The organism is Parapedobacter pyrenivorans (assembly GCF_014636865.1).
Taxonomy (GTDB): Bacteria; Bacteroidota; Bacteroidia; order Sphingobacteriales; family Sphingobacteriaceae; genus Parapedobacter; species Parapedobacter pyrenivorans.
Genome location: NZ_BMER01000001.1, coordinates 2,374,890 through 2,490,232, shown reverse-complemented (window position 1 = coordinate 2,490,232; position 115,343 = coordinate 2,374,890). Strand labels below are relative to the sequence as shown.

85 protein-coding genes (2 of these 85 cut by a window edge) are annotated in these 115,343 nt (G+C 49.1%); 18 read left to right on the top strand and 67 right to left on the bottom strand.

Features of this window, described 5'->3' with window-relative positions:
* Positions 1-222 carry the 5' end (the start) of a leucine--tRNA ligase gene (gene leuS / locus IEV98_RS09800; RefSeq protein ID WP_188505662.1) on the bottom strand. Its footprint begins 2,568 nt before the window's first position, so the window shows 222 of its 2,790 coding nt (coding positions 1-222); its start codon is at positions 220-222; its stop codon lies off the left edge, out of view.
* Between the two features lie 103 nt (positions 223-325).
* Between leuS and IEV98_RS09795 the strand changes: the two genes are divergently transcribed.
* Genes IEV98_RS09795 through IEV98_RS09775 form a run of 5 tightly spaced genes read left to right on the top strand, consistent with a single transcriptional unit; the run spans position 326 to position 3,936 of the window.
* Positions 326-1,204, top strand: coding sequence for a cell division protein FtsX (locus IEV98_RS09795; protein WP_188505661.1), 879 nt, complete (start codon positions 326-328; stop codon positions 1,202-1,204).
* A gap of 9 nt (positions 1,205-1,213) precedes the next feature.
* Positions 1,214-1,453 carry a DUF3098 domain-containing protein gene (locus tag IEV98_RS09790; RefSeq protein ID WP_188505660.1) on the top strand — a complete coding sequence of 80 codons (240 nt, stop codon included), beginning with the start codon at positions 1,214-1,216 and terminating at the stop codon, positions 1,451-1,453.
* Positions 1,453-2,247, top strand: coding sequence for an undecaprenyl-diphosphate phosphatase (locus IEV98_RS09785; RefSeq protein WP_188505659.1), 795 nt, complete (start codon positions 1,453-1,455; stop codon positions 2,245-2,247). Before IEV98_RS09790 ends, IEV98_RS09785 begins: the two co-directional genes overlap by 1 nt.
* Complete coding sequence (gene truB, locus IEV98_RS09780; RefSeq protein WP_188505658.1) at positions 2,247-2,978, top strand: tRNA pseudouridine(55) synthase TruB; 732 nt, start codon at positions 2,247-2,249, stop codon at positions 2,976-2,978. The genes IEV98_RS09785 and truB overlap by 1 nt, the downstream gene beginning before the upstream one ends.
* Positions 2,956-3,936, top strand: coding sequence for a bifunctional riboflavin kinase/FAD synthetase (locus tag IEV98_RS09775; RefSeq protein WP_188505657.1), 981 nt, complete (start codon positions 2,956-2,958; stop codon positions 3,934-3,936). The genes truB and IEV98_RS09775 overlap by 23 nt, the downstream gene beginning before the upstream one ends.
* Positions 3,937-3,962: 26 nt before the next feature.
* On the opposite strand, the gene IEV98_RS09770 is transcribed toward IEV98_RS09775, so the two are convergent.
* Positions 3,963-5,873: an amidophosphoribosyltransferase gene (locus IEV98_RS09770; RefSeq protein ID WP_188505656.1), complete on the bottom strand. Its 1,911-nt coding sequence runs from the start codon at positions 5,871-5,873 to the stop codon at positions 3,963-3,965.
* Positions 5,874-6,015: 142 nt separating this feature from the next.
* Between IEV98_RS09770 and IEV98_RS09765 the strand changes: the two genes are divergently transcribed.
* Both IEV98_RS09765 and IEV98_RS09760 read left to right on the top strand, forming a co-directional pair.
* A complete protein-coding gene (locus tag IEV98_RS09765) occupies positions 6,016-7,212 on the top strand; it encodes a proline dehydrogenase family protein (protein ID WP_188505655.1) in 1,197 nt (398 codons plus the stop codon).
* Positions 7,209-7,835: an HAD family hydrolase gene (locus IEV98_RS09760; protein ID WP_188505654.1), complete on the top strand. Its 627-nt coding sequence runs from the start codon at positions 7,209-7,211 to the stop codon at positions 7,833-7,835. The genes IEV98_RS09765 and IEV98_RS09760 overlap by 4 nt, the downstream gene beginning before the upstream one ends.
* Positions 7,836-7,841: 6 nt before the next feature.
* Here IEV98_RS09760 and IEV98_RS09755 read toward each other — a convergent pair whose 3' ends face one another.
* The 4 genes from IEV98_RS09755 to IEV98_RS09740 form a co-directional block, all read right to left on the bottom strand.
* On the bottom strand, positions 7,842-9,257 hold the full coding sequence (locus IEV98_RS09755) for an alkaline phosphatase (protein WP_188505653.1): 1,416 nt from the start codon (positions 9,255-9,257) through the stop codon (positions 7,842-7,844).
* A gap of 99 nt (positions 9,258-9,356) precedes the next feature.
* Positions 9,357-11,288, bottom strand: a complete 1,932-nt coding sequence (locus tag IEV98_RS09750) for a sensor histidine kinase (RefSeq protein ID WP_229738653.1) — start codon at positions 11,286-11,288, stop codon at positions 9,357-9,359.
* Positions 11,289-11,504: 216 nt separating this feature from the next.
* On the bottom strand, positions 11,505-12,815 hold the full coding sequence (locus IEV98_RS09745; RefSeq protein ID WP_188505651.1) for a hypothetical protein: 1,311 nt from the start codon (positions 12,813-12,815) through the stop codon (positions 11,505-11,507).
* An 11-nt stretch (positions 12,816-12,826) separates the two neighbouring features.
* Positions 12,827-13,432 (bottom strand): RNA polymerase sigma factor, encoded by a 606-nt coding sequence (locus tag IEV98_RS09740; protein WP_188505650.1) that lies wholly within the window; start codon positions 13,430-13,432, stop codon positions 12,827-12,829.
* A 230-nt stretch (positions 13,433-13,662) separates the two neighbouring features.
* Between IEV98_RS09740 and lysS the strand changes: the two genes are divergently transcribed.
* Positions 13,663-15,381 (top strand): lysine--tRNA ligase, encoded by a 1,719-nt coding sequence (lysS, locus tag IEV98_RS09735; protein WP_188505649.1) that lies wholly within the window; start codon positions 13,663-13,665, stop codon positions 15,379-15,381.
* On the opposite strand, the gene IEV98_RS09730 is transcribed toward lysS, so the two are convergent.
* The 4 genes from IEV98_RS09730 to IEV98_RS09715 all read right to left on the bottom strand — a co-directional run bounded on the left by IEV98_RS09730 (position 15,378) and on the right by IEV98_RS09715 (position 20,914).
* Positions 15,378-15,797 carry a SufE family protein gene (locus tag IEV98_RS09730; RefSeq protein WP_188505648.1) on the bottom strand — a complete coding sequence of 140 codons (420 nt, stop codon included), beginning with the start codon at positions 15,795-15,797 and terminating at the stop codon, positions 15,378-15,380. The genes lysS and IEV98_RS09730 overlap by 4 nt on opposite strands.
* A 44-nt stretch (positions 15,798-15,841) precedes the next feature.
* Complete coding sequence (locus tag IEV98_RS09725; RefSeq protein WP_188505647.1) at positions 15,842-17,083, bottom strand: cysteine desulfurase; 1,242 nt, start codon at positions 17,081-17,083, stop codon at positions 15,842-15,844.
* A 207-nt stretch (positions 17,084-17,290) separates the two neighbouring features.
* Complete coding sequence (locus IEV98_RS09720; RefSeq protein WP_188505646.1) at positions 17,291-18,466, bottom strand: PepSY-associated TM helix domain-containing protein; 1,176 nt, start codon at positions 18,464-18,466, stop codon at positions 17,291-17,293.
* 30 nt (positions 18,467-18,496) lie between these two features.
* Positions 18,497-20,914 (bottom strand): TonB-dependent receptor, encoded by a 2,418-nt coding sequence (locus IEV98_RS09715; RefSeq protein ID WP_188505645.1) that lies wholly within the window; start codon positions 20,912-20,914, stop codon positions 18,497-18,499.
* Between the two features lie 241 nt (positions 20,915-21,155).
* On the opposite strand from IEV98_RS09715, the gene IEV98_RS09710 reads away from it, so the two are divergent.
* Positions 21,156-23,885, top strand: a complete 2,730-nt coding sequence (locus tag IEV98_RS09710; RefSeq protein ID WP_188505644.1) for a TonB-dependent receptor — start codon at positions 21,156-21,158, stop codon at positions 23,883-23,885.
* 11 nt (positions 23,886-23,896) lie between these two features.
* On the opposite strand, the gene IEV98_RS09705 is transcribed toward IEV98_RS09710, so the two are convergent.
* Positions 23,897-25,288 carry a DUF3748 domain-containing protein gene (locus IEV98_RS09705; protein ID WP_229738652.1) on the bottom strand — a complete coding sequence of 464 codons (1,392 nt, stop codon included), beginning with the start codon at positions 25,286-25,288 and terminating at the stop codon, positions 23,897-23,899.
* Between the two features lie 155 nt (positions 25,289-25,443).
* Between IEV98_RS09705 and IEV98_RS09700 the strand changes: the two genes are divergently transcribed.
* Positions 25,444-27,051, top strand: coding sequence for a M20/M25/M40 family metallo-hydrolase (locus IEV98_RS09700; RefSeq protein ID WP_229738651.1), 1,608 nt, complete (start codon positions 25,444-25,446; stop codon positions 27,049-27,051).
* A gap of 30 nt (positions 27,052-27,081) precedes the next feature.
* Here IEV98_RS09700 and IEV98_RS09695 read toward each other — a convergent pair whose 3' ends face one another.
* The 44 genes from IEV98_RS09695 to IEV98_RS09480 form a co-directional block, all read right to left on the bottom strand.
* Entirely contained in the window at positions 27,082-28,725 is a 1,644-nt protein-coding gene (locus IEV98_RS09695; protein WP_188505643.1) for an FMN-binding glutamate synthase family protein, read from the bottom strand.
* 37 nt (positions 28,726-28,762) lie between these two features.
* A complete protein-coding gene (locus IEV98_RS09690) occupies positions 28,763-30,079 on the bottom strand; it encodes an acetylxylan esterase (protein ID WP_188505642.1) in 1,317 nt (438 codons plus the stop codon).
* Positions 30,080-30,171: 92 nt separating this feature from the next.
* Positions 30,172-30,885, bottom strand: coding sequence for an SGNH/GDSL hydrolase family protein (locus tag IEV98_RS09685; protein WP_188505641.1), 714 nt, complete (start codon positions 30,883-30,885; stop codon positions 30,172-30,174).
* 7 nt (positions 30,886-30,892) lie between these two features.
* Positions 30,893-31,276, bottom strand: coding sequence for a high-potential iron-sulfur protein (locus tag IEV98_RS09680; protein ID WP_188505640.1), 384 nt, complete (start codon positions 31,274-31,276; stop codon positions 30,893-30,895).
* On the bottom strand, positions 31,276-33,396 hold the full coding sequence (locus IEV98_RS09675) for a PVC-type heme-binding CxxCH protein (protein ID WP_188505639.1): 2,121 nt from the start codon (positions 33,394-33,396) through the stop codon (positions 31,276-31,278). The genes IEV98_RS09680 and IEV98_RS09675 overlap by 1 nt, the downstream gene beginning before the upstream one ends.
* A 36-nt stretch (positions 33,397-33,432) precedes the next feature.
* Positions 33,433-34,794: a neutral/alkaline non-lysosomal ceramidase N-terminal domain-containing protein gene (locus IEV98_RS09670; protein ID WP_188505638.1), complete on the bottom strand. Its 1,362-nt coding sequence runs from the start codon at positions 34,792-34,794 to the stop codon at positions 33,433-33,435.
* Positions 34,795-34,889: 95 nt separating this feature from the next.
* Positions 34,890-36,188 (bottom strand): enolase C-terminal domain-like protein, encoded by a 1,299-nt coding sequence (locus IEV98_RS09665; RefSeq protein ID WP_229738650.1) that lies wholly within the window; start codon positions 36,186-36,188, stop codon positions 34,890-34,892.
* Positions 36,189-36,297: 109 nt separating this feature from the next.
* The gene (locus IEV98_RS09660; RefSeq protein WP_188505636.1) at positions 36,298-37,704 is read right to left on the bottom strand and encodes a DUF4998 domain-containing protein; all 1,407 of its coding nucleotides are present in this window, start codon (positions 37,702-37,704) and stop codon (positions 36,298-36,300) included.
* Between the two features lie 23 nt (positions 37,705-37,727).
* Entirely contained in the window at positions 37,728-39,041 is a 1,314-nt protein-coding gene (locus IEV98_RS09655) for a DUF4959 domain-containing protein (RefSeq protein ID WP_188505635.1), read from the bottom strand.
* 44 nt (positions 39,042-39,085) lie between these two features.
* Positions 39,086-41,044: a RagB/SusD family nutrient uptake outer membrane protein gene (locus IEV98_RS09650; protein ID WP_188505634.1), complete on the bottom strand. Its 1,959-nt coding sequence runs from the start codon at positions 41,042-41,044 to the stop codon at positions 39,086-39,088.
* A 35-nt stretch (positions 41,045-41,079) separates the two neighbouring features.
* Positions 41,080-44,349 carry a SusC/RagA family TonB-linked outer membrane protein gene (locus tag IEV98_RS09645; RefSeq protein WP_188505633.1) on the bottom strand — a complete coding sequence of 1,090 codons (3,270 nt, stop codon included), beginning with the start codon at positions 44,347-44,349 and terminating at the stop codon, positions 41,080-41,082.
* A gap of 375 nt (positions 44,350-44,724) precedes the next feature.
* A complete protein-coding gene (locus IEV98_RS09640; RefSeq protein ID WP_188505632.1) occupies positions 44,725-46,650 on the bottom strand; it encodes a Vgb family protein in 1,926 nt (641 codons plus the stop codon).
* A gap of 16 nt (positions 46,651-46,666) precedes the next feature.
* Entirely contained in the window at positions 46,667-50,812 is a 4,146-nt protein-coding gene (locus IEV98_RS09635) for an alpha/beta fold hydrolase (protein WP_188505631.1), read from the bottom strand.
* A complete protein-coding gene (locus IEV98_RS09630) occupies positions 50,809-52,554 on the bottom strand; it encodes an amidohydrolase family protein (protein WP_188505630.1) in 1,746 nt (581 codons plus the stop codon). Before IEV98_RS09630 ends, IEV98_RS09635 begins: the two co-directional genes overlap by 4 nt.
* Before the next feature lie 32 nt (positions 52,555-52,586).
* Positions 52,587-53,960 carry a hypothetical protein gene (locus tag IEV98_RS09625; protein ID WP_188505629.1) on the bottom strand — a complete coding sequence of 458 codons (1,374 nt, stop codon included), beginning with the start codon at positions 53,958-53,960 and terminating at the stop codon, positions 52,587-52,589.
* On the bottom strand, positions 53,957-55,324 hold the full coding sequence (locus tag IEV98_RS09620) for a DegT/DnrJ/EryC1/StrS family aminotransferase (RefSeq protein WP_188505628.1): 1,368 nt from the start codon (positions 55,322-55,324) through the stop codon (positions 53,957-53,959). The genes IEV98_RS09625 and IEV98_RS09620 overlap by 4 nt, the downstream gene beginning before the upstream one ends.
* Positions 55,325-55,725: 401 nt before the next feature.
* Positions 55,726-57,093, bottom strand: coding sequence for a PhoPQ-activated pathogenicity-related family protein (locus IEV98_RS09615; protein WP_188505627.1), 1,368 nt, complete (start codon positions 57,091-57,093; stop codon positions 55,726-55,728).
* A 29-nt stretch (positions 57,094-57,122) separates the two neighbouring features.
* On the bottom strand, positions 57,123-58,490 hold the full coding sequence (locus tag IEV98_RS09610; RefSeq protein ID WP_229738649.1) for a hypothetical protein: 1,368 nt from the start codon (positions 58,488-58,490) through the stop codon (positions 57,123-57,125).
* Positions 58,457-60,127, bottom strand: coding sequence for a SusD/RagB family nutrient-binding outer membrane lipoprotein (locus IEV98_RS09605; protein ID WP_188505626.1), 1,671 nt, complete (start codon positions 60,125-60,127; stop codon positions 58,457-58,459). The genes IEV98_RS09610 and IEV98_RS09605 overlap by 34 nt, the downstream gene beginning before the upstream one ends.
* 12 nt (positions 60,128-60,139) lie before the next feature.
* The gene (locus tag IEV98_RS09600) at positions 60,140-63,532 is read right to left on the bottom strand and encodes a SusC/RagA family TonB-linked outer membrane protein (RefSeq protein WP_188505625.1); all 3,393 of its coding nucleotides are present in this window, start codon (positions 63,530-63,532) and stop codon (positions 60,140-60,142) included.
* An 87-nt stretch (positions 63,533-63,619) separates the two neighbouring features.
* On the bottom strand, positions 63,620-64,702 hold the full coding sequence (locus IEV98_RS09595; RefSeq protein WP_188505624.1) for an acyltransferase family protein: 1,083 nt from the start codon (positions 64,700-64,702) through the stop codon (positions 63,620-63,622).
* Between the two features lie 259 nt (positions 64,703-64,961).
* On the bottom strand, positions 64,962-67,211 hold the full coding sequence (locus IEV98_RS09590) for a hypothetical protein (RefSeq protein ID WP_188505623.1): 2,250 nt from the start codon (positions 67,209-67,211) through the stop codon (positions 64,962-64,964).
* Between the two features lie 43 nt (positions 67,212-67,254).
* Complete coding sequence (locus IEV98_RS09585) at positions 67,255-68,433, bottom strand: sialidase family protein (RefSeq protein WP_188505622.1); 1,179 nt, start codon at positions 68,431-68,433, stop codon at positions 67,255-67,257.
* Between the two features lie 27 nt (positions 68,434-68,460).
* On the bottom strand, positions 68,461-70,278 hold the full coding sequence (locus IEV98_RS09580) for a purple acid phosphatase family protein (RefSeq protein ID WP_188505621.1): 1,818 nt from the start codon (positions 70,276-70,278) through the stop codon (positions 68,461-68,463).
* 7 nt (positions 70,279-70,285) lie between these two features.
* Complete coding sequence (locus IEV98_RS09575; RefSeq protein WP_188505620.1) at positions 70,286-71,188, bottom strand: glycerophosphodiester phosphodiesterase family protein; 903 nt, start codon at positions 71,186-71,188, stop codon at positions 70,286-70,288.
* Positions 71,189-71,237: 49 nt separating this feature from the next.
* Complete coding sequence (locus tag IEV98_RS09570) at positions 71,238-72,575, bottom strand: PhoPQ-activated pathogenicity-related family protein (RefSeq protein ID WP_229738648.1); 1,338 nt, start codon at positions 72,573-72,575, stop codon at positions 71,238-71,240.
* Positions 72,576-72,661: 86 nt separating this feature from the next.
* On the bottom strand, positions 72,662-73,789 hold the full coding sequence (locus tag IEV98_RS09565) for a sialidase family protein (RefSeq protein ID WP_229738647.1): 1,128 nt from the start codon (positions 73,787-73,789) through the stop codon (positions 72,662-72,664).
* Between the two features lie 21 nt (positions 73,790-73,810).
* Complete coding sequence (locus IEV98_RS09560; protein ID WP_229738646.1) at positions 73,811-75,004, bottom strand: sialidase family protein; 1,194 nt, start codon at positions 75,002-75,004, stop codon at positions 73,811-73,813.
* 79 nt (positions 75,005-75,083) lie between these two features.
* Positions 75,084-76,031: a dihydrodipicolinate synthase family protein gene (locus IEV98_RS09555; RefSeq protein WP_188505618.1), complete on the bottom strand. Its 948-nt coding sequence runs from the start codon at positions 76,029-76,031 to the stop codon at positions 75,084-75,086.
* 119 nt (positions 76,032-76,150) lie between these two features.
* Positions 76,151-76,867, bottom strand: coding sequence for an MBL fold metallo-hydrolase (locus tag IEV98_RS09550; RefSeq protein WP_188505617.1), 717 nt, complete (start codon positions 76,865-76,867; stop codon positions 76,151-76,153).
* A 1-nt stretch (position 76,868) separates the two neighbouring features.
* Positions 76,869-77,777 carry a PfkB family carbohydrate kinase gene (locus tag IEV98_RS09545; RefSeq protein WP_188505616.1) on the bottom strand — a complete coding sequence of 303 codons (909 nt, stop codon included), beginning with the start codon at positions 77,775-77,777 and terminating at the stop codon, positions 76,869-76,871.
* A gap of 16 nt (positions 77,778-77,793) precedes the next feature.
* A complete protein-coding gene (locus IEV98_RS09540) occupies positions 77,794-78,675 on the bottom strand; it encodes a sugar phosphate isomerase/epimerase family protein (RefSeq protein WP_188505615.1) in 882 nt (293 codons plus the stop codon).
* A gap of 3 nt (positions 78,676-78,678) precedes the next feature.
* The gene (locus IEV98_RS09535) at positions 78,679-79,488 is read right to left on the bottom strand and encodes an SDR family oxidoreductase (protein WP_188505614.1); all 810 of its coding nucleotides are present in this window, start codon (positions 79,486-79,488) and stop codon (positions 78,679-78,681) included.
* Between the two features lie 21 nt (positions 79,489-79,509).
* On the bottom strand, positions 79,510-80,535 hold the full coding sequence (locus IEV98_RS09530; protein ID WP_188505613.1) for a zinc-binding dehydrogenase: 1,026 nt from the start codon (positions 80,533-80,535) through the stop codon (positions 79,510-79,512).
* Positions 80,514-81,245, bottom strand: a complete 732-nt coding sequence (locus tag IEV98_RS09525; protein ID WP_188505612.1) for an orotidine 5'-phosphate decarboxylase / HUMPS family protein — start codon at positions 81,243-81,245, stop codon at positions 80,514-80,516. The genes IEV98_RS09530 and IEV98_RS09525 overlap by 22 nt, the downstream gene beginning before the upstream one ends.
* A gap of 11 nt (positions 81,246-81,256) precedes the next feature.
* A complete protein-coding gene (locus tag IEV98_RS09520; protein WP_188505611.1) occupies positions 81,257-81,904 on the bottom strand; it encodes a 3-keto-disaccharide hydrolase in 648 nt (215 codons plus the stop codon).
* A gap of 9 nt (positions 81,905-81,913) precedes the next feature.
* Positions 81,914-83,362: a Gfo/Idh/MocA family protein gene (locus IEV98_RS09515; RefSeq protein ID WP_188505610.1), complete on the bottom strand. Its 1,449-nt coding sequence runs from the start codon at positions 83,360-83,362 to the stop codon at positions 81,914-81,916.
* 18 nt (positions 83,363-83,380) lie between these two features.
* A complete protein-coding gene (locus IEV98_RS09510; RefSeq protein ID WP_188505609.1) occupies positions 83,381-84,010 on the bottom strand; it encodes a gluconate 2-dehydrogenase subunit 3 family protein in 630 nt (209 codons plus the stop codon).
* 10 nt (positions 84,011-84,020) lie between these two features.
* Positions 84,021-85,760, bottom strand: a complete 1,740-nt coding sequence (locus tag IEV98_RS09505) for a GMC family oxidoreductase (protein ID WP_188505608.1) — start codon at positions 85,758-85,760, stop codon at positions 84,021-84,023.
* 109 nt (positions 85,761-85,869) lie between these two features.
* Entirely contained in the window at positions 85,870-87,003 is a 1,134-nt protein-coding gene (locus IEV98_RS09500; protein WP_229738645.1) for an acyltransferase family protein, read from the bottom strand.
* 9 nt (positions 87,004-87,012) lie between these two features.
* Positions 87,013-87,948, bottom strand: a complete 936-nt coding sequence (locus tag IEV98_RS09495; protein WP_188505607.1) for a glycosylase — start codon at positions 87,946-87,948, stop codon at positions 87,013-87,015.
* Positions 87,949-87,961: 13 nt separating this feature from the next.
* Entirely contained in the window at positions 87,962-89,011 is a 1,050-nt protein-coding gene (locus tag IEV98_RS09490) for a dihydrodipicolinate synthase family protein (protein ID WP_188505606.1), read from the bottom strand.
* Positions 89,011-90,582 (bottom strand): SusD/RagB family nutrient-binding outer membrane lipoprotein, encoded by a 1,572-nt coding sequence (locus IEV98_RS09485; RefSeq protein WP_188505605.1) that lies wholly within the window; start codon positions 90,580-90,582, stop codon positions 89,011-89,013. Before IEV98_RS09485 ends, IEV98_RS09490 begins: the two co-directional genes overlap by 1 nt.
* Positions 90,583-90,593: 11 nt before the next feature.
* Entirely contained in the window at positions 90,594-93,758 is a 3,165-nt protein-coding gene (locus tag IEV98_RS09480; RefSeq protein WP_188505604.1) for a SusC/RagA family TonB-linked outer membrane protein, read from the bottom strand.
* Positions 93,759-94,044: 286 nt separating this feature from the next.
* Here IEV98_RS09480 and IEV98_RS24585 point away from each other — a divergent pair, with 286 nt between their 5' ends.
* A complete protein-coding gene (locus IEV98_RS24585; protein WP_262892476.1) occupies positions 94,045-94,179 on the top strand; it encodes a hypothetical protein in 135 nt (44 codons plus the stop codon).
* A gap of 215 nt (positions 94,180-94,394) precedes the next feature.
* Here IEV98_RS24585 and pafA read toward each other — a convergent pair whose 3' ends face one another.
* A complete protein-coding gene (gene pafA / locus IEV98_RS09470) occupies positions 94,395-96,038 on the bottom strand; it encodes an alkaline phosphatase PafA (RefSeq protein ID WP_188505602.1) in 1,644 nt (547 codons plus the stop codon).
* Positions 96,039-96,053: 15 nt separating this feature from the next.
* Positions 96,054-97,352 carry a purple acid phosphatase family protein gene (locus IEV98_RS09465; RefSeq protein WP_188505601.1) on the bottom strand — a complete coding sequence of 433 codons (1,299 nt, stop codon included), beginning with the start codon at positions 97,350-97,352 and terminating at the stop codon, positions 96,054-96,056.
* Positions 97,353-97,874: 522 nt separating this feature from the next.
* On the opposite strand from IEV98_RS09465, the gene IEV98_RS09460 reads away from it, so the two are divergent.
* Positions 97,875-98,750: a hypothetical protein gene (locus IEV98_RS09460; RefSeq protein ID WP_188505600.1), complete on the top strand. Its 876-nt coding sequence runs from the start codon at positions 97,875-97,877 to the stop codon at positions 98,748-98,750.
* Positions 98,751-98,760: 10 nt separating this feature from the next.
* Here the strand turns inward: IEV98_RS09460 and IEV98_RS09455 are convergent, their stop codons facing one another.
* The 3 genes from IEV98_RS09455 to IEV98_RS09445 form a co-directional block, all read right to left on the bottom strand.
* Complete coding sequence (locus IEV98_RS09455) at positions 98,761-100,311, bottom strand: sodium:solute symporter family protein (protein WP_188505599.1); 1,551 nt, start codon at positions 100,309-100,311, stop codon at positions 98,761-98,763.
* 77 nt (positions 100,312-100,388) lie between these two features.
* Entirely contained in the window at positions 100,389-102,056 is a 1,668-nt protein-coding gene (locus IEV98_RS09450; protein WP_188505598.1) for a ribulokinase, read from the bottom strand.
* Positions 102,049-103,680 (bottom strand): fucose isomerase, encoded by a 1,632-nt coding sequence (locus IEV98_RS09445; protein ID WP_188505597.1) that lies wholly within the window; start codon positions 103,678-103,680, stop codon positions 102,049-102,051. The genes IEV98_RS09450 and IEV98_RS09445 overlap by 8 nt, the downstream gene beginning before the upstream one ends.
* A gap of 253 nt (positions 103,681-103,933) precedes the next feature.
* Here IEV98_RS09445 and IEV98_RS09440 point away from each other — a divergent pair, with 253 nt between their 5' ends.
* The gene (locus tag IEV98_RS09440) at positions 103,934-104,824 is read left to right on the top strand and encodes an AraC family transcriptional regulator (protein ID WP_188505596.1); all 891 of its coding nucleotides are present in this window, start codon (positions 103,934-103,936) and stop codon (positions 104,822-104,824) included.
* On the opposite strand, the gene gyrB is transcribed toward IEV98_RS09440, so the two are convergent.
* A complete protein-coding gene (gene gyrB, locus IEV98_RS09435; protein ID WP_188505595.1) occupies positions 104,821-106,779 on the bottom strand; it encodes a DNA topoisomerase (ATP-hydrolyzing) subunit B in 1,959 nt (652 codons plus the stop codon). The genes IEV98_RS09440 and gyrB overlap by 4 nt on opposite strands.
* A gap of 117 nt (positions 106,780-106,896) precedes the next feature.
* Here gyrB and IEV98_RS09430 point away from each other — a divergent pair, with 117 nt between their 5' ends.
* The 3 genes from IEV98_RS09430 to IEV98_RS09420 all read left to right on the top strand — a co-directional run bounded on the left by IEV98_RS09430 (position 106,897) and on the right by IEV98_RS09420 (position 109,773).
* On the top strand, positions 106,897-107,511 hold the full coding sequence (locus IEV98_RS09430) for an OmpH/Skp family outer membrane protein (protein ID WP_229738644.1): 615 nt from the start codon (positions 106,897-106,899) through the stop codon (positions 107,509-107,511).
* Between the two features lie 164 nt (positions 107,512-107,675).
* Positions 107,676-108,812 (top strand): hypothetical protein, encoded by a 1,137-nt coding sequence (locus IEV98_RS09425; protein WP_188505594.1) that lies wholly within the window; start codon positions 107,676-107,678, stop codon positions 108,810-108,812.
* Positions 108,763-109,773: a glycosyltransferase family 4 protein gene (locus IEV98_RS09420; protein ID WP_188505593.1), complete on the top strand. Its 1,011-nt coding sequence runs from the start codon at positions 108,763-108,765 to the stop codon at positions 109,771-109,773. The genes IEV98_RS09425 and IEV98_RS09420 overlap by 50 nt, the downstream gene beginning before the upstream one ends.
* Here IEV98_RS09420 and IEV98_RS09415 read toward each other — a convergent pair whose 3' ends face one another.
* The gene (locus tag IEV98_RS09415; protein ID WP_188505592.1) at positions 109,774-111,258 is read right to left on the bottom strand and encodes a glycoside hydrolase family 130 protein; all 1,485 of its coding nucleotides are present in this window, start codon (positions 111,256-111,258) and stop codon (positions 109,774-109,776) included.
* A 140-nt stretch (positions 111,259-111,398) separates the two neighbouring features.
* On the opposite strand from IEV98_RS09415, the gene IEV98_RS09410 reads away from it, so the two are divergent.
* On the top strand, positions 111,399-112,301 hold the full coding sequence (locus tag IEV98_RS09410; protein ID WP_188505591.1) for a magnesium transporter CorA family protein: 903 nt from the start codon (positions 111,399-111,401) through the stop codon (positions 112,299-112,301).
* 3 nt (positions 112,302-112,304) lie between these two features.
* On the opposite strand, the gene tsaB is transcribed toward IEV98_RS09410, so the two are convergent.
* From tsaB to rpmH, 4 genes are all read right to left on the bottom strand, one after another.
* Complete coding sequence (tsaB, locus tag IEV98_RS09405; protein WP_188505590.1) at positions 112,305-113,006, bottom strand: tRNA (adenosine(37)-N6)-threonylcarbamoyltransferase complex dimerization subunit type 1 TsaB; 702 nt, start codon at positions 113,004-113,006, stop codon at positions 112,305-112,307.
* A 54-nt stretch (positions 113,007-113,060) separates the two neighbouring features.
* Positions 113,061-113,315: a membrane protein insertion efficiency factor YidD gene (yidD, locus tag IEV98_RS09400; protein WP_188505589.1), complete on the bottom strand. Its 255-nt coding sequence runs from the start codon at positions 113,313-113,315 to the stop codon at positions 113,061-113,063.
* Entirely contained in the window at positions 113,312-113,695 is a 384-nt protein-coding gene (locus IEV98_RS09395) for a ribonuclease P protein component (RefSeq protein WP_188505588.1), read from the bottom strand. Before IEV98_RS09395 ends, yidD begins: the two co-directional genes overlap by 4 nt.
* A 66-nt stretch (positions 113,696-113,761) precedes the next feature.
* Entirely contained in the window at positions 113,762-113,920 is a 159-nt protein-coding gene (rpmH, locus tag IEV98_RS09390) for a 50S ribosomal protein L34 (RefSeq protein ID WP_188505587.1), read from the bottom strand.
* A gap of 134 nt (positions 113,921-114,054) precedes the next feature.
* Here rpmH and IEV98_RS09385 point away from each other — a divergent pair, with 134 nt between their 5' ends.
* Entirely contained in the window at positions 114,055-114,942 is an 888-nt protein-coding gene (locus tag IEV98_RS09385) for a ChaN family lipoprotein (protein ID WP_188505586.1), read from the top strand.
* A 48-nt stretch (positions 114,943-114,990) separates the two neighbouring features.
* Here the strand turns inward: IEV98_RS09385 and mscL are convergent, their stop codons facing one another.
* A protein-coding gene (gene mscL, locus IEV98_RS09380) for a large-conductance mechanosensitive channel protein MscL (protein WP_188505585.1) crosses the window boundary here: on the bottom strand, positions 114,991-115,343 show its 3' portion. It continues 58 nt past the right edge of the window; only the last 353 of its 411 coding nucleotides appear in the window; its start codon lies off the right edge, out of view; it ends in the stop codon at positions 114,991-114,993.

Genomic DNA, 115,343 nt, shown 5'->3' with positions numbered 1-115,343 from the left:
ATGGAGCACGTTGAATCCCTTCAGTCGCTTATAGCGCGCAAAGATATCAGAAGCAATATAACCCAATGGATGGCCCACATGCAATCCAGCACCCGATGGGTAGGGAAACATATCCAAAACATAATATTTTGGCTTTTCAGACGTATTATCTACACGGAATGTATGATGCTCCGCCCAATATTTTTGCCACTTTTTCTCAATCGCACGATGATGATAATCCATGTATCTCGGAAATTATATAAGAACGGCGAAAATACAAAAAATCTCAATCAATGGCCGATATCTCATATCTTATCAGTAATTTCGCCTCCAAATTGATGCGTTGATGGAAGCATTTGAAGTAAGTACATCCTCAAAAAAGACCAAATCCGTATATATCTCCACGGTTATCAGCATTGCCTTGGTATTACTGATGACAGGTCTTTTGGGTTTATTGCTCGTTCATGCAAAAAATCTGTCCAATTACGTGAAGGAAAACATTGTGCTCAACATCATCATGAATGATGGGGTGAGCGAAGGCAATGTGCTCGCATACCAGAAAAAGCTTGAATCGGACAACTACGTCCTGCGTTCACAGTACATCAGTAAGGAACTGGCTGCAAAGAACCTTTCTGAGGAATTGGGAGAGGATTTCGTCGAGTTTCTCGGCCATAACCCATTGCTTTCTTCCATCGACATTTACCTGAAAGCCGAATACGCAAATACCGATAGTATCCAGACGTTTATCAAAAAAGTATCCGCTAACGATATGGTCAAGGAAGTGGTGTACCAGGAGTCACTGATCGATATGGTCAATAAAAACATCCGTTCCATCGGTATTGTCATCCTGGCGTTCACCGCCCTCCTGTTGGTCATTGCCGTTGCGCTGATTAACAACACCATCCGCCTGGCCATTTATTCGCAGCGTTTTCTCATCAAAAGCATGCAGATGGTTGGCGCCACCAGGGGCTTTATCAGAAAGCCTTTTCTGGGCTATGGTATCCTACATGGTTTACTGGGCGCGCTCATTGCGATTCTGTTGCTCTTGCTTACGCTGCATCTAGGCCAACGGGAGATTCCCGAATTGGTGTTTTTGCGCAATTGGTATGAATTTGTCATTATATTTATCATTGTGGCTGGGCTCGGCATCCTGATTTCGGGATTGAGCACTTATTTCGCCGTAAGCAAGTACCTGCGGTTGAAATCCGCCGAACTTTACAGATAATCATAGCTTATGTCATCGCACAAAAAAACCCAACAGCCACAAAAGGCTTCGTTTGTATTCGGCAAACGGAATTATCAGCTCTTTTTGCTGAGTATAGCCGTAGTCATCCTTGGTTTTATACTGATGGCGGGAACAGAGGACATCTATAGTTTTACCAAAATCACGCTAGCCCCGCTGGTCGTTGTTATCGGCTTCGCGCTGGGCATTGTGTCGATTTTGATAAAACCTAAAAACCAGCGAGACAATTAATGACTTTATTTGAAGTGATTGTGCTGGCCATCATTGAGGGCCTCACAGAATTTTTACCGGTGTCGTCAACCGGTCACATGATTATTGCGACCGCCTTAATGGGAATTTCCCCTACCCCATTTGTTAAACTATTCACTATCGCCGTCCAATTGGGCACTATCCTGTCCGTATTGGCATTGTATTACCGCCGCTTTTTCCGCTCGCTTGCTTTTTATTACAAACTGGTTGTGGCTGCGATTCCCGCTTCCATATTCGGTTTTTTATTCAGTGATGAAATCGATGGGTTGCTTGAAAGCCCGTTGGTGGTGGGTATTACACTGGTCATCGGCGGCATTATTTTATTGTTTGTGGATAGGTGGTTCAACAAACCAACTATAGACAATTCAGACGAAATCAGTTATGGGCAGGCGTTGAAAATCGGATTTTTCCAGTGCTTGGCACTTATACCGGGTACTTCTCGGTCAGCCAGTACCATTGTAGGAGGCATGACGCAGAACCTGACCCGCAAAGCGGCGGCCGAATTTTCGTTCTTTCTAGCCATTCCCATGATGTTTGGTGCTACTGTACTCAAGTTGAAAGATCATTTTGATAACGGCAATGGACTTAGTGACCAGGAAATCAACCAGCTGATCATTGGCAATGTCATCGGATTCATTGTCGCTATTGTTGCCATCAAATCGTTTATCGGAATCGTTTCCAAATATGGCTTCAAGGCGTTCGGTTGGTACCGAATCGTGGTTGGTGGGATCATCATCGCCATGCTACTTAGTGGCCACAGCTTGCAGATTCTATAATGGCACAAAGCACTCATCATGCATTCCGTTTTGCCGAAGGCGAAGTATTGCTAGTGGATAAACCTTTGCGTTGGACCAGCTTCGACGTGGTGCATAAAATACGTAATGCCATCAAGCCACTAAAAGTGAAAGTAGGTCACGCCGGCACACTCGATCCCTTGGCGACCGGCCTTCTTGTTATTTGTACAGGAAAATTCACAAAAAGGATCGATGAATTGCAAGCACAGGAAAAAGAGTATATAGGTACCATTACATTGGGTGCCACGACACCTTCTTACGACCTCGAGCAGGAAATCGATCAGCGATTTGATCTCTCGGGTATCACGCGTGAACAGCTTTTGGAAACCGCTGCGTCTTTCATTGGCGAGATCGATCAGGTGCCTCCAGCTCATTCCGCAATAAAAATAGATGGGGAACGTGTGTACGAAAAAGCGCGACGCGGAGAAACGGTCGTCGTCAAATCCCGAAGGGTACATATCCGTGAATTCGAGGTGACAAACATCGCCATGCCCCATATCGATTTTAGAGTAGTGTGTAGCAAAGGTACCTATATCCGGTCATTGGCACATGATTTCGGAAAGGCGCTAAGCAACGGTGCGCACCTGAGCCGCTTACGACGAACAAAGAACGGTGATTATGGAGTGGATAAGGCTTGGCAACTACCCGATTTGGTGAAACGTATAAAGGACGTTACTTTTGTAGCATCAGATGAAAATATACAGAAACCTTGAGGATTTCATCCCGCTGGATAATGCCGTGGTAACCATCGGTACGTTTGATGGCGTACATGTGGGCCATCAAAAGATATTGAGTACCCTGAGGGAATCGGCTAGATCAACCAACGGCGAAACAGTGTTGCTTACGTTTTTTCCGCATCCACGCATGATCCTCCACCCCGAGGACGATAGCCTGCGAATTATCAGCGATATCGAGGAAAAGGTACAGCGCTTGGCCGAAGCGGGAATAGACCATTTGATTATCACTCCATTTACCCGCGATTTCTCTAATCTTTCGCCGGAAGCATACATCCGGGAGGTACTTGTTGGGAAAATCGGCACCAAAAAAATCGTCATCGGATACGACCATCGATTCGGTAAAGACCGCAAGGGGTCACTGAAAGACCTACTTGAACACGCCGAAATCTATGGTTATTCCGTCGAACAAATTCCCGAACAAGACATCAACGATGTGGCCGTATCATCGACCAAGATCCGCGAAGCCCTTATTAAAGGGGATATCGACACGGCAAATGCCTGTTTGGGATATCCGTTTCAATTGACTGGGAAGGTCATCAGAGGTAACCAGTTGGGCCGAAACATCGGCTATCCCACTGCCAACTTGCAGGTACAGGAAAGTCATAAACTTATTCCAGCATATGGCATCTATGCGGTTGAAGCGCTTATCGTCGAACCGGCCGACATCAAAACCGGCCCGTATGTACCCAATCCACCAGCATCCATTGTCAAAGGGATGGGATACATAGGTACAAGACCAACGGTCGATGGGATAAGTCGAAGCATTGAAGTGCATTTGTTCGATTTTAGCGGAGATATCTATGGGCAGACGCTTCGTGTCAAGTTCCTCCATTTTGTCCGGCACGACCAATGGTTCGATACCATGCAGGAAATGATTGACCAAATGGCAGTAGACGAACAGCAGATTAAGGAGTTATTTAATCGTAAGTCGTAACCCCTATCGGGGTACACCGGAGCAATTTATGCACTAAAATACGCGCGTACGTTTTTGCCTTCCACCCAATTCATATAAGCCCTATTGACCACACGATTGCCCCCAGGAGTCGGGTAATCGCCAGAAAAATACCAATCACCTTTGTGATCAGGACATGCGATGTGTAGATTTTCCAATCGTTGGTAAATCACTTCCACTTCAGCATTGATGCGCGTACCGCGGATGATCGCCGCAATTTCCGTGGAAATCTCCTCGTCTGTAAATGGCGCATAAATTGCCTTCACATAATTTTCCACCTGATCCTTGGGCAACTCCAGCGATTTCAGACACTGGCGGTACACTTCTTCCACGACATGCCCTAGTCCGCTCTTATACAGCAGCGAAACGGCGGCTTCGAATGCTATGAATTCACCCAAGCGCGACATGTCGATACCATAGCAGTCGGGATAACGGATCTGAGGCGCTGAGGAGACGATGATGATTTTCTTAGGATTGAGGCGATCGAGGATAGTCAAGATACTTTGTTTGAGGGTGGTCCCCCTCACAATCGAATCGTCTACCGCTACGACGGTATCCTCGTGGTCTTTCACAATACCATAGGTGGTGTCATACACGTGTTGTACCATATCCTGCCGGTCGGCATCTTGTGTAATGAATGTGCGGAGCTTGGCATCTTTGATATTGAGTTTTTCAAAACGCGGTGAAATACTTAGCATTTCATTTAGCTCCTCATCCGAAATTTTATCAACCCGATTGAGTAGTGTGTCTTTCTGTAGCTTACGCACGTACTCGTTGATTCCCTCTTCGATTCCATAAAATGCCACTTCAGCGGTATTCGGTATGTAGGAAAAAACCGTATTCTTGATATCCGAGTCGATGGCATTCAGAATTTGCGGGCACAGCAATCTACCCAAATGCTTGCGTTCCTGGTAAATGGCTGCGTCACTACCCCGCGAAAAATAAATCCGTTCAAACGAGCACGATTTCTTTTCCACCGGATCACGGAACATTTCCTCGGTGATGGAACCATCCTTTTTCACAATCAGTGCATACCCCGGCTTCACCTCACTGATTTCCCCGATCTTAACGTTGAAAGCCGTCTGGATGGCGGGGCGCTCCGAGGCAACTACCAATACCTCGTCGTTGACATAATAATAAGCTGGCCTGATGCCCGCGGGGTCACGCATCACGAAGGCATCCCCATGGCCAACGATACCGGCAATGGTGTATCCGCCATCCCAGGTCTTGGCTGATTTACGCAGAATCCGGGCAATGTCAAGGTGCTCCGCGATTAAACCGCTGATCTCGACATTGCTATGGCCTTGCTGTTTGAATTTATCGAATTGTTCTTGGTTTTCAGCGTCGAGAAAATGGCCAATTTTTTCCAATACGGTAACGGTGTCTGCCTTTTCCTTTGGATGTTGCCCCAACTCATATAACTGTTCGAGCAACTCGTCAACATTGGTCATATTGAAGTTACCTGCCAGCACCAGATTACGTGTCATCCAATTGTTCTGACGTAAAAAAGGGTGACAGCTCTCGATACTGTTTTTTCCATGCGTACCATATCGCAGATGTCCCATCAGCACTTCTCCCGTAAAACTGACATTATCCTTAAGCCATTGGCTATCGGCAAATCGGTCGGGGTAGGCACGCTGCACCGTGGCGAACTTTTTCTGTACGTACTCGAAAATATCAGCAACCGCATTAGGCGCCATAGATCGATAACGGCTGATGTAGCGGTTACCGGGCTTCACGTCGAACTTGATGGTGGCAATTCCGGCACCGTCCTGCCCGCGGTTGTGCTGCTTTTCCATCAATAGATACAGCTTATTGATGCCATATAAGGCCGTACCGTACTTTTCCTGATAATATGAAAGGGGTTTTAACAGGCGAACTAGTGCGATACCGCACTCATGTTTAATAGCGTCACTCATGTTATGCTTTGAGCATGCAAAGGTACGCAAATTATTTATTTGGTATGCAAATAAAAATGCAAGCAGATGTAACATCATAATCCAAAACAAAGTTGTAAAGCACAACAAGTATCCTTAATTTCGCGCCATAATTGCACACAGCATGTCCCAAAAAATACAGCGACAGCCTGAGCTTTCGTTTGAAAATACCGAAATCGCATTCCGAGGTAAAAGCGACGGTGACCTCAACAGGGCGTATTGGTTGTTCAAAATTATCGGCAGTAATTTTCTGACACGAATAGGGCCACCCCTTGCCAATTTTGCACTAAACGTCGGACTGCCCGTAAAAGGTTTCATCCGCACCACTATTTTCAACCATTTCTGTGGCGGGGAAACCATCGAGGGCTGCGTGCCGACCATTGAGCGCATAGCCAATCAACAGGTGGAAACTATCCTCGATTATTCTGTTGAGGGCGAAGATGCCGAAGCGGTTTTCGATGAGACATGCAGCGAGATTTTGCGCACGGTAACCTACGCAAAGACCAATCCGAATATATCCTTTTCAGTCTTCAAACCTACCGGGCTCGGCAGGTTTGAGCTATTCGAAAAAATCAACGATAAGCAACAACTCACCGCAGAGGAAGAGTCGGAATATGGTCGCATCCAGAAGCGTGTGGAACGCATCTGTCAAGCCTGCTATGATGGTGATGTAAAGGTGTTGATTGATGCGGAACATTCGTGGATACAGGATGTCATCGACGATCTTGCACGAGAAATGATGCGACGTTATAATCGCCGGGCGCCTATTGTGTACAACACGTATCAGCTTTATCGTCATGACAAGCTTGCTTCCCTTCAGGCCGACTATTATTTGGCAGAAGCGGATGGCTTTTTCCTGGGCGCTAAGCTGGTGCGGGGTGCTTATATGGAAATCGAACGGGAACGTGCTGCCGAATATGGATACAGCTCGCCTATCCAGCTCAACAAGGAAGAAACCGACCGTGATTTTAACTTGGCTATACAATTCTGCCTTGACCACGTTGACCGTATCGGATTCGTGGCAGGCACGCACAACGAAGCAAGTAGTAGGTTATTGGCTGAAGAGATGGATCGTCGGCAACTACCCCACAATCACCCCCACATTCATTTTGCCCAATTATTGGGTATGAGCGACAACCTGAGCTTTAACCTTGCAGCAGCGGGGTATCAGGTAGCCAAGTATATGCCTTACGGTCCGGTAAAAGCGGTAATGCCCTACCTGTTCAGGAGGGCTCAAGAAAACACTTCCGTGGCCGGGCAAACGGGCCGGGAGCTTTCGCTTATCGCGAAAGAGAAAAAGAGGAGGAAATCCAATAGATGACAACAGAGACAATCATAAACGAAAAACTCGAGAAGCTTACCAAAATAAGCAGTAAAAAGGATTACGGGGCCTTCCTATACGATTGCGATGGTACGCTTGCAGACAATATGCATGCGCATAGGGCAGCGTATGGTAAGGCAGCAGCGCAATATGGCATCGCATTAGATACCGCGATTATCGACGAGTTGGCCGGATGGCCAACGGTATTAATTGCACAGGAAATCAATAAGCGTTATCAAACCAACGTGCCCCCCAGTGATTTTGCCACGTTGAAATCAACCATTTTTTTCGAGGATTTCATTGCGCAGACGCCGCCTATTGACTTTGTAGTCCGGCATTTGAAAAGCCACATCGGCAAGGTCCGTATTGGTGTCGTCTCCGGTGGAAGCCGTAAAACGGTTACGAGAACACTCACGGTCATCGGATTGATTGACGACATCGAAACGCTGGTCTGTGCAGACGATACGGAACGGGGCAAGCCCTATCCCGACCCTTTTTTGCGGGCAGCCCAACAGCTCAGGGTTGCACCCCAGGATTGCTTGGTCTTTGAAGACGGCAATCCTGGCGTACAAGGGGCAATTTCCGCAGGCATGGATTGGGTACGGATTGACGAAATCGTATAACTGCTTCTACCGTTGCACACCGGCTACCTCAAGCATGAGGTAGTGCAGGTCGGTATTCCGTACAAACGGCTTAAGCAATTCTCGACATGCTCCATAGGCGGCAATTTCCACATGATCGCCCGAATGGCCCGTACTTGCCCAACCGACGGATGTGTACTTACGCTGGATATCGGCAAAATCAGCAAATGGCAGCTTATAGGGGTTGTACAAGCCATCTTCGTCCCGGTCGGTTACATAATGGGAAAGTAGCTGGATGGCTTCGTTCGCATTGATAGCATACCCTTGTGCATGCTCAATGCGCTCCCGTACCTGATTTGCCGTAAAATCTCGGTCTATCCCCTGCAATACCCAGTCATTGGTGTGTTTAAAACCGATGATCTTTTCAAAATCCTCGGTCGCACCAAAAAGGCCCGGATTGGCGTTGCCATGATCGGTCGTCACAATGACCAGCGTATTTCCATCGGCTTCGGCAAAAGCGACGGCTGTAGCCAACGCTTCGTCGAAGGCCAACTGGTCATATAATAACCCGCCAACATCATTCGCATGCGCCGCCCAATCCACCTTTCCTCCTTCCACCTGCAGCACGAATCCGTTACGGTTTTTCTGCAGGTGACGGATCGCTGTCCCTACCATCTCGGCCAGCGAAGGCGTAGTCGTTTTCAACGCGTCGTCATTTTCCCTGTCCAAGGCATATGGCAAACCATTTTGACTAAATACACCCAAGATAGGTGCGTCTTCCCCGGCTGCGTCAATGGCCTGCATTTCCGCCCTTGTTTTCGCCACCTGGAAACCGCTCCCCGCAAACTTACCAAACACGTCCTGCTTATCTTTCCGTTTATCTGTGCTGAAAAACTCGGCACCGCCCCCCATCATCACGTCAAAACGCAAATCGTGGTATTGCAGTGCGATTCCGGGCTGGTCAGAGCGGCTATCGCTATTCACACAAAATCCAGCTGGTGTGGCATGGGTAATCGGCACGGTCGTCACGCAGCCAACAGCTTTTCCGGCAGCCTTGAACTTCTGCAGAATCGGAACCGGCCGGCTTCCATCGGGAGCCACATTAAGCACCCCATTATTTACACGGACCCCACCACCCCATGAAGAGCTCGCCGCGGATGAATCGGTAACCAGGCTGTTTGCCGAAGCGGTATCCATCAATCCGCGGCTCACTACACCCCGATGATACAGCGACATCCATTCGCATAATGTACCGTCGCGACGCTCACTAAGCATGTTTGCCATGCTTAACGTCCCAACACTCATACCGTCACTAACCATGAAGATAATGTTTTTCGCTTTACTCCGTAGTGGAGATTCGAATGCTGCCGGACGGTCGCTCCCGGCCATCGAACTAAGGGGGGAGAGCACCGTTGCGCCCGCAGCAGCAATGGCTGTCTTTCTAAAAAAATCTCTGCGCTTCATCAAATAGAATTTTGAGTGGGTTGTTAAAATTTCCTAAAAATACGCAATTTATATAAACAACATGTGAAGCCACCATGATTTAATAGTACGTTCAGGCAATCAAGCCTGTCCCTTGAAACGGATATTATACATCGAAAATTCATCAAATGTATAGTGGACCATCCCGGCCAATTGTCGAGTTAAGGAGTGGATCAACCTGAACCCCAATGTTTCATTCGTCTGCTTACGTTTAGTTTCCGGTATGCCCACCCCATTATCCTTGAAAACCAATTCATAATCCCGATCCCCTTTATAGCTCACATCAACATGGATTTCGCCCGCTTCGCGACCTACAAAAGCATATTTCAACGAGTTGGTCGTCAATTCCGTCAGTATCAATCCAACGGATATCGCCGTATCGATATCCAATGAGACATCATTGGCCTCCACATGGAATTGCACACGCTTATTTCCGACATTGTAAATACTCAACAAATGCGCCCCCAACTGCTCAATATAGTCCTGGATATTTAACCGGTTGATGCTTTGTTGCTGATATAACTTATTATGGATAAGCGCAATGGAATTTATCCGGCTACTGCTTTCCTGCATCATGGTAATAACTTCCCGATTCGTGGTCTTCCTCGACTGTAGGCTAAGCAAACTGTTGATGATCTGGAGATTGTTTTTTACACGATGATGTATTTCCCGTAGCAATAGTTCATTCTGTTTGTTAGCTTGTTTCAAAATTTCGTTTTGGACCGATATCTCTGCGTTCTGCAACGCCACGCGGTGTGCCAGTTTATCCTTTTCCCGGAAATGGAAGTATAGGATGCCTAAAATCGTTAACAATACCACAATACCCGTAATCAGGCCGTAACGTTGATAACGGGTATTGGATAATAATAATTCCTGTTCTTTAATTTGTCGCTCAAACTTTTCCAGCTTGTAATTCTCACTCATTTCCATGCCCTGTCCAACGTATTGCGCGGCATAAAGGCTATCCTTAACATGTGCATAATCGCCAATCAAACTGTCCGCTCTACGAAGATCACCCGTAGCAAACAGGATTTTCGCATGCAGCAACCGAACCCGTAGCCGATCGGATTGCTGTGCCGCGCTTTTCAGTTGCGCATAAAGTGCTTCGCAGGTATCTAATGCCGTGTTGTAGTCGCCGAGAAAATACAACTCCGTGGCATATAACAGTTGAAAGCGGGATGTTAATCGATCATCGCCGATGGAATCGATTAAGTGTTCGGCCTCTTCAAGAATGTTAGCCAATCGACCTTCATCATGCATGCGGCCATACACGTCACCTTCGGTGAGCAACGTTTCCAGCAAATTCTTGTTGTCGGATGCTTCAACAAATGCCCGTCGTGCCAAATCCGTATAATGCAATGCACCGGTGTAGTCCTGTTGTTTCCCATAGCTGATGCTGTACTGCAAATAGATCGGGCCCAACGCATGGGTATAGCCGACAGCATTCGTCCACCGTTCGGCATCGCGAAGTATCGCGATTGCTTCTTTATAATCTCTCGAAATCGTGTTGTGATAATTGGCAAGTTGGATGCTCAATCTTACCTGATCAATACGATTCCCCTGCTCGTCAGCTACACGCAGGCCATTGAGGAAATTCTGCAATCCCGTATAATACCTTCCGTCATGGATGTAAATTTCTCCCAGTCGCCGGTAGCTATCGGGTAAGTTATCCATAAATTGCCCCTGCAGGTAAAGCGAGATCGCTTTTTCAAAATATCTTCCGGCAATATCCAGCGCTCCTTTTTGCTCATAAATACACCCCGTGTAATAATACCCGTCGGCTATCCCTTGGTCATAGCCGATGTCGATGGCCATTTTCCATGCCTTATTGACGAAATCATCCGATCGCTTCAAGTTGCCCTTCATCGAAAGAAAAGCTCCCCTATACCAGTCATTGATGATGGCAGTATCCGTATGTGATAACGGAGAAGGCCCTTGGAATGCTCGTGTAGAAGAACCAAGGATCACCAGTAAAATGAGCATTAAATAAAAATACAGGCAAATACGGTCCATCAGTTATACGTTTGCAAAACCACCGCCTCCGCCGTGACGTAGACGTAAAAATCTCACACCCAAATACGCTGCTCATCCCACATCGAGCATGTTTTAGCACTCAAAAAAACACAAAGGTAGACGATTAGGTATCCAATCAAGGACAATCCAAATATAACAGATTTCACGAACTAATCAAAACGATGGCCGCAAATAATTATTACCGGGCGAAGGCAGTTAAAACCCGGTTACAATACGGATTCCGCCATTGGTAAAGTCCATATCTGCCCGAGAAAGTCTTCCTATGGGGAGTTTGAAATAAGGTTCCACCGCGAGCGACAGCTTACTCGAAAGCGGAATCTTACGGCCTATGGAAAAATTCACGAAGCCAGTATATCCTTTTCCTTTCATTGGTTGATCAGCAATTTTTTCTTCCGAAAAAACAGCCGCTACAGCTGCTGCCAAATTCTTATCTGCAGCATAATTGTTCTCCAACGTCCGTTCATTGAGCCGAGCTACATAATGGGACGTACGCTGCTCGTTCAGGACGGCAACATAAGACACTCCTACCGACGTATAGAAACCTTTGGCTACCTCATAGCGCAGGTCAAAGGGTATATCCAGTGCAACCACGCTGCTCGTTACCGACGTTTCTTCGCGATATGCCTTCGCGTCAGCTACAAATCCAGCACTGCCGGTACTGGGGTTAGGAGCATTTGGAGTAGCGGAATACTCCATACCTGGTTCATAATTTGGATTCTGCCCTACACCCAGTTGACCAATCGATACACCGGATCCTAGAGAAAACTTGTCCGACAATCGGTACGCAACGGCAATTCCCCCGCCCATATTGACCTGCTCGCTGGTGAGGGACGGCGACACCACCAAACCCAAGTCCCATTTTCCCAGCGAACCTCGGGATTTATTTGCTGCAATCGCATAGGCCGGACTCGAGGTTTCCTGGTCAACCAGCCCTTCTGCCGAGAATGGGTTTACCGATTGGCCCGGTGTGTCCCGCTCTACGGTAGCAGCTAACCGCTGGGAAATGGGGTTCTCCTCAGTAACCGCTGTCGTATCGGCTAATCCAATTGCCTCGTCAAGCCTTATCGCATCTTCGGCTACCGTATCAGTCGCTGCAACTGCATCCCTGTTGACCACTGTATGGCCTACCGCCAATAGCTGTTCGTTTTCAGCAATTGACACAGGCAAAGCCGTGCCAACAGTGGCATCGATTGGTTGTTCTTCCTGTATCGATACTGACGTCGCTGGTTCTTGCGGAATAACCTGTTGCGAGCCCACACCTTGCCGGGCGAGATCGGGCTGCGCATGTTCGGGATTTTCCGACTGGCGCGTAAACCAAAATAATCCCACGGCCAACAACAGCACGGCAGCCGCACTCCAATAAGGCAACCACAATACCCGCCTAGCGGGCTTGGTATGGGCCCCGTCAAACCGCTCCCACGCTCCCTCCTTGTAGGGCTCGACGTGATCACGCAGGGTTTCCGCTATCCGTCGAATCAATTCCTTATTTTCTTCACGCTCGTTCATCTCAGCAATTATTAAAATCCGGCCGTGATATTTGTCGATGCCAAGTAAAGCTGTCTCAATTTCTTTTTCGCTCGTGTGAGGTACGTCCTGGAGGTACTTTCAGGTATCGCTAACAGCACCGAAACTTCCTCGTGCGAATATCCTTCCACCTCGTATAAGTTAAAAATGGCCCGTTGGATCTCCGGCAGTTGCGCAAGCAGCTTCATAATATCTTCAACGTGCAAATCCCCCGATACCGCCACACTTTGCTGTTGTATTTCACCTTCATTGATCTCGTCCAATGGTACAAATTGCTTTTGAGCCCGTAGAAAGTCAATGGAGATGTTTACCGCTATACGAGCCAGCCAAGCACGGAAGGACTTTTCAAAGCGCTCTCCGGCATCCCCGCTGCTGAATGTTCCGACTTTACCAAATGCCCGTATAAAACTTTCGTTGGTGAGCTCCTCGGCATCGTATTCATTTTTGACGTATCGCATGGTAATCGCACGAACATATCCGTAGCAATTTTTGTAAATGAATTCCTTGCTACGTTCATCCCCATTCTGGGCACAACTCCGCACCGCGCTCTCCAATGACAACGCTTGCTTCCCCTTCAAGTATCGGATATTGAAACTCACTACGCGGCTACACTACTATTAATCAGCTCTTTGAATTTACATCACAAATATACGCCCAATTCCCCCGGTATGTAGCCAGTTCTACGAAAAATTAATCATATAAGCCTAATATCACTTTATGTTATTAAGGGAACGTAAATAAAAACAAAAACGCTACACCACTTTCAGAACTTCTCGACCATTGCAATTAAAGCGCTTTTTAACTAAGTTTGCCGCTTAATTTATAGCGGATGAGTAGCGTACTATCTGAACAAGAAATACAGCGCAGGGAAGCGCTAACTAAGTTGGAATCTTTGGGGATCAATGCCTATCCTGCCCAGGCCTTCGAAATCAATGCCACCGCCAAGGATATCTTGGAAAATTATGAGCGCGATAAGCTGAACTATAAAAATATCAGCATTGCGGGCAGGATGATGGGTCGCCGCATCATGGGTAACGCTTCCTTTGTCGAGTTACAGGACGCTACCGGGCGGATTCAGGCTTACCTAAAACGCGATGACCTTTGTCCCGGCGAAGACAAGACCTTGTATAATACCGTCTTCAAGAAATTGCTAGATATCGGCGACTACATCGGGATAAATGGGTTCGTGTTTACCACCAATACCGGAGAGATTTCCATCCACGTGCAGGAATTGACATTGCTAGCAAAATCACTCAAGCCGCTGCCGGTAGTAAAGTCCGCGGATGGTAAAACCTTCGATGCCGTCACTGACCCCGAATTCCGCTACCGCCAGCGGTACGTCGATCTTGTGGTCAATCCGCAGGTACGGGATACCTTCGTGAAGGTGTCAAAGGTAAAAACTGCTATCCGGGATTTCCTAAACGAACGTGGCGCGCTAGAGGTAGACACCCCCGTATTGCAAAGCATTCCCGGTGGAGCTGCCGCCCGGCCATTTATTACACATCACAATGCGTTGGATATGCCGCTTTATCTTCGCATCGCAAACGAGCTTTACCTCAAAAGGCTCATTGTAGGAGGCTACGACTGGGTGTATGAATTTAGTCGCAATTTCCGCAACGAAGGGATGGACCGTACACATAATCCTGAATTTACTGTGCTGGAATTCTACGTGGCCTACAAAGATTACCTGTGGATGATGGAAATCACCGAAAAACTTTTTGAGCACGTAGCCATCGCCACCAATGGCACTGCCAACTTGCAGGTAGGCAACAAGCAAATCAATTTCGCAGCCCCATATCCCCGCGTAAGCATCTACGATGCCATCAAGGAGCATACGGGTTTCGAAGTGGATCAATTGGACGAAGGCGGGCTCCGTGATGTGTGCAAGCAACTGGGTATCGCTACCGACGAAAGTATGGGGAAAGGCAAGCTCATTGATGAAATCTTCGGCGAGAAATGTGAACACCACTACATCCAGCCTACCTTCATCATCGACTATCCTGTCGAAATGAGCCCACTCACCAAGAAACACCGTAGCAAAGCGGACTTGGTGGAGCGCTTTGAACTGATGATCAATGGCAAGGAGTTGGCCAATGCCTATACCGAGCTCAACGACCCCATCGACCAACGAGCACGATTTGAGGAGCAACTCAAATTGATGGAACGTGGCGATGACGAGGCTATGTTTATCGACTACGATTTCCTACGAGCATTGGAGTATGGGATGCCGCCCACGGCAGGCATCGGGATTGGTATTGACCGGTTAGCCATGCTCATGACCAATCAACAAAGTATACAAGATGTGCTCTTCTTCCCGCAAATGCGCCCGGAGAAAACGGCAAAGCAAGCAAGCGTAGCCGATTATCTTGCACAGGGGATACCTGAAGAATGGGTATCGGTATTGCAGAAAATGGGACTCACCACTATCGAAGCGTTAAAGTCGGCAAATCCCAACAAAGTTTTCAATGACCTTGGTGGCATGCGCAAGAAAATGAAACTGGAAATCCCCATGCCAACCAAGGATGAGGTGATGAAATGGTTTGACTAAGCTTTGGCATTCAGTGCCACCGCATACAGCTTCATTTGCTTCACCATGGAGAGGAGGCCATTCGCTCGTGTGGGCGAAAGGTGTTCTTTCAATCCGATCTCATCGATAAAATACAGGTTGCTGTTAGCGATTTGGTCGGGAGCGTGCCCGGATAACACCTTTACCATCAACCCGACCAGCCCCTTCGTGATGATGGCATCGCTATCCGCCGTAAATATGACCCTACCATCCTGGTGGTCGGCATGCAACCACACTTTCGATTGACACCCCTTGATTAAATAATGGTCTGTCTTGTATCGATCATCGATGAGCGGCAACTCCTTGCCCAATTGGATGATGTATTCGTATTTCGCCATCCAATCGTCAAAAAAGGAGAAGTCGTCAATAAGTTCGTCCTGTATTTCGTTGATAGTCATTGTTTGTTTCAGTACTTAGTAAGCGGCCTTCCCCTTCTTTCAACTTACCGTAGCATCGCGGCTGCCCGTTCTACACCGGCTATCAATGCATCGATATCCTCCGTGGTATTGTAGACGGCGATGGAAGCGCGTACCGTACCGGGAATGCCATAGCGATCCATAAGCGGCTGTGTACAATGATGGCCTGTCCGTACCGCTACACCTAGTTTATCTAAAATTACACCCACGTCGTAGGGATGCACGCCATCCAGCAAAAAGGAGACGACGCTCGATTTTTCCTTCGCGGTGCCAATAATTCGCAAACCCGGTATTTCTAGCAATCGTCTTGTCGCATATTCCAGCAATTCGTGTTCATGCCGTGCAATTTGGTCCAGTCCGATTTCCTGGATATAGTCGATGGCGTGTGCGAGGCAAATACCCGCTTCGATATTGGGCGTCCCCGCCTCATACTTGAAGGGGAGTTCATTGTATGTGGTCTTAGCAAATGTCACTTCCTTGATCATCTCTCCACCGCCCTGATATGGTGGCATCGCATTCAGCCACTTTTCCTTTCCATACAATATGCCTATCCCTGTCGGGCCGTACATCTTATGTCCGGAAAACACCAAAAAATCCACGTCAAGTGCTTGGACGTCTATGGGTAAATGCTGTATGGCCTGTGCAGCATCTACCAAAACGGCCGCTCCGCTTGCATGGGCCAAGTCAATGATTTCCTTTACCGGATTTACGGTACCCAAGGCATTGGATACGTACGTAATGGCTACCATCTTCGTTCGGTCACTAAGCATCGATCGATAAGCTGCCATATCCAATTCTCCGGCTTCATTGATGGGCACTACCTTCAATACCGCACCGCGTTCTTCACAAACGATTTGCCAGGGCACAATGTTGGAATGGTGCTCCATTGTCGAGATAATGATTTCGTCACCAGCGTGGAGAAATGCTTTTCCATAGCATGTTGCTACCAAATTGATGCTTTCCGTGGTTCCCTTGGTAAGAACAATTTCATGCTCGTGGGCCGCGTTGATAAAGGGCTTGAGCTTACGCCTCGTCACCTCGAAAGCATCTGTAGCCAATTGGCTAAGATGGTGTACGCCGCGGTGTACATTACTATTCAATTGGGTATAATAGTGAGCGATCGCGTCGATGACCTGTCGGGGCTTTTGCGTGGTTGCCCCATTATCCAAATACACCAGCGGCTTGCCATTTACCGTTCGGGTCAGGATAGGGAAGTCTTTCCTTACATTGTTGACGTCGAACCGCTCCAATACTGCTGTCCGTTCCATAGGATACAAAGGTACAAGTATTTTGTTAAGCAACCCTACTTAAAAAACCGAGCTCCGTAGCTAACCATTACATAAATAGGGATAATCAGCGCTATCCAGGACAGCACATGCCAGATTCCTGTACCTATAATAGCCAGTAGCAATCCGATTATTGTAACAACAAACAGTAGGATAGGCTTGCTCCAGATTTTGACAAAATCATTGCTTTTAGTCGCCATCTTCATCAACGGTTAGTAGCGTAAGTGACCCGGCATTTTTCATTAGCCTTTTCAGTTGCACCTGCTTCGCTTTGCGCCGGGCAAACCAAAGATAAATTCCCGACACCAGCACGATGATCGTCAGGATATCCAGAATCGCCCAGATTACCTTCATCGGCATCCCCCCGTAATCACCGAAGTGGAAGGGTTGGGAGATAAAAATAGTTTTCAGGTACCAAGGAAGATCCTTAATGGCTGTGAGTCCTCCATTTTTGGCATCGATCAATGCAGGTTTGATAATCCGCGAAGTAAGCGGCGTCGTGCCAATCATATACACAGCGTAATGGTGCCTGCTCGAGTATAACGTACCCGGATAAGCCACAAAAGACACTTCCATACCGGGTGCCGCGGCCCGCGCCGTATTCAGGGCAGCTTGCAGTGAGCTAAATGGTGGCGCTACTTTCGGTTGGTCTTCGTATTCGGCAACCATGTCAGCCAGCTGCCCTGCACGCCACATTTCCAGCGCCGGATCTGCTAACGTGTTGATCACCCCGGAGAGTCCAACTACAGACGCCCATGCCAATGTGACAATCCCAAGTAAGTTGTGAAGATCAAGCCACCGAAGCCTTACAGACTTCTCCGTACGGATCATACCAAAATCATAGCGTTTCATGATCGGTCCATACAGCATTACGCCCGATATGATCGCCAACATAAAAAGAAGGCCCATCAGACCAAGGAAGAGTTTACCGGGTATCCCGGCAAGCATTTCGACGTGCAGATAGTACATCACCAACATAAAATCCATTTCATTTGGTGGTGCGTCCAATACCTTCGCGGTGTGTTCGTCCATGGTCAGGTAATGGTCGGCCTCGATAGGTGCTTCAGACGAATCGGCCAACGTAACAAACATTTGTCCCGGATGATGGTCTCCGTCCCAAAAAATGTACTTCACTTCCTTTCCAGGTATTTCATTCATCGCCTGCTGCAGTACAACGTCTTTAGAAAGCGGGGCGGCCTCCGGCAGCGGGATGGTTGCCTCAAGTTCTTCATGTATGAGGTGGTCTATTTCCTCATAGAAAATCAGGGGTAAGCCGGTGATGCACAACATCAGTAGAAAGACCGTACTGACCAAGCTTGTCCACTTGTGGATGTTGAACCAATTTTTTATTGTCTGTGCTTTCACGTGTGGAAGATAAACAATTCTCGAAAATGGTTAAAATTTATAAGCCACACTGGCCGCAAAATTGCGCCCCTTCTGTGGGTTTACCGACCAATAGCCAATATAGTAGGTTTCGTCTGCCATGTTATTCATGTTGAAAGCGATCCGTACGTGCTCCCCATTGTAAAACAAGCTCGCATTAACCAATGTATATGCCGGCAGATAGAAGACCCCGGTCTGGCTATTGTCGATGACCTTATAACGGCTGGCATAGTTCCCCCCTATCCCCAATCCATAATTTTTAAGTTTGCCGCCTAGGAATTTATAGGTAGCCCACATATTGACGAGGTTTTGTGGTCCTTGGCCTCCCGGGCTACGGCCGGGCTCCGAATAAAAATCGTTGTCATTGCCTTCGATCACTTGGGTTTCGTTATAACTATAGCCCGCTATCACGCTCAACCCTGCAAGCGGGTGGGCACTGAAGTCAAATTCAATTCCTTTACTCCCTACTTTACCGCCCTGCACCGAGTTATTCGGATTTTGGGGATCGGGATATACCCGGTCTGATACCTTGATATCATATACCGACACCGTGGCATACAGCTTATCAGCGAACAGGTTGGTTTTTACGCCATATTCCAATTGATTGGCCTGCTCGGGTTTGAACGACTGTACACGGAGGTAATTCCCGTCCTGATCAAACACCTGTTGGGGCGAAACGTTGATAAAAGCATTCATATAGTTGGCAAACAGCGAAACCTTATCCAGCACCGGTTGGTATACCAAACCGAATTTGGGCGACAGCGCAAACTGGTCGTAGTTATCATCCGGCGTGTTCATCTCGCCTTTGGAATCGAAATAATCAGCTCGTAGGCTCACCATGGCCATGATACCCGGCGTCACATTCAGTACGTTGGAGAAATAAGCACCGTATGAGCTGTTTGATATATTGCTATTTACGCCCTCCAGTCCACCGAGTAGATTTTCAATGGAAGCCTGTGTGAGATAAACTGGTGGCATATCCTCTCCGGTAAACGGATCAATGTAATTGACATCGCCTTGGGGGGTTACGTTACGGGCCCATCCCCACCCCGAGCCATGATCGATGACATTCCGGTCGTAGTAATCGAGGCCGATCAACAGGCGGTTTCGCAATGTGCCAATTTTAAAGTCGCCATTAAAATTCTGCTGAATAACCGTCGTATTCGTCGTTTGCTGTTCCTTGTGGAAGTACTGGCTGAAATCATTGTCGCCGGCTACGTCATCCCAAATATACGTATAATAGCCGTTTGATTTCACGGTTCCCCGTGAAATCACCGTGTGAGAGGTCCATTGGTCAGCTAACTTGTACACCATTTGCCCTTGAAGATTATACTTGGGGTTTTTGATGGTAATGTCGTTACTTGTAAATGACAGGGAATTGTTGAGGTTAAGTTCTTCAATACTTGTGAAATCAAGTGGACTAAGCCGATCCGAATGAAAAAACACAGGTGCAACAGATCGCTCTTCCTCCAGGATTTCTGCCAGCACTTGGAAAGACAGTCGATCATTGACCTCATAGGCTAACGCCGGGGCTATAAAAAACGATTTCTTAAAGCCTGCGTCCTGAAAACTGTTCTCCGTATGGTACGCGGTATTAATCCGCAACGCAATCTTTTCTGTTTTGCTCAGCGGCGTGTTGATATCTGTCGAAATGCGATTCAGACCGAAACTACCCAAATTGTAGGTTACCTCGCCACCAAAACCAAGGTAAGGCTTTTTGGTGACGGTATTGATTAAACCGCCGTAACTGTAAAAGCTGCCACCAAATAAGGTCGCTGAAGGCCCCTTCATCACCTGGATTTCCTCCACGTTGGCCGGGTCAAGGTTCCCACTGGTCAACCCGGGCAATCCGTTGGTCAGTGCCGGCTGGGCGTCAAACCCCCGAAGAGCAAAATAAGCTGCGCCATCGCCAGCTCGTCCGGTTGCCTCCCAAGTTCGTGTGATACCGGGCACATTGCGTAGCGCGTCATCGTAGCTGGTGATTACCTGCTGCTTTAATAGTTCAACAGAAACAGCATTGTACACCTGCGGGTTTTCCAGGTTGGTGAGTGGAATCTTCGCTATAACGGTCGGCTTGTTGGCTGATAATTGTGAAGAAACGATGACTTCCCTCAACCTCGCCGAATTTTCGGGGAGTACAAAATCGATCACCGCCGTTCCACCGGATGTTACGGTTACCGTTTTTACCTGCGTTCCCAGTCCAACAAAAGACGCCGTCATGGTATGTACACCTACAGGTACGTTATGGATTTCATAATTACCGTTACGGTCTACTACCGTTCCCTTACCGGCACCTTTTACCGATATATTTACGGACTCAGCCGGACGGCCGTCATCAGTGGTAACTGATCCGTTGATATTACCCGTTTGGGCGAATGCAACCACGGAGTACAAGATAAAGAAAACGGTATAGTAATATGTAGCGCTCATGAAGAATTGATTTCATGGCAAAAATATTATTTAAATCGATTCTAAACCATTTATTTTAAAATAATCTAAATAAATAACCCGGTATTGAGTTCTTCCCGCCATAAACGGCAAAACAAAGACGGAAAAGTTAACAGCCTTTTTACATAACGAACATGTGACATGACAGATTTAACGGGCCTCCTGTTTGATGACGGTCTGATATTTGTGCGGCTAGGACAGATACTAAAACTAACACGCTTTAATGAAATACCTACTGCATACAGTGCTTCTATTCCTGTGCTTTCCGGCATTCGCCCAGCAATACACTATCCAAGGAAGTATTCAGCACGCAAGCGGCAATACACCGTTTCCCAACGCAACGGTTTCGCTGATTAATACACCAGACTCCATAATCCTGAGCGAAACGGTTACTCATTCGGATGGCACATTTGATTTTGAGGACGTAGCTGCGGGTAATTACCTGTTGCGTATACAATATCTCGGATACGAAACCCTCGACGAACAGGTAGAAGTGACTAAAAACACAACTATCGGGACGCTATACCTGCTGGAAAACGCACGGCTTCTGGATGAGGTGACCATTATGATGCGGCCGCCCGTGGGTGAGCAGCGTGGCGACACGACCCAATTTAACGCGGCCGCATTCCAGACGATGAAGGACGCTACCGCCCAGAATCTCATCGAAAAAATGCCCGGAATGGGCAACGAGGATGGCAGTCTCCAAGCCCAAGGTGAAAACATCACACAGATCCTTGTGGATGGCAAGCCCTTCTTCGGCACGGACGTCAAAGCCGCCCTGCAGAACCTGCCTGCCGAAATCATCCAGAGCATCCAGGTCTTCGACAAACTAAGCGATAAGGCCGAGTTAAGCGGATTCGACGACGGTGAGCGACTGAAAACCATCAACATCATCACCAAGCCCAATAGCCGGCGAGGCCTCTTTGGCAAAGCTTCGGCCGGATATGGCGATAACGACCGCTATATGGCAGGCGCCAGCGTAAATGCCTTTAATGAAGACCAGCGCCTCACGATTACCGGACTAACCAATAACATCAACGCTGTAGACTATTCCGCCGATCCGAACAGCCAAGGAGAAGTCCGCCCTCAAAATGGAATTATCAATACCAATCGTATTGGAGTCAACTACACCGACAATTGGGGAGAAAAAGTCGAACTCAACGCCAGCTACCTGTTTAACCATCGCAAAAATTTCGGCGAGTCCTCCCTCTTCCGTGAGTATGTCCTCCCCGATGATGACGGCCAGCGATATACCGAATCGAGCACAAATACACGCCGGAATATGGAGCATCGCTTTGACATGCGATTTGAATACAACATCGATAGCAATAACCGGATTCTGTTCCGGCCGAACTTTTCGGCAGAGCTCGATAAAGAAAGCAGCTTTTTTACCGGAAACACGTCAGCGAACTCCGGCCCGATGAATCAAACTGAAAACCGTCGACAGGCCACTAATTCAGATATCGATTTCGATAGCCGGCTTTATTACAGCAGACGCTTCGCAAAACCGGGCCGTAGCCTCCGCCTGGGGTTGGAAACAGGTAACCACAAAAACGATGACGATGCAGACCGGCAAGCAGCGAATATATTCTATGATCCGGCCGAGCGCCTGGAGAACATCAGCCAAAACATCGTCCGAGTACGCAAAGGGTTTTCTTGGGAAGCCAGCGCATCGTATACCGAACCGATCGGCAAACGTGGCATGGTGGAGCTGGAATATGAAGTGGGCAATCGTAAAGACGATTCGGACCAGCTGACCTATGATACGGACGAAATGGGAAACCGGTTGCGCATCGACACGATGCTCAGTAACACTTTCAATAGCAAATATCTTGCACAAGAGGCAGAAATTGGCTATCAATATGCGTTGGAGAAACTGCGGGTGCAGGTAGAAGCGGAGTTCCAGCACGCCCAGTTAACAAACGATCAAGAATTTCCCAGCACTTTCATTTTACACCGCACATTCCGGAGCGTGTTGCCTTCAGCCCGTATCGACTATGAATTCACAGATTCCAAAAATCTTGAATTTGATTATGACGCGCGCACGAATGCGCCGTCCATCGGAGATCTGCAGGGTGCTATCGACAACTCCAATCCATTGCACCTCCGTACGGGGAATCCAAACCTTGACCAATCATACAGCAATCGCTTTCGCTTGCGCTATCGGAGTTATAACCCGCAGACCGAACGTAGTTTCTTTGCCCAAGTCCAGTCTTCCCTGACCTCCAATAATGTGGTCAGTAGCACGACTATCGCCAGTGAACCCATTGAATTAGCCGAAGGCATCGTCCTTGAACGAGGAGCTCAACTCACCAGGCCAGTCAATTTGGATGGGTACTGGGACCTTCGGTCCTATTTTCACTATGGCCTGCCCGTTCGTTTCCTTCCTTCCAACTTCAATGTACACGGGGGCATTCGGTACAGTCATAGCCCCGGGATGATCAATGACGAGATCAATACCGTCAATTCAATGCGCTATAGCGGTGGTCTCTCGTTGAGTAGTAACATCAGTGACCGCATTGATTTCAATATCTGGACACGATCCTCCTTCAATAACGTTGAAAATTCGCTGCGCCCCACACTCAACAACAACTTTTTCAACCAAAGTACGCGTGTGAATTACAATTGGATTTTATGGCAAAACCTAGTGTATCGGTTAGACCTTAACCACCAATTCAATACAGGCCTTTCAGAAGGATATGATAACAGTATTTTCCTGGTCAATATGGCGATTGGCAAGAAGTTATTGAAGAACGAACGGGCCGAAGTCAGTGTAAATGTCTACGACCTGTTCGGCCAGAATAATAATATCCAACGTGACATTACGGAAACGTATATCCAGGATTCACAGTCGAATGTATTGCAACGCTATTTCATGTTGAGCTTTACCTATAATATCCGACATTTTGCAAGCGGAACAACAGTCGACGATTACGAAGAGCTATATAACTAATCCGCCTGGCATCATTCCACTTGCTGCAAAACAAATAGTTGCAAAAACCGGCCATCCTTGTGTTCCATATACCGGTTAAAGACAAGCGATGTGCCGTCAGGTGACCAATTAGGTGCACCGACCGGCTTGTCCGCGTCGTCGAAACGCCGGGTAATTCGCCGGGATTCCCCTGTTGACAAATGCGTGACGAATAGACTATTATCGGCTGGATAAGCGACCCATTGCCCGCTCGGATGTAGATTGAACGGGCCCTGTACGGGAAACGGGTTATAACTAAGCTGACGGGGCTGCCCGCCGTTTGGCGAAATGCCAAAAAGCTGTATCACGCCACCGTCATCGGTAGCTAAGTAAATAACCAGGGTTCCGTCGGGTGTCGTACGCAACCAGTGCCTTGGTCCTTCAACGCCTCCATCGGAATAAGTAATCCGCCGCTGTTCAACACCGGCTGGCACCGCCGGCCGGGTAGTTGCGGTACCTTCCAAGGGTTGCCCGCTGACTCCTTGTGTCAAATCTTGCGGCAAATCTGCCACAAAAATCTCCGTAACCATTTGCCCTGTTTTGTCGCGTACATTCCCTTGAAAAGCGATCGCCTTCGATTGCTTACTTCCATCCGGCTTGATGTAGCCGTCTACCCCGATCCAGCATTCATCAAATGCCCTGTCGATTTCATCACTCCCCGGCGTGGGATTTTCGGTCACCTTGGTAACCACGACCGAAAAGTACGAGCCATTATTGTTTTCCAGCATCGCATCATCGTCAACCAAGACGTTACCCGGCACCATCACCCCCACCATGCGTAGGTCTGAAACCGACGAATCCGTTCCTGCCAATTGCTCCATTACATAATCATTATACGTGAAGCTGATCCATGTACCATCGGCACTCCACGAATGTGCGTGGGTACCGCCACGAAGTGCTCCCTGCGTAAACGGAAAGCTAACGTCACGGGCATCCATAAAAATGGGCTGCCCGGGCCTGCTCACGTCTATTGCAACCCCTGTGCGCCGGGTCATACCATAGGGCCGGAATGCGTCCGCATTCCGGACACCATGGATAAAGAGCACGCGATCCAAGATTGGCGAAAACGTCGCAGCGCCTACCCCTGGCCCATACCGTGTTTGGTTGGGAGTGCGGTATAGCTCCCGTACCTCAGCGGTCTTTACATTCACCATCTCAATCGTACCCGTGCTGCCAATCTGTGTATCGTCATTGCGGGTATCATATACAATCCATTGACCATCTCGCGAAAACACTTGGGTATGGTGGATGGTGTGTCCTTTCGGACCAGTCGTAAGTTGGCGTTCGTCAAAATTCATCATCGAGGTATCTGGGTGATGGCATGACCACACAATCCCTAAAAAGGGAAAAATGCTCCACAGGCGTTTTGCCGTTAACCTTACCATCACAGCAAAAATACGTATACCTATTTCATACAATCCTATAGCATATTATTAGAGGGTTGTATGATATTGACGTAAAATTTCTACCGCAGAATCGTTTTTCTCAATAATTTTCAAGAGTTTAGTCATTAATTAATTAACCAAAAAAGCAACATGAGATGAAGCACATGAACTATTCACCGAAATGCCGTCGTACGACTCGATCGATAGCTTTAGGCCTGCTGTTTGGGCTAATTGCGATACTGGCCGATGCCCAACCCAGCTGGATGACGCAGGAGCAAAAACTGGAACCCGTCGTGCAGCAAATCGTTACGGAAGCCAACAACAACTCACACTTGAAGCAGCTTGCTCATGAATTACTGGATGTAGTAGGTCCCAGATTGGTCGGCACACCGCAAATGAAAAACGCCCACGATTGGGCGGTAGCCAAATACGCAACATGGGGAATCGATGCCCGTTACGAGGAATTTGGCGAGTGGCGCGGCTGGGACCGGGGCATTTCCCATATCGACATGGTATATCCACGCGTAAAGACCTTGGCGGGCACCCAATTGGCTTGGAGCCCCACAACAGGCGGTAAAGCGGTAGAAGGTGAAGTCATTACCCTCCCGGATGTAAGCGATTCAGTGGCTTTTCAGGCCTGGTTGCCCAATGTAAAGGGTAAGTATGTAATGATATCGATGTTACAACCTACCGGACGACCGGATTACAATTGGGAGGAATTCGGTCTACCCGAATCGGTCGAACGAATGAAAGCGGAACGTGATTCGCTGACGGAAAAGTGGCGTGATAAAATCGCGGCTACCGGAGTCTCTTCCCGTTCCTTACCGCGTCTGTTGGAAGAGGCCGGTGCAGCCGGAATCCTCGAGTGTTATTGGTCGCGCGAGTTTGGCTCAAATAAGATATTCGGTGCACGCACCACAAAGATCCCTTCACTAGACATTTCACTGGAAGACTACGGAGTGCTATACCGGTTGGCAGAGAACGGCCATAAGCCCCGCATCAAGGTGGAAACCGAGTCCAAGGATCTCGGCACGGTACCGACGTTCAATACCATCGCTGAGATCAAAGGGACGGAGAAACCGGATGAATATGTGATTCTTTCCGCACACTTCGATTCTTGGGAAGGTGGATCAGGCGCTACGGATAACGGTACAGGTACGGTCACCATGATGGAAGTGGCCCGTATCCTGAAAAAAGTGTACCCCAGTCCTAAGCGGACCATACTCATCGGCCACTGGGGAAGCGAAGAACAGGGACTAAATGGTTCCAGAGCCTTCATATTAGACCACCCAGAGATTGTAGAGAAAACACAGGCTGTTTTCAATCAAGATAATGGTACTGGGCGGGTCGCCAACCTCAACGGGTCGGGCTTCCTACATGCATATGACTTCATGGGCAGGTGGATGGATGCGGCTCCGCGGAATGTCACGCAGGGCATCGAAACCGACTATCCGGGGTCGCCCAGTGGCGGGGGGTCCGATCACGCGTCATTTGTGGCTGCCGGCATTCCGGCTTTCATGATGAGTTCACTCTCTTGGGGATATGGGACCATTACCTGGCACACCAATCTGGACACCTATGACAAATTGATATTCGACGACTTGAAATCCAATGTCATCCTCATTGCCACATTGGCCTATAAGGCCAGCGAAGAATCCGAATTGGTAGACCGTGAAAAACGGGTAATGCCCTTAGGCAGAGATGGACAGCCCGGTCAATGGCCCGTAATCCGTCAACCGCGGCGTAACGGAGTTGGCTATTGACACCGCACGGGATGGGTTGCTTGCATGCACCTATCCCGTCATTGGCTTCTTAGCCCACGAATATTCCACGAAATCGACACCCGAAAAATCTGGCTGAAACGAATCCGGGCGACTGATTTTCATGAGCAATTCGAATGATTTCGGATAAGGCCTTTCAAACAAACTTCCCGCCGGGATGTAGGGAAATGAATCCAGATACGTTTCCACCTTATTCGGAGAAACACGTCGATGGATATATACCCGATGGATATCATCGGGATGCTTGATACCGGCTGCACCCATCAGTTCGCCTGCGCTTTTCACCGTTTCGTGGTGAAAATTTGCTACCCGTACCCGCTTTTCCGCTACGACCAACCCCTTTACCAAATGAGGGGCTTGGGTAGCCACGCCGGTAGGACAAGTATTAGCATGGCATTGCAGCGCTTGGATACAGCCAAGCGCCATCATCATCCCCCGGGCACTATTGCAGATATCTGCACCAAGGGCAAAGTTCTTAACCAGATCAAAACCAGTGGCAATTTTTCCCGCAGCGATGATCTTAATATGGCGTTTGAGATTGAACCCCGTCAAGCAGTCATAGACAAAGGCCAACGCATCACGTAACGGCATCCCCACCGAATTGGAAAATTCCAGTGGCGCCGCCCCGGTTCCTCCTTCCCCACCATCCACCGTGATGAAATCGGGATAGATATCCGTTTCCACCATGGCCTTGCAAATGGCGATGAACTCGCTTCGATGGCCGATACACAACTTAAACCCAATGGGCTTTCCATCAGATAAGTCGCGTAGTTGCTTCACGAAATCCAGCAGTCCGAGCGGTGTGGAGAACTTCCGATGAAATGGTGGCGAGTCGACCTCCTTTCCTACTTCCACCAAACGGATACGTGCTACCTCGGGCGTGACCTTTATTGCTGGTAGGATACCTCCGTGCCCTGGCTTTGCACCTTGCGATAATTTGATTTCAATCATTTTTACCTGAGGATGCTTCGCTTTTTCGGCAAACGCATCGGGATTGAAGTTTCCATCTGCGTGCCGGCACCCGAAATAGCCGGTGCCGATCTGCCATACCACGTCGCCCCCACCTGCCAAATGGTAGTCGGTAAGCCCACCCTCGCCGGTATTGTGATAAAAACTACCGATCCTTGCGCCCTCGTTCAACGCCATTACCGCATTTTTACTCAGTGAACCGTAGCTCATCGCAGAGATGTTAAATACACTACTTGAATACGGCTGGGTGCATTGCGGCCCACCAACGGTAACACGCGGATGTTCATTGATTTTGAAATAGTCGATGGCCGTGATGCTATGGCTCAACCATTCATAGTTATTGTCGTACACATTCAATTGGGTACCGAACGGTGTGGTATCCAGCACTTTTTTTGAACGCTGATAAATTACACTCCGAAACATCCGGCTGAAGGGGCGACCCGTCGTATCGCTTTCCACAAAATACTGCTGGATTTCAGGACGGATGCTTTCGAACAAATACCGCAGTCTGCCAAACAGTGGAAAATTACGCCGGATGGCCTGCTTGGTTTGCATGATGTCCAACACACCCATCAGGATCAACGGGACCACAACAATCAGGCTCCACAATACCGGAGGCCACCAAATGCAAGTTACTCCGATAATGGCAACGAGCCACACGGCACTGTATATAAATTTTTTCCGCATAAGCCAAAGCTGCGAAAAATTGGCCAACAATCAAAGCTTAGTCCGTGGCACTTGTCAACCGAGCCAATAACCATTCCTGTATCTTCGCTTGTTGTTCGGGATATGTCCAATGACCCGTTTCCTGCACCAAATAAAGCTCTTTTTGAGCATTAATCTGATTATAGGCTGCATAATAGGACGTCGGCGGACAGGTCTCATCGTTGTATCCCCAAGTATAAAATCCGGGCACCTGTACCGATTTGGCGAAATTGACCACATCATAGTATGCAGATACTTGTATTTTTTCATCCTTGGCCATGAATGGTGCATTCCATTCGTTGAACATATGTGGCCAACCGCCGGCCCGGCCATACAGGTAGCCTGTTAGATCACACAACGCTGGATATAATGAAACCAAGTACTTGACCCGACTGTCCAATGCCGCGGTAATGATTGATAGGGCTCCACCTTGGCTTCCACCCCAAACCGCCAAGTTACTACCATCAAATTCAGACAAGGAAAAGAGGTAGTCCACAGCACGCACACAGCCCAGGTAAACACGCTTGTAATAATATTTATCGCGGTTATCCAGGTTGAAGAACTGATAGTTCTTTAGGGCCCCAGCTGCCAAGCTACTGTACAAGCGCGGCTCCTGCGTGACCGAAATACCATGGATACCGATCTGCAGAGTAATGATTCCCTTTTCTGCAAGGTCTACAATGCCCGCATAAGGGCGGATACCTGCTCCCGGAACCTGCAATACCGCTGGATATTTTCCCGGCGCCTTTGGCTTTGCCAAGATACCGTAAAGCCTGGATCCGGTTTCAAAATTCTGTATATTCACTTGGTAAACATCAACTTTTTCCGTACAGCTTTCAGGGAGTAATGTGAGCTTAGCATCCATTGGGATGTTGGCTGCTTCGGTCTTAGCATCATTCCAGAAATCCCAAAAATCTTCGGGTAATTGCTGCGTTGGTTGAATGTCTTCAGGGGAGTATCCCGCCGTGGCAAGCCCCCGATAACTGGAACCTTCTACGTTTACCTTCGCTTCACAACGCAGGAAACCGGCTTCAGGCAATTTACCGGTAACCGTACCAACACCGCCCTTCAACCGCAACGTGCCTTGGTCACTTGGAGTCATCTTTTCCAAACCGATAGCGTACGAGACCTCTATATCATCCATTGGAACCTGATGTTTCAGAATCCGTATGGTAAACGTCGCCTCTTCGCCAGGCACATATGTCCAATCTGTCTTGTCTGGCGATACCAATACCTGTATAGGATGTGGGGGTCTGGATTGCGCGAAGATACTAAGCGAAAGGAATAGCAAAGCGCAGGCAGCGATAGCGACACGGATGAAAGAGCGTCTATTCATGATTTAGAAGTTAGTGATAGCTAGTACAACGTTTGTTAATCAGTGCAGCTAAATTAATGCTTTCAGGTCACATAGCAACACTTTTTTGCTGTTTACTGATCAATCATCTCATCAATCGTTATTGCAATATTTTCGGCGATCATCGCATGGCCCTCATCATTCGGGTGCACACCGTCCGGAAAAAGATCGCCGTACCCCCCTTTTTCTTTCGCGTATTTCGAAAAAATCCGGTAATTATCGGCAAGCCCAACCTGATACATCTTTGACAATTTTCGCACAGCCTCCACGTACTGTTGCAATCTCTTATTTTGATATTGCCGTACCTTGCCGAAAACGAAGGGCGGCGGCGCTGCCAACAATACTCGTACATTTCTTCTTTTCAACTCTTTTATCATGAAGGACAAATTGGCCTTAAACTTTTCTAGTGAAATCCGTGATGCCCCTGCCGGGTTTCCATCGTCAATGTAAGCGTCATTCGAACCGAACGAGATAATGACCAAATCCGGATGATGATCCAATACATCTGTTTCGAATCTATCCAATGCATGTCTAACTTTAGCAAAATCATTATCCACGAGCCGACCCGAGTGACTGCTGCCCACACCGGAGTTGATGAGCGTAGCTGTAATTCCCGCATCTGCCAGCAGGTACGGGAGCCGATCTGCCCATACCGTGTCCACTGTTGCCCTTCTAGCGGTAATCGAGTTACCGAATGCAACAATTTTTAGTGAGTCCATACCTGCCACACACTCGTACTTAACAAGTGTAACGAATAACAGGACAACGAAAGAAATGCGTAACCCCATCACATTTTTATGACTGCCGCGGGGCCCAATACGTACAGGTACCCTGCGGCTCTATCGGTCCGGTAAAAAGGGTACAACCACCGCAACTCTCTTTTTCGCGCGGCGGGAGCCAAAGGTTGCAATGCTGGCATTGCGTTTCTTCGGTAGGTGAACTTTTCTGATAACCTAGGTTTTTTCTCACCTCGTAATCTTTTTCCTTCAATTTGGAGAAATCATCGCAATTTCCGCCAAATCGCGCCAATGCGTCTTTGTCGGGATTGGCTGTACTGTCTGCTAAGGTCCCTGTCTTTGATCCGCCGCCGTTTCCGCCACACCCAATAAGCGTGGCACCGCCGACCAAGCTTAAGGCAAGCGAAACGGCGTGGCCAATAAATCTTCGTCTGTTTTCCATCAATTGTTTCCTGTAAGTTCTTTCGTTAATTTGTCTACAATATCCTGTCCTTTTGCGGAAAAGGATGTCGACTTGATAGTGCTGATCAATGCGTTATTTGTGGCATCGCTTGCCTTTGCTTTGCGGACACCGCCCGCAAACCCTTGGATGATACCCAGTTCGTAGTCTGTCTCACCCTTCGGCATGGCAGCGACAAATGTTTTATATTGGGAAAGATCTCCACTGGCTCCGATTGTAAAGGCTAACTCTTCCATAAATTTTGGTTGGTTGTGTATCGCGTCTTTGTATGCCGCCGTCTGAGCCAGTACTTGATATAAGGCGTAAGAGGCCCCTAAGTCGGAACTCAATATCGCTTTTCTGAACCACGGATCACCACCATATTTTACGGCCACCTTCGCCAGTGCGTCGATTGTTTTGGCTGTAGGGGCAAACGCTCCCAAGCTCAACGCTGCCTGGAATGCCACTTCGGCTTCTGGATCGTTCGCAGCCGCAACGACTGCATTCACCAATGCCGGATAGCGCTCCGCGAGCATAATCCCGTGCTTCCGCAACTGTGGGTGAGTGTCCGCCAACACCGCCGACACGTGTTCGGCTGAAAGCTGGTCCAATCCTTCCAATACGTATAGCGCGTGCAGGCGGGTACGCGGATCGGCGTGGGCTTTCAACAGCTCAGCCACCTTACCCGCCACCGAGGGATCTTTGCGCTCCACGAGCAAACGCTGGGCTTGTATACGCCACCATTGGTCCGTATGCGCCAGGATGCCAACCAGGTCGGCTGATGATTTTTCGCTTAACGCCGCATTGGGGTTACCCGGACGTTTTCCCTCCGGATAAATCCGGTAGATGCGGCCCAGTTCCGTCCCTTTCTGGAAGTCCATGTCCACTTTTAGCGAATCCGGGATCGAAACGGGTGTTTCGATGTGTTGCCGATACATATCAACAACGTAAAGGGCTCCATCCGGCCCTACCGTCGAATTGACTGGGCGGAACCAGGTATCCGTCGATGCCAAAAATTCCTTTTCCTGACCTTCTGGTGCTCGCTTTGCGGTTAAAAAGGGACCTTCCCGGGTAGGATTGATCACGTCACGGTGTACCAAGTTCAATGCGACCTCCGCCGTAAAGATATTGCCGTAATAGGCTTCGGGAAATAGTCCGGAGTTGTACATCATTCCGCCCGAAGCGCCGGTAAAATGGTTCCACACGTGTTCGGTACGGTCTAATCCTGCCGCATCGTATTGCCGCTGCCGTCCCTCGCTTCGTTCGACACGCCAATAGGGTGCCTCGCTGATCGCAAAAGCGCGTATATCTTCTGTCCCGTATATATTAGCGACCGACGAGTGGGAAGGCATGCGCTTATGCCGATTCAGATACCGGTCGGGTATCGGTGCGGTCTGTAGGTGCCAGGTGTTTTGCGTAAAAAACCGATGCCCCCAGTCGTCTGTGGTAAGCCCGAATTGCCCGGCTCCTGACTCGGCCTCGAAAAGATTTTTGTCGAGCCTGAACCGGAAATCCTTCCCCGCCAACGAAAGAGAATCGGTCGCTGGATGGCGTGCAGATTTCACACCACTCCGCTGACCATTGTTGTTGGCGTAAATCCAATTATCAACCCCGTAAGTGAGACTTGTGATCTGGGCTTCCGAGTTATTTTCGAAAAAGCCGGAGAAGAGTATCTCTTCGTGGTCGGCCTTTCCGTCGCCATCGGTATCTTTGTAATAAATAATGTTGGGAGCAGCTGTGACGAGCAGACCACCTTCGTAGGGCAGCAGACTAGTCGCATCGCCGATTCCGTCTGCAAAAACGGTCGCGCTGTCGATAACGCCATCACCATTGGTATCCTTCAGTAACTTGATCCGTCCTTTTCCGGCATCAGGTGCGGGTTTCCCGGGGTAATCCGCCATCTCAACCACATAGGCGTTTCCTTGTTCGTCAAACGTCAACATAATGGGATCGGACACAAAAGGCTCCGCAGCAAACGTTTCGATTGCAAAACCCTCTTCCAATTCAAATGTCTTAATCGCTTCTTCGGGTGATAACGCATCCGCATATCGGGGCTTTTCACTGCACGACAGGACACTGGCGATAATAAGTGGTCCTCCTATAAATAGCACTCCATGTTTCATAAACCTGATCTTGTTCTTATAAATTCTCTGTTAGTATCATTGATTAATATCCTGTACAAGCTGATCGCATGCCTCGTATATAAGCGATTCAACGGCCGGGTCCCACTTGGCTGGCAGACCGTATACCCGTTGGGACGTCTCGCCCTCATAGCCTCCTTCTTCCAGTACGCGGACCGGAGGGATGTAACCCATGACGTCGTTATTGTATCCGAGAACCATTGCATCCCAGCCATACCGGTTTTTCAGGTTTATGGCATAATCTACCAGCACTTCGCCCGCTAAACTGAAAAGCAACTGATCGCCAAGCTTCCAAACTTGGACGGGATAAGGATAGGAAGTAGGCAGCGATTGACCTTGATCCAATTGGCCGATCAACCGGTGTGCCCACCGCGAATAATATGTTTTGTCGCCATCTTTCCGGATGACCTCCTGCAGATCGACACGGGAAGGAACAGGCGAGAAGGGCAAGTTTATCTCCTGATAAGCTGTTTTCAATATCGGTTTCAGTTCTTTCATTTGATTCTCTTCGAGTACCGATTCCACCGCCGCAGCCAATTCTTTTCCATATTGACGGGCCAACGCAATAGTGCGTCTAGGCAGCGGATTCTGATCACCGCAGGCGCCCTGAAAGAAGAGCGCGGTAGCGCCTTTATGACTTTCTTCGAGCGCGATCTGCGCATAACCGGGGAAATCACCCGACCATTCGTAACCATCCAGCGTGGTGGGATGGCATGCATAACCGAACAGGAGCGCTTTCAGCTTTCCCTTTTTCCCGGTGATCTTGATAACCGATACGGAGTGGTCACTTGGACCTTTGAGCTCACTAGCCCGGTACAGTTCTGCGGCCGGGTTGTTCCGGCGGTTTACCTGGAATCTCGTAACGCCGACGTCCGCATAAACGCGCGCTTCTTCTAAGTCTTTAAAGGCCCGGTCTACTAAGTCGATAATGCGGCCTTCCAGCCACGCCGTATATGCATCGATCTTTTTTTGCTCAGCTTCATCGATTGGATAGATATCGACTAAGGCGCCCGAGAGCACTGGGCCGGAATGGGTATGCGAGCTGTTAAGCAGAATGTCGGCATCGCTCAATTGGTAGTGTCTATGCAATGCATGCCGAATGGCTGCACTGAGGGGCTTTGTAAAACCCAGCATATCAGACGATACCATTACGGTAACGTGCCCGGTCGAATCGCGCAAGACAACGGCCTTGGCCCACAACTCATGCTGCTTTCCTTCTGCGGGCTTCGTACGCGCGGCATACCCGGCCATCCACATCGGTTGTTCGGGAGTGATGACAGTCTTGGCAATCCCCACCTCCCATCCTTTTCCTACAGCGGTGGAGGAGAAAAGCAGGAAGCTCACCCACGCCAGCAAATAAACGGATAACGATTTGTTCATCTCTACTGTGATTAATTATATCGATTGTTAGTCCTCAACTCCGAGCGGCTTCTAAGCAATAACGCATTATTACCGCTAAAATAAATATTTATCGATTAAAATGAACGATTATCGCGAAATAACTGCTTATAATGCGCAGAATTTTGGTAAATCCCTCCGCTCTGCATATAAAAATCATCATCTAACAGAAACTTTCCCTGTCGCTGTTCCGTCCACGCGGCTCCATATCGGGGATGATATTGACGCATGGTCTCCCAGTTCACGTAGTTGGTAGCACCATTGGTTTCCATCAAGGGCATCCCCAACCCGGGAAAAGGCGGAAGGCGGGCAGCCATGTTCTTATGCCAATCCAGCAGAATGGGGTTAATGGTCAGATCGGAACATGAACAGGGAACCTGCTCGTTATGGGCGTATTCCAGAATCTTGAGCGTCTGGCTGAGGGTTTTTGCAATACTTTTTAATACAATGGCTTGATACCCCTGCTTGATCCGGCGCTTCGCACTAGCAACATCATAGACGCTTTCGTCCGCGGCAATACGGACACCTAAATCGCCCACGTATGCTTCGTTTTCTTCGCTGAAGGGTTCTTCATAAAACAGTATTTGGTCGAAGGCACCAATCTCACGTGCATAGTCGAGGTAACGCGCAAATGTTTCCTTACGCTCGTAGCGTCCATTTGCATCCATGGTATAGACCAACTTTCCGTCGGACGTTTCCTCCGTACGAATATCCTTCAGCAAATCGTGAAGTTCATGGAGTCTACGCATGTCGCCTTCGAGCATCGTCTGCTGATCGCCGGGGTATCCGGTTTTGATCTTAAAGATAAAATATCCGTCGCGAACAGCCTGCAGGACCACTTCTTTGGACATGTCGTAAGACACCTGAAATAGGATACCGATCCGATCATTGCGATAGCCCAATGCTGGTCGATAAGCTTCCATGATCATCTCATTATAATTCCTAAGGCCATTTTCGGCAGCATACAGTAGCCAGGCCGCATTATCCACCCCCACGAGTGCATTATAAACAAAATTAGGGTTCAGCGTCTTTTCACCGGTTAGTTGCTTGGCGATTTCAACGATTTCGGGAAAAATGTCATCGAGCAGACCTATCGGAGATGTGAAACTCCGCCGTTCCAGCAGTTCCAATGCACGGCTTGTCACCAAGAACATCAGTGCATTACCTGTAGCTTCGCTCGATCGGGAAAATAAATCTGCATCTCCATACAACACGCTCTGGGTAGCGATGCCGATTGCCTCATGGCCATTCGCCGATTCCAATCGGGATACCGCCTGCCACAATTCGGTCAGGTATCCACCCTTAAATCCAAACGGGAAGCGCAGCTTTTCTTTTTCAAAATTTGCTTCGGCACGTATTACCTTAATTGTTTTCATCTCGGACGGGTTTTCAAGCGGTAGACGAGGCCGGGGGGGCATCCGATTTGATACGGATAATGCCCCAAGTATGCCCGCGGCCTTCAGAAAGACTCTCCTATTGATCTCTTCACTCATCTACGATCCAAAATTTTTCGGCAGTATTGAAGTCATCAAATATATAAAAATCGCCGTTTTCCTCCATACACAATAACTTCGTTCCCATACTTACGATTTTCGCAAACCGGTCCCAACCGCTTCCGATGCGGCTCTGGGAGCCTAGCGTGCCGCTTACGGTAACAGGGATGGCCCGCAGGTAGCCATCTGCATCTACCCCCAAGAGCGTGTGATTATTAAACAGCATGAGCGGCTCATAACCATCGAAACCCGTTCCAACCGTGGCACCATTTGGCGTGCCCCATGTCGCGTTATTTTGCGCAAGCCAAGTTTTCATTTCCCCCGTTTCTGCAGCTACGGAAAAGAAATAGCCTCTGGCTGGAATAAATTTCGGAAATGCGAAACCGGATCCGAATGCTCCCGCTCCGACTGCGGTAAGGACACCGCCCTCGATCTGGTGCATGGTTACAGCGTTACCCGTACTTATCCCGATAAATTTGTCGTCATCGTAGAAGAAAAAATCCCGGTACGTATCCCGTGGCACAATGGAAGGATACGTTTCCGTTTGGGTCAACGACCCATCGGCATTCATTGCGTACACGATGAGGTCGCCGGCGGTATTCCATTCATACAGCTGTTCGCCATTGCGGTGGAAGTATTTGCTTTCCATCTCTCCGGCAAAAGAAATTTTAATCCCCCTTTCAGTGATTGCTACTGGCGCTTTGAAGGTGCTGAAATTATTGAATACCGTGTCTATTCCTTGGGGCGGAAAAAAAACAGTTTGGAATCGAAACTCTCCTCCATCTGGAAAATTCGTCAATTCCGCTGTGTTGGCATCCCGTTCAATTCTGAGAGTCCGTTCCTGGCCTAATGTATTGGTGTAAACAATCTGCGAGTAAACCACGCTGTCGCCCACTGAAACGGGGGAAACCTCTAGCTCAAAAAGCGATTGGCTATAATCAAAATCAAATGCAGTCACCGTCCTGGCGCGCAGGCCATCCGCATATTCGGGGCCCCACACGTTTACGGTCGCATTCGAATATAAGGAGGTTTCCCCTTCGTTGTTCACGTTGCGGAATTCAAAAAGCGTCGAACCTTCAGGTAAGTCTTCCAGTATAATCGAGTCCTTCTGTAAACTCGAGCCTGTACGGTTAAAGTCCTTAACGATAGAATCCTGCCGCATGTTCCAATAAATAATAGTCTGGTCAATTTTAGGATCTGAACCGATATACCAAATTATCTTGGCGCGACCAAAACCCGGGAAATACTCGATGGAATCCACCTTCCCCAAATATACCTGCTCGTCCTGCTCTGCCCACTCCTGCTGGATGTCATTCATCTTATCGCATGACGAAAACACTACGATAGCGGATACCAAAAGGCTCAGCGCTACCGGAAATAGTCTATATGTCTTTTTCATTGTTTGAATTTTTACCCCAATAGTTAATTTTGTGGCACGGTATTATCCCCGTAGGCCGTAAACTCACCCATAGACCAATAGTTATTAGGTGCTGGCGGCATCACACCTGCTATCTCGCGAACGAACAGCCGGAGGTAACGCACGGGTTTGGCGTCAAGGGGCATCTCATATTCGGTCCCGTTTGTTGCCAGGTTCGCCGCACCCTGCGGATCCGGTGGCACCATGCGGTCAAAACGCGGAATGGCATGCCAGTTTAGGTACTGCCAGTCGTCTTTGAACGTATGGGCGGGGATTTCCGCCATGGGATCCAGTTTGTTGGCCACATCATTGCTGAAGGCATTGTTTCGGACACTGGTCTCATCCAGCCAATATGGGCGATCCGACAATCTCGCGAAATCGATCTTATCGGAACCCCACAGTTCGAACTGCGTGACATTTGCTTGGCCATACACTGAGTTGATATGGTAACCATGAATAACAATACGGCTAAGCTTTACGACTTGTCCGAGGTCAATAGTCATGGACAGACCGTTACCCGCCCCGGGTTGGGTCAGCCATCCGTGGGAAGCCGTATTCACGACGTTATCCCAAAGGGTATTGATATCACGTCCCCCGAGCGTGGTCGGATTATCATAGGGAATACTCGCCCGGAAATCCGCATAAGGCTTAGGAACCATCGTTTCAAAAAATGGTGTCGTTGTTAGCCAGGTCGTATCCGATATATTTCCCCATTTATCTTCAAAGGCAACGCCAAAAGCCTTCTCCTCCGGCTCAAAGCCCCTGAAAGAGCGCCGGTCATTCTCCGTTGACGAGAAATACATTTCATGGGTCAGCAATTCCCCCGGGCGCTGCTCGTCCGGCACGACCAGGCGTACGCCGAATTCTGTATTCCCGGGATTGTGCCAGGAAGCCACGATCCCGCCGAATCCGGGAATCATCTCCAAGGAGTTCTGCGCAATGGTGATCAGTCCTTCTAAGGGCTCAAATTCGATTTCCAGCGGCTCTGATCGTTGTTCTTGCTTGTTGACTTTATACAGGCTGGCTTTCACCGGACTGGTCGTATTAAACCCTTCAATGGTCAGCTCGTTCTTGTGTACAGAGGCTTTTTCGGTAAATATCTTTCCATTCCGTTCGTATTCCGCCATGACATACAGGATATCGTTATCCCGGGGTATATCATACGTAATCGTGGCCCCACCGTTAATCGGTGTTACCGAATATCCTGTTAGTGGCCCTGTATTCCAGGCACCCCCACTTGGCCGCTTATCCTCATCATGCTCACAGGCAAGAAAAGCACTAAGCACCAACGTTATGATTATAAAATTATACTTTTTCATAAGACTCGTTATCATTAGTCATTCCAAATACATGCCGGTGGTGATTACCAGCCATAGGTTTGCACCAGATTAGTATTAACCCGCAGGTCGTACTGCCTCAACGGATACAGGTAATCCCTGAACGTCACCTGACGGGGTTCTGCATAAGGAGTTGGTACATAAAACTCTTCTGCTACCCTCGTGCCCGTCTTCCACGAAGTGGGCGGCAGGGTCCAATACTCCTGCGCTATTTTCCAACGGCGTACATCCCAGAAGCGTTGGCCTTCAAACGAGAGTTCAATCAACCGTTCTCGCTGGATGATCCGGCGCATATCGTTCTTATTGCTGGGCGCACCCGGGTTATAGGCTGCGCGCTGCCACGATTCCACCACGCCATCCAACCCAGTTTGCTCCCGGATTTTATCAATCCAGAGGTATACATCCTGGTCGGGCTGCGCTTTCACCTCGTTTAGCGCTTCGGCATAGAGCAAGTAGAGGTCGGCAAGACGCAGCAACGGAAACTGATACAGGTACTGTGTATAAACCTGGCCGGCAATGCCCCGGCTACCTGATGACTCAAACGGGATGATTTTCTTGGGAGTATAAGCAGCATGTCCGTTCGCTGGACCCACTTCATCCGACCGGCTTTTGATAACGGGACCAAAGGAGGCACCGCCGTTGGTGGTGGTGGAAACCAGTTCAAAATAGCCACGGTCAATACCTAAACTGGCATAAAAGCGCGGTTCACGAAAAAAATGCAGGTATGAAGTTACCTCATTAGTCGCAATGTACGATTCGTGGTTATCACTTGGTGTGGCGCGGCGCAGGCTAAACCGGTTACTGTAATCGTAGTTCTTATCTTCGTTGATCGGCACCCCATTATTCGTATAATATAACTCAGCCATGTGCCAGGAAGCAGACATGTAGTTGAGCAGCAGGGGCTGATCGGTGCTGTAAAGTACGGGAAACAGGCTGGCCAGCATGTTTCCAAGAACGGACAGACCGGGCGATCCTTTTCCGTGGGCAAACTGTTCCTGGGTGGCCCAAAGGACGCCCGGATTCTGATCATACTGCTCGGTTATTGCCTTCCTTACCGTCATCAGGGTTTCGAGGGTGTCGTTCATGGCAAAAGTACTGGCACCACCGGCGAACTTATTGAATTCGTACAGCCGGTGGCCGGTGGCTTCGGCCAGGTCTATCGCCTCTCTAATGGCAATAGCCGCCCGCTCCCATTTCGTGGCGTCATAAGTATTCGGTATCAGTTGCTTTCCGCGGTTATCCACCCAACCGGCATAGTCAGGGTTTCCGTTAAACAAGGGACTTGCTGCCCATGCCAGTGCCTTGGCTTTGATACCCAACGTTGTGATTTTAGTGATCCGCCCACGTTCGGTCGAAGGGTCCGGCAGGGCGTCCGGTAAACCTGCCGCCGCTTCATCCAGCAGCTCCACAATGTATTCGATACACTCATCCACGGGCTCCCGGTATACTTTTGCTTCTTCGGGACTAGCAGACACCGGTAGGTTCTCCCTCACCAGTACGATCGGACCGTACAGCTGCACGAGGAAGAAATGGTAATACGCTTTCAGGAATGTAACCTCGGAAATCCACCTCAGCCGTTCGGTTTCGTCAATATCCCGGGGTATATGTGCACTCTCCAGAAAAATATTGCAGTCGCGAATAGCCGTGTACATCGCTTTCGCGCCATTTGTGCCCGACCAGTAATCCTGGTACGGCGTATTGGTATTCTGAAGGCCCCTGGAAATCATCGCTGCAGGCATCACTGCTGCCCGGGTTTCTCCCCGCCAATCGAACTCATCCCGGCTGGTGAAGTAAGCTGGATAATGCCAAGGATTGGTCGGATCCGGCAAATGCGAATAACACGTTCTCATGAACTTTTCCATCACCGACCGATTCGAAAAGGCATGATCGAGCGTGGCCGTGTCATTCGGCACCACGTCCAAATAGTTGCAACTCGTTATCCCCAACAGGAAACAGGCCGCCATTATTTTCATTAAACTCTTCATTCGTATATCGTTTATTGCCGACTTTCAGCAGTTAGTTAAAAGTTAATATTCACTCCCAGGTTGAAAACACGCTGAACCGGATAACCCAACCCCAGTCCGGCCATTTCCGGATCCCACAACTTAAACGTGGACCAGTAAAGCAGGTTGGTTCCGCTTAGGTACACCCGCAGCATGTTAACGCGGGCTCTTTTGGTCAATTTCTCAGGCAGGGTATAACCAACTTCGGCCTGCTTCAGTCGGATAAACGTACCGTCACGTAGCCAGTGGGTGCTTTGTTGATTGTTGTTGCCGATAGCATATTCCGATAACCGCGGCCAGAACGCATAGATATCCCGGTTGGTTTCAGACCAGTGATCGTCAGCGATCAACTGAACCAGGGCCTTCTGCCCGCGACCGGTGAATGGCGTAAGGGCTTCCGGACTGATAAAGAAGGAGGATCTGCCGGAACCCTGGATGAAAAAGCTGACATCAAATGCCTTGTATCCTATTGAAAACGCCGTTCCATAGATAATTTCGGGCTCGGTAGGATAACCGATCGGCACCACGTCGTCCGCGTTGATCCTCCCGTCGTTATTGATATCCTTATATTTAATATCACCTGCCATGTATTCCCCGAACTCCTGCACCGGCGAATTGTTCACCTCTTCTTCATCGACGAACAACCGTTCGGCAATAAGACCCATCGGCTGGCTGAGCTTCGTACCTACACGCGTACGCCAGGGAACGTCGCTGTAGTCAGGCTCCTCATACTGTTTGAAACGAGCGCTCATATAGGTAAAATTACCGTTTATCGATAACCAAAGGCCGCTGGGCATCGTTTTATTGTATTTCAATTCCGCATCGATTCCGCGCCCCTCAGAAATACCTACGTTGGCCTGTGGGGTACCACGGATTCCCATGGTCGTCGGGATATCCTGCCGGGTCTGTAGAATATTTCGGCGCCTTTCGTGAAAGAAATCGGCAATGAGCGTGAAATCATTGAACAGCCCTACTTCAACACCCACATTCGCTTTCCGGGCAATTTCCCAAGTGATCAGATCATTGGCATACCGGTTGATGGTGATGCCTGAACGGGAATAGTTAATGGTACCCGGTACACCGAACGGGTAAGATGCTCCGGCATTCATATCGATCTGCGACAGGTAGAAGAAACGATCGACATCTGAACCGATTGCATCGTTTCCGACTTCACCATACGTACCCCGCAACTTCAGGGTACTGATGGCATCATTCAGACCAGACATGAACTTTTCGTTGCTCACTACCCAGCTTGCGCCCACCGTGGGGAAGAAACCCCACCGACTATGCTCGGCAAACCGCTCCGTGCCATTCAACCCATAGGCGAACTCCGCGTAATAACGGGAATCGTACCCATAAGCAAATCGGCCTGCTGTCGAAATATTCCTTCTAGGCAAGGCTATCTGGAGCAGATCGGCCACTTCTGTGTCAACGTTAATCGTACCCGTCGCATTCCGGATCGTGCCCACTAGGGCACCACTGAGATCGTGCTTGCCGCCCAAAACCTTGTTGTACGTTAACCGCAGTTCGCCATACTGGGTAGCTTCTACCCTCCTGCCGCCGCCTACATAGTCCAAATATTCCGTTCCCGTGTCCGGGTTCAGCGGCAACAGCCGGTACGACCCGTCTATGGTATTCGCCATACTGTAATAGAAAGGTGCATAAGAACGCGTATGGTCGTAATAGCCTTTCCGCTGCGCGTTGTATAACCCCCAAGCTGTAAACCCCTCAAGTTTCCCGATGAACCTATGCTCCATTTCCAACTGCACCTGCATCATGGACTCCCTTGATTCCTGGAACGAGCTGGCTAGGTTGGCCCACGGATTCGTCATAGACATTTCCGTATCCCTGCCGAAGAGGATATGCTTGGTGAATTGGTTGGCTTCATCGGCCGGGTAAAAAGGGAGGAAACTAACTTGCGAAGCATTCCGTGCCTGACGGAATACCGCGGCTCCACCGGTCACGAGTTTATCATATTCATCCCGCATACTCGGAATATAAGGGCCCGTCCGATCGTCAAACGATCCGTAGGCACGCACCACACCCGTTGTAGTGGGCGCAAATTTAATCGTTACGTTCGAGCGGACCTGAAGCCGGTCGATATCGATGTTGTTATCAAGCTGGTTTTCCTTGCTTTCTTTGAGAATTCCCTGGTCGTTCTGATAGTTTGCTGCGAGATAATACTGCACCGTCTGCCCGCCACCGGTCAGGTTCAGGTTGATACGCCGATTAGTGGCATAGTCTTCGATCAGGTAATCGTACCAGTTCACCGCCGGATAACGGATCGGATCCAGCCCCAGTTCTGTACCCCGTATCTTATCGGATGAATAGGGCAGCTGCACCATCGGGTCCCGCGTTCGTACCGCTTCATTGTGAAGCCGCATATAGGTAATTGGGTCCGTCAGGTCAAGCATCTTCGTATTGTACGAATTGGACTGCTCGCCCCGGATACTGATGGACAGTCGGTCCAAGGTTCCCTCCTTGGTGGTCACGAGGATCACGCCATTTGCGCCACGCGCGCCATATAGCGCTGCGGCACTGGCATCTTTCATCACGGAGAACGAGGCAATGTCGTCCACATTCATCCGCGCCAGGTCATTCGCAGTCATTTCCACCCGGTCAATCAGGATCAGCGGATCCCGTTTACCGGCCGTACTGAACGACGTCACGCCACGGATATAAAATTCCGCATTGTCCAACCCCGGTTCACCCGATCGCTGGTAGGCAATCACACCGGCCACCCGGCCAGCCAATGCCGTTGTCAAATTACTCGACGGGATCTTCAGGTCAGAAGGCTTTACCGTGGTAATGGCGGCAGACACACTTTCCTTCTTCTGGGTACCAAAAGCGGTGATGACCACTTCTTCCATATCACCAGCTGCCATTTCCAGCGTGATACGGATTTCTGCCCGCCCTTTGACGGGCACCTCCTGCATCATATACCCGACAGAAGAGAATTCCAGTATGGCATTCTCGTCGGGGACAGCAATGGAGAAAAGACCGTTTAGGTCAGTAACGGTGCCCATGGAGGTTCCTTTAATTTTGATACTCACGCCCGGGATCCCGGCTTCGTTCGCATCACTCACGCGGCCTTTAATCGTGCGTTCCTGCATCGTCACCGTCGCCACGGAAAGGGAGGTGATACTCCATGTAGTCGTCCACGTGCTGGATAGTAATAAAAGGACAAGAACGGTTCGACTAAGTGCGCCCGGGATATTCCCGAACGGTTTGCGAATGCATCTACAGTAAGGTATGCCAATGCGCTTTAAGTAGGTATTTCTCTTCATAAAAATTAGTTTATTTTAAGGTGAAGCTTGAAAATTGCTTTAGCAGGCAACTTGTCTTGTTAGCCTGGGCGGGCACATCGCCCAATTACGTTTATGGTGTAACCATAGGCATCACTTGAATTAACACTAATACAATACCCCTTGCATGATCCTATCCGAGTCACATGCGGTTCAAAAACCCTCGATTTCTTGGTGCGGTTTATAACTAGTTTATACATGCATATATACGACAAATAATTTATATATGCAATTTTTTTGCGTAAAAAATGATATTACAGCTCAAAAAAAACGAATATTATGCGTTTTTTCCCGACAGCAAATCGCATAAGCCACAATCGAATCAGCAACCCCATTCGAGCCTCCCATATTTCCCCTTTACAAGGCATAACTATAAAGATGAGAACCGCTGATGTAATAAATACGGTTATTTAGGTAGTCTCCGCCGGCTCTGACTGGCTCGGGGGTATGTGCCAACAAGGTTAACTGATAAGAATCATGATTTACCTTGGTAATGGCGTCATGAAAAAGCAGGTAGAGATCTTCTCCGGCACCTTTCACAAATATACGAGGAGATTGTTCCCCAACGGTACGTCCCAGATCGATAGAAACATCCTTCTGGTAAATTACGACCTGTTTTTCAGGATCAAATACAAAAAACAGTTTATAATCCGCAATCCCATATACCTTCCCGTCCGCCCGTGTCGCCAGGTCCGAGTAAGTCTGTACACCCGGAATAACAGGCTTCCGCCATTCCACCTGCTTCGTATTAACATCCACCTGGTATAACTCGGCCAAAGTAGCTTTTCGTTCGCCGCCCGTTCCCGGAGCAATCGTTGTACCCCCCAGCACCTTCCCATTTTTCAACGTCGTGAGGCTCATGGTCGATTGATTCTCTACTACTTGACTATCCGTTAGCAAGACATGTTCGCGAGACTTCATGTCATAAAACAGCAGCCCACCACCGGTATAGCCGTAATCGGGCGTACCGCTCATCATGATGGTCCTGTCATTTGGATGGGCCAATACACGATGAGGCCGGTAGATTATCGGTTTGCAGGTAAAAGCGACCTCAGGGTTATTCCCTTCGCGGCCAGTCACAGTACCCGTAAAAGGCTTTTGCGGGTCCCAGATCATGAGGTGTCCACCCGGATAAGAACCGAAAAAAGCATACCGGTCTGTAACTGCTATGGCGTTGAACTGGCCGAAGGCGCTTTCGCGGCTCCAGCTTTCGTTGGCAACAGCATGGTTAAACAACCGCATGGGAAAGGAGCTTCCGCCGATGATCGACTGCCGATCCGGTGATGTGGCCACCCCCATCACCCAAGATCCTTCCGTCGAGTAGTCAAAATTAACAGTTTTGTGTGCGTTACCTGCGGCATCTTCCGTCGTCAACTGCCTATCGATTAAATCTAGGCTAACTATCCGTCGGCCATCTGGAAACACGAGATGCCTAAGCGCCTGCGATCCAGTAATGATATTTTTTGCTTCCGGCCTATGACCCACCCCGATCGGCACGATGTTCCCCTGATATAACTCGTACCACGGCGCAGCATCATCTTGCAGGGCTTGTCCAAAAACTTTTCCGTTCCGATTGCGATAAACATAAGCCATTCCACGTTTTCGCTCGGTGGTTGGCAGCAACGGCCGCACCTCTCGTGAGTCGGGGTTAAACGCGAGGAGCTGGCTGTTGGTATTACCAAGGGCAAAATATATCCAGCCAGTATCGTCTGCTGCCATATAGCGCTGGTATTGTGCCCAATTCTCTTTGTTAACGTACCCGTAATCAGTCAATGAGTCGATTTCGGGGTCATAACAGACCAGGCCGCTATTCGGGTAAGTCACTGCCCAAATCCGTCCTTGGTCGTCTTCCGTCATCCCCATCGCCATTTGGGGAGCTGTCTTTTTATGGAAGGTATATGCCCGCGTTTCGGGGTCAAACTCCACAAAATTGCCATTAAACAACGTGTACAATTTGCCCTGCGAGGAAAACAATGATGAAAAAGGGGAGTCCCCTGCAGTGTCGAAAGGCATGGGAAACTCCTCACTTTCGCCTGTTTCCTCATCAATGACCAACAGGGAGTATCCTCCCCGCACATCAAAAAGCCATGCCATAACAATGTTTCGCCCCTGTCCATCCACGGTAGCTACCACGCCCCGGTTCGTGCTAACCGGTGATGCAACGCCGTGGTCGACGAACCGGTCATCTGCATGCGCGCGTTGTGGTTTTTCGGAGCTCCGCAAACTCATCGAGACCAGCGACATCAGCGTTACGCCATAAAGTATCCAATTCTTTTTTACCATCTTTTATTCAGTCAAACTAGTTAGTATTCAATATACGATCGATGAATGCATAAGCTTCCATTCGTGTTTCATAAGGAAAATCATGCCCGGCTTCGGGATAAGCCACGTGAAGATACGCCCCAGCTCCGAGGAACTGGTAGACCTCCCCAACGTATGCAATGCCCGCCGTCACTCCTTCAATCGCGAAATTTTGATCGCCAACCGGAGAATTGGAATAGAACGCTCGCGGGGCTATGGCGGCGATCGCTTCGTCGAAATCAAACGGCACGCGGGCGGGCTCGAGACCGTATCGTTGGCGGAGCAATGGCATGTACCGATCCTGCGCCCATGGCCCCAGCTTACCCCCGTAGGCTTTGGTCCCCGCCTCACCGATATCGTAATGGTCAAAAAGCGTCCAACCGCAACTGGAAACAACCACTTTTAGCCGTTCATCGAAACCGCCAACGAAGATTGCGTTGTGCCCTCCTAATGAATGGCCTATTACGCCAATCCGGTTGGCATCAACATCCGTCCTTGCCACTAAGAGGTCTATCGCACGGATATGATTGAATATGGCTTTCATCGTGCCCGATGCATACCGATCTGCTGAAAAATCGTAATCTTTCAGATCTCCAAAACTGGGATAGTCAGGAGCGATAACGACGTAACCCTTTTCGGCCAGTTCTTTGGCATATGCCCTATTCGGCAATTTGCCTTCCCCATCCACAATTCCCTTGCCGGCACCGCCGGTGCTATGCAATACCAGCATTGCTGGGTGCTGTTTCTTTTTCCCTGACGATTTGGGGACGTACAGAAAAGCAGACACCCACTCATCCGGTGCTGCTAGGTATCGAATATTGAACCGGGTATAACCCGCGCGCTTTTCCTGCGAAATAACCTGCACCTGCGGCACACCTAGTCCGGAGGTATCAGGCAAATCACCCATCACCAACTGCATACCAGCCAGTACTTGGTCCCGTTTTTTTTGCCAATCTGCGAGCGTCTGCACCTTTCGCTCGCGCCCTTTCTCATCCGTATATGCGAGCAGTTTGGACAGACGCTCGTCGTTTTCTTTACGCCATGAAAATACTGTCTTGAATGTTACCCGATCACCTTTCCAGGCATTTGTCAACCAAACCTTATCACCTTTTGTTAATTTTGCATGATCCGGTTGGTCGGTAAAGACCTTTTTTCTATCCGCTTTCACTACTTGCGCGATGTACTCATGCGTCTCGGTCAACATTGCCGTGCCAGCATAGTGCTGGTGGAAGTTCAGCTCGCTGTCTGTGGTGATGTCTTTCCCGTCTAGGCCCGCTACACCGAAATACCCCACCAATAGGTCATCTTTCAGCTTTAGACGCATGATGCTTTCGGACTCGAAAACCGCTGTAGCTGGATGCACCGTCGTACGGTAAGCATTGGTTAAATGGAAAACGCCGGACAGGGAATTTCTGGCAGCACCAGACTCAATTGAATCCAGCGCCACGGTCATTTCATTATGCTCGAGATTGACCTGCAGCACAGTTCCTTGGATGGGATGGCTTTCGAACACCCTGCCATTCACATCCAGAAAGGTACCGTCCGTGAAATAAACCCGCTGCGGGATATGATTGCTATCCAACGTAATTACCGCCGTATTGGCGTCGGTCTTTATACCATAGTGCTGAAAAACCTTGGTCGAATTCAATGTATCGCGGATGATCAGGTCAAGCGCTCCGCTGCGGGATACAGCAATCGCAGTCCCATGCCCACTGTCTGGATCGACCTGCTTAACAGACAATATAAAAGGATCAGCGTTGAAGGTCTCAAAAACCCCCACGAATGTACTGCTAAGTGGTTTCGAATCAACGGATTTCCGCGTTGCCAGCATGTATTTCAACAGGTGGTTCTTAGCCCTTGGTTTATCATACGCGTCGGCCGTGTATACGGTTTGCCCTTCGGAAGGCATCACGTGAATCCGCAGCTGCGCGCTGGAATCATTGATATGCTTGAAGGCTAGGATGGGCTTGCCTTGATCCAAGCGCCGTACATTGAAAAGATGTTGGAAGCCCGACCCTCCATAGCCACTATACCCGATGGAATCCCCGCTTTTTTCGAGCAGGTCATTGTCATAGATTTGCCCGAGTTCTACATCGGGACCGGCAAACGTGCCGGGCTGAATGGCACTCCAGCTACCACTGGAAAAGCTTGCCTCGCCTGGAGGACCATGCAGGGAATAGTCGTGCTGTCCCCCCCCTTGCAGGTGGAAAAAATCGACCACGTATCGTTCATTCTCATTCCCGCTCACCAAGACCAGGTTCCGGCGGTATTGGTTGACGTGCTGGTAGGCTTTTGATTCCACATCGATGCTTTGCACAAAATCACCTTCAGAAAAGTGATGAAGTACACCCGGCCGATTACTGTTCTGCCGGATTTTGTCAACCACCACGGTGTTGTGAGACACCGTGTTCTTCGACCAGGTATAAATTCCCCGCACATAATTATTCATGGCATCCGGGTAACCCAGGTCGGGCATCATTTTCTGCCCATTGGCAAACAACTCAAAATTCAAAAAATCCCAATGGTAGTGAGCATAATGCATTCCATATTTAATCGCTAACGCTGTTTCGTCGGCGCGGTCATTCAATATGCCCAGCCCATACCCTGCAAAAAGACGGGAACCAGCTGGCGGCAGTAGTCGGCCCTCGGAGGTGGTGTTTTCCCTGCCCACCGGCGTCCGAAACAGCGACTCATAGGTCGTAAAATATTCGTCTTCCGATTGGTTAAGCCAAGCGATATAAGTAGAGTCGCCCCAAGCCGAATATGCAGCCTGGTAGGTTTCCGAATTCTGACCGGTTATATCTCCCAGCACATCGCTACCATCTCCAAGAGCCGGTGTATACCGACCGATGGCCAGCGATTGAATTGGCGCATCCAGTATGTGTTTTAATTTCGGACTCTTGTATAAATCCACTCCTTGCTTACGGAGAAAATTGGCCATCACAGCAAGGTAACGGATCCAAAGCGAGTTATATTGGGGAGATTCCAACGGAAAACCGTCCCTAAACACCTGATTGTAGAGCGCGTAATTTATCCCCATTTTACTCCGGGTCTCACCGGGGTCTTCCAGCAGTAAATGTATATATTTACCCAGGTCTGCATGCTGCCGGGCAAGACCGACAGCCAGAACCGCGCTCTGGTGCATACCAAAATTGCCAAGGACCTTATTAGCCTCAAATGCACGCAATGCTTCCTCCAAATAGTTGGCTTCGATGTATGCCCTGATTTCTTGGCCCGTCTTACCCAGGTGTTGCTGTAGGGCGAGATTATCATCGATACTACCCCAAACCGCATCATAGGCTTCTGCACCGGTGAGGACCAAAAAAGTTTCCCAAATCGCGTTCACAATCTTTCCGCGATATACCGAGTTACGGGCCTTCATCATCAGACCATATCTTGATTGCTCTTCGTAATTCATAGAAGGATATACTTCGGCCACCCGATGCAGCATCAAAGCTGCCTTATGCGCGTAGGCAGTATTTCCCGTCAGCTGGTATGCCCGAGCGAGATTCAGGATTCCGGGCATGACATGCCTATGCCACACCCAGTGATTCGCATAAGCGACAAACCAGTATCGTTCGCCGTCGGGCGCCACCCAACCCCAGCCTTCATCTACGTATGAGGTGTCGCTGGTTGATTTCTCGATAGATCCACTTTTGTAGTATGTGGCGTAATCATTGGCAGGGAACACTTCGCTACCGATCGGGCACTTCACCTGAAAAGGATGCTTTGGGTCAACAATCCATGGATAGGCACCTCCTTTGTTGAACACTTCCGCTCCGTGGATAGGACACCCGGTTGCATTCAGGTCAAATGCTCGGGGAACCCGGGCATCAGCCATCAGGTCGAGAATGGCTTGGTCCTCCCAACCCACCCAATAGTCGGCGGCGTTGATAATATCATTGGCAATGCGCTTTGCTCCGGTATTGGCTGTAATGTTCCTGCGGGCTATCTCGATATCGCTATCGCTATAAAACAACCGATCTGTTTTCAAGGGATACTGTGCAACACGCGGCGGTTCTTGCTTGAACGACGGTAGCATAAAGCCGCTATGCTGCTGGGCTGACGACGGCAGGCAGGACATGCCCAACGCAACTACTGCCAAAGAAATCCTAATCGCAAAGAGCCTATTGAACACGATCATGTTTTCCGGTACTTTCTGAAGATTTCGGGAATATTATACACCGGCATGCTATCCAGATTCGGCTGGATGACATGGCGCACATTTTCACCCAGTACCTTTCTTTTTACTGCTAATGGCAGGCTTGAAAACACCACCCATCCGAGCTGTTGCCGCGGGTCGCGCATGGGCAGGTCGGACCCATACATGATGCGGTCTTCGCCAGCACCTTCCACAAGGTATTCGACGATGCCCAACTGTACCGGCGTTAAGGTAATCTCCGCATAAATGTTGGGATACTTTTTCATCGCCGCAATAGCCATATCGGCCATTTTGAAGTTGCTTCCCGCATGTGCGATCACCCAGCGAACATTCGGGTACTTCGGCGCGAGTGTCTCTATTTCCTGCAAATCCGGACGTGTGCTGTGCAGCAAGCCATATAAGTGATGTTCATTTCCGTATTTCCACCAGACATCATAGGATGGGTCATTGTATGGGATACCATAGTGAAGGTAAGGCTTCATGCCAATGAACCGTTTATCTTTATACACTTCCGGAATCATCTTCTTCAATTCCGCTTGGGAATAATGCGCTGGATCGAAGTTAGCCAACCCCCAATATCCTTCAGGCGCCGCATCCAAGGCCTCGGTTGCCGTTACATTGCCATTTGCCGAATCAACACTCACTACACCATTCCAACTCATGATCCCTCCGCCCACATATCCCAACCGTTTTGTCAATTTAAAAACACCGCTAGGCCCCCCATGGTACATTCGGTAATGCCAACCGGTCCCATTTAGGCCCTCATGCAGGATGTGCATATGCATATCGATGATGGGTGCGGGTACAGGCTTTCCATGCCGTATGGCGCGCATCAGCATATCTTCCTGGCTATTTTCCCGAGCAGCCGGAGGACGCAGGCCGCGCAATAGCCTACTCAGGTTACCGCCGGCAACCTTTTCACGGGCTTCTCGGGGTATGTCAGCATAGTCCACATAGGTTCGATGTGCTCCTGCAGACATCGTTGGAGCATTGGATACAAAAACAAGCTGATCGATATATCCGTCATGATACAACGATTCCAACCCTTCATTAATCTGAAAATTTTCAAAGCTGATGTGAAGATTCTTAAACGCTGACAACATCGGAAGAATCGTCCGTTGGAAGGACCAATACACGCCTATAAGCAGTACAGGGAGGTCTTTATACGTATTCAGCAGCTCTTTAACGCCACCCAATCCGCCAAATTCCTCGGGTCGGATAATCGTCAAAATGCGATTTTCCATCAGCCAGCCAAAAAGCGCTATAGCCTCTGGGGTTTTCCAGTCCCAATTATTGCCTGTCGGATGTACAGTCACCGCGCGCACGTCATGTTCTTGCATCAATGCACCCAATTCTTTGGGAGCAGGAAACTCATCCGTATTGGCGGGCATCAAATTCCATATCGCAAAAAGATGGGGATACGGCTTCAATCGGCTACTTAAGTCCAGGTTGGAATACATCGGGTCATAGGTCACAGAAAGAACCGAAGCCACCAATGCTCCGGATATCGAACAATGCTCCATCTCATCGACCAGGTGTTTCAGGCTCCAACGCTCTGCCGGATGTTTACCTCGTTTCGGACCGATATTCGTAAATCCATCAAAAAATATAAGCGGCTGCTCATCAGCGCCCCATGAAAACGATGGTAACGTACCCGCTAGTGCAAGCGTCATACCGCCTAACGCACTTCGCTTGATAAAATCTCTTCTTGATTGGTTGTTCATGAGCTTCTCGTGTATCTTTAGTGTTAGGTGAATTAATCCGCAAGCAGCTTTTTCATGGCCGCAAGCACTATTCCTTCTGCTTCGGCGGTGACCCCGGAGGCCGGGCCGGCTTCGTAGCCGCCCTCTTCGTACGCTGCTGCCGGACAAATGTATCCTGGCGCGTAGTCGCCATAGCCCGCTACGGCAACAAACAAATCCTTTCGCATCTTTTTTGCCGCAAGTTGAAATGCAATTAAAGGTTCACCAGGCAAATGCAGGATGCGTGCACGCCCAAGTTTCAAACACGACAAGGCGATGAACTTTCCCTTGGATTGCCGTTTATGCAAGACCAATTTGTAGACATTATTGGCCAAATAAATCGGATTGTGATCGGCCAATTCCTGTTCCAACTGGATTGCATCTTGCGAAATGGGCAGGTGAAGGGGCTCGGTCGCCCAGTCAATATCACTGGGAGCCAGCGGATACTTCGACGTGTTTTCCCAAGCTCCTTCCATTCCCGCAGCAAGGCGGCTGGCAAGCACCCACCTCTTTTCAGGCGACCCATCGTTGTACTTCCCCGCGGTAATATCGCCACCCGCGCCATTGAAATGGATGTGAAGCGCTTCAGGCACCTTCATTTGGCGCAAGAACCTAGCGATTCCCGGGAAATCCGGATTCGCATTGCCCGTCCGGTAATAACTTTGTGGATGAACGGCATAATAACTCAGGACAGCAACAGGTTTATCATCCTCCCAGAAACTGATCAGCGATACATCGGGATCGATCAATCCCTCGGGGTACGCCCTGATCTTTGGATCGCGGGTAGCAGAAGTGCGGCCGATCGTGGCCTTGCCATCCCGGTCTAATATCCGGCGATTAGAAGCCACTTTCTCTACCTGTGATGTTCCTAGGCCGATATGCGTTACACGCTTGGGCTGCGTCATCGCGTGCCGGACCGCACTATCCAGATCTACCAATAACGCTCGAGCGAAGGATCCATCAAAATTAATGGGGTCCATTCCTTTACTCAACAACAGCGCCTCGGCTCCAAAATCACAGGTTGGCGCATCGTGTTGGTGTACCGTATGTACAGCCACCCGATCAGGCACGGTGCCCGCAGCTTCTGCCAAAACACGTTTGAATTCATCCTGTCCTTCGTTTGCGATACCAATCCAGTCGACCGAGCATAGCACAATCGGGTCCCCGGATCCACAGATAACAATCCCCTTGGCACGAAGCCCCATATCCCAGGTATGTGTCATGCGGTCATAGGTCAGGTAACTGCCTACCGGTGGCGTGGCATCTACATCAAAAACGTGGATGTTTACAGACCCGGGGTCTTCCTGCGCACTCAACGGCTGGCCGAAAGCAACCATCAGAACGAGTAATCCCGAAATAACGATGCACTTATGGTTGTATTTTCTCATACACTTTTCAATGAGCTTCTGTTTTCGTAAACTTTGGTAACCGCATTCACGATATCGTCCATGTCCTCCCTGCCTCCCAAAAGCACGGCCGAACCCCAAAATGCCACCAAGGTTCTATCCGTTATTTCATCGCATTTCGGCAGGTTCATTGATTCGCGATAGCTGCGCAGTCGCTGCTCGGTATAGAATCGCTTATAGACCTGTTGGTTCAGAATCGTATCGACCCAGGGTGCGCGATGTAAGCCTTCGCGGATGTATGAGGTGAAGGGAACCCCTTCGGCTTGTATAGCTTTCAAAAACTGTGCGCGATCCACACCGCCAAACTCCTCGCTATCATATTTCATGGCATAGTTGTAGTACGAGCCACTTTCCGTGCCCTCATATTGCTTCTGAGGTGTTAGGCCGGGAATAGCCATTAGCTTTTCGCTAAGGTATTTGGCGTTTGCGTCACGAGTCTCGAAACGGCTCTTCGCTTCGTCCAATTGTCCCATCAAGATCGCCCCCTCAAACTCATTCATGCGGTATTTTGGCCCAATCCTTTCGTTTTTCCCGGCCCGAGAGGCTCCACGATTTTGTACGGTGAAACACTCCTCCATCATCGCTTGGTTGTTGCCCACCACTGCTCCACCTTCGCCACAGGCAATAGCTTTACTCGCCTGGAAGCTGAAGCAACCTAGATCACCGATTACCCCAACCGGTTTACCTTGGTATCTCGAAAACGGTGCTTGGCATGCATCTTCGATGACCAATAGTCCATGCTTCTTCGCAATCGCCATGATCCGCTCCATATTTGCCGGTAATCCCATGATGTGTACCGGCATGATCGCCTTGGTATTCGGGGTAATGTGTTTTTCCACTTCATCAGGATCGAGCTGGAACGATTCCGAATCCAAATCGACCAAAACGGGGAGCGCCCGGCTGGTCAGTATCGCTGATATCGTACCGAAATCGGTATATGGTGAGGTAATCACCTCATCACCGGGGCCAATATTCAATGCTTCCACACATGTGCTGAGGGCTTGTGTACCCGATCCCGTGGCCACACAGAAGTCGGATCCGATAAGCCCCGAAAACGCTTTTTCAAAGGTAGCTACCGTACCTTGGGCCGATTGTATCCGGCTCCATTTGCCGCTTTTCGTTGTTTCAACGATCTTGCTAATGACGTTATCATCCACATGCGGCCAAGCCGGCCAAGATTTGCCTTCGCGAATGGCTTTGCCGCCCAATAAAGCTAGTTTACCATCATTCGGGTACGTTAACGTTACTCCCGCCAACGACTCCAGTGCACCTGCTGTCATCGCAGTGGCAACACCAATCCCGGCCTGTCCGATAAACCGTCTGCGGCTCCATGTTTCTTTATCCATAGCTAATTTATTTGTTTGCAGATTTAATAATTTAAAACCTCACCTAACTCGGCACCTCTGTCAGTCCATCGATAGGTAGTGGGCGGTTCATCTAAATTATATAAAATGAGATACATGAAAATTAAACGACAAGATAATTGAATTGCCTGCGCCCAATATTTACCCACTTACCTCAACAAATATGCGGTTTATAACATTATATAAACGCAAATATATATGCAAATTTTAAATAAAAAAGCTTTTTCTAAGTTTTTTATTTCGGTTTGTCACTATCGACCTTTAAATTTTCGGCTATAATGCGTTCTCAACGGAAGAATCGCCAACCATTGGTTTTGCTAACGAGATCGACTATTTGATCATAAAATTAGATGAGACATAGCGAATAGGACCGGTCCGTTCTATTATAATATCGCATTTCTGTCTAAAACAAATACGCGGGTACTCTGACTGTAATCGTTACCCTTTAGGTCCTTGTAAATTAAGTCGAGGTAAAACGCTTTATATCCTTGGTTAGGCAAGGAAACCGATGTAGATATGGATGACGTTCTGCCGTCGGCACGAAGATCGGACGACGACCAAGATTCATCCCTAAAATCCCGGTCTTCGGAGTGGGCGGACCACAATCGCACGCCCTCCAAGTGTTTCGGCGTCGCTTCGATATCGACGAATACCTTCCCATCGCGTATCGAGGTTTTCCATTTGGTCAATGGATAAGGCTCCCCGCGTGCAGTAAATCCAAAGAATGCCCCCAATGCCCGAAAGGCTTGCTTCCCATCGCCGAGATCATGCCCAGCATTGGGCACATAATGCAACAGGTTCTGCCCCGGAATGCTGTCTAAGTAATGCTTAATGGCATCCACGACCCAATACGGGTCATTGGTACCATTGAAAATCATCTTGGGCATGGTCAGTTTCGATCGATAGGAATAGGGATCGACCATCGTTACGATATTCCGCCCTGATTCCGTGCCCATCCCCTGAGGAATACCCAAATCAGTATAGTCCTTTATCTCCTCGCTATATTCTTCATAAGCCGCTATCTGGTAACTAAGATTAGCCGGCATATTCACCACATCAATGACAATCGGAGCGATTGCCTTCACCCGCTTATCCCCGGATGCGCCCGTCAGCCAAGTCGTCCATCCACGCTTAGATGCGCCTGCGACGACGAAATCCGCTACTTTCTGATGTAACTCGCGCGCCGTGAATTCCTGTATGGCATCCATCGCTCGGAGCGCACTTTTGGTCATTGGAAACAAGAGTGGCCACGTGTAATCGTTATCTTGCTGGTAATTATGCAACGTCATCGAAATCAATGCATCTTCGCGTCTGCCGCCGTACAGTGGTTGCATAGGTACTTGCTTGAGGACGGCTGTAATGGCCTTGTTTTCCATTGCAATCCGACCCACTGCCCGGACAACACCATTTTTCCGCGGATCTCGCCAGTTGGGTTCGCCCAGGCTATCCACGCTCCCACCATCAATAAAAAGCAGGGCAGTTGAACGCTTCACCTTTTTAGGAACAATAACGGTTAATTGGTGTTTCCAAACATGACCATGCCATGTTTGCGACGTCAATGCAATGTCGTAAGCCGTAATCGGTCCTTCCTTGATAACGTCCTTCAATTCCCAAGCGTAAGAACCATCGTTCATCCCTAGGTAGTGGTACAGTGCGTCTTCCGGGGTAACTTCATCCGTTGCAGTCTGCCCGTAGCCAACGGAAAGACACAAACTGCCTACCCACAAAAAGCTCAATAAGACTTTTTTCATATTTCTTCAACTAGTCAGTTCATCGTCAATCATTCGTGATAAAGCGCTGCTACCAAGGCCAGTGCCTCATCGATATAAATTTCCCCGGTCATTTCCCCGAGACTGGTACGTGTGATGTAAGCATATCGTTGGAAACTATCGAAGTCAACTTTTGTCAGCATATAACCGAATGCATCATTGGTGAGCCCAAAAAGGAAGGGATAATCCGACTTCATTTTTCGTTTCAGGTAATATCCGATATTGGGTAATGCTTCCCCGGGAATAGTCAATATTGTCGCGGGTCCAACCTTCACGGCATTGATACGTGTCGTGATTTGATTTGGTGCCGGTGAAGGGTAGCTGAGGGGTGATTGGTTCAAAATATATTGCATCACAGCGGTTTCAACCGGGAAAGTGACTTGCTTCGATAGGCACCTTAGCTCGGGATCTGTCACCACCTGCCCGTCGTGTATCAATCTGATGGCTTCATCAGCAAGCAATGTACCGATCCGGACACATTCTGCCCAAAGTTCTGAGGTCTCTTCCGACTTAGCCTGACGGTTGTCTGCCGTAACCATGCCACCCAACGCCCCATTCATAAATAGGGCCACACCGCCTACACGGTCTTCAATGCGTTCATATAACGGTCCGCAAAGATCTGGGCTTAGCACGCCTCGTTTGGAGCCAATCGTCTCTGGATGCACGGCATAGTTGACCAAGGTGGCGATGACGTTACCGTTCATGGCAACAGCCTGCATAACGCTGCAACGCGGATCGTACAGCTCCTCCGCATAGTAATTGAAGGCGATGCGTCCATTCGCGGCTCCCATAGCAACTTTCAACGTGGCCGGCTCCAGTTTTCTTACCGCTTCATTGACCGCATCTGCCATCTGCCGGACACAAAAATCGAGGTACGCTAAATCGGCATGATGTACCCCATGCTCATCAGGGAACCCATAAGCATCAGGAGCGCTGTGTGTATGGGTTGCCCCAATGAGGATGTTCTCCGGAGGAATACCGGTAATCATTGCGCGCGCGCGGTCACCCAATACAGCAGGCCAACCCAAGTTGTCGATACTGACAAAAGCAATTCGTGTTCCGCTGGACTCAAGTACCAATGCACGTACAAACAAGTCTCCTTTTTGTATATGGGCTGGTCGGGGGGAGCCTACACCTCCGGAAACAGGCAAAAGGGGATCCGGGGTAATGACCCTTATCGCTGCTCCGGCACGAAAAGACTGCCCGTAGGCAACGGAAACTGCTGGCAGAAGGACAAATGCAAGGAGAAGTCCCCTTAAGCTGTATCCAAAACACAACAAGCAGCTTTTATAAAAAGCTGCTTGTTTGTTGTTACATTTCTTTTTCAATTTCACCTCGTTTCCATTTACCAGGGTTTTCCGGTGCCTTGCAGCAGCCATGGCTTAGACCAGGCACTATTCTTGTTGTCGGCCTGCGAATAAGCCGTCACTTCCAAACGTTCCAACGCTTGGTCCGCATTTTGGCGGTTGATGTTCAATTCATCCTGCATGTAATAAAAACGCACGGGGAGCACACCGCGTTTCGCAACCGGTCCTGCTTTCAAAGCTGGATATCCCGTTCGGCGAAAATCGAACCATGCCTCGGTAGCCGCTGTCCAACTAGCGATCCACTTTTGTTCCATGATCTGTTCCAGCGATCCATCGTAGGCTACGCCTATGTTATCAATGTAGCCTTGGTAGGTATCTCCAAGCATCCAAGCTTTCAATGACTGCTCGACGCCATGATTGTAGTGTTCTTGGGTGTTGCCGGTTGCCCAGCCCTTCAGCGAGGCCTCAGCCAGAATGAAGTGTACCTCTGCAGCCGACAAAAGACGTGCTTTCAACAATGGTCCGGACGCTTCTTTATAGCTATCGTTCAGGAACGATACGTGAGGATTATAAGAAGTCTGACCAGGGGTCGGGTTGAGATTATAGCTCGAGGGTAGTGCCGAAAAGCTTGGCGGTAAACCCACATAATCGGGATCCTGATCGACTATTGCACTACCCACTTTGTCTGGGGAAAGATAACGTACACCGTCTTCTATTTTATCGGTACCTGCCGGCAAATTGGGATCGACTTTCATGGAAACCTCAACCCTGTTGGCCCATATAGGCAATCTCGGATCGCTGAGTGCTTGCAGTTGATCGACTAATGTTGCGCACATCTTCACACGTCGGAAGTTACTTCCGCCCGTATCGTCAAATTTGAGGTTGTTTGGCCATGAATCGACCGATGAGGTCCCCTCGAATGCCAATACAGCATCGTCCCCAGCATCAACAATAATCGGATATTGTGCGGGATTTCCGGCAATTTTCTCGATGCCCGTCCTTGCCATATCCGGCATCTTATCCGAAATACGCATATAGTAGCGGAGCAGCAGCGAGTTGGCAAATTTACGCCATTGCGCAGGGTTGCCACCATAATAAACGTCCGCATCGCTATTAATCCCTACGTAGTCCGAAGACGATTTGGACAACAGCCCATTCGCCTGCTCCAGTTCACCGATAATCCCGGTATAAATCGACTCTTGCGTATCAAATTTTGGAAATAAGTATTCCGTTCCGCCTTCCTCCCCCTTCAATGCATCAGTGTATGGCGCATCCCCCCAAAGATCGGTAATCAACCCGAACATAAACGCGCGCATCACCAGCGCCACGCCCTGATGAAATTCCCAGCCCTCTTCAGCTGCACGCTTTTGGAGCAATGCGTTGTTACGTAACACATCATAGTAGCCGTTCCAGTTTTGGTCACCACCCCAATCGTAATCGTTGTGGTCTTCAAACCACGCGTCCTTTTGCGTATGCTGCACGACACCGGCGATGTCTTGGTAGCCTAGGTTCAAGTATAACTTGGCACTTTCAGTCAGTACCGTGGGAAGAATAAGATTCGGATTTACCTCCTCTTCCCCAACCCCATTCGGATCGATATTTATTTCGGTAAGGTCCTTGCACGCGCTGAAAAGCAGTAGCCCAACACAGATTCCCCATACCATTGTTTTCCCTGTTATCATACGTTCGATCTTATTTATCGCTTTCATGGTTTCCTCGATTTAGAAGTTAACACCCAATTTAAAACCAACCGGAATCACCCATGGGGTTACGTTATAGCGTTCAATTCCTTGTTTGAACTGGCTTCCTGCCTGCGCACCAGTTTCCTGCTGAAATGCCGTTTCCGGGTCGATGCCAATCTTCGATTTCGTCCACAGGATAATATTTCTACTATATATGGCGATATTCGCGTTACTGATACCCAACCTGCGGACAAAATTCGTAGGCAAATCATACCCCAACGAGATTTCCCTCAACTTGACATACGATGCATCGAACATCGCCGCTCGCATGAAATCCCAGGGATAGTTGTCGCTATACGGGATGTATTGGGTGCCCGCACCCCCCAGATTTTCAGTGTAACCAACAATATTGCCGTCATCGTCGTATTGGGCGATCACTCCCGGATTGAACACTCCACCATAGGGGAACGACTGACCTTCGTAGCTAAAGGGAAAACCGCCCATCTCCTGAGTGGGTCCACCAACAATATTAAAGCGATTACCACGGACTACAATTAAATCATTTTCAGTTAAATAATTCCTCAACGCCTCGCCTGTCATCCCATTTGGATTGATCAGGTTGTCCAAGAAACGTTGCGTACGCAGGTCGGACTCTCCGTAGCGGTAAGTCTGAGAAACAAAGTCTCCCCCAAAGCGCATATCCAGCGCGAAATTCAGCGAAAAACGCTTGTAACTCAGTGACGACATCACACCCATCGTGAAATCCGGGTTGAAGTTGCCGACTTTGTTATCGGTATTATTCATACTGACTGCCTGCCAAGAGCCTTGTTCATCCAATATTGGCCAACCGTAATACGGTGAGCTTTGATCTTCCACCGTTACTAGCTTCGCGTCGTACAAATCGCCGATCTCCTGTCCCACATACGTCCGCGCCCCACCTTTGGCATCGCCCCACAGATCATAGAAATCCTGCCCCTCTGCTAATTCCATAATCCGTGTGCGATTGCGGTACCAGTTTACGTTGATATCCCACCGCCAGTCGTTGGTCAATACCGGTGTACCACCTACCATAAGTTCAAATCCTTTGCTCCGTAGCAGTCCGGCATTGATATTCCTCGAGGTAAATCCACTGGATCCCGGCAGCTTGATGGAAATAATCTGGTTTTCGTTATCTACCCGATAATAGGTTCCCTCAAAGCGCAGGCGGTTATCCCAAAGGCCCACGTCGACACCATACTCGTAGGAGGTTGCAATTTCCGGCTTCAGACCAGGCAGCTTCAAACTCCCCTGTTTTGTTAATCGGGTTATATCGCTCCAAGCACCGGCATTTGCCAATACATTGAGTAAATTATAGGGACCTGTATCGTTACCCGCGCGGGCAATGCCCCCGCGAAGTTTGAACAGATTGACTTGCTGTGGCAGATTGAATACTTCATCTAACAGCACACTCAGGGAGGCCGATGGATAGAAATACGAGCGATTGCTTTCGGGCAAGGTACTCGACCAATCGTTCCGAGCTGTTACGTCGAGGTAAACCATATTGTTAAATCCGACATTGAGTACTCCATAAACGCTATTCACCGATTTTTCGGCAAGGTAACTGCCATAATTCAATCCCGATGGACCGATATTGGACAGCGTGTATAAGCCGGGGACAATCAATCCCGAGTTGTCCTTACTGGCATTGCTTACATCACGGTTGCGTACGTAGCGCGTGTTTCCACCTGCCGACACAGATAGATCCACCCAATTAAAACCTTGTTTGTACGTCGCTAAGAAATCGATATTTTGTTCCTGCCTGTGCAGATTGATGAGGCCATAAGCTCCACGGGCATCTTCGGTATAGCTGTAAGGAATCTTCGACTCTCGCTCCTCTTGGTAAATATCAACTGCGTAACGGGCCATCAAATCCAAATGGGGGGTAATCTGCCAGTCTGCACGCACATTTCCGAACACGCGATCTCGGATGAAACTATTACTCACGCCGTATGCCAGGAAGTATGGATTATTCTTATCATCGGGAGCCGGCGAAAGCTGCTGAATCTGCTCGCTGCCGTCAACCCAGTAGTTTTTCAGATCCAGGATGTTGACGTGTGGGGAAACCCCATATGCCCATTGCAGTGGATTCGCACCGCGGTTCGTTGCCGGCCGGTTATTCGAGCCGTTCCGGCTATAATCGATATTAGAAGAAACGGAGAAATTCGGATGCAGCTTCAAGGTCGAATTCATGTTAATTGAATTACGCGAAAGGTCCGTATTCGGGACGATACCACGATTGGTCATATTCGAATAAGATATCCGATAATTCATTCGATCGGTGTTGTTTGCAATAGATATCCCGTTGGTCGTAGTAATCCCTGTTTTGACAAAATTCTTCACATTATCTGGATACGACCGCAGTTCCGTGGGAATGGGATTACCGTTTTCGTCTAATGGGCTATTCCATTGGATGGCTTTGTATCCTTTATCAAGTTCGGGCCCGACACCACCGGCAGAACCTTCCTCGATCTGCAATACGCCACCTGGGAATGGATTGAAATCAGGAGTAAATGGAAAGACGCCGGTAGCAAACTGGCTATGCATATCCAGATACCTATACGGCATATCGAACACGGTATTGCTATTTACGGATACCGTCATTTTATTAACAGAGGCCCCTGATTTCGTGGTGATTAACACTACCCCATTGCCTGCACGTGAACCATACAGCGCTGCCGCACTCGGTCCTTTCAAAATGGATACACTTTCAATATCATCGGGATTCAAGCTGGAAATCGCATTACCATAATCAACCTTGTTATCCCGGCCGATCTGCGAGACATTGTTGAGGGTGTTGGCGATAGGCACACCGTCTACCACGAACAGCGGCTGGTTATCGCTGCTCAACGACGTGGCTCCGCGGATGACCATACTTACGGAAGATCCGGTACCGCCCGTCGAGCTGATCGCTACGCCGGGTACTTTCCCGGCCATGCCGCTCAGTACGTTTTCATTGGCTACACGCGATAGCTCGGCACCATCGACCTTGCCCACGGAATATCCCAGCGACCGTTCTTCCCGCTTGATACCCAAAGCGGTTACCACCACTTCATCCAGTGCTTCCTGTCCCGGTATCAACTCGATATTGATGGTGGTCTTGCCACCGATCATGATGGATGTCGTTTCATAACCTACTGCCTGAAAAACCAATGTTCCGCTTGAAGCAACATTATTGAGGGTATACCGACCCGCATCGTCGGTGGCCACGGCGCTATTGGTCCCCTCCAGGCTGACCGTTACCCCGGCTATCGGATTCCCGTCCGGTCCGGAGACAACACCAGATACATTCACCTGGCCTTGCGCCTGTGCATCCAGCTGCGTCAATAAGCAAATAACAAGGGAGAACAAAGCCCCGAGCCATTTTTTTCTAATTGTAGATTTTTTTAGTTTCATAACAATACATTTTGGTTTACTCGATTACTCATTACGCGTTGAAATAGTTAAACAGTGCAAAAAAAGCTTTGTCCCTTTAAGTTGTTGTTAGATTTTAATAAAGATTTTCTTCCGGTACAGCCAATACACGGGTACATAACACAATAAACAGATACCGACCGCCCATAGCAATGATGCTACGTTCGCCCAATTGCCAACAACTACATGATCAATATACCACGTATTCAGTGGCCCCAACAATTCGGGCAGTACCCCCCCGATCACGTAAGCAGTAATGGCATTGGCGCCGAAAACTACACCAAATTTTGCCCAAGCACTGGCCCCCAGTATTTCGATGACAAAAAACAGCGACGCAAATACCAGGGCAGCTAACCCGGAAGTGTAGAGCACATAAGAACTTGTCCACAGGTTCTTGTTGATCGGGAAGACCCATCCCCACGCCGATCCAAACAGAAAGGCAAGCAATCCGATCAGGTAAAGCCAAAGCACCTGCCGCTCACGGGATATACCATCATTAGCCAATAGCTTACCTACCAGCATACCCGAAATCCCCGTCGCAATGGCCGGAAATGTGCTTAAGATGCCCTCGGGATCCCACGTACCTTGCCACATTCTGCCAGGAATAAACAACTCATCGATCCAGGCAGCTAGGTTACGTCCCGGCTCCAACACACCTGATCCAACGCCTGGTACAGGCACAAATAACAGTGCACCCCAATACAATAGGAGCACCATGCTCCCAATTACCGCCTGTTGCTTCCATGTGGTATATAGGAACAGTAGGGCGCACACCAGGAATACAACCGCGATGCGTTGCAATACCCCCGGCAATCGTATTTCTGCAAAATTAAAATCAGGGAAGAGGCCGAGGAATATGCCGATGAGAAAAATCAGGATGGCTCGTTTTATCGTTTTTCCGATCAGTTTGCTTTTAGATTGGCCGCCTGCCATCATCTTGCGATAGGACAAGGTGATGGAAATACCAACGATGAAAATAAAGAACGGGAAAACACAATCGGTAGGCGTAATCCCATGCCATGACGCATGCAGCAGTGGTGCAAATACATGGTCCCATGATCCGGGGGTGTTCACAATAATCATTGCTGCTACCGTAAACCCTCGGAAAGCATCCAAAGAAACTAATCGCTGAACCGTCTTCTTTTGTATCATCGCTCTCGTTTTGCTAGTATCTGGTTAGTGTCAGAGCATGCTACGCTTCGTTGTTGCTGAAAAGCAATCACTATGCTTCAACTACTCAAAGATAGGTGGCGTACGCTTACTTTCTTTGTACAATATTATCATTTGCATATTGCATGTTAGCATGTTCACAAGCCATCAATATGCTGATTTACAGAATGTAAAAAGGATTACAAATAAGTAATCCTTACATTAACAAATGATGAATTTATTTATGCCATCCGCCCGGCAATTATTCGCTTACGGGTGCTCCGATAACCCCCAGATACCTGCCCATCCAATACGGGAACAGCCAGGTATCGCCTGCACTGTTTTCTGCGGCACCGTTATTCCCGCCGTCCAGCGTAAACCGGTTGGCGTTGTGTCGCGATATCTTGAGTTCATCCGGCGGTAGCACTTCCGCGATGGTTTGTCCCCGGAAATTGGGGGCCAATGGTTCGATGTCTTTCCGATGTGAATTCGTTACTTTCCATTGCACAAGATCAAGCGGATATTCCTTCAGGTACCATACGGCTTCATCCAAGTCAATATCGTCAGCACCCGTAATCGCCGTAAAAATATTCCATGCTCCTTCCTTTTCCGGTCGTTCGGCTTCCCAGTGATCACGGATTGCTATACCATATTTAGCCTTTAATGTGTCATTGAACGCATAGCGATATAGCCCCCAATAGCCTGCGAAATACATCTCGTCATCCGAATGATTCCATGCGCTAGATAGCATCTGGCTCCAGTCATCTGCACCGTCCGGTGCTTTTCCGATCTCCTCCATCGGCCGCAGAAGGTTTTCGAGGTAGCCGTGGTTTTCCATCAGATCAAACGCTGTTTCTCTGTACAAGGGTTTTTCAGTAAAATAGTATGCGGTCTGAAGCATGCCGATGATATTTGATGCGTTCAGTTTGCGATCCCCTACGTTCGTTGGAAAGGCATTGACATACTCCGGATTCCATCGACCCCAGGTAGTGGGCTGTCCATCATAATCCACCAGATAAAGGTTGTGCTTAACGATATGCCCCATCAGGGTATCAATAAGCTGGATGGCTTTTTCACGTGTTTCCTGATGATCTACCAACTCGGCGACTACTCCGAATGCAAAGATGTGTCCGATGGCTTCATCGCTGCTGGTCGTGGCCTTCCAAAACCAATCGGGTTGTTCGGCAAGCTGCCACCGCTCCGGATCGGAAAGCACATCGCGTGTATCGCCCATTCCCCGCCGTTCAAAAGAACGGGCGGGAAAGCCGGCCACCGGATTAATGTCATAGAGCCGGGCCATGGCGTCAAGGGATTCCATGCAATGGTCCAATGCCTGTTGCTCACCTGTGGTCGCATAGCGAAAAGCCTCCGCTGCCAGATAGAGTGAAGTCCACAACCCGTCATTGTCGGAATCTCCCAGGTATCCGGTGCTCAGGTCACCGTTTTGCATACCCACGAGTGTTGCGTTGAAACCATTCCGGATATGCCTTTCTCGCACCTGTTGTTCATAGTACATCGCTTTCTCGTGCAAGGTCATTGCCGTGAAGTGGATAACACCGAGCCCACTATCCGTCAGTAGCAACACCGAAGAGTCCGGTCCTATTGCCACATCAACCACTTGGTCTCCCGGCAACCATCGTTCACCGGCGTAATAGGCGATGCTACTGTCTTGCTTGATCACGAATGCTCCTTTCGGTGTACCAAACCATGGATCGCCATCGATTACTTTGACGGCTGTAATTTCTGTCCACGGCAACTTCTTTTCGATTTCTCCTACCACCTTGCCCTGTTCCGGATCGCAACGGAAATAACCATCGGAAGTGCCTACAACCAGTTGGTTGTGGCGGGCATCAACGTCGAAGGACATCAAACCGTCACCGCCATAAATTTTCTCCAATGCGTTAGTCGTGGTGATAAAACGGTACACGGCATCCGGAGCAAGTAAAAAGAAGCGTGTGCGGTCTTCGGGATGATTTACCAATTGCACGATGCCCTTTCCGGGTATCTGGCCTTTCCACAACACCGCACCATTCCGGATGAAATGTAAAGCGCTCCCGTCGGTAACCAAGAACTCCTGCGCATCGTTGGCAGCAAAGGCCGTGGGTTCTGCTAGCTGATGTTCAACAAACAATCTCCCAGACCATGCATTGCTAAAGACAACCTGCTGATCGAGATAAACAAACTCGCCCTGGCAAAGCACCATGTCCACGATCGTCTTTGCCGACATAAACCGGTAGGTATTGTCGGTTACCACACTGCCCGGATGGAGGAACCGCCCCTCGCTTAGGTGCTTGAGACCATCAGACGCCAACAACTGTACTTTTCCATCACGGTCGGCCCGTACCCTCAGCAGTCGTACGCCGTCCCCATCAAAAGGATATTTCACGCTGTAATCCTGTATGAAGCCACTATCGGCGTAGGTTACGTCCTTCTGCTGTCCTGGTTTATCGCATGCATACATCCAAAGTGTGCACGATAATACAACGAGTATGTGACGTTTCATCTTTTTCATCAATTGAGCTATAATTAAAAATTACTACGATCTTAATAATCCCCTAGGGTTTTACCACGACATGCTTAATCGCTTTTCTGTCATTGCCCAGGTGGAAGGAGTAGCTCATATGGAGCAGCCCATCCTTCCCTTGGATCAGTGATGGGTAGGAATATCGCCCTGATTTGGAAGGATCATATTCAATGGAATGCTTTACAGGCCATGTTTTTCCCTCGTCTTCAGAAAGGTATAAGCTCAACCGATACCGTCCATCATCCACATCATTACCCAACATAGCCCATCTGCCGTCTGTCAGCACCACCACATCTACACTGGCGCCATTAGGAATATCGGATTTACGGGCTGCCGTCCAACTCCGGCCGCCGTCTTTCGACTCGCTCACCTGCACCCGTGTCGGTGCATCACCACTATCTCGCATATAAGCGACAATACTGCCATCCTTGCGTTGAGCCAACGCCGGTTGGATAGGCCCTCTTCCTACGATCGGCAGGCTGGGTCGCCAAGAAACTCCCCCGTCATTGGAAATCGCGAGCATGGAGAAGTTGAAGCCATCGGAATAGATCGGCAAAAGGATTTGGCCATCGACAGTAATAATCGGTTTGATGCGGGTCATCCATCCCGCACTGCGCTTTGTAATATCCTTACCGGCTTCAACAATCAACTGGTCGTAGCGGGGTGCATATTCGGACCAGCCGGCATGCGACGCGGGCAATTCCTTGAACCTTGCCGCGACCTCCTCAGCAAACTGTTCATCCGGTTTCAGGAAAATATTATCCTGCCATTGCCACGTCGGGGGTCCCTCGGCATCATATGTGTCGGTAGAACGCAACCGCAAGATGGAATGCTCCCATTTATTGGCTTGTACGGCTATCCATACCAGAAACAGCTTATCCCCCACCATAAAAAGCACCGGATTGCAATCCGGCAGATGGGGGGTATCCGCCAGCTCAAAGGGACGACTCCATTGCTCATGCCCCTTATCCAGTCGCGCCCCCATAATCCGTACGTCGTCTGCGCTGCGCTCACCGCTACCTTGGAACCATGCCATCAGCAAATCGCCACCGGGCAATTGCACGATGCTGCTCCCATGTACGTGCTGTGTCTGCAAAGGAAACACCAAGCTCGAATCGACCACCTGTATACGGGAAGCGGTCAGCTGCCCATTGGCTAAGATAAAGCCGGCGAGCAGGCAGCCAAGTGTCATCGTCAATCTTTTCATCATTAGTCAATAATTTGGGTCTACAATACGTTACTTATGGATTTCAAAACTGTCCCGTATGTCGCCGACCGAATCAACGCAAACATAGGCGAGCTTACGGTCATCTATTCGGATGTGCTGGTACAGGTGCCCCTCGTTTATGCGCTTTGCCGCATAGGGTTCGACCGTACCCGATTCGTTTTTGCCGCGTGTACCAACCGACATGATGTAGGTTGTGCCTCCGGTTAGGTCTTGCTGAGCCATACCGCCCTTCAGCGCATCTGTGCGCAGGTAGTAATGGAAATGGCCGTTCATTACGATGTCCACATGGTGTTCATCAAATAACGGCACCCATTCCTTTACAATATCGGGGTATGGCTCTTCCGATGTATACGGCGGAAAATGGAAGACGACAAACTTCCAGGTTGCATCTGAAGCAGCTAGTTGGCGAGCAATCCAGTCCTTTTGTTTTGAAACGGGGAAACTGACTACGTCGATCATGAGGAACAGTGCATGCTCGTACCGAAATGCATACGTAAGGCCGGACGGTAGGCCAGCAGGGCCATTGTCTGGAAAGGCAAGCACGCTCTGGTAGCGCGATGCGCCCAGACCATCCTGGCTGTCGTGGTTGCCCGGCACAGCCATCAATGGCGTATGGCCAAACACGCCGCCGGAATAGCCGAAAAATGCATCCCAATCGTCGCCGTGCAGACCCGTGTTGACGAGGTCGCCGGCCGCCACATAAAATGCCGTTTGCGGGTACTTATTCGAAGCTCTTTGCAGTACCGACCCCCATTTTTCATCGTTGTGTATGTCGCCAAACCACGTAAAAGCAAAACGATTGTCCGCATCCGCCGTCTTAAAATGCAACGTATCGGAGACGCCACCGTCGTGACCTACCACGTAGCGGTAGGTCATTCCCGGCTTCAAATCCGTTACCCTGGCGATGAACCGGCTTACATACCGGTCATTCTGCAACTGCCGATCTTCCAACAGTTCACGCCTGGCCTCAATCCTGACGGTATCCGAGGTGTTCATGGGCCAATAGGTTATCCATGAATGGCTCACCGTGCGGTCGCAACGCCATTGTACGATTGCCCCGGTCGCTGGATCTTCGGGCAATGTCAGGGTAATCTGGTCAGGCAGGATTCCCGATGGGAAGTCCGTGTACCGGAACCCCCCAACTACATGTGCCTCCCGCGCACGACCACGTATAGTGGGCAGCAGGTGTTGGCCACGCAAGCTAGGGGGCACTTCTTTCAATACCAACCCATCCCAATCGAAATAGGTGAATGCACCGGTATCCAGCACACTAATCACCTGCTCGCGCGGAAAAATCGCGCGGATTTTAAGCGGATCGGCTGCATCTACCGGAGCTACACTGACGAAGTAGACCGGACGATGCTTATCGAACCCATTGATACCCAGTCCCACTTCACCTGCGGTGAATTCTTTCTGCCAGACTTCATACGTATATAATTCATTACGTACCGTGAGCCCGGTTTTTTCAAACCCTTCGTCTGCCAACCAGAAAGGCACCTTTTGTTGCGCACTGTCCCGCATCACGGATACCACAACGGGCACATTCACCTCAAACCTCCAATACGCAGTGGCGAGGGTCGCTTTCTCCTCTGGCGAGATAAATCCAAGTATAAACGCATCACTTAACGTATCGAGTTGCGCAGGAGTCAGCTGATCATACAACCGTGTGACCACAGTTCCCATCACACCCGCTACCGAATCATGGCGCAGCCCGTGCCGTTGGGCACACCCTGATAGGCTTATTGCTCCCCAAGCGGCGATTACCCATAGCGTGCGGTTGCCCAGCGATGCTACGAATCTGATCTTATCAAGGCCTGTTCTTTTCATAACCGGCTTAGTTGATTTGTTGTGGTTTTCTTTCGTGCACATCCGCTATATACCCGACCATCAGCTCAGGGTAATCTGTTTGGACAACATTGACGTATGACAGGTGTCCGAATAATTTCTCGTAACCACCCTGACCGGCGGCCTCTTCCTGATCTGGTGTACCCAGCGCATTTGCCCAAATGCGCATCGGGCTATGCAGGCTGATATCACGGAACAGCTTGTCGTTATAATAGGACGGATCGATATGTACGATATCGGTAAGACCTGATCTTACAATTTCATCCAACTGCGCGGCATCGTAAGCGCGGGGCATGATTTTAATACGCGGATCATAAGCAAGCAAAGCAGCCATTTCCGTATAATCATAAAGAAAGAAGATCACATGGTCCGTAACACCCAAATCAGCAATCTGCTCATAAGCATCAAACCGCGCCTGCATGCCATCTGCCTTGAAATCGATATCCACCAGAATCCTGTCCTTTGCTCGCAACAACGCCTCTTTCAGTGTAGGTATAGGATAAGCAGTAGCTTTGCCCTGATGAGTCAGTCGAATTTCTTCCTTCAACTCGTCATAAGTCTTGTCTTTTACTTCGCCCGTTCCGGTCGTCGTGCGATCGATGGTCTTGTCATGCATGAGAATGAATACACCATCCCGCGTTTGCCGGACATCCAATTCGACGATATGCGCACCCGCTTCGACGGCCTTGTCAATCGCTTCCAACGAGTTCTCAGGCACCGACCGGTGTGCTCCCCGATGTGCGGCCACCAATACCGTTTGGGGTTCGTCGTGGTAGACCTTCCAGATGTTATCTACCCGGCTTCGCGGCATGGTGCAGGAAATTGCCATCGCGAGCAACAAATGGCCTACAATCAAATGCCTCCAGATTACCTTATTTACGTTTTTTGACATGGGGGGATATTGCATTTACCATACGGCTTTTCGATGTTGAATTCACCGTTTAGTCAATAAAAAATGAATTATTGTCGCCAACAAACACCCGGGTACTCTGGGTGTATGTGCGTCCGTTCTCGTCTCGGTACTTCAAGTCAACATAAAAGGCCTTATAGCCCGAATCTGGCAGCGCCTCACGCACCTTGAACCTTCGTTTGTGCGCCAATTGCAAATCCCTCCTTACCCAAGTCTCGTCGCGAAAGTCCTGATCATCAGAAACGGCACTCCAAATGACCGCTCCCTCCAGCCTCCGCTTGGTCGCGCTGATGTTCAGTTCCAATGCGTCCTTCTTTTCAGAAACCTTATAATCGGTCGTTGGGTATGGCACATGTTGCAGGGTAAACCCCCAAAACGAGGAAAGCGCTTGGAAAGCCTGCCTCTTATCGCCAAGATCATGGCCTTCGTTGGGTACATAGTGGATGTAGTCTTGTCCGGGTATGCTGTCGATATAGTGTTTCACGGCATCGATTACCCAATATTGATCATTAGTGCCCATAAACAGCATTTTCGGCTTATTGAGCTGCTTTCTATACGAATACGGATCGATCATCTGGGCTAAGGTTTGCCCACGATCACTTCCGATATCCTGTACGAGCCCGAGGGCGACATAATCTTGTATTTGCGGACTATAGTCCTTCCATACTTCGATCTGATAATTCAGATTAACGGGCATGTTCAGAATATCGATGACCATTGGCGCAAATGCCTCTACCCGGTCATCTTGGGAAGCCGTGAGCCAAGTGGTCCAGCCGCGTTTGGACAAGCCCGAAACCACAAATCGTTCCACCGGTTTAGCGGAGCGACTCGCGGCAATCTCCTGTACGGCGTCCATACCGCGCACAGCACTTTTCACCATAGGGAACAACAATGGCCACGAAAAGTCACCATCTTCTTGAAACTGGTGAAGCGTATAGGATATCAGTTCGTCTTCAACAAGGCCACCATAGAGTGGTTGGTTGGGCACCTGGCGAATTACTGCCGCAACTGCCTTATTCTCCACCGACATACGTGCGACGTCCTGTATGAGCCCATCTTTTGCCAGGTCATGCCACTCGGGTGTCGTGGGATCGTCTTTCTGCATACGTCCGCTGCTGATAAACAACAATCCGCCGTCGTACGTCACCTCCTTCGGCACAATGACATTCAACTGATGTCTCCACGTATGCTCCCGCCACCGCTGGGAGGTAAGCAATACTTGAAAAATCGTACCCTTATCAAACACCAGGCTATCCCTGATTTCCCATGTGTAGGCCTTATCTCCATTGTTCAGGTAGCTGTAAAGTGCCGTTTCCGGCGTAACGGGTGCAGGCTGCTGGCCGCGAGCGATTATCGATAATAATAGCAAACAGCTGATCCAGCATAACCGACTACGACAACTATTGCCGATTGGGGTGTCAAATGTAAACATAGTGAATGGGGTATTGGTTAGCATTACAATTCGTTGGGATCAACCACCACATATTTAATCGATCGCCTATTGTAAGTATAGGTAATATGCACCAGCCCATCGGCCGATTGGATAATCGCCGGATAGGCATATCCATCTTCAATCGGTTCGTTCTCCAATGTCATTACCGGCGTCCAGGCTTTCCCATCTTCCGATAGCGCCAAATTCAATATATTCCTATCTTTGGGTTCTTTCCCTTTCTTAGTGGAGTGATTGTATATCAGCAGTTGGCGGCCATCCGTCAAGGTTACTGCATCCGTACCTGAATTCGGATTGGGTAATGTCATGGCCTTCATTTCACTCCAAGTCCGTCCTTGATCCTCCGACCAACTTTCTGCCAGTACGTCCTGCCGTGTGCGGCAGATTACCTGTAGTTTGCCATCCGGATACGTCAAGACACTGGGTTGGATGGCGTCAAACTCCACACCGTCGTTAATTGGACCGACAACTTCCCACGTCTGCCCCAAGTCCTTGCTGATTTCAAAGTACACACGCCAATCCTGATCTTCGCCATCTTCTTTCGGATATTCAATGCTCGTTGGTGCAATGATCGTTCCGTCGGCCAACTGGACGGCTTTATTCTTGACTGGGCCCAGCAGATGTCCGATCTTTGCGTCTTCGCCCAATACCTGGGGTTCCGACCAAGTGTGCCCATTATCGTTCGATGTAATCACCATACCCCACCAAGTTTGCGGACTGGGCCCCACCTTATAGAACAGCATCAGGTCTCCGCCTTTTGGTTGAAACAACACAGGGTTCCAACACGGATACCGTAATGTATCGTTCTGTACGCCATCGGCCACTTCTTCCGGCCATGTCCATTCACCGTCGACCAGCCTTGAAACACGGATGCCGACATCTGGATTATTTTCATGTGTACCGGCAAAAAAGGCAGTGACCAATCCGTCAGGCGTTTCTACGATCGTAGAAGCGTGGCACTCGGGTGTCGGTCTATTGTCCAATGGATAAATGAGCTCGCCGCGTAGGTAAGCTGCATCTGTGGTGTCCGCTTTTGGCGGTAGCTGAAAGCGCCCGGCATGGTCGTTGGATTGGGTACACGTCATGCAAAAGATGGCGAGAATGAGTAAAAAAATCCCTGCTTGCTTCTTCATGTTTAGCTGTTGTGTTTATGTTTACAATATTCGTTTTGCTTTTTCGCGAAAACCTTCGATACGGTGAAATGTCAGGAAGTTCGCATCGTGATTATTGTTCGCAATTTCCTTTCCGTCGTCGTAGGCCGTCCGACTGGCCATAATCATATCTTCGCCATCGACAAGCCAGTCGACATATTGGAAGCCGTGATTAATCACATCGGGATGTTGCAGGACTAGCTCATGGACTTGCCAATTGAGCAAATCGACTGAGCTCATGAGTGCCAGCGTATTCCGGAAACTCGCAGCGTTTCTTTTCGGATACTGCTTCCGGAACTCCTCAGGGATGATATTGCTCAACGTCCAATAACGGCCTGACGTTTCGTCGAAACGGATCGCAAACTTCTTACTGCCGCCGGGGAACGGTATAAACCCGGTTTTGGGATCGAATGAAGCTACCTTTCCATCGGCACTGATTTTAACCATCGCCGCCTTTTCTTCATGCGTTGTGCGGTCGTCTACCCGCAAGATATCCGCCATACCGCCATCCAGCGTCACAACAGCATTCCCCTCCAGCCAACCGGTAAAATTTCCCTCCAGGTAAGTCGAGTCGTAAAATAGCGAATTGCTGGTGGTCCAGCTGTTCGCTTTCAGCAAATCAGCATCGACAGGCGCCGACATCATCATCGCGCCATAACGCTTGCCCCACTCCTGAATCGGGCCATGAGCCGTCTCCATCCCGCGCCATAAACGCCCGTTATGCTCGATCACCGGCATAGGGGCACAATGGAACATGCCTTTCAACAAGAGCCCATCTTCTGTTCCCGTTGGATGGCTCCAGGTATCTCCTCCATCGTCCGACCGGCGGATTAGTACCGTACCGTGATGCCGGTCAGGTCCGAGTAGATACAACGCACCACGATTGACAAATAAACTGGACCAAAATGCTCCCTGGATTTCGCTGACCTGCTTCCATGTTTTTCCTTTGTCAGATGAGCGATAGACGCGCGTCAGGGCTTGCACAAATTCCGAACTTTCAGGTCCGAAAAGATCATGAGATGCGATGTAATCGCCAGTCGGCAAAATCGCAATACTCGGCGAGCCGATATATTGTTGCGTTGAAGCGGCCTGATGGGCAATAATGGTTCCGCCTATCTTGGATAATCCCATATCTTGCGAAATTGAAGGTACAATCCATCCGAAATTAATCAACAATAACCACAAAATCCTTTTCATAATCTTGTCCATGGGTCCTGCTTCAAAAATATCAACTAATTCCAGACAATGCTGAAAATATCATATGCTTTACGGAAATCTACGATAGCATCATGCCGTTGGGAATTAATTCAATCTGTTCCAATAGTTGCCGAAACTGCAGGTAGAACAAATCCACGCGCTTTTTAACGGTTTCGTCGAATACCCCGGCATTCTTCCGGGTGAACGTAGAAATAGGCAGTCCTCTTTTTTGGAGAAAATATTTGGCGACCACCGGATACACAGCGTGCATAATGTCCATATGATCGATAAAGAACTGTTGTACGATTGCTACCTGATCTGCCGATTCGTTGTTATCGTAGTGGTTACATAACCAAACGATCAGTTCCGGATAATAATTTCCCTGGATGCAGGACAGGCCGGCAGAACCGGCTTTTAACGATTCCACAGCATGAACCATATAGGCATCATACAAACCAAAATCAGCTACTCCCCTGGTCGCATCCAGCTTCGCTTTAATCTGCTCAATATCCAAACAGGTGTCTTTGTGGTAAATAACACGACCGGTACCCACGAAGCGCTTCAGTTGCTCCGCAGTCAATACGCGCTTAAAGGGCTCCGGGCATTCATAGAATCCCAAAGGAATACCCGGTGTGGCGTCGAGCAATTGTCCAAAACGTTCATCAAATAGCGCTGCGCTTTCCGACTCTTCCGTTAGCATATTGGTAATTACAATCACGGCTTCCACACCGGTCCCATATAACTGCTTTACAAAGTCCGCCTGTTTTTCCACTGGCCCGCCAAAGGTACCGGTAGCCACTACGGGTACAGCGCCATCTGCGATACGCAGCACGTGCTCGGTTACAGCTAGCATTTCTTCCCCTGATAAATTAAACATCTCGCTCGATTGGCAGTTGGCAAACAGGCCTGCTGCACCAGCCCGGAGGTAAAGCTCTGTAAGTTTGGTCAACCCGGCAAAATCGACAGCTCCGCTTTCCGTGAAAGGGGTTAGCATAACGGGAATATATCCCTTACTTTTTTTGCTCATTGATATTCTCGGTAATGTTGTATTGTAATTGACGAAAACAAAGATAGACTAAGCGACTGCCACAGTTCTATACCAAATTGGCGGGATATTATAGGATGTTAGCCAGTCAGAATCACCGCTTACTGCCTCCACTCCATGAGCGCGGTATTCAGCACTTCCTCCACACGGCGTTTGGCACCGGAGAAATAGACCATGCCGTGTCCGGGCAGCATATAGTCGATTTCCAGATCGGCCATCCGTTTCAGGGAATCCAGGTACTCCGTGCGACAGAAATCAATGGAACCGGACCACCCGAAATCGCCGCTCAGCTTTGTACCGATCACATCACCACTGATCACCACCTTTTTGCCTTCCCATACAAAGGAATAGATGGTACAACCCATGCTATGACCGGGCATCAATCGAGCTTCGATTTCCAGGCCCAAGACGGTAATCTTCTGGCCTTCATCGAGGATGGTATCCACATCAAATGGGTTAAACACTTTGTGATAGAGATAACCACAACATCGGTTGTCGCCCTTATGCACCGCATCGGCCGTCTCTTTACCTGAAACGAGGTGTACGCCACGATCCTTCAGTACATATCCACCGCCAGCGTGGTCGTAGTGGGGATGGGTAAGGAAAGCATACCGGATATCGGCCGGGTCCATCCCCCAATAGCGGATATTGGCAAACAGCTGATCCATGGTGTCGCCGCATCCCGCATCGAATAACAGCAACCCTTCATCCAGGCGGATTACATAGCTGTTGCAATCGTTCCAAATGGCACCCGGCTCATCAACGGTCAGGCCGACCAGATCGCCGCCTACTTGAAATATACCGTGTAACAACTGCATGTTATCCTAATTTGCTTTTCATAAATGCGTCAAGGTCTGCCAGCTTATACGCCGGACAGCCGCCCGGTTGTTCTGCAATAAACGCTCCCGTCAATACCGCGTGGGTCAGCGCGACCTCCACCGTCGCGCCGCCAAGCCGATGCCGCAGGAAGGCCGCCAAAAAGGCATCACCGCAGCCAATGGTATCGGCCACCGGCACCGTTATACCCGCCGCATCCACCTGTTCATCGAACGTATAATAGCTGGCACCATCCGCTCCCCGGGTTACGACCGCCTCCTTAATACCAAAACGGCCCAGCAGCGCACGGACTTGTATCTGCTCGGGCGCTCGCGCCGAAGCAGGCTGAAAAATACGTGTCACCTCGGCGAGTTCCTCCTCATTGATTTTCAGCAGATCGGTACTACTTAGCAAAATGGACAACGTCTGCCTGTCATAGTAGTTACCCCGTAGATTAATGTCGAACACACGTAAACACTTTTTGGACAACAGGTTGAGCAGGGTCTGCCTGGAAACCGAATTCCGACAGGCAAGACTGCCGAAGATCAAGCACGCATTTTCCGGAATATAGGTACTCAGTTCACTATCTTTCTGAATATGATCCCACGCTACGGGCCGCAAGATATCATAAGACACATTATTCCTGTCCAACACATTGGCAACCACCCGACCGGTGGCGTAGTCGTCATTGGATTGTATAAACCGCGCATTGATTGACCAACCGTCAATGAGCGATAGCATACGCTTACCCGCTGCATCGCCTCCAACGCTGCTGATCATGTACACGTCGAAGCGGTCGTCTTTCGCCATATGATACGCCACGTTCAGCGGCGCACCCCCCGGGAAATCCACGCCTTCCACCTCGTCCCAAAGCACCTCTCCGAAACAGAAAATTCGATTGCTTTCTCCCATAACCTTTCTAACGAGGTTACCAATATTGCTGGATCTTCCGGTTCACGAAATCCACGCTCCTTTTCAGCTGGTCCATGCCGTCCACTCCATCTTCGATACTGATCCAGCTATCGAAATGGACGGATTTCAACGTTGTGAAGATGGCGTCGTAATCGTTCAGTCCTTTACCGATTTCGCCATGCCGCAATACCGAGGCATACCCTTCGCTATTATCTTCCATTTTCCGCAGGTCTTCGATCGTTCCACCCACCAGGTACCGGTCGCTTGCATGCATCGTCTTGATGCGGTATTTTACCTTTTCCAACAGCTCCAATGGATCTTCACCGGCAAGAAACGTATTACTCGGGTCATAATTCACCCCGAAATAGGGGTCGTCAATTGCCTCGACGATCTGACAGAATACCGCAGCCTTCTGCGCAAATTCCGGGAACTTCCAGAAGTCGTCTTTGTAATGATTTTCCAAGATTAAGGTAATGTCAAGCGTACGGGCATAGTCAAGGCATTCATGGATCGAATCCACCGCCAACTTTACGCCTTCGTCCAGGGAAAGCTCCGGCCGCCGCTGGCCCGACAGGACACGGCAATAGCGGCCTCCCAAGGCATGTGTCATATCGATCCATTGTTTCTGCTTCCGGATCTGTTCCTTTCTGAACACCGGATCCGGATGGGTAAAGTCCGGCGAACAGCACATCATCGGTATCTCTAGTCCAGCGTCGCTTACCCGGTTTCGGTAGCGGCTCCAGTTATTAGAATCTTCCATTCCCAGAAAGCCGGCGTACCATTCGAGTCCGTCGATTTCCAGTTCCGACGCCAGATCAATCCATTCGTCGAGTGTCATTTCTCCCGTTACGCAAAGCGCTTTCATGAACGCTTTCGGGAATACGGCTAATTTGGGCATATTTTAATCGATGTCTAGGGCTTCTAAGTTCTTTTCGGGATTTCTTCCGATAATGGGATGCTGCTCCAGCTCGATAGCTTGTCCGCTTACCGGGCCCAGCGAATCCGAAAGCCACAAAACGGCTGAATTCGCCACTTCCATCGGATCCAGCAACCTCCGGGCGGGAGCATACATCGGTGAAATAAGGGTATACCAATCAGCGGGTAAACCGTGTCCCACTTTCCGTTCCTGTTCTTTTTCGGTCAACACCCATCCCACATTCAATTGGTTGACCCGTATACCGAAATCCCTGTGCAGGCTATCGCCCAGGTTTCTTGTAAGCGTCATCAACGCACCCTTTGAAACACTGTAAGCCAATAGCGTCGGTTCTCCGGCATAGGCATTAACGGAGCCGATATTGACCACCGCCCCCCTGGTTTCCGCCAGATGGGGCAGCGCCGATTGAATGATCGCAAACGGTGCCAGTGAATTTACTTCCAATACTTCGCGGAACAGCGCGAGCGTCGTATTGCCTACATTCGAGGAGACTACATAAGCTGCATTGTTGACGATGCCGTTGATTTTGCCGAAACGGCGTATCGTGGCATTCACCAGATCTTGAGCAAAGTTCGCGCGCGTTACGTCACCGACGAACGGTTCGACGCGATCCCCGCCGTCCAGGTAGCTAAGTGCATCGGTTTGATTCCGTTCGCTGCGCCCGTGCAGCAGCACCTGTGCTCCGGCATTCAAACAGGCCTTCGCAATCGCGAGCCCGATGCCTCCGAATGCACCAGTGACGATGATCACCTTATCTTTTAATAGGTCGTTTTGCATGATATTCCTTCCAATTGGTCATTATTTCGGTATCAACACACTTTTGATGACTTCACCATCCTTCATTTTACGGAAAGCCACTTCCCAGTCTTCCAAGGGCCACATACCCCCGATAATATTGCCAATATCCAAGCGGCCTGTAGCCAAAAGCCTAATCACTTTCTCCCATACGGGCCAGTTGTGACTGAAACTACCCTGGATTCGTACATTCTTCTGCACGATGGGATCAAGTGAAAACCCGATAGGTTGTGGTCCCCAACCTACTTTAACGACCTGTCCGTTGGGTCGCACCCAATCGATCGCATTTTGGAGCGTATGGCTGATCCCTGCGGAATCAATCACGCAGTCGACCCCCATTCCGTCCAATTCCCTCGCCCACACCCCTGCGTCGCCGGTGAGCGGTTGTATACCGTAGGCCGCTGCGACGTCTAGCCGTACCCGGTCACTTTCCAATCCTACAATAGCCACTTCAGCACCCCTTAGCTGGGCCATCAGGGCACAGAGCATCCCGATGGTACCGGGCCCGATGACCAGCACCCGATCTCCAGGCCGGATATCGGCATTGTTCACCACCGCATTGTAGGCCACGCTGCACGGTTCGGTCAGGCAGGCCCGCTCAAACTCAAGGGTATCCGGTATGCGGTGCAGGCAACGGGCAGGTACTGCAACGTATTTGGTCATCGCTCCGTTAACGCCGTAACCGAATCCTTTCCGCGACGGATCAAGGTTATACAATCCCACTTTCGACAGCGGATTGTCCGGATCGATTATGGCGGCCGTTTCACTGACCACCCGGTCACCGACGTTCCAGTTTTTTACCTCCGGACCGGTTTCATGGATCACCCCCGCAAATTCATGGCCCAGGATAACCGGATAATTCACCGGCCAACTGTGGCTGGAAGTCCATTGGTGCAGGTCGCTGCCGCAGACGCCCACACTCTTAACTTCCAAGATAACCTCATCGCTTTTAGGTAAAGGTTTGGGGACTTTCCGGAGTTCCACCGAACCCTTTTGGCGGTCAAAATTTACGACTGATAAAAACTCCATGGTTGTTTATATTTCTTACTAATTTGCTGCGAATGAATATGCTCACAGATGGTCCGTAATACACTGGGGAGGTCGTTGCTGCTCGATGTTTTGAAGGAATCGGCATCAATGGTGAGTGGCGCTCCAAGCACCACCAGTGGTGCGCCGTAGGATGGGCACGAGATGGCCTGGTCAATGGACAGCCCACCCACAGCTTGAACGGGCACATTGACCGCTTCCACCACTTCGGCAAGCTGGTCCAGCGGACTGGGACAAGGCAAGCCCTGGGCAACCAATCCGCGCCGTTCGTCGTAACCGATGTGGTGGATGACGTAATCACATCCCAGATCCTCCAAAAACCTGGCGCCGTCTATCATGGAGTCGCAGGCCAGGTTATCCCCCATCACCTTCACACCGAAATCACGCCCCGCCTGCACCACGCATTTGATGGTTTCAGCATGGGCCCTTCCCATCACCACCACGTGCGTCGCACCTGCCTTGGCCATCATCTCCGCTTCCAGGTAGCCGCCGTCCATGGTTTTCAGGTCGACCACCAACGGCGTATCCGGGAATTCGCTTCTCAATCGGCGTACCCCATGCAGGCCCTCTGCCAATACCAGCGGTGTACCCACTTCCAACCAGTCGACTCCAGCCTGCAGGGCGGTATGGGCGGTCTTTACCGCCTCTTCAATATCTGTAAGATCCAATGAGATCTGAACAATCGGTTTCATTTGCTACGTGCTTAATCTAAAATCCTTACTTGAATATCTTTATACATCACTTTTGAATTCGGATCGTGTGCCTGGATGGCGAAGGTTCCGGAATCCACATAGCGGCCGAAATGATCCTCCTGCCTTACCAATCGGCCTTTGTCGGCCATCTGGGTATAATCCACCACCGTCGTACCGTCCACTTTGATAACCACATGGTTATCCATCACGTGGATATACAGTTCAAACCACTCACCATCAACAGCATATTTATCGGCAACATCAACCACATTGTAAAGGCTACCCGTACGGATAGCATCTCGATGGGAGTTGTTGACCTGTACTTCATATCCGTAATTAGGGAATCCCGTTTCCTGGAACCGGGTATGAAAGTACAAACCGGAGTTGGCGTTCTCGAATGTATATACTTTAGCCTTGAATTCAAAATTCTTGAATACATGACCGCTTACATTGCCCACATAAAACAAATGGGACCGTGGTCCTTCCTGCACGATGCAGCCATCTTCCACACGGAAGGACGATTCATTTTCGCTGGCCTTCCATCCGTTCAATGTCTTTCCGTCAAACAGCGATACCCAACGGCCCGTTTGTGCTGCCGCACCGGTAAACCACAGGGTCAGGCAGCAGGCGATCGCATAACTTAGTATACTCGATTTCATCTGTTTATTTTATAATGGTCCCCAACCCTTTCTGTATTCGCGCTTCACAAACTGATTTGCATCTTCATAATTGGTAATCCGCATGTTCGCGCTATCCCATTTCATCAACTTATTGCTTCCAGGATAAATAAAACCCTTACCGTTGGGCCGCGGCTGGGGAATGTCAGCCACCCGGATCGCCAAGTTGGCCATCAATACGGTTTCCGTCAATGGACCTGCCAATTCGAAAGGCGCACTCAGCTTGGCGTTGCCATAGCCTGCAATAGCACCTTCTACCCACTGCGCGTAGTGCCCATCGGCACCGTCTTTCACCCGCTCATACCGCTTCGGAACGGTTACTTCCTTCGTCTTCGAGACTGGGATCAGCCTCGGATTGGCAGCGTATTCACTGGCCATCATTTTTCCTTTCGTACCGATAAACAGGATGCCGCTGTTGCCGTCGCCCATGATTTCGTCTGCTTCCAATTCATCCGGCCTCATTGGCTTGATCCCGCCATCCATCCAATGCAACTTTATCTCTCCTTGCGTTTTACTGGTTTTGGGAAAGGTCAATATGGCATAGCCCGACGGCGGGCAGCTGTCCTCAAAATAGCCTCGCTCTCCGAATGCGGTATAAACGCTACCAACGGTCGCCTGCACGTCAGTGGGATACTTCAGATCCAGCACAGAAAAAGGCGCTTCCAGTAGATGGCAGCCCAGATCGCCGAGTGCACCAGTACCGTAATCCCACCATCCCCGCCAGCTGCCCGGTATGAGTCCGTCAACATATGATTTGTAGGGAGCTGTCCCTAACCAAAGATCCCAGTCCAGTTCTTTGGGAACAGCGGGCGATTGCGCAGGCCAAGGAATGCCCTGGGGCCATACGGGACGATTCGTCCACGTATAGACTGTATGCACATCGCCGATTATGCCAGCGTCAAACCACTCCCGGAGCTGCCTGACTCCATCCCCCGAGGCTCCTTGATTACCCATTTGGGTAACCACCTTGTACTTCCCTGCCGCTTCCGTCAATTTCCGGGCCTCATAGATGTCGTGGGTCATGGGTTTCTGTACATATACGTGCTTCCCGAGCTGCATGGCGCCCATAGCAATAACAGCGTGGTTATGGTCAGGAGTGGACACCGACACTGCATCAAAATGCTTGGATTCCTTGTCCATTAATTCCCTCCAATCGTGGTAATACTTCGCTTTGGGGAATCGTTCCCGGGATTCTTTCGCCATTCGGTCATCCACATCGCACAGATAGGCAATTTCCGCTTTGCCGCTGTCGTAAAAGTTCTTCAGATCGCTTCTTCCCTTGCCCCCTACTCCAATGCCGGCGACTACCAGCTTATCACTGGGCGCAATAAATCCCCTACCACCCAATACATGGCGGGGCACGATGGTCACACCTGCAACTGCGAGGCTGGCGGTACTGATGAAGTCCCTTCTGGACTGTTTTTTACTGTCTTGCTTCATATTTTTGGATTCTTTGGTTTACGTAATTAAATGCGTCAGTTGAAATTGCCGAAGGATCTCCGTCGGAACCCCCTCCCAAACATTCGGCCGGTTACCCACATATCCCAGATAGTCGATGCCGGCTTTCGAAGTAAAGTATCCGGAGGCCGTTAGCTCCCTGAGCAGTGTAAAAAATGAAATACCCAGCTGCAATTCGCTGCGTTCCTGTTCAGGATAGGCAATTCGGTCCAAGATATGTGTTTTTTGGCCTATCGTTATCCCTACGAAAATAGCCTGGAACTGCTGTTTCGCGTAGTCATCGATCCATTTCAGCCCTTCCCGCATCGGTTGCTGCAATTCCGGTTGATCTTTTACGATAAACTCGATAAAATCCGGAACCTCCACCTCGGATGCACTCAGGGAGTGCTCATCCGCGGGCAAGATCAGATCGACCAGTTCGACAAGCGTCTCTTTTTCATGCTGATCAAAAAACGTATAGGAATTCAACTCCTCAAACCGCTCCCGTTCCCAAAGTTCTCTGCCATCTTTCAGATCTAGGTTAATCCTAGAAACCACACGGTTCGCCTTTTCACTGCTGCATCGATGAAAAAGCAGCCCACTTGCCATTACGGATACGCCGATAGCTTTGAGGGCATCTCTTCGTTTCATTTTGTACATCTTACAGATTATGCTTTTTCCGTTGTTCCAAAATATATTCTGACGTCCGCATAGACAACGCCAATATCGTCCACGTCGGGTTTTTATCGCCCTGTTGTACAAACGGCGCACCGTCAACTACAAAGAGATTCCTGCAGTCATGCGCCTGGCACCATTTATTCAGGGCCGACGTTTTTGGATCATCTCCCATCCTCACTGTACCCACCTCATGGATGATTTCGCCCGGTTTCTTAAGCCCGTAATTCCGCTCGATACCCACATATTCGGAAGTAATTACAGCCCCCATATCGGTAAAAAGATCGTGGAAGGTATCTTGCATGTGCTTCCCCTGCTTGATCTCAGCATCATGCCACTTATAATGGAATTTCAACACCGGAATACCGTATCTATCGACGGTATTAGGGTCAATTTCGCAGTAATTGTCTTTTCTGGCCATTGCCAGCCCCCGGCCGGCCAAGACGACCTTTGTCCCGAAGTAACTGCGGTATTCTTCTTTTAGTGACCGACCGTAACCCCCGCTTTTCTTTACAGTACCATCGACTTTAGCCAACGCACCGTTGAAGCGGGGTAAATCGCTGAGGTAACCATAGGAGGGCATGTTCATTCCACCACCGTATTCGATGTGATATCCTCTTGGGAAGTCCAGCTTCGAATTATCAAGCCACCACGGCGAATAAATATGCAATGCGCCGACGCCATCTTCGTTATACCGCTTGCGGTCTTTCAGTTGCGGAAGATATGCCGACACGCTAACGCCCGTAGAATCATGAAGGTATTTGCCGACCACCCCGCTGCTGTTGGCCAGTCCCTGCGGATGCTGTCTAGACTTTGAATTCAACAGGATACGGGCCGACTCACAGGCGCTGGCAGCAAGAATCACCTGCTCGCCATAAACCTGGTACTCCTGCATGTCTTCCTTATTGATATAGGAAACCCCCTTGGCGAGCCCACCCCCATCGACCAGCACTTCGCGCACCAACGAGTTTGGAAGCACTTCCAGGTTACCGGTCCTAATGGCAGGGATGACCAAAGCAGAAGATGAAGAAAAATCTGCGTAAGCCTTACAGGATCTACCGCACTGGCCGCAATTGAAGCATATCCCCCGCTGACTATTATTCTTAAGCGGTTGGGTAAGCACGGAGCATCTCCCGGCAATAACCGGAATACCTTTCTTCTTCGCCTCTTCAGTAAGCATCAATTCGTGTAGTCTCGGTTTGGGCGGTTTTAGAAAAATACCATCGGGATCATTTTCCAATCCTTCATTCGTGCCATACACACCCAGCAATACATCTACCTTGTCATAGTAAGGCTTTACTTCGTCATACGTTATGGGCCAGTCGTCGGTCGCCCCGTCAAAGCTCCCCCCTTTAAAATCCTTCGGACCAAAACGCAGCGAAATACGGCCCCAGTGATTGGTGCGCCCTCCCAACATCCGTGATCTGAACCACCTGAATTCACTGTCTTCGGTATTGGTATAAGGCTCCCCTTCGATTTCCCATCCTCCGAAAGCACCGTCAAAATCGCCAAAGGCTCGGTTTGTCGATGCACCTCTGCGAGGCGACTCCCAGGGCCACCGCAGTTGCAGCGAATCTTTAGCCGGATCGAAAAAAGGGCCGGATTCCAGCATCAATACCTTTAAGCCCGCATGTGCCAGTACATAGCCGGACATACCTCCGCCTGCACCAGACCCAACAATGATGACATCGTATTTTTCCTTAGCTCCATTGATGTTAAATGCCATTCCTATTTTATGGTTTATTAATCAGTTAGCTTCTGACAGCTCGAAGTTCTATATTTTAAGAAGTGGAACTTTACTCCATTTTATCCTGTTGTTGTAGGATATTTGCAAGTCATACTTTGAGGTACACCCTGTTTCTATCAAAAAAATACAATACAGCGAAGATTAGACTGACACTACATAGTTTAACAAATGGTTGATAGCCATTTCCCAGAAACTGTTCAAGGCCAAAAAATAGCGAATGGATAAGGGAACTAAAATCAACAATTGAAAACAGGATATAAGCCAGGATTGAATTCATCCCATAGATTTTGAGCCAGGCGAAGTATTTTCCTTTACCGCAATAGTCGACGACATAGTAAAATAAAGCCATCAAGATAAAACAAATACCACTGCTGTACAATGTCATGGAGCTCGTCCATATTTTCTTAATAATGGGCATCTGCATTCCCCACAACAATCCAACTGCAATTTGTAAAATCCCAAAACTCAACAGCCATACGGCTTTGTTAACTTTTGTGATTTTACTGCTTCCTAGAATATGGCCCGCAAAAACTCCGGTCATCACGGTGACTCCAAAATTAAGGCTACTTAATAGCCAAGTATACCGGTAATTCCCAAAATCCAATCCTCCTTCGGTAACGTTGACCCCATCTCTGAACCGTCCTAAAATGATCCTGTCTATATATTCCGCAAAATTTCTATCGGGTGTAAAATCTCCTTTTCCATAGCCATCAACTCCCACGAATGTCAGGATTCCCCAATAACCGAGCAGCAACACCGCGGTAACAATAAGTTGTCCGCGGATATCCAAATGGATCAGTAAGATCGCCGAAATGAGATACCCCATCGCAATCGCTTGCAACGTATTCGAATAAAAAAAGATTCGACTGAAATCCAATGCCAATAAGTTCCCCTGGCAGATCATTCCGAAAATCCACAGGAGCAAGACACGTTTGAAGATTCGTTTATAAAGGCTCTTCCTGCTATCGTCCTTAAGGTATTTACGAAACGCGAACGGCATAGAAACCCCTGCCATAAACATAAATAACGGCATAATCAGATCCCAGAAAACGAACCCTTCCCAATGCACATGCCTGAACTGCACCATCAGTGTATTCAGCGTGTCATTATCTAATTCCCTTGCCAACGAAGCTAGTACAGGTTGAAAAAAGACCAAACAGAACAAGTCAAATCCTCGAAGGATATCCAATGATTCCAAACGGTTGCTCACTCGATTCATCATACATTAAGTTTATTTAGGAAGATAAAGATGCATATTTTTGTGCATCGTATACAACTTGGGCCGCCGCCCATCCCACACCGTAACCGGGCTGGACTCGTTGTTTTCGACCAGTGGGTTATTTGGATATTTTTTCCACTTTATTAGATCTTCGGACATGGCTACATTGGAATTCCAATGGACGGGGCTTCCTCCCTTATTCCAATCCGGATTTGACGTGGCGTGGTAATACAGGTAATACTTTCCGTCAAATTCAATGATTTGATTCGCGGCAACTGCTCCTTTGTCGTAATCCTCCGGTCCCGGTATCAATACCGGTTCGTCTTGGATGTTACGCCAGTGCAGTTTATCGACCGAAGTAGCTACCCAAATAGCAGCATCTACCCGTTCATAAAACAAGTGCCATGTACCATCCTTGATAAACACCGTGGGTGTTCCATAAGGAGCAGGTATGGTGTCTCCCGCTACTGATTGGATTGTTAAATCTCCTCGCGATTCCCATTGAATTCCATCTGTTGAGGTAAGTAAATGGGCAACATCGTCCTTTCCTTCAGCAAATAGGTAATATAGGCCCTGATCCTTCAGCACAAACACATCCTCTGTCCATCTTTCACTATATATGGGGTTTTCTGAATAGCGCTCCCAGCGTATTCCATCATCGGAGGTGGCATACCCCAGGAATTTAAGCGCAGAACGATCAGGATTATAACCCGTATACCATATTTTGTATAGTCCATCATCGTATAGGATAAATCCGCGTTCCCGGATATGCTTATCCCACGTGGAAGAATCCGTCCCGGAAAACAATGAACGATCTGAATAAGGAGCAAACGCCACCATCTCCTTTGGAAACCGTTGTTCTACATCGCCAGCTTGCTGATTTCCACAATTGGCAAAAACACACAACACCATCATCAGACCAAACCAATTCAAATTAACGTTCGACATGTCTCGATTACTTTTATATCAATCTTGCAGGGGATATCCCCAGATCGTTGCACCACACTTCGAATTCACCATACAACCCATCCAAAGCTGCTACTTCGGTTTTAGTCAGTTCCTCCCGTGGCACCCTACTATTTAGCTGGATAGGCAGCCCGCGTTTTCGAAGAAAGTACTTTGCGCTCAACGGGTACTTTAAGGATACGATTTTCTCCGCACGTATCAATTCCTGTTGCATGTATTCGAGCTGCGCAGACTGGTCAGGCTTATTGGCATGCTCACATATCCAGGAAAATATCTCGGGAAAAAAATTGCCTGCTATCGGGGACAAGCCGCTTCCGCCCCTTTGAATAAACGATACTGCCGTTCCCGAATGTGCATTAAATACGTTGTATGAGCCGCCCCTGCTTATCTCAATTTTTTGAGTAAGCTGCTCGATATCTTCCGATGTATCTTTGTGGTAAGTGAACCGCCGGGTTTCATTAAGCGTCCGGAACGCCCACGTGGAAAGAAGCCGCTTGTACGGAGTTGGACATTCGTAAGTACCCAATGGAATGCCCGGTGTCCGATCCACCAGGGCGAGCACGTGGTCAAGAAAAATCCGGGCATCTTGTTCTTTCTCCGCAAAGTGGCTGGTAATCAACACGACGGCATCTACCCCGGTTTCGGCCATTTGCTTTGTACATTCGATTCTATCTTCCAATTTTTCACCGAAAGAACCTGTAGCAACCACCGGAATATCATTTCCCGCACGTTTCGCGGTTATCGCGGCGATATTCAATTGTTCATTCCGGTTCAATTGATACATCTCACTGCTCAGGCAATTTGCAAAGAATCCTCCTGCACCTGATTGCTTGTAAAATTCGATTAACTTTTCCAAGCAATACGTATCTACGGAGAGGTCCTTATGGAAGGGTGTAAGCATCACCGGAATCAGCACGGGTTCAACGGTACGGGGTATCGGCAACAAATCGGTATTCACGCCGATCAGCCCCGTCATGCCCAAAGTGAATGAACCTTTTATGAAAGCCCGTCTCGAACAGGTATCGTTAATAAGTTTACCTTCCATCAGTCTTCCTTATCCCACCAAAGCCGTGTGATGTAATTGTCTGCGCCCTGTCTGGCAACTGCCTCCTTATAATGATCGGTGTTCAGTACCGCTTCATTTTCCGGATACCTCAGCCTTCTTGGAAATAATCCACCTGTTTCATTGTCGGGATAATTCACCGGAATTAATTTTGGATAACCCGACCTTCTTACATTCGCAAACGCTTCGTATCCATTCAGAAATGTTGCTGCCCAGTATTGGGTATTGATCTGCTCCAACGCAGCTTGTAGGTCCTGCGTTCCTACAAACGGATTTTGTGCTAGATACGCATTGATTTCGGTGTCAGAAATAAATGCCGACGGATCATATATGCTGAGGTTTTTCATGGCAGATCGTACACCAGTCTCATAATATTGCGCTGGATTTCCGGTTATCCAACCTCTGGCGGACGCCTCTGCCAGCAATAATGCGACTTCCCCATGCGTGATAAACATCCGTGGACCATCCAGCTTTCCATATACATCCCTATTAATGCCAGAATATTGATGCTCCTGCCCGGGCGCATTCGGGTCGTAGCTTGGATCAGCCATCAGCGTGTTCCGATCCAATCCATTTGGAAGCCCCTTCTGAATAGCGGGATCTGTATTCTTTGTTCTTACGTCTGTTGGATTTGTGTAGACCGCTACCGTGTGTTTCAGTCTCGGGTCGTCATGGCTTTTCAGAAAATCGAAGAAGGTTTTGCTGATTTTTCCCGCTTCGCGGGAAGATACGCTCAATATCCAGCTATCGGCGTTGCTGAGTGCTTCGATGGTGCCATCGGGGTCTGTACCCTTGATAAACAAGTTGTCGTCGTTTGATTCAAACACACCGCCATCAAAAGCCTTCTGTACCCAGGTCTTGGCGTTTTCCGGTTCCACTTTCGACAGCCGCATCCCTAACCGCAGCATCATTGCGTAACTGAGCTTTTTCCATTTTTGGATATCGCCGTTATACACGATATCTGCTGAGGGATACAGCGGCATGTCTGGATTCAGTTTAGCCGCGGCATCATCCAGTTCAACCAGCATGTCTTCATATATTGCTTTTTGAGAGTCGTATTTGGGTTTATAAATATGCTGGTAAAGAGCGAGCCCCGCTTCCGAGTAGGGAACATCCCCATACATGTCCGTGAGGCGATGGAAAACAACTGCCCTCCATATTCTGCTCATTTGCAAAAGGTTATTATATTCAGCTACCTCCTGCGTATGCTGTATGATATCCTGTAGTAACTTGACGATTTCATACGACGCAAACCACAGGGCCTCATTATTGCCTTTGTGAAACACATATTTATCCCCATGGAAATTAAATATCCCCACATTACTCAACGAGGCAAAATGCTGAACAAAGCCTTCACCATAATAGAGACTGCCGGTCACTTCGCCTTCATACTTCGCCGTCTGAAGTTGTGCCGATGCTAATAGGTAAGCGGGATCAAACCGGTCGCTCGTTACTGCATTCGGATCCTGATTCAACTTTTCAAATCCTTTATCACAGGCTGCCAATAAAGTGATAAAAAATAAGGTCGCGATACCTGCTTTATATGTTCTCATGATCACTTAATTTAAAACTTAACAGCTAAATTGAAACCAAAACTGCGGGTTGGGGGCAGTGCGGAATTTGCATAACCCTGTGCGTTTCCTGCACTGAAATTCGTTTCGGGGTCCATACCCGGCGTATGCTTCAGGAGGATGAGTGCGTTGTTACCGACAAACGAAAGGCTTGCCCCCTTGAGGTATCCGATTTTATCACAGAGGCGTTGGGGCAGGTTGTAGGTCAACGCAAAATTGCGTAGCTTGATGAAACTTGCATCGTACAAGTAATCATCCAACGCATCTCTTCGCCTGACAACAATCGCCCGGTTGTTTACCCGATCGGCAGATACATGCACCGTATTCACCTGACCATCCTCGGTAACGCCATCCAACGTAGCGCCATCGGCCCTTCCCAAAAGCGATCCCCAAGACATTCCCCGGTGATCGAGATCGTAATTCAGTCCGGAATATATTTTAGCATCAAACTTTGAATCGATCAGGAAAGAAAGCGCAAACGATTTATAACTGAACGTATTGGTAAGCCCCACGGTATATTTATGGATACCCGAACCAAAAGGCACGACATCCACGGGTACAATAGGCAGCCCCGTCGCATCAATGATATCTTTACCATCTTCGTCCTTCAGTACCGATCTCCCCACAATCTGCGAATATTCCATTCCTTCAATATGCTTAATCCAGCCCCGGGTTACCGATTCCAGCACCAACTCCTTTGAAGCATTGGATATTTTCAACACCTTGCTTTTATTATACGCAAAATTTGCTGCGACATCCCATCTGAGATTTCCTTTGTTCAGCGGTTTGCCCGTAAGTAAAAGCTCCCAACCTTTATTTTCTATTTCGCCGACATTCACCGACATCCCCTGATATCCACTTGTCGAAGAGATCGTCTCGATGGCAATATCGTTTGTTGTCCGTTTGTGGTACCATGCCACATCCAAGCCCAGTCGGCTATTGAACATTTTCACGTCCAATCCCACTTCAAACTCCGCCACACTCAGCGGCCGCAGGTTTTCATTGGGCACATTCTCCTGATTGATTTTTCCCAGTGATTTGCCGTCGTAGGAGTATGACTGCAGTCCATAGGTCAGGTTCAGTAGGTACGGATCGGTGTCTCCGCCCACGGAGGCATAAGCCACCCTTAATTTACCAAAATTTAGTTGAGAAGGCATTCTCAGCGCCTCGGAGAATACAAAGCTGACGCCTGCCGATGGATAAAAATAGTTGTTCGATTTCGGATTCAAGGTTGAAAACCAGTCGTTTCTCCCGGTAAGATTCAGGTAAAGAAAATCTCTGTACCCGAATTCGGTGGTAGCAAACAGCGAATTGATCTTCTTTCGATAGAGGCCCGTGATTGTCTGACGATCGGACGTATTATTGATCACGTGCAACTGCGGGACAACGAAGCCAAATGCATCCACATCCGTGGTACTTCTTTTCTGCGACATGAGGTTCCCACCGGCGTTCACGGTCAGCGAATAATCACTCCATTTCTTATCGATCCCGATAATTCCTTCGAAGTTGCGTTCCCAAAACGAGATATTTCGTTGCTGTATTTCCCCGTTTTTAAGAAAACCCGTTCCATCGGGAATAAGATTTGTATTGGTCACGCCATAGTAATCCTGCCCAACCCGACCCTGCACATACAGCCAATCCCATATTTCCCAGCGTATGTTGGCGGTCGTTAAGTACCGATCCTTATCGGAGTTATTCTTCATCCGGTTCAACACAAAATAGGGATTTGTTGCATTCAGGTCGGTTCCCAGCGCTTTTTCCTGAAAGTGTTCATCAAACCCCGGTGATAGCGCTTCGGTAGGCATATTGCTATTTACCCAAAGGATGGTACTCGTCATACTCGCACGTCCACCCGACGTAATCAGGCGGTTGTTCGCTTTTTCTTTAACATAGTCGATATTGGCACCGATGGAGACCTTTTTCGTCAGATTTTGTTGCAACCCCAAACTGAGGTTGTTCCGTTGAAGTCCTGAATTATCGACAATTGCATTGTTCCTTAAATTCGTGTACGAGAGCCGAAAAGAACCGTTTTCATGTCCCTTACTGAAAGAAACATTATTGTTTGTGGTGCTCCCCACCTGATAGAAGTCTTCAAGCACCCTGTCTTTCACAAAGGAATAGGGTCTTTCCACGCCATCCAGTTGTATGGTCATTTTCCCATCGTATTTTTCACCCCAGTGATTTTGGCCGTGGTTGGCCGCATCTTGCATGCTTGCCGGACGGAAACCGCCGTAACCCTGACCATACTCATCCTGGATTTCCCATAAAAAAAAGGGCACTTCAAAGGTCGTATTGGAGTTCACACTGATTCCGATCCCTTGTTGGTCTTTCCCGGACTTGGTCACAATGATGATCGCCCCGTTCTTTGCCCGGGAGCCATATAACGCGGCGGCGGTTGCTCCTTTCAGTACCGATATCTCTTCGATATCGTCCGCATTAATACTCGACATATTGTCACCCCAATCCGGAGACACGGTATTCGTACTACCAAACTGCGAATTATCCATGGGCATGCCATTGATAATATACAACGGCTGATTATCGCCGGAAATGGAGGTATTCCCCCGGATCGTTACCCGACTTGAGCCCCCAGGGCCATTCCCGGTGCTCACTACGTTAACACCGGCCACCCGACCACTTAATGAGTTGGCAAAGTTTACATTTCTGTTCTTTTCAAACTCATCTCCCGCTACCTTAGTCACTGCATAGGCCAATGACTTTGCTTCTTTCTTAATGCCTAGAGCCGTAACTACAACCTCATCCAGGTTCTGGTTCGCTTCCGTCAACACGATCGCCAGGAAGTCCTGCCCTGTGTATAGTACCTCGTGCACCTCGTATCCCACGTAAGATATGATCAATGTGGCAGGTCGTGCGGAAACGTTCAGTTCGAATTCTCCGTTGCTATTACTGCTCGTGGAGGCATTACTGTCTTTTACTTTGATCGAAACACCTTCCAACGGTTCGGATTTAGCGTTGTGTACGCTACCTCTCACCCGATATTCCTGTACCGGAACCTCTCCGTACGTTGGGCGCTCATGAACACTTCGCTTAGTAGCATTGGCGGTCAAGAAAATCAACAGGAAAATACAGGCAAACGAAAGTCTGGCACCCGGCAGGACTCCGCTTCGCGCATGGGTCGCTTTTTTAAAAGTCATCATAGTTAAGATGTTGTAAATCGGTACACAAAAATCCCGCTAATAACCCGGTGGTTTTTATACGATGTTGCCGGATTCTTTTCAGAAGTTATCTTCTAATTCCGATGTCACAAATCAAGGGGATTTTTGGTCTATACTTTTACGAAAATCCGGTTCCGATATAGAAAATAGAGTAGTAGCCAAACCAGCGCTAAAGACCCTAATGCGTTAAAACAGGATGCCATTTCTCATTAAAATTCATATATATCCCTTCAAACAACAACTTGGAGGTATAATTGAAATCGATGAGATGATAGGCCATATATACGACGATCGAGTTGGTGCCAATGACCTCAAAGAAGAAGCACCACCTCCGGTAACGAAGTATATCAATAATCCCATAAAACGAAGCCAGTATCAGAAAAGCCATGCCGCCCGTCAATAAAATAAAGGAGCTGGACCACATATGTTTGTTAATGGGAAAGTTCAAACCCCATATGAGGCCCAGCATTACAAGGATGCCCCCGAAGGTGCATAGGTAGATGATTTTAAATTTTTCGAGTATGGTGGTATTCCGAAGGACATCTCCGGCAATTGTTCCTAAAAGCTTCGTATCGATTTTCTTCGTTCATAACTGATGCCTATACGATTGACGCCCTTCTATTCTTGTTTATTTTGGTCCGTCAGCTCATAAATTACGCTGCCGACATTCCCGCTGGGCATCTGGATATGGAGCAACGCAGCGAGCGTAGAAGCAATGTCTGTATTGTAAACAAGCCGGTTCGTCTTGCCGGGCTGTACCCCCCACCCCATCCAAATCAACGGAATATGTGCGTCGTACGCATTCCAATGGCTATGGGATGCGCCGGATATCGAACCCCATTTCCAGCCGGACCGCACGCTGTATACGATATCTCCACCCCGCTTGGTATGATAGCCATTGATCATCATGGTTTTTATCGGCTCCGCCAAGGTGGCGCTGCCGAGTTTGCTCGTTACAAACGCTTCGGTAATGCCCGGACTTTCCATCAATAACACGGCAATGCGGTCGGCGATTTCCTCCTTGGAAACCGTTAACTTGGAAATCGCTTTGTCGTTTAGGTAAAGCTGCTGATTCGCATTCGCAAGTATCGCCGAATCGAGCCCGTATTCCGATCGGATTACGGTTTGAATGGAATCGAGCAGGTATTTCTCATTGAGAAAACCAAAGGGGAGTTTATTCGCGGCCAGGTATCCCGGCGATTGCGATGCACCGTGATCGGCGGTTATAAAAAACAGGTAGTTGCCCTTTCCGAATGTTAGGTCCAGGTGGGTAAAAAAGTCTTCCAGATCCCGATCCAGACGAAGGTAATTATCTTCTATTTCAATCGAATTGGGACCGAATCGGTGACCGATGGCATCGGGAGACGATAGACTAACGGTCAACAAATCGGTGTCCTCTCCTCCGCCGAGTTGATACGCATCAATGGTTTCCTTGGCAAATGCAAGCAGTAGACTGTTTCCGAACGGCGTATTACTGATACCTACATCAAAACCCGTTACCGTGTCAACCAGGTTATGCGGAAATACCGGGCGCTTTTCGTTCGCAAACCTGGATTCATACGGCATGTCATCCGGTGTACTTTGCGTGTATGAATCAATCGGGTATAACGTATGCCAACCCTGACTCAGGTATTCTTTCGGAAGCCCCCGGCTGTTAAAGGACTGTACCCACCCGGGTAACTCATTCATGTAATAGGTACTGGTAACAAAACAATTATTGGTCTTGTCAAACCAGAATGCCGCATCAGCGGTATGGCCTGCCGGCAGGATCGCTGCCCGGTCTTTGATGGAGATACCGACAACTTTACTTCGGAAATTGGTGGCGATCTTCAGTTCATCGCCGACCGTGGTCGTCAATAGATTACGAGGAGAGGCCTTGCCATATTTTGATTCCGAGCCTACGGAGGACACGTTTTCATCGCCAACGCAATTGACGGAATAGCCTTTTTCAAAATCTGGCCAATCGTTACCGACGATGCCATGGACGGCTGGCGTAGCACCGGTAAATATGGATGCATGCCCACATCCAGTTATGGTAGGCGCGTAGCTGATCAGGGTTTGATCGCAACTGAAACCATCGCCCAACAGTCGTTTAAACCCACCGTCACGATAGCGGTCGTGGAAGCGATACAGGTAGTCCCATCGCATTTGATCCACCACCAAACACACGACGATCTTGGGCCTTGGCACCGCGGCTTTCGCAACGGCACCTATCACGCCCATCAACACGACACAAACTAAAATACTTACGATTCTTTTCATTGTGATAGGTATTATTTACTGGCGTTCCGGCACTTGATCAGGTACCCGGTCAACTAACTTGTTTATTGTTCCTTCCTGCTTGATCAAATCGAATGCATCGTAGAGCTCGCCTGTTGCCAGATACGCCTTAAACGAAAGTTTTTGAGGCGATACATCGACAATTTGAAACAATTGGGTATAGATCGCCGACCGGTCCATCCAAGATTTTTTCTCTACATGGCTGCCGGTCATCTTCGGGCCGCTTACCGAGACCACATACATCGTCCCGGAGGTTTTCCCCCTACCATCCATCGGAATTTTGCTCATGCCCCGTGCATAAGTATGATCGTGTCCCTGCAACACCAGGTCAACCCCGTATCGATCAAAAAGCGGTTTAAAAGTCTCCCGCATCCGCTGATTATCCCGCGTTCCTTTGGGTGAATAAATCGGATGATGAAAGGTAATAACTGTCCAGGTATTGGGGTTATCCGCTAGTACACGTTCCAACCAGACACGCTGAGCTTCCAGATACTGATCGGATTCTTCGGCCTGGTCCGAATTAAGAGAAATGAACCTTACCCCTTGCACATCGACAAAATAACAAGTTTCTTCCAATCCTTTCGGACCGTTTAGCGGCAGGTTAAACTGGGGTCGCCAAAAGACCGATGCTGCCCTGTCACCGTTCGGCAGGTTAAAGTGATCGTGATTGCCGGGCGAAGGAAGTCCAGGAATCATGCTGTGAATGAAACCGCCTGCCGCAAACCAGTCGGCCCATTCCTCATCCCGGTTGGCCCGGTTGATAATATCGCCTGCATATAACTGCAATCGGGCGTTTGGCGCTTTAGCAAAGGCCTCCCGTATAACCCGCGACCATAGTGAGCGGATATTGACCTGTACGTCTCCGAAATAGATAAATTGGAAGGAGTCAGTTGGTTGATCGCTGGCCGTAACAAAATGAAACCATTCACTCCAATGGTTCCCCTGGCCTACACGGTAGGCATATTTCGTGTTGGGGATCAAGTTATCGAAGACCAGTGAATGGTAGTTGGCCGAAACGGTATCTCCTAAACTTACCCCCTCGGTTTCGGCCTTCTTCCGGATCGCTTTCTCGACGAACCGGGGGTCTGCATCGGCGATCGCAATCTCCGCAAAGCTTTCCTTTACATCGCACGCCGTTTGCCAGTTAATTGCGACCGAAGTAGCTAAATCCTCCGTTACATTTAAAATGATACGCCGCGGTATCGAATCCGTTAACCCTTGATCTAACGTCTGTGAAAAACTGCCGGTAGCTGCAAAAAAAAGACAGCTGATTATCGTAAAACAATATTTGATCATTTTTTAATCGTTGATTCACTCAAAGGTATCCCATTAGACCATCCCACTTTTATATCAAATTGGCGGGGTATTATAGGATGTTAGCGCTTTTTCAACCGCACCAAGCGGAATGTACTGAGCTGCGTGTCTAAGGTTCGGTAATAAAAGAATGTTTGTCAATGAAATTTGCTTTTCTCAAATCGGTTGCCTATATTTGGTTAACCAACTAGAGACGTAACTAAAAAATCATCAGTGAGCATTCGTACCAACCTATACCCTATCCGTACCTTCGTACTATCCTATTCGGAGTGCGTCCGAGGTGAGTCCGACATGAGTCCGAGGTGAGTCCGACTTTTTACCGTAAATACACGGTCTCACCGTGGATGCACTACGGCTTCTCCTTTGGTTCATGGCAAAGAAGGTATTTCCCACGTGTACTGTTGGTACGAAATCGATGCGGAGCTAGATGAAAAACAGGATAGTCGGTTTCAAGGAAAAGCTAAATTAAGAATTTTAACGCAGAAAACAAAAACAATCTACCTTATGGCTACCCAAGACAAAAACGGAAAAATCCGGGGCAAAATCAATAACATTGTTTATCGCGAACTGGGCGATAAACAGGTCATGCAAATCGCACCGGCCCGTGTAAAGCAAACCTATGCCACTAAGCTGAATTCCATGGAGTTTGGGCTGGTGAGCACACAAGCCAAAGTACTCCGCGATGTTTTCAGCGGCCTGTACGAGGAAGCAGACGGCAAGATGGCAGCTAGGCTGACCGCAGCTGTGTCAACCTGCATCCGTACATCGGAAAAAGATATCGGCGAACGGAATCTTCACGACGCCGATCTCGCCCCATTGAAAGGATTTGAATTCAACACGGATGCCCCATTCGAAAAGCTGGTTGCGGTACAGCCGAGTTTCCGTGTACTCCCCAATGGCCAGTTCGAATTCAGCCTACCCCGCTTTAACGTAATGGAAGACATCCGCTATCCGTCAGGTATTGTAAGGTATCATCCCAGCTTCTTGATTGCTATCACCGCTTTTCATTTCCGTGAAGAATATAGCAGGATCATAGACAAAAAGGTGTTCGATTTTAAAAACATTGACCAGCAAGTCAATATCGACTGGTCAAGCAGCAGACGACTGCCCAAAGGTGCCATCGTTATTGTTACATTTTCTTTGCGTTACCTATCCACGAACTGGGCGGGACGACGGGTACAGGTGACGGACAAAGCGTTTTATCCCACCATCATACTGGAAGCATTCCATGTGACCGACGAGATGGTTGCCCTTGGAAAAGAAGCAGGTTTTTCTATACCCACCAGCTACATATCCGAATTTGGCAACAACACCAATCAAATTCTGAAAGACATCGCGCGATTCAAGGAAAAAATGACAAAGGAGAAGAACAAGTCCTAATTGACCAGGTTCAAACGCGACGCATTTTTGCCAAGCCAGATCCCACCAACGAAATCACCAACGTGCCCACTACGATGATCATGTTGGCATGCAAGGGGTACCGGAGGTAGTCGTACTGCTCCGGTATCAAATACGAAAAAGTCATCCAAAGAATCGCGAGGACACCAGCAATAACGGCAATAATGGCATCGCTGTTCCCTGCTTTTTTGCTAATAAGTCCCAACAGAAATAGACCAAGCATGCCGCCCGCAAATATGCCCGACAACTCCCACCACACATCCAATATACTCTGTACACCAATCATCCCCACGCCGGCGACCATGCCTAGCATGCCAAATACGCCCGTCGCGATAAACAGCATCCGCAGCGATTGCTTATTGGTGCTATCTGGACGGATGTACCGTTTGTATATATCTTCGGTGAATACGGTGGCCGAGGCGTTCATGCCAGAGCTGATGGTGCTCATCGCCGCAGCCATAATAGCTGATATCACTAACCCCAACAGGCCTACCGGCAGCTTATTGACCATAAAATGCGGCATCACCTTGTCGCCATAGTCTTCGGCCTGTAAGGCGCCGGCAAGGGAATTGATTTCGGCTTGTGCGGCACCAGCAGGCAATCGTTCTGCCGCGGCCTGCAGCCGGATGGTTTCGGTCAACGCGGGATTTTGTTCGTAGTAAGCATAAAGCGCTGACCCAATGACAAAAAACAACAGGGAGATCGGAATGTAGATCTTTACACACAACCACACCGACTTTGCCGCTTCCTTGGCGGACGTAGCAGTATGATAACGCTGCACGTAATTTTGATCCATGCCGAAATTATTGAGGTTGATAAAAAAGCCGTATAGCAAAATTACCCAAAATGAGGCCCCTACAAAGTCCATATCGAAACTGCCAAGGCTGAATTTCCCGTCGGCTAGCCCGATGTTAACCATGCTTGAAATACCGCCATCGATGTGGGTAACGACCAAATACAGAACCAATAAGCCTCCAAACGTGAGCAAGACGCCTTGCACCACCTCCGTCCAGATCACAGCCTCCATACCCCCCATAACAGTGTAGATGACAATACAGATACCGGTAACGACCATAATCGTAGTCATATCAAATCCTGTTAGCGCCTGCAGGCTCAGTGCGATACCGAAAAATATGGATCCCATCCGGGCTAGTTGGGTGAGCAGAAAACACACTACGGCATACGTACGGGCCCAGGAGCCAAACCGGTGCTCCAAGTGCGTATAGGCAGAAACGCCACCTATCGTACGATAAAAAGGCACAAAATACTTCACAGCGGCCCATGCCGCAAGGGGCATCGAGAGACTAAATACAAGTGCATTCCAATTGGAACCGAAGGCTTTTCCTGGAACGCCAAGAAAGGTATTACTGCTCAGGAATGTGGCATACAACGAAAGGCCCACCGCCCAGCCCGGTATCAGACCGGACGCTGTAGTGAACTGTTCGGAACTTTTATTTTTCCGTGAAAACCATACGCCAACCACCAACATGGCCAACAAGTAGATCACGATTACGGCAATATCTATAACGGGGAGATTCTTCATCAAGGTCTTTTTGGTTACTGATCTATGGGAACAAAGATAGCGGCTTACACCGATAACCTGCTCTACTATTTTTGCCGCTAGTTGTAGGATATTTGCTTCTCTTGGATATGTGCTAGCTGTTCGTAACGGCGATAAAGTTGGCGATATACCGTCGAACGGCCAGGTCGGGGGTGATATTCCTGTTCAAACCCCGACGACATCGCTTCTTGTGCTGCCGTTATATCGGGATGTATTCCTGCCACCACCGCGGCATACATGGCTGTTCCCAATGCACAGGCTTGCTCGGTTCTTACCGTCTTGATGGGTCGCTCCAGTACATCGGCCAACACTTGCATCGCATAAGGTGATTTTTTACTGATACCGCCGGTGGCAATGATTTCCTGCACAGGGATTCCTTCCGCTTCAAAGCGGTCTACGATTGCTTTCGAGCCAAAGGCCGTGGATTCGACCAAGGACTTGAATAACCGTGGAGCATCAGTACCCAGCCGGATACCCGTCAGCCAACCACTGAGTGTCGGATTTACATCAGGTGTACGTCTACCATTTACCCAATCCAGTGTCACTTCGTCTGCTGCCCTCACTGGCAACACCTTGGCATGTTCGCTCAGCGCAGCGAGAATACGGTTGCTTAACGTTTGTTGTTCCTGCTGATTAAAGGTATCGGCTAATAATGTCGTGATTGGATAGGCCAATAACCGGGCAAACCAGTGATAGAGATCGCCAAAAGCCGACTGCCCTGCCTCCATACCCAACATCCCAGGAATAATGGATCCATCCACCTGGCCACAAATCCCTTTCACCAAGTGATTACGGTGCCGGTCGGCCGGTGCAATCAACATATCACAAGTAGAGGTACCAATGACTTTCACCAAGGCATAGGGTTTAATTACGCCCCCCACAGCACCCATGTGAGCATCCAGTGCACCCATACCGACTTTTACATGTTGCGGCAAACCTGTTCGTGAGGCCCATTCGGACGAAATCGTACCGACGGCTATGTTTGACGTATAGGTTTGGTGAAAAAGGCGATCACGGATGCCTTCCAGCCTTGGATCGAGTTTGGTAAGGAACTCTTGCGAAGGAAGACCACCAAACTCGGCGTGCCACATGGCCTTATGCCCCGCCGCACACCGGCTCCGCTTCATGGTTAGCACATTGTCATAGCCACAGAGCAGATTGGGTATCCAATCACAGTGTTCCATCCAGGAATAGGCACATCTGGCAACCGCTGGATCGATTCGCGAGATATGCAGCATCTTGGCCCAAAACCATTCCGAGGAATAACTACCTCCGGAATACATCGTATAATCGGTTTCCCATTGATGTGCGAGGTAATTGATTTCCTCCGCTTCAACGATGGCCGTGTGGTCCTTCCATAATACGAACATCGCATTCGGATTTTCTGCAAATTCGGGATGCAGCGCGAGGGGTATTCCCTGCCGGTCTACCGCAACGGGCGTGGATCCGGTCGTATCTACGGACAAGCCGCGAATACGGTTTATCGCATCATCTGGAATGCCGGAAAGTACTTCGCGGATAACCGCTTCCATCGCCTCGATGTGGTCCAATGGATGCTGACGGAACTGAGACCGCTGGTTATCACAATAAAGCCCGTTGCTCCAACGGGGATATATCCTAACCGCGTGGTTTCGTTCATCACCTGTGGCGGCGTCTACTAACAATGCCCGCACGGAATCGGTACCGAAGTCCAGTCCGATTACTAAATTTTCGCCTGCCTTACCCATTCTCCTGCACGATGACGTTGCCACAGAAATATACGTTGATACCCAGTTCGTCCAATGCGGCAGCCTTGATGCGGCAGGCCTTGTGCGCCGCCTCGTCGTCGGTCGCGTATACGACATGTATATGGTTGGCCTGATGGCGGGCCATCAGTTGATCGCGGTCAACGCCATGGAGTACGGCGTGCATGATGGGCCATTCAGGCGACGTTGACTGCCACCGCCGTTGCGTTTCCGCTTCTGGCAAGCTTACAGCGCTTCCCACACCGAGATCAGCTTGAAGTCGGCCGTCTTTTACATAGATACGGCTCCAGACAATCGAGCCAGGTTTACTCACCCCACGCAGCGTACCCCCTCCCAGTCGGAAATACATGGGTGACTGTCGCCAGCTGCTTGCCGATGCATACCCACCTTCAAAATGTGCGGCGGGTACCGCTCCGGATATCAGGAATACCCACACAAAGTCATCGATATCACCACCCGTATAGTGTTCGCCCCAGCGAATATCGTGCAGGGTATTCTCACCAGCCATGCCCAGTTCCTTCCACAGCCGATGAGTCACCAGCGCATCGATACCTGCACACTCATCCACCTCATTGAAATGAGGGATCGCCTCCCCGGCAAAAAGCTCCTCCCCGCTGTCAGCGAGGACGGGCGGCCGTTCTTGGTTGTTTAGCAGCCCTTCCACGAGATCACTGGCCACCGTCAGGTCTTTCAGCCCTTGTTGGTATTGGATACCGATGGTATCGCAGCCAAAATCGGCCGCGATGCGCACGGCGGCGATGTACATCTTACATTGCTCCACGGTTTGCCTCCGGGTCAATTCGGTTTCATCATCTTCACCCCATTCAAACGTCATCCCCCTATCAACCAACCATTGCAGCACAGCCTCCGCTTCGGCATCGCCTACCGTACGCATCCGTGCATAGAGCGCCGACTGGCTCAGCCGCTCCTTAAAGATGCCGATGGCATGGAGCAGATCATCGGGCACAATGGCGTTGTACATGCCCATACAGCCTTCGTCAAAAACACCCATGATCGCCTTTGCGCTACGGAGCCGTTGCGCGAAAGACCGGCCTGTGTCTTCCTCATTGGCAGGTATCTTCACCAGATCGAAAGGCGTTACATGCCGGAGGTCATGCCTGACTAACCCATTTCTCAACCATTCGGCAAGACCATTATTGAAAAAGTCGTCGGTAAAATCCAAGCTCCACAAGGTACTGTATGTAACGCCGGCCTTTGTAAGTGAACCGTTCAAATTGAGCATACCTACCAAACCCGGCCATTGGCCACTCCAATTGGCTACGGTAAGGATAGGCCCTCGGTGAGTGGTCAGTCCTGCCAGCACGTGATGGGTATACTGCCAGACGCTTTCGGCAACAATCAAGGGCGCATCGGCTGGTATATGTTTAAATACTTCAATACCCATACGTTGGGAATCAATAAATCCGTGCTGCTTTGCCGGATCGTAAGCATGTGCCCGTCTCAGGTGCCATCCCTGTCGTCCGATAGCAGCAGCCAATTGCCCTTCCAGCACTTCCTGTGCTTTCCAACACAGTTGGTTGGCTGCCAACCGCAAATCGCCGCTTGCCACCAGCCATATTTCTTTTTTTTGATCGATTGTATCCATGGCTTATTGATTTATAAAAGTTCGTTGCCGAACGCACATATCCGTACGGTACAAAGTTGTGCGGAAAGGAAGGGACATTATTTGAATTTATTGCCTTCTTATTGTACAATCTTATCATTCCCTTGGATATCGGATTTTCATTCCATAACTTAGTACTTGCGATGTGAGGCGATCTACCCGAGGGGAGGGTAGGAAGTATTAAAAACCAATTTCTTCTTTCAGCAGGGAAAGAAAAAAACAACAATTATGCATTATGAAACCGCTTTTTCACAAAGTACCTACCCAAATCCAATCGTCTTTCAGTGCTAGGCACGATGTTCAGGCTAACTTCGGATCGTTGTGGCATTACCATCCGGAATTGGAACTCCACCATGTAATCCGGGGAAAGGGGGTGCGTCTCATCGGTGATAACATCGGCAATTTTTCCGCCGGTGAAGTACTGCTGCTGGGTAGCAATCTTCCGCATATGTGGCAATGCAACGAGGAGTACTACCAGCGCCATGCACAACGCAAAGTGGAAGCCATTGTTATCCACTTCCTCCCGGATTGCCTGGGGCGGGATTTCCTGAATCTCCCAGAAACCTACTTAATACCCAAGTTGCTCGAAAACGCACGGAAAGGGATGAAATTTATGGGCACGGCCCGAGCAAAGTTGATCGAACTGATGGATAAAGCCACCGTGGCCACCGATCTGGATCGGCTGATCATCCTCCTATCTATTCTCAAAACAGTTGCGGAAACAGATGAGTATGTACCGATAGCCTCGGCACATGCCTTTTACAAATCAAACGAAATGGATGCGATACGCATCAATAAGGTTTGCACCTATACGTTGAGCAATTACAAAAAGGAAATCAGCTTGGAGGAGATTGCTTCTATTGCCAACCTCAGCGTGACTTCGTTCTGCCGCTACTTCAAGCTGATGACCAAAAAAACCTACTACGATTTCCTGATTGAGATACGTATCAGTCACGCATGCCGCCTGCTGGTGGAAGATATACTACCCACGGAAGTCATCTGCTTTGAGTGTGGATTCAATAACGTTTCCAACTTTTACCGCCATTTCAAGAAAGTGACGGACATGACTCCATTGGAGTACAAAAAGAAATACCTGTATAGCAGTAAAGTAGCTGTCGGATTTTAGGTATCTATCTTCGCGTATTTTGCGTTGCGCTCGATAAATTCGCGCCGGGGGGCTACTTCATCTCCCATCAGCATGGAAAAAATCCGATCGCACTCTGCGGCATTCTCGATCGTGACCTGCCGCAATGTCCGTGTCTCGGGATTCATCGTGGTATCCCATAGTTGCTCAGCGTTCATCTCACCGAGACCTTTGTATCGCTGCACATGCACACTGTCTTCCTTACCCGCTCCCTTGAGCTGTTGTACTGCAGTATCCCGCTGGACATCATTCCACGCATATTGCTGTTCCTTCCCTTTTTTCACCAAGTATAACGGCGGCGTAGCGATGTATACATAACCATTTTCGATAAGCTCCTTCATATAGCGGAAATAGAAGGTAAGAATCAATGTGGTGATGTGCGAGCCGTCCACGTCGGCATCCGTCATGATGATCACCCGGTGGTAGCGTAGCTTATCGAGGTTCAGTGCCTTGGCATCATCTTCGGTACCGACGCTCACGCCCAATGCAGTGAACATATTCTTTATTTCCTCGTTTTCGTAGATTTTGTGTTCCATTGCCTTTTCCACGTTGAGGATTTTACCCCGCAAAGGCAATATCGCTTGAAATTCGCGGTCACGCCCCTGTTTGGCGGTTCCACCCGCTGAGTCCCCTTCCACAAGGTATATTTCGCATTTTACGGGATCGTTATTAGAGCAGTCGGCCAATTTCCCCGGCAAGCCGCTCCCCCCCATCACACTCTTACGCTGAACCATATCTCGGGCTTTGCGGGCCGCTGCACGTGCCTGCGCGGCAATGATGACCTTTTGCACGATGGCTTTGGCTTCCTTGGGATTTTCTTCCAGGTAGTTGTTTAAAATCTCGCCGACGGCCATATCTACAGCTCCCATCACCTCATTGTTTCCGAGCTTGGTCTTGGTCTGCCCCTCAAACTGCGGTTCGGCCACTTTCACCGAAATTACAGCGGTGAGGCCCTCGCGGAAGTCGTCGCCAGTGATATCGACTTTCATGTTCTTCAGGAGGCCCGACTTATCTGCATACGATTTTAAGGTACGGGTAAGTCCTCTGCGGAAACCGGCCACATGGGTACCTCCTTCAATGGTGTTGATATTGTTTACATACGAATGGACGTTTTCGGAGTACGTTTCGTTATACTGGAGAGCGAGCTCTACAGGCACGCCCTGTTTGATGCCCTCTACATAAATAGGCTCGGAAATAAGGGCCTGCCGAGTGCCATCCAAATATTTAACAAACTCCTTCAACCCGCCTTCCGAGAAAAACACGTCGTTCTGCAACGAACCGTTTTCCAGTTCTTCCCGCTCATCCAAGAGCGTAAGCCTTATCCCCTTATTGAGGAATGCCAATTCCCGCAGGCGGCTTGCCAAGGTATCGTAGTTATACGTGGTGGTTAAGGTAAAGATTTCCGGGTCTGGGTAAAACGTCACCTTCGTACCCGTGCGCTCGCTTTCTCCGATTTCTTTGACGTCATATTGTGGCTTCCCTTGATGGTATTCCTGTGTGAAGACTTTTCCTTCGCGGTGTACTTCGGCAATCAATTTTGTCGATAGTGCGTTGACACAGGATACCCCCACGCCGTGGAGCCCGCCGGAAACTTTGTAGGTATCTTTATCAAACTTACCCCCTGCATGGAGGACGGTCATGACCAGCTCAAGGGCTGATTTATTTTCTTTCTTATTAATACCGGTAGGAATACCCCTACCGTTGTCTTCTACCGTGATGGAATTGTCTTTATGGATAATGACTTGAATGTCGTCGCAGTAGCCAGCTACAGCCTCATCGATGGAGTTATCGACCACCTCATACACCAGGTGGTGGAGGCCCTTGACACCTGTATCACCGATATACATGGAAGGCCGTTTGCGAACGGCCTCTAATCCTTCCAATACCTGTATGTTATCTGCGGAATACGTTGAATTGTTCTTGTTTTCTTCGCTCATTATCGTTTTTAAATTCGTCGCCCAAAGATACGAAAAAAGCGGGACATAAGAAATAGGAGGTTGGTGGTGCTGGAAATATCGGATTTTTATCTTAGGTTTGCCCCTTGAATCGGAAAAATGACTAAGAATAAGATGAACAACGCACCCGCATTGATTGCAAAAGCAGGTATATGTATGCTGCTCGCTGCCGCAGTAGTATCTTGCAACAACCAAGGAACAAGCCCAGCCTCGACCTCCTCAGCGGGAGATTCTACACAGGCAACTGTTGAAAAAATCGTTTACGTAAATGCAGACACGCTGCTTGAGAAATACGAATATTTCAAGGATATACGGGTAAAGTTGGAAGACAAAGCAAAAAAGGCGCAAGCGGATCTCCAATCACGCAGCAACGCCTTCCAGCGTGAGGTAGCGGATTATCAACAGAAAGCACCCACAATGAGTGCCGCTGATCGGCAAAGTACCGAAGAACGCCTTGCCCGCAAGCAGGACGAGCTCGCCCGCCATAATCAAAACGCCAGCGCGTCTTTTGCCCAAGAGGAGGCGTCTGAAAACGAAAAGCTGTATTCGCGGATTACCGATTACCTGAAAAAACATGCCAAAGAAAAAGGGTATAAATTGGTGCTGACCTATTCTGCATCCAATCCTGCCGTTTTATATGCCGATGAAAGTCTGGAAATAACCAATGAGGTACTTACCGCATTGAATGCCGAATACACGAAAGAGAAAAAATAACGCCGCCTCCCTAAATTAGGGGCACCGGCTGCGCATCACATCAAGGCTGTCGTTTCTCGACAGCCTTTTTGTTTTTTCTACCCGAAGTATTTTCAAACAAACAACGTGTTTATTTGTTTATGGCAATGATTGCTTGCCTCAGCGCAAGTAACTACCCAAACAATATGGCGAAAATAACGATAGCTGAAAATTCCTTACCCCCATTTAAGCTCGACCACATCACACGGCTTACAGATAGCACCGGTATCTTTCAACATGCCACATACGGCATCCCTAACTACCACGAAGGGTACTGTCTGGACGACAATGCGAGGGCGCTGCTAATGGCAATTATGGCTTACCGACAGCTCAACGACGAAACGGCACTTGCCTATATCCCCACCTACCTGGCCTATATACGGTATGCGCAGAATCCGGACGGTACATTCCGTAATTTCATGGCCTTCAATCGTAATTTCTTAGACGACGTTGGTTCTGAAGACGCGTTTGGCCGCGCCATTTGGGCGATCGGTTATACGGTAGCCTATGCGCCCAAAGATGCTTATTTACGAGCAGCCTATGAGCTGTTCATAAGGGCCATCCCTCAATTCGAGCGATTGAAGTCTATCCGGAGCATTGCCAATACAATTCTTGGGCTATGCCATTATCTTCACGGTCAGCCTGCGGATGAGGGCCTCATGGTATTGACTCGGAAACTTTCGTCCCGTCTTTACAATGAGTATCAAACACACCGGCATGATGATTGGCATTGGTATGAATCACTGCTTGCCTATGACAATGCGTTATTACCCCTTTCGATGATGCGTGCAGGCAACCTGCTTAATGACAAGGCATTTTATGAGGTGGGCTTTGAAAGCATGGCGTTCCTCAAAAAGCACACTTTTAAAAAGGAGTACCTAAGCATTGTCGGCAACGCTGAATGGTTTAAGTGCAACAGTATCCCGTCACAGTTCGATCAACAACCCATTGATGCGATGGCAACCGTGTTACTCCTACAACAAGTATATCGTGATACGGGCAACCCTGACCACATGCAAGCGATGTATACCGCCTATCGATGGTTTTTGGGTGAAAACGATTTACAGATGAGCCTCTACGACGCCGAAACAGGTGGGTGCTATGATGGGTTGCAGGCGAACGGCGTAAACCGAAATCAAGGTGCGGAAAGCACGCTTGCTTACCTTATTTCTCACCTCGCGGTGCAGCAAACGCTTGATATGCGATTCGATTGCGCCCTGTTGAAGGAAACCGATGAAGATCGCAATATTAGCTCCGATCGCATGGCGTACCCCACCGCGTAACTATGGACCTTGGGAGCAAGTGGCTTCGGCGCTCACCGAAGGGTTGGTCAGGAAAGGACAGGACGTAACCCTATTTGCGACCGCTGATTCAATCACGCAAGGAAAACTCCGGCACAGCGCCCCAAGGGGGTATGCGGAAGACGCAACATTAGATCCTAAAGTAATGGAATGTCTGCATATCAGCGACGCGATGGAAGCAGCTAGCGATTTTGACATCATCCACAATCATTTTGATTTCCTGCCACTCACTTACGCTAGGTTAATTGATACACCTATGGTGACCACAATACATGGATTTTCCTCGCCCAAAATCATCCCGGTATACAAAAAATACAACAGCATCTGCAGCTATGTATCCATCAGTGACGCAGACAGATCGCCCGACCTGGATTACGTAGCAACAGTATACAACGGTATCGATACCTCCCAGTTCGATTTCGTTGGACGCCCAGGCGCATACCTGCTGTATTTCGGCCGGATTCATCCCGAAAAAGGGACGCACCTTGCCATTGAGGTGGCCAAACGAACGGGCAGCCAGTTGGTCATTGCCGGGTTGGTGCAAGATGAACCCTATTTTGCCACACAGGTATCACCCTATATTGATGGTAAGCAAATCCAATATGTAGGCAACGTAGGACCGGCCGATCGAAACCGCCTGCTCGGAAACGCATCCGTGTTATTACACCTTATTGATTTTGAGGAGCCCTTCGGACTCAGTGTGGCAGAGGCCATGCTCTGCGGAACGCCCGTGGTTGCAATCAACAGGGGGTCGATGCCGGAATTGGTGATTCATGGCAAGACCGGATTCCTCGTGGCAAATGTGGATGAAGCTGTAAAATCGTTGGCCAGCCTTCCGGCTCTTTCTAGGAAAGACTGTTCGCAATGGGCCGCGGCACGATTCTCTCAAGAAATGATGGTGGATCGCTATCTCGAGATTTACCGACAGATCTTAGCTACGTGATTATTGGCGCCCGTCGATAAGCTTGCGTAACAAATCATCCACATCGACGACCGCATACGTGGAAGCATAATCCGACATGGCATAAGGAATAACCAGCTTTCCTTCATGGATATAGGCTCCGCAAGAATACACCACATTGGGAACATAGCCTTCCCGCTCCTTACGATTGGGAACAAGTAACGGTTGAGCTAGGCGCCCGATTTCCCGTTCGGGGTTTTCCAGATCAAGCAAGGAAGCGCCAAGCACATATTCGCGCATCGGACCTACCGCATGGGTAAGCACAAGCCAGCCTGCCTCCGTTTCAAGTGGTGAACCGCAATTTCCCATCTGGATCAATTCCCAAGGTTGGCTGGGTGTTTGGATAAGCTTGGCTTCGCGCCATACATTTACGTTATCTGAATAGGCAATGTAATTGTTCACGCCGTCGATCCGGCATAACATCGCATACTTTCCGTTCACCTTGCGCGGGAACAATGCCATTCCTTTATTCTGGGCGATGTATCCGTGCAATGGCAGGACTTTGAAATGCCGGAAATCCTTCGTCATCAATAGCTTGGGCAGAATGGATATCCCATCGTAGGCCGTATAGGTCGCGTAGTAGGTAACCGCGCCCTTCTCTCCGATAAAGCGGACAAACCGCGCATCTTCGATACCATTTTTTTCCGTTTCGGCGATGGGAAAAATCACCCGCTCGCAAACCGAGGTATCCACCGAAAATGTCATCTCATAGTGCGAGGAGGCCAGCCATTTGACTTCCTGCAAAAAAGCGAGGTTTTCCTGCCGCGGCTCCAGTTTCACCTGTACGTCCTTTAGTGCCTGCTTAAGCTCTTCGTAGGTAAATGTTTCCTGCAATTGCGCGACGATGATTTCATATGCTTCGTCGTTCCGATAGCCACTATCGCTCCACATTTCCCGCAGCTTACGCAGAAAGGACTTTTTATGATAAGTATGGTTTTTTACATGCTCCGGTACCTCGAGCATCTTGCCCGGCGAGTCCACATCGATATCCATATTGCCATCCAACACGCCTTGCCGGAATACAATAGAAGATATGTGTCCTTCCCCTGTAGCCCGGAAGCTGATGATGACCCGCTTCTGTCCCTTTGAAAGCGACGTCTGGTCGGGATGTTCAATAATGGATGGATTGAAAAACGCTGCGGCCTCGATGGAATACTCCATCGTGAAATAAGAACCAATGAGGAGTTTCAGATCTTCGGGCAATCTCATGTGATCGATCTCCATCTGCTCCATCAACGAGGCCAGCCGTTTGAAATTATTAGCAAATATTCGCTGGATGCTGCGGTGTCGCCTAGCATACTTCCGGAGTACCTGGTTGAGCACCTCTTGCTGTTGCTTTTCGGTAAGCGCCATTACGGCCATCACCAATCGTTTCGCGCGTTCGTCCCCGGTAAACAGGAACCGAGTGATTACCCTGCTGGAATCCGGCTCAAAAATCTTTTCTTTTCTGTCTACTTTTACTGGCATGTATTTCAATATTACGGCGGTATCTCTTTGCTATTCCAACAAAAAAAGGGTTTTTATCATAAAAAACATCGTAAAAGTCAGGTTTTTTTTAGACATTCGATTTACGCCGTGGAAATAACGGCAAACGGTAACTGACAGCCATGATTCAAATCCTTGCATCCAAAGCCGACCTGGGGTTCGATTGGGTCGACCTATCGGCTCCTACCAATGAAGAAATCAGGCAGGTTGCCGAGCAATATGCTTTGCATGAAGCGTCTATCAAAGATTGCATGCAGCCGGACCATTTACCTAAATACGAACTATTTGAAAACTACACCTTTGTTATTTTCAGGGTGCTTGCCTCCAACTACCCCCATGAGGCTGACACCATACAGGAGTTGACCAACAAGATTTCGATCTTCTTCACTTCCGATTACCTCATTACGGTACACCGCGCCGAAAATGATTTAATAGACCTGGTTAAAGGCAAACGGATCGATTCCGGCAAGTGTGATTCCACCCTGCATTTGCTCAACTCATTGATCAGGGAATCCATATTGACGTTCGAACAACCCGGAATCAAACTGTCCGAATCGTTGGATTATTATGAAGAACGTGTTTTTTTGCGGCAGCGAAAATCACCGATACTTCGAGGCCTTTATTTTGTAAAACGAAAGATCGACGTGATCCGTAAGCTCATGCTGTTGTCGTACGAAATCATCGACAACATCGATTTGACAGCACATAGTGATGTCTATACCCGTGACCTTCGCGATCTTTACATCCGTACGCAGACGCTTTTCGACAATCTTTCGGAAAATACGGCACAATTGCTGTCGATTTACTTTTCAATTGCATCACAACGTACCAACGAGATCATGCGGGTATTGACCATTTTTTCAGTATTCTTTATGCCGCTGACCTTTATCGCAGGCATCTACGGGATGAATTTCAAATTTATGCCGGAGCTGGATTGGCACTATGGCTACCCCGCCGTGATGATCATCATGGGGGGCATTGCCACAGGTATCTATTTTTGGTTTAAGCGCAAGGGCTGGCTGTAACGATCACCTGCGCGGTTTTGGTGTCGTAGCCACGAAATCTTTCAGGTAGTAAGGTTCGAAATAGGCCACATCGGCAAACTGTTCGTCCTGAAATGCGCGATACGCCAAGTAGCTCATGTGGCGGGCAGAATTTTTGAAATGGGATATAACCTCGACCTGTTCATTAGCTGCAAACAGCGTTTCCAGTTTATCCGCGCCGCTCCCAAAAAGGATAATCCGTTGGCCGACATTGAGGTGTTCAAACGACTGTGCATCGATGATTGTAGCAGCAGGGGGCACAACGGGTTGGAACTGATTGTCATAAACAGCGGCAAACACCTCCATCCGGCGGGCATCCACCATCGGGCATAACTGCGTATTCGCCGCAATCGGACTGTGGTTGGCAATAAATCCCGCTGTCATCCCTGCGAGGGTATCAACGCCGATAAGCGGCAAATCCGTCGCATAACAAAATCCCTTGGCGGTAGAAATGCCGATACGCAGCCCCGTGTACGAGCCGGGACCCTTACCAACGGCAATTGCTTCCAAGTCCTTAAATGACAAACCGGATGTACGCAGGAGCTCATCCACTATTAAGGTAAGCTGGGCAGCATGCACATTGGGTTCATCGATATCCCGGAAAGCAACCGTCTCACCATTGGCCGACAAGGCCACGCTGCACACCTGGGTTGCTGTTTCGATCTGTAAGATGTATTGGATGGGCATATTCGGATACGAAGTTAGTGATTTTAGTGGGCTGTAAAATAACGGGGATAATAATCAGGGTACCGGGTCGTGACCATGGCCGCCCCAAGGGTGACATCGAGCAATCCGTTTCACGGCAAGCCATCCCCCTTTGAACGGTCCGTACTTCCGTATGGCTTCTACGGCGTATTGCGAACACGTGGGTGTATAGCGACATGATGCGCCAAGCATAGGCGACAGCAACAACTGATAGGCTTTAATCAAGATCAGAAAACCACCCCCTACGGCAGACTTGATTACCTTTTCCCAAATGTAGCTAAGCAGCGTCATGACACCTCATCCCGAAGTTTCTCCAATACAGTAGCCATCTTTGAATATAGCACAGGGAAGTCTAGCGGCTCTTTGCTTACGTATTGGATGGCTACTGCCAAACCATAATCTTGTTCATATAATGCAGGATAAAGAAGCTCCCCTTTCTGCAGCCGATAGGCTTCTCGCATACGGCGCTTGAGCAGGTTTCGGTGTACAGCCAGTGGGAACCGACGCTTGGATACGGACAACAGTACCTGTACGCTTGGCTCAGCCCCTTCAATCCGGATAAAAACAACCCGGTAGGGATATATAAAAAAAGAAGAACCACGTTGGAAAAGGTCGTCAATCAACCTTTTGCTACACAATCGTTCTTCTTTGGGAAATGTATGTTTTTTCATTATCGATGACGTATCCGAAACCGGTTGAAGGCTCCGGATGCAAGCTGTCACCGGCAATATCGAAAATTAGGCTTTGTGACGGCCTTCGTCCGATACGGAAAGGCGTCTCCGGCCCTTTGCACGCCTCGCGGCTAGCACGCGGCGACCGTTAGCACTACTCATGCGCTCCCTAAACCCATGCTTATTCTTTCTTTTCCGTAGCGACGGCTGAAATGTTCTCTTCATGACGCTTGATATCTTTTTTTGTTATACCCCAAAATGAGAGTGCAAATGTACGGGTAAATCAGATAACAATCAAATTTATCGTTCATATTTTTTTCCCATAAAGCCAGCCGGAAGAAAGCCGTATATTCGTAAACATGACAAAATTGATACTTTTCTGCCTAGCAGCGCTGTCGCCTTTGACAGTCGATGCCTTCCAAACGGATAGTACGCTGTATCGGATATTTGATACCCGTGCACACCAAGAGATCACATTGGACGAATTGGCCAACACGCTGGACGATATCGACGTGGTATTCTTTGGTGAAGAACATAACGATTCTGTGGCGCACATCTTGCAATACGAGTTGCTGAAAGCGATGAATCTTCGATACGATCGCGTTGCCCTTTCGATGGAGATGTTCGTCAGCGACGACCAATTGATACTAGACGAGTACCTCGCCGGGCTTATTACGGAGCGTAATCTCAACAAAGACGCCGTGTTGTGGAACAACTACGGTGATTACCGTCCGCTGGTGGAATATGCAAAAGCGCATGGATTGACGATACTGGCAGCAAATGCCCCCAGCCGCTATACCAATCGGGTAACCCGCGAAGGATTAGAAAGCTTAAAAGCACTGGATAAGGCGGCTAAGTCGTTACTTGCGCCGCTACCCATAGACACGCTAACAGGTGCTTATTATGAGAAGTTTGCTGGGCTCATGGGTGGCCATGAGGGCATGGGTAACCTCAAGATCTATCAGAGCCAGAATCTTTGGGATGCAACGATGGCTTATCGGATTGGCAAATTATTGAGAAAGAAATCGGTCAATAAAATCTTACATCTCAATGGTCGATTCCATAGTGACGAACAACTCGGTACGGTAGCTCATCTCCGAAACTACGCACCGCGCGTGTCTGTAGCCAACATCTCCTGCTTCCGGTACGAACGCATTAAACTGCCGGATTGGACTACGCTCAGTCATTTGGGTGATTTTATCATCCTTACAGACCCGGGCGTGTCCAAGACGTTTAACCAAAAATAAGTCCCTGAACGTTCAAGACGTTCAGGGACTTATCTATTTTATTATTGTTTATTGTTTTGCCCTGAGCAAATCCCTGATTTCGGTAAGCAGCACCTCTTCGTTTGAAGGAGCGGCCGGTGCCGCCGGAGCTGCTTCTTCTTTCCGTTTCAGCGAATTGATCCCTCTGATGACGAGGAAAATACAGAATGCAATGATGAGAAACTCAATAACGACGTTGATGAAGTTGCCATAAGCGATGGCGGTCTCGGCCACTCCATTCGCTTCGTCGCCGGGCTGGATGACATACTTCATCGCCGAAAAATCGATACCTCCGGTTAAAAACCCGATTGGAGGCATGATCACGTCGTTGACCAGTGAGGTGACAATCTTGCCAAAGGCTCCGCCGATGATTACACCGACGG

Excerpts from the sequence above, each read along its gene's own strand:
- IEV98_RS09695 (WP_188505643.1), bottom strand. The coding sequence starts at position 28,725 with ATGCGGAAAAAATTTATATACAGTGCCGTGTGGCTCGTTGCCATTATC.
- IEV98_RS09445 (WP_188505597.1), bottom strand. The coding sequence starts at position 103,680 with ATGGATACAATCGATCAAAAAAAAGAAATATGGCTGGTGGCAAGCGGC.
- IEV98_RS09630 (WP_188505630.1), bottom strand. The coding sequence starts at position 52,554 with ATGAACAACCAATCAAGAAGAGATTTTATCAAGCGAAGTGCGTTAGGC.
- IEV98_RS09660 (WP_188505636.1), bottom strand. The coding sequence starts at position 37,704 with ATGAAAAAGACATATAGACTATTTCCGGTAGCGCTGAGCCTTTTGGTA.
- IEV98_RS09775 (WP_188505657.1), top strand. The coding sequence starts at position 2,956 with ATGAAAATATACAGAAACCTTGAGGATTTCATCCCGCTGGATAATGCC.
- IEV98_RS09700 (WP_229738651.1), top strand. The coding sequence starts at position 25,444 with ATGAAGCACATGAACTATTCACCGAAATGCCGTCGTACGACTCGATCG.
- IEV98_RS09420 (WP_188505593.1), top strand. The coding sequence starts at position 108,763 with ATGAAGATCGCAATATTAGCTCCGATCGCATGGCGTACCCCACCGCGT.
- IEV98_RS09795 (WP_188505661.1), top strand. The coding sequence starts at position 326 with ATGGAAGCATTTGAAGTAAGTACATCCTCAAAAAAGACCAAATCCGTA.
- IEV98_RS09635 (WP_188505631.1), bottom strand. The coding sequence starts at position 50,812 with ATGATCGTGTTCAATAGGCTCTTTGCGATTAGGATTTCTTTGGCAGTA.
- IEV98_RS09505 (WP_188505608.1), bottom strand. The coding sequence starts at position 85,760 with ATGGCATTTAACATCAATGGAGCTAAGGAAAAATACGATGTCATCATT.
- IEV98_RS09395 (WP_188505588.1), bottom strand. The coding sequence starts at position 113,695 with ATGAAAAAACATACATTTCCCAAAGAAGAACGATTGTGTAGCAAAAGG.
- truB (WP_188505658.1), top strand. The coding sequence starts at position 2,247 with ATGGCACAAAGCACTCATCATGCATTCCGTTTTGCCGAAGGCGAAGTA.
- IEV98_RS09625 (WP_188505629.1), bottom strand. The coding sequence starts at position 53,960 with ATGAGAAAATACAACCATAAGTGCATCGTTATTTCGGGATTACTCGTT.
- IEV98_RS09460 (WP_188505600.1), top strand. The coding sequence starts at position 97,875 with ATGGCTACCCAAGACAAAAACGGAAAAATCCGGGGCAAAATCAATAAC.
- IEV98_RS09440 (WP_188505596.1), top strand. The coding sequence starts at position 103,934 with ATGAAACCGCTTTTTCACAAAGTACCTACCCAAATCCAATCGTCTTTC.
- IEV98_RS09615 (WP_188505627.1), bottom strand. The coding sequence starts at position 57,093 with ATGAAAAAAGTCTTATTGAGCTTTTTGTGGGTAGGCAGTTTGTGTCTT.
- IEV98_RS09705 (WP_229738652.1), bottom strand. The coding sequence starts at position 25,288 with ATGGTAAGGTTAACGGCAAAACGCCTGTGGAGCATTTTTCCCTTTTTA.
- IEV98_RS09560 (WP_229738646.1), bottom strand. The coding sequence starts at position 75,004 with ATGAAAAGGATTTTGTGGTTATTGTTGATTAATTTCGGATGGATTGTA.
- IEV98_RS09755 (WP_188505653.1), bottom strand. The coding sequence starts at position 9,257 with ATGAAGCGCAGAGATTTTTTTAGAAAGACAGCCATTGCTGCTGCGGGC.
- IEV98_RS09540 (WP_188505615.1), bottom strand. The coding sequence starts at position 78,675 with ATGCCCAAATTAGCCGTATTCCCGAAAGCGTTCATGAAAGCGCTTTGC.
- lysS (WP_188505649.1), top strand. The coding sequence starts at position 13,663 with ATGAGTAGCGTACTATCTGAACAAGAAATACAGCGCAGGGAAGCGCTA.
- IEV98_RS09640 (WP_188505632.1), bottom strand. The coding sequence starts at position 46,650 with ATGGTAAAAAAGAATTGGATACTTTATGGCGTAACGCTGATGTCGCTG.
- IEV98_RS09490 (WP_188505606.1), bottom strand. The coding sequence starts at position 89,011 with ATGGAAGGTAAACTTATTAACGATACCTGTTCGAGACGGGCTTTCATA.
- pafA (WP_188505602.1), bottom strand. The coding sequence starts at position 96,038 with ATGAAAAGAATCGTAAGTATTTTAGTTTGTGTCGTGTTGATGGGCGTG.
- IEV98_RS09415 (WP_188505592.1), bottom strand. The coding sequence starts at position 111,258 with ATGCCAGTAAAAGTAGACAGAAAAGAAAAGATTTTTGAGCCGGATTCC.
- IEV98_RS09530 (WP_188505613.1), bottom strand. The coding sequence starts at position 80,535 with ATGGAGTTTTTATCAGTCGTAAATTTTGACCGCCAAAAGGGTTCGGTG.
- IEV98_RS09410 (WP_188505591.1), top strand. The coding sequence starts at position 111,399 with ATGATTCAAATCCTTGCATCCAAAGCCGACCTGGGGTTCGATTGGGTC.
- IEV98_RS09605 (WP_188505626.1), bottom strand. The coding sequence starts at position 60,127 with ATGAAAGCGATAAATAAGATCGAACGTATGATAACAGGGAAAACAATG.
- IEV98_RS09510 (WP_188505609.1), bottom strand. The coding sequence starts at position 84,010 with ATGAAACGAAGAGATGCCCTCAAAGCTATCGGCGTATCCGTAATGGCA.
- IEV98_RS09580 (WP_188505621.1), bottom strand. The coding sequence starts at position 70,278 with ATGAAAAGAACAGGCCTTGATAAGATCAGATTCGTAGCATCGCTGGGC.
- IEV98_RS09765 (WP_188505655.1), top strand. The coding sequence starts at position 6,016 with ATGTCCCAAAAAATACAGCGACAGCCTGAGCTTTCGTTTGAAAATACC.
- IEV98_RS09500 (WP_229738645.1), bottom strand. The coding sequence starts at position 87,003 with ATGATGAATCGAGTGAGCAACCGTTTGGAATCATTGGATATCCTTCGA.
- IEV98_RS09430 (WP_229738644.1), top strand. The coding sequence starts at position 106,897 with ATGACTAAGAATAAGATGAACAACGCACCCGCATTGATTGCAAAAGCA.
- IEV98_RS09455 (WP_188505599.1), bottom strand. The coding sequence starts at position 100,311 with ATGAAGAATCTCCCCGTTATAGATATTGCCGTAATCGTGATCTACTTG.
- yidD (WP_188505589.1), bottom strand. The coding sequence starts at position 113,315 with ATGACGCTGCTTAGCTACATTTGGGAAAAGGTAATCAAGTCTGCCGTA.
- IEV98_RS09565 (WP_229738647.1), bottom strand. The coding sequence starts at position 73,789 with ATGAAGAAGCAAGCAGGGATTTTTTTACTCATTCTCGCCATCTTTTGC.
- IEV98_RS09685 (WP_188505641.1), bottom strand. The coding sequence starts at position 30,885 with ATGGGGTTACGCATTTCTTTCGTTGTCCTGTTATTCGTTACACTTGTT.
- IEV98_RS09485 (WP_188505605.1), bottom strand. The coding sequence starts at position 90,582 with ATGAGAACATATAAAGCAGGTATCGCGACCTTATTTTTTATCACTTTA.
- IEV98_RS09715 (WP_188505645.1), bottom strand. The coding sequence starts at position 20,914 with ATGAGCGCTACATATTACTATACCGTTTTCTTTATCTTGTACTCCGTG.
- IEV98_RS09725 (WP_188505647.1), bottom strand. The coding sequence starts at position 17,083 with ATGGAACGGACAGCAGTATTGGAGCGGTTCGACGTCAACAATGTAAGG.
- rpmH (WP_188505587.1), bottom strand. The coding sequence starts at position 113,920 with ATGAAGAGAACATTTCAGCCGTCGCTACGGAAAAGAAAGAATAAGCAT.
- IEV98_RS09585 (WP_188505622.1), bottom strand. The coding sequence starts at position 68,433 with ATGATGAAAAGATTGACGATGACACTTGGCTGCCTGCTCGCCGGCTTT.
- IEV98_RS09760 (WP_188505654.1), top strand. The coding sequence starts at position 7,209 with ATGACAACAGAGACAATCATAAACGAAAAACTCGAGAAGCTTACCAAA.
- IEV98_RS09385 (WP_188505586.1), top strand. The coding sequence starts at position 114,055 with ATGACAAAATTGATACTTTTCTGCCTAGCAGCGCTGTCGCCTTTGACA.
- IEV98_RS09600 (WP_188505625.1), bottom strand. The coding sequence starts at position 63,532 with ATGAAACTAAAAAAATCTACAATTAGAAAAAAATGGCTCGGGGCTTTG.
- IEV98_RS09770 (WP_188505656.1), bottom strand. The coding sequence starts at position 5,873 with ATGAGTGACGCTATTAAACATGAGTGCGGTATCGCACTAGTTCGCCTG.
- IEV98_RS09790 (WP_188505660.1), top strand. The coding sequence starts at position 1,214 with ATGTCATCGCACAAAAAAACCCAACAGCCACAAAAGGCTTCGTTTGTA.
- IEV98_RS09590 (WP_188505623.1), bottom strand. The coding sequence starts at position 67,211 with ATGAAAAAGATGAAACGTCACATACTCGTTGTATTATCGTGCACACTT.
- IEV98_RS09450 (WP_188505598.1), bottom strand. The coding sequence starts at position 102,056 with ATGGGTAAGGCAGGCGAAAATTTAGTAATCGGACTGGACTTCGGTACC.
- IEV98_RS09610 (WP_229738649.1), bottom strand. The coding sequence starts at position 58,490 with ATGGCTGCTGCAAGGCACCGGAAAACCCTGGTAAATGGAAACGAGGTG.
- IEV98_RS24585 (WP_262892476.1), top strand. The coding sequence starts at position 94,045 with ATGATAGGCCATATATACGACGATCGAGTTGGTGCCAATGACCTCAAA.
- IEV98_RS09595 (WP_188505624.1), bottom strand. The coding sequence starts at position 64,702 with ATGATACAAAAGAAGACGGTTCAGCGATTAGTTTCTTTGGATGCTTTC.
- IEV98_RS09535 (WP_188505614.1), bottom strand. The coding sequence starts at position 79,488 with ATGCAAAACGACCTATTAAAAGATAAGGTGATCATCGTCACTGGTGCA.
- IEV98_RS09645 (WP_188505633.1), bottom strand. The coding sequence starts at position 44,349 with ATGAAGAGAAATACCTACTTAAAGCGCATTGGCATACCTTACTGTAGA.
- IEV98_RS09690 (WP_188505642.1), bottom strand. The coding sequence starts at position 30,079 with ATGAATAGACGCTCTTTCATCCGTGTCGCTATCGCTGCCTGCGCTTTG.
- IEV98_RS09675 (WP_188505639.1), bottom strand. The coding sequence starts at position 33,396 with ATGAAACATGGAGTGCTATTTATAGGAGGACCACTTATTATCGCCAGT.
- IEV98_RS09525 (WP_188505612.1), bottom strand. The coding sequence starts at position 81,245 with ATGAAACCGATTGTTCAGATCTCATTGGATCTTACAGATATTGAAGAG.
- IEV98_RS09745 (WP_188505651.1), bottom strand. The coding sequence starts at position 12,815 with ATGAACGAGCGTGAAGAAAATAAGGAATTGATTCGACGGATAGCGGAA.
- IEV98_RS09515 (WP_188505610.1), bottom strand. The coding sequence starts at position 83,362 with ATGAAGCAAGACAGTAAAAAACAGTCCAGAAGGGACTTCATCAGTACC.
- IEV98_RS09785 (WP_188505659.1), top strand. The coding sequence starts at position 1,453 with ATGACTTTATTTGAAGTGATTGTGCTGGCCATCATTGAGGGCCTCACA.
- IEV98_RS09465 (WP_188505601.1), bottom strand. The coding sequence starts at position 97,352 with ATGATCAAATATTGTTTTACGATAATCAGCTGTCTTTTTTTTGCAGCT.
- IEV98_RS09495 (WP_188505607.1), bottom strand. The coding sequence starts at position 87,948 with ATGTCGAACGTTAATTTGAATTGGTTTGGTCTGATGATGGTGTTGTGT.
- IEV98_RS09575 (WP_188505620.1), bottom strand. The coding sequence starts at position 71,188 with ATGTCAAAAAACGTAAATAAGGTAATCTGGAGGCATTTGATTGTAGGC.
- IEV98_RS09550 (WP_188505617.1), bottom strand. The coding sequence starts at position 76,867 with ATGCAGTTGTTACACGGTATATTTCAAGTAGGCGGCGATCTGGTCGGC.
- IEV98_RS09655 (WP_188505635.1), bottom strand. The coding sequence starts at position 39,041 with ATGAAAAAGTATAATTTTATAATCATAACGTTGGTGCTTAGTGCTTTT.
- IEV98_RS09520 (WP_188505611.1), bottom strand. The coding sequence starts at position 81,904 with ATGAAATCGAGTATACTAAGTTATGCGATCGCCTGCTGCCTGACCCTG.
- IEV98_RS09670 (WP_188505638.1), bottom strand. The coding sequence starts at position 34,794 with ATGAACAAATCGTTATCCGTTTATTTGCTGGCGTGGGTGAGCTTCCTG.
- gyrB (WP_188505595.1), bottom strand. The coding sequence starts at position 106,779 with ATGAGCGAAGAAAACAAGAACAATTCAACGTATTCCGCAGATAACATA.
- IEV98_RS09750 (WP_229738653.1), bottom strand. The coding sequence starts at position 11,288 with ATGGACCGTATTTGCCTGTATTTTTATTTAATGCTCATTTTACTGGTG.
- IEV98_RS09665 (WP_229738650.1), bottom strand. The coding sequence starts at position 36,188 with ATGAAAACAATTAAGGTAATACGTGCCGAAGCAAATTTTGAAAAAGAA.
- IEV98_RS09480 (WP_188505604.1), bottom strand. The coding sequence starts at position 93,758 with ATGATGACTTTTAAAAAAGCGACCCATGCGCGAAGCGGAGTCCTGCCG.
- IEV98_RS09545 (WP_188505616.1), bottom strand. The coding sequence starts at position 77,777 with ATGGGAGAAAGCAATCGAATTTTCTGTTTCGGAGAGGTGCTTTGGGAC.
- IEV98_RS09620 (WP_188505628.1), bottom strand. The coding sequence starts at position 55,324 with ATGGATAAAGAAACATGGAGCCGCAGACGGTTTATCGGACAGGCCGGG.
- IEV98_RS09710 (WP_188505644.1), top strand. The coding sequence starts at position 21,156 with ATGAAATACCTACTGCATACAGTGCTTCTATTCCTGTGCTTTCCGGCA.
- IEV98_RS09425 (WP_188505594.1), top strand. The coding sequence starts at position 107,676 with ATGGCGAAAATAACGATAGCTGAAAATTCCTTACCCCCATTTAAGCTC.
- IEV98_RS09680 (WP_188505640.1), bottom strand. The coding sequence starts at position 31,276 with ATGGAAAACAGACGAAGATTTATTGGCCACGCCGTTTCGCTTGCCTTA.
- IEV98_RS09555 (WP_188505618.1), bottom strand. The coding sequence starts at position 76,031 with ATGAGCAAAAAAAGTAAGGGATATATTCCCGTTATGCTAACCCCTTTC.
- IEV98_RS09650 (WP_188505634.1), bottom strand. The coding sequence starts at position 41,044 with ATGAAGAGTTTAATGAAAATAATGGCGGCCTGTTTCCTGTTGGGGATA.
- IEV98_RS09730 (WP_188505648.1), bottom strand. The coding sequence starts at position 15,797 with ATGACTATCAACGAAATACAGGACGAACTTATTGACGACTTCTCCTTT.
- tsaB (WP_188505590.1), bottom strand. The coding sequence starts at position 113,006 with ATGCCCATCCAATACATCTTACAGATCGAAACAGCAACCCAGGTGTGC.